The following is an 84,919-nucleotide window of genomic DNA, read 5'->3' on the forward strand; positions in this document are numbered from 1 at the left end:
CGAGACGCCAGCGTCGTTATGGAAATGCGGGACGACATGGTCGGACATCAGCTTCACCTTGGATTTCAATGATGAGCGCACGCAATCAACGCGACGCGGCAGCTTCGAAATGCCGCGCACCATAGTGGGGGGTGCCGATGATTCCTAGAGCCGATTCGGGATGTCCCCGCCGCACATTTGCTCATGCAAATTCGACACAATTCTGTCGTCGGAGAAAAGCCCTTCTTTCGTCGGGGCAGTTGTGTCTTAAAAGCGGCATACCATCTTGAGAAAGACGAAAACATTGGACTTTTTTGGATGAGGCGATTGCGGTTCGGTTCAGCTCTGGCAGGGGCGCTAGGATGCCTGGCGCTCAGCGCGGCGGTGTGCGCGGCGCTGTGGCCGCACGCCCGCGAGGCCGGCGCCATTCTGGCCGCGCAGGACGATCCCGCGACACTGTCCGACATCCAGATCAACTCCGCGTTGCGGGCCAACCAGGCGCTGGTCGCCAGCCATATCGAGGCAGCGCTCGCGGAGGGCGATTCCGATCTCGCCAACAGCTTCGTCGAACTCGCCCGCGACAAAGGCATTGCCGTCAGCGACGAACTATCGAAGCGCGTCAGCGATGCCGTTACCGACGCAGGTTCGGCGTCGCATCTTGCCAAGCGCTTTGCCACGGGTTTCGTGGTCGGCAATGCCGACGATGTCGCAAGCCTGTCGGGTACGGTTGCCGGCGATCTCTTCGTCTACGGCGATATCAGGGACGTTGTTCGCGAAGGCAAGCACCTCGCGACGGGCGAGGACGTGGACCGGCTGGTGCTGGGCCTGGCGACGGTCGGGCTCGCGGTGACCGCGGCGACCTATGTATCGGTCGGCGGGGTTGGTCCAATGCGCGCCGGCCTCAGCATGGTCAAGAGTGCCCGCAAGGTCGGACGGCTGGGCGAGGGGCTGACGCAATGGGCAGGCCGCTCGGCGCGCGAGGTCGTAGATGCGCCGGTCCTGCAGCAGGCGGTCGCGAAGGGCTCGGTGCTGCGGCCGGGCCAGACCATCAGCGCAATCAGGGCAGCGTTCCGCGCTGAGAAAGCCGGTGCGCTGGTGCGGCTGGCGAAGGATGTCGGACGCGTCGGCGAAAAGGCCGGCACGCGTGGCGCGCTCGACGCACTGCGCATCGCGCAAGGGCCGAAGGACATCGCCCGCGCCGCGCGGCTTGCCGAATCCAAGGGCGGCCAGACCCGCGCGATCTTGAAGGTGCTCGGCCGCGGCGCGCTGCTGCTGGCGACCGGCGCTTTCAATCTGACGATGTGGGTGTTCGGTGCGCTATTGGCGCTGTTCGGATTGCTGTCGTCGATCAAGGCGACCACCGAGCGGGCGACCGAAGCGTGGCTTCGCCGCAAGAAAGCGCGGCGCTTGAGAAAGGAGGCGGCGGCAGCATGCTTGCCGGCCGCCCCGGTGCTGGCGGGCGCTGCCGCACACGGCTAGACTTGCAGTCCTTGCAAGGCCGTCCATTTCCGATCCCCCGAAAAATGGAACTGATGATGCCGAGTTTTCACAACGGCGCTGTCGAAATTGCTTATCTGGACGAAGGCGAGGGCGATCCGATCGTCCTCGTGCATGGCTTTGCCTCCAGCAAGAATGTGAACTGGGTTTATCCGACCTGGGTTTCCGATTTGCGGAAAGATGGCCGCCGCGTGATCGCGCTCGACAATCGTGGCCATGGCGATTCCGAAAAACTCTACGATTCCGCTGCTTACGAAATCGCGATCATGGCAAGCGACGTCATTGCGCTGCTGGATCATCTGGGAATCGAACGCGCCGATATCATGGGCTATTCGTTGGGATCGCGAATGACGGCGATCCTGGCGCGCGAGCAGCCGCGGCGGGTGCGCTCGGCGATTCTCGGCGGCATCGGGATCGGACTGATCGAGGGCGGCGGTCCCGGCGAGAACGTGGCGATCGCGCTGGAAGCACCGTCGCTGGAGGACGTCACCGATCCGGTCGGCCGCACCTTTCGCGCCTTCGCCGATCAGACGCGATCCGACCACCGCGCGCTTGCCGCTTGCCTACGCGGTTCGCGGCGGCTGATGACATCGGATGAAGCCGCCGGGATCCGCGTGCCGGTCCTGATTGCGGTCGGCACCAGGGATGAAATCGCTGGCTCAGCCGCGGCGCTCGGAAGGATCATTCCGGGCGCCGAGGTGCTCGACATTCCGAACCGCGATCATATGCGCGCGGTCGGCGACAAGGTCTACAAAGTCGGCGTCATCGATTTCCTGTCGCGACGGCAATGAGCGGTCGCGCGCGTCTTCACCGGCGAATTGCCTGATCGCCGCGATCAGCACCACCGTGGTCGCAAGCCACGCCAGCCGCGCGCCGTAGCGATCGTGCGGACCGGATATCACGGCGCAGACGAAAGCATTGCCGAGCAGCGCGAACGAGACCGTGCCGGCGAGCAAGGTGAGATCGTCGAACCGTCGGCGCAGCACGCCGCGGCCGAACAGGATGGCGGCCAGCAGCATCGACGCCAGCGCAACGGGAATGTGAATCCGGTTGATCGCGGTGAAGTTGAAGTGCCAGCGCTGCTGTTGCGCCGCGCGCATCGGCTTCACCTGTGCGGGAAGAAAGCGATCGATGATGCCGTAGGTATGGCCGAGCCAGCCGTCGGTGCCTTCGCCGGTCCCGACGTAGACGAATTGCTGCGCAGTGGCGATGGCCGCCGTCTTGGCCTGCCAGGCCGGATACTCGGCCAGCGAATGCAACACGATAAAGCGCATCTCGTCGTTCAGTCCCTGAAACGGCCAAGCGTGTTGAACATGCTGTTGCCCCACAGAAACTGATCGGCGGTGGCCGGCAGCTTGTCTCGATACGGGCAGAGCTTGAAATTCTGCTTCGGGCAATGATCGCGCAAATACTGCGCGACGATGCCATCCTGCAGCATGCGAAATTGGTCGACAGCAACAGCGCAGCTCCGGCGACGATGGTCAGGCTGCCCTGCGTCAGTCCGGAAACGGAAATCCGCCCGCGCAGAAAGGGACGCACGATCCAGCCGACGCAGCACAGTCCGAGCAGCACCGCGAGCCATTCCACAGGGCAGGGGCCAGCAACATCAATGGGATGGCGACGGCGGCGATCCAGGCCGAGCGCAAATTCGCAGCGGTACGCGCCCGCAATATCTGCGTGCTGATGTGGCTTGCCCCCATCCGGGCAGCATCCGCCGAATGGCCGGTCCGCCGAAATTCACCAATAGTCGCAGGCCCGCCGGCTTGATTTCCTGATACCGCTGACCACCTTGAACTGACCCCCGCGGCATTCGGAGCCGGTTTACGTTGGCCTGCGCCTGCCCGGGACAGAAGTCCGCCCGCCGTGCTATAGTAGCAACGTAATCAGGGAATTTGCGAGAGCAATCATGGCAGTGCATCAGGTCAATCCGCAAGCGTCGAAGCTCGCCGCACTCGATCCGATATGGGACCGCATCCGGGGCGAGGCGGAGGATATCGTCCGCCGCGAGCCGGAGCTTGCGTCCTTCCTCTATTCGACCGTGCTGCATCACGAGCGCCTGGAGGAATCGGTGGTGCATCGACTCGCCGAGCGGCTCGATCATTCGGCGCTATCGGGCGATTTGATCCGGCAGACCTATGACGAGGCGCTGCGTGACGAGCCCGATCTCGGCAATGCGTTCCGCGCCGACCTGGTCGCGGTCTACGACCGCGATCCCGCAACCTCGCGCTTCATTGATCCGTTGCTCTACTTCAAGGGTTTTCACGCGCTGCAGACCCACCGCCTGGCGCACTGGCTCTATCAAAAGGGCCGCAAGGATTTTGCCTATTATCTGCAGAGCCGCTCGTCGGCGGTGTTTCAGACCGATATCAACCCCGCCGCTAAAATCGGCCGCGGCATTTTCCTCGATCACGCGACCGGCTTCGTCTGCGGCGAGACCGCCGTGATCGATGACGACGTTTCGATCCTGCACGGCGTCACGCTGGGAGGCACCGGCAAGGAGAACGAGGATCGTCATCCAAAGATCAGGCGCGGCGTGCTGATCGGGGCAGGCGCCAAAATTCTCGGCAATATCGAGATCGGCCATTGCGCGCGCATTGCCGCGGGCTCGGTGGTGGTCAAGCCGGTGCCGCACAATGTCACGGTGGCCGGCGTTCCCGCGAAGATCGTCGGCGAGGCGGGCTGCGCGGAGCCGTCGCGCACCATGGATCAGATGCTCGGCGCGATCGGTCTTTGATTTTCTACACATTCTGCGGCCGATCTTTGTGAAGTTACCCGCATGGCGTTTTCAAGCGAAGCGTGAAGAAAACGCGTCAAAACAAGGAATAGAGCCTCGGTTCTGATCCAATCAGAACCGAAAAGGCTCTGGCGGTTGGCGCCGTCTCGTCCTAAAACCTCCCCGGAAATTTAAAGAATCCGATTGGAGACCGCCGTGGACGTTCAGGAAGTCAGGAAGCTCGACGCCTATCTCAAGCGCGTATTCGGCAATCCCAAGATCCGCGTTGTGCCGCGGCCGAAAAAGGACGACTCCGCCGAAGTCTATATCGGTGAGGAATTCATCGGCGTGCTGTTCGTCGATGACGAGGACGACGATCGCTCGTTCCAGTTTCAGATGGCGATCCTCGAAGAAGATCTCGCCGACGTCGGCTGAGGCGCGCGTAGCGATGCCGTAGGGTGGGCAAAGCGAAGCGTGCTCACCATGTCTTTCCCGTATTGTGAGTTGTTATGGTGGGCACGGCGCAAAACGCGCCTTTGCCCACCCTACGGAACTACGAAATTGGCCTAATCCTTCGGCCCGCGCATTTGCGCCGTCAGGCGGTCCATCGCATTCGCAACGTCGCGCCATTGCGACAGCCAGCTCCGTGGAAAGCGGAACGTCAGGTCGGCGCCGTCGACGCGACGCTCGCTCAGGCACATGCCGGGAGTCAGGCCGTCGCGGGTGCAGCGCGTGTTGAGGCTCGGTGCGCCCGCGGAGAACAGGTCCTCGTTGGCGTAGGGCGAGCCGTCGCGGAAGGCGCGCATCGTCAATCCATCGTCGACTGGTGTTGCCTTCTGTTCGAGATAGCGCGGATAGATCGTACGCACCCGCGTGTCCGGTGGCAGCGCATCGTGATGGGCCGATATCGACAGGAATATCCGGTCGATCGGCTGCACCTTCTCATCGATCGTATCGGCGCTGACGTGCTTCGGTGCATCCGGCGGTTCAAGCGACGGGAAGACGAAACTGAGATCGACCCGCTCCTGCGGCCCGGAGTGGCGCTGGATCTTGCGGCGGATCGCTGCTGTAGGCACGTTGAAGAGCGTGGCGCCGACGCTGACCGGCAACCGGCCCGGAGCGCTGGCGGGCCGCGCCACCCAGGTTGGCCACAGCAAATAAGCGACGAGGGCAATGGCGCCAACGGTGATGGTTGCCGCGACCATGATGAGCATCATGTGCGAGCGCGGATCCCTGCGGGTGTCGCGGGCGAGGTGCTGGGCCGTCGAAAGCAGGGTCATGAACGAGGCATCGGTCGGGTCGAAGCTCGGGCACGATCCCGAGAGCTAAGGCGAATCATTCCGCGAATATGCCATGGGCAGTGTGATTTCCGCATGATTTCACGGGAGTTCTGGCCCTTGCAGCCATGCGCAAACGAGGTCTCGGCGGTTTGTTGTTAACCCTTCCTTAAGGATACTGTGGCGGCCGCCGGCCAATTTTGCGAAAGCAGGGCACGGTTCGTCGAGTACGGGAAGTTGTCATGTCGCCCGATGCGTTGAATTCCCTGTTCTCCCTGTGCATCGGCTTTGCGCTCGCAGGCGCGCTCGCCAGTGGCTATCAGGCGATGGCGGCGCGGCCGGCGGGATTCGGGCTGCTTGGGGAAGGCGTGGCGCCGAAGACATTTGCGGCCGTGCCGTTTCTGGTTTTCGCCGCACCGTTCATCATCATGCGCAACACGCTACGCGGTGCGAAGATCGAGCGCCGCCGCTTCGAATTCGTGATGGTGGCGACCGTGCTTTCAGGCTTCTGGAGCATGATGTCCGGCACGTTCTTCCTGATGACGCTGCGAGCCGCGGGCGTGCTGGCCTGAGGCTGGTGGCCTGTTCGCTTGATCCGCTGCCTGGGGCTGTGCCAAGGTCTCCGCCAACGGAGATCTTTTGTTATGGCGATCTACGAACTCGACGGACAGGGGCCTGAACTCCCCGCAAATGGAAACTATTTCATCGCAGACACTGCCGTCGTGATCGGCAAGGTGCGCCTTTTGAATTCGGCCAGCGTGTGGTTCGGCGCCGTGCTGCGCGGCGACAATGAGTGGATCGAGATCGGCGAGGGCTCCAACGTGCAGGACAATTCCACCTGCCATACCGACCGCGGCTTTCCGCTCACGATCGGCAAGAACTGCACCGTCGGTCACAATGTCATCCTGCATGGCTGCACGCTCGAAGACGACGCGCTGGTCGGCATGGGGTCGATCGTCATGAACGGCGCGAAGATACGCCGCGGCAGCATCGTCGGTGCTGGGTCGGTCATCACCGAAGGCAAGGAATATCCCGAATATTCCCTGATCATCGGCTCGCCCGCGCGCGTGGTCCGCACCTTGTCGCCCGAGCAGGTGACGGCGATGGGAAGTGCTGCGAAATTCTACGCGCTCAACGGGCCGCGGTTCAAAAACGGACTGAAGAAGATCGGCTGAAGGCGGCCTTCTTTGGTCCGTCTCGGGCGCTCTCGCGAGAACACGCCGAGCAATTCACGGTCTTCAAGCGACGCATCGACCAGTTCATCGAATTCCGCAGGGAACTCGTGCGGCGTGCGGTCGACATCAGCCCGGCGGCAGGCCGCGAATGGGGCGACAACGACGCCAACCGCAGCTTGCGAACCCAGCTCAACAACGACCGAGGCGCTGGCGCGGATCCACAATGAACGCACCGTCGAGGCTGCGGATCTCGGCGACCAGGGCCGCTATGCGGCCTGGTACCTATTCGCGCTCGGCCGCTGCACGAAATCACCGAGGCGGCCGACCGGACGCGCGCAATCTCCGGTACCTGTTCGTCAACAAGGCGGCCGAGGAAATGATCGGCATGTCGCGCGCGGAGATCATGGGGAAAACACCCCGCGAGCTGTTTCCGGAGTCGGCTGCAGAATTGATCGAACGGCGCGATAGGCAGTTGCTGGAGCGCAAGCAGCAGCTCGAAGCGATCGTCGATACCGTCGATAACCCGGTCAAGGGCCGGCGCACCATTGCGGTGCGGCGGCTTCAGATCGGCGGGCCCGAACGCAAGTCCCATTTGTTCGTGAGCATGGTCGAGGACCGGACCGACCAGACCGATGTTGCGGCCCCGACCGAAGCTGCGGAGTAACGATCGCAGGCGGCTCAGCCGCCTTCATTTTCGTTCGCCTCGCGAGGGGGGCCGGCGACCTTTTCATGGCCGGCGGCCCAGAGCGCATGCTCCTCGCTGCCATCCCGGTATGGATTGGCTTCCGCCGGAATGTGCTGGCGCGCGGCGCGCTGGCCTTGCTCGAAAGGGTCGGTGTCGGAATTCATGATGCCGCCTTTCGGGTTTTCGATCTGGTTCTTTTCGCCATCGCTTCGTTGGAAGCGGCTGCGCTTTTCCGCAGCGCGTCCTTGAGGTCGATGGGTATGCCGTGCTTCTTCAAGAGGTCCGCAAAGGCTTCGTCAGCCAGTTCCTGAAAGGTCGCCATCCGGTCACGTGCAAGCTGTTTGAGCTTGTCGAATGTGTCGTCGTCGAAGGCGATCAATTTGCGCAAAGCCTGGCCACTCCGGCCGTCGAGCGGATGTGAATGAATGATCTGGCAGTGGAATCGTTCCGGCAGGAACAAGGCCAGGGCGCGGTCGTTGCTTCTGAAAGAAAAAGGAGATTTCCGATGAAGCTGGCGTCTGCAGCCGCCGCTGTCGCGGCGATCACAATCCTGGTATCGCCGGTCACTTCATTTGCACAGAGCCCCGGCGGAACATCCGCCGGCGGCCCCGGCACCACAGGCTCACCGGGTGCCGGCTCGGCCGGTGTGGGTACGCCAGGCGTCACCGGCATGTCGCCAAGTCCCACGACTCCGGGAGGGTTGAACAATGCCGGCCAAGGTCCGAGCGGCGCGGCAAATCCGTCCGGAATTGCGCAGCCGCCTCCGCCTGGCACCAATACTGCCGGCACCGCGCAGTCGTCGGGCCGCGGCGTGACGACCGGCTCGGCCAGATCGGGTAGTTCAACCGATGACGCTGTGATCAACGAAGAAAACAAGACGGTCGATCGCAAGATAAAGGGCATTTGCCGCGGCTGCTGAATTCATGCCCGAGCGACGTCCGGTCGCAGGGCAGCGAGCAAAATAGCATCAGCCAGCCCCGAGAACTCGTTCTAGATTTGACCCGGGATCCGTGAGGATCCGACGCCGAAAGCGTCGAGCACTTCGAGGGCAAATCGCGGGGGCTATACGCTCGGGCGTTTTCCAGAACCGAAGCCGTATTTTGATCCATCCGCTGATATGCCGCTGGCATCGTATCAGGGATGTTGAACATGCTCACAGTCCCGGCATTGACGTTGTTGTTCATTTGTATCGTGGTTGGTTTGGCTGCGGCCTTCGTCTTGATGTTCTGGGAAATCGAACAGAGGATGTCGAAGTCGCATCGGATGTCCAAGCCCTATCGCAAGAGCGGTCGGGTCGGTTAGCCGACTTCGATAACATCGCGCGCAGTCGTTCGCTGCGCGCGATCCGTGCTTCCTGCCATCACATGGGCTGCACAGCCGGGCCGGATCCTGGCGCGTATCGGTGCAGGCGCCGGTGAGGTACTAGATTGTAGCGGCGGCCGTTGAAGGGGCACAAAAGAACAAGGCCGTCGACGCAGTATACCGTCAACGACCTTGCCAGCCCCGGATATTGAAATCGGCTCACGCCATCCGGTGAACTGCAGGATGCCCGGGATTCACCCGGAGATATGTGATCCAGTTCACAAAAGCGCGGAAAAAAGTTGCGGCGACGCATGCTGCAACGGTCGAAAATATCCCGTCACCCGGCCGCATGATGCAATTCCGATCCGGGATCAAGGATGAATATCGCTGGATTGCCCGAGCGGCGCCGCCGGTTGCGGCGGCGTCGGCCATACGTCCCCATGCCCGACTTCGTCGCCGAGCGCCGCCCAGACCAACTAGCCGCGGCCCTTGCCGCGGCTGCGATTCACGCTCCGGGCCGAGCGGGGCTTTGCCTTGGCCGATCGCTTGCGCGGCGCGGGAGCGGCGGTGGGTTCGGAGGCCTGCGCGCTGGCAAAGGATTGCCGCAAGCCGTCGATCGCTTCCGTCAACGTTCCGACTTGCTCGGAAAGCTTCCTGGTGTCGGCCTGCTGCGCGGCGAGCAGGCGGCGCACGGTGAGCAGTTGGTCCTGCACCACCTGCAACTGGTCGATGGATTCCTGCTGGGTGGCTTCCAAGCCCTTGGCCTTCTCGACCAGTTGCTCGGATGCTTGCGCGGCGCGCGCCTGCAATTGGCGGGTCGCGGCCGCGCGATCGGTCTCGGGGGCGCTGCCCGTATAGGCACGCCACAGGGCGATAGAGCTTACTCCAAGTACGACAATGACGAGAGCCGCAGCGGCGATCGCAATCGGCTGACCGCCGATACGCGCGACGGGGCTGGCACTCCGGGGGGCGAGTTCGAGCATGCGACTCCAAATCCGGACGTGATTTCAAAGTTCCAAATAGCACAGCCCGGACATCGCTAAAACCCGGGATTTGCGGGAAGAGCCTGGGATTGCGGGCAAAACCGCTCTCGACCGAGGGTTTAGGCTGCAGGAATGGCCCAGAAGGGCGTGCGGGGCTAACGCATATGCGAGCGGATGAACTGGCCGGCGAATGCGAGGGCGCGACGGCCGTCCGCGAGATTCGCATTCCAAACCGGCCACGCATGGATCATGTGCGGCCAGATTTGCAGCGTCACATCGACATCGGCCACCCCAGCCGCCAGGGCGAGCCGGGTCGCGTCTGCGAGCAACGTTTCGGCCGAGCCGACCTGAATCAGGGCCGGCGGAAAACCCCTGTGATCAGCGAACAAGGGTGAGATTAGCGGATCGCGGCGGTCGATGGATGGCGGCGCATAGGCGTCGGCGAGCTCATCAAGATACGCCTTATGGATCAGCGGATCGATGGCGTCCTTGGTCGCGAGCGTGCTGCCTGACATGGTCAGATCGGTCCACGGCGAGATCAGCCACGCACAGGCGGGCAGCGGCTCTCGCGCCTCGCGCAGCCGGTTGATCAGCCCAAGCGTCAGGTTACCGCCGGCGCTGTCGCCGCCGACCGCGATGCTCATTGCCGGAATGCCTTGCTTGCGCAGGAAACGCCATACCGTCAGAGCGTCTTCATGGGCGGCGGGATAGGGATGTTCAGGGGAAAGTCGGTAGTCGATCGCCAGCGTCCGCATGCCCGCGGCGCGCCCGGCTTCCGTCACCAGTCGGCGGTGACTGACAATCGAGCCGGAGCAGTATCCGCCGCCGTGGAAATACAGCAGCACCAGCGACTTCTCGCTGCCGGGCACGATCGACCACTCGCCGGCGACGCCGTTGCAGTCGACGGCCTCGCATTGAACGTCCGGCGCTACCGGCCAGGTCGATCCGACCTCGTCGAGCCGTTGCCGCCGCTCCGACCATCCGACCGGTCGCGGTTTCGAACCCAGCAATGCGCGAATGGCGTCGATCTCGCTGTGAGCCAAGATGCGTTCTCCCGGGGGGGGGGGGCGCCGGCCATCATCGCACGCCGGCCCGGCACCGCAAAAGGCGATAGCCGAACTTGCCGCGCGTGAAACCCCGAAATAGCGGCGGCATCCCTATTTCATGCATAACACACGCAAGCGCTGTGATACATTCAAAAACAACCTTCATCCAGCCGTTGTATCCGTATGCGATACCAGATGCACTGGAGGCGAATGACAGTAGCCAATCATGTAGCTGGATCGCAAGTCAGGCGAATTCCTTCAGCGCCAAGTTGCTTCAATGGGGGCGGGAATGTCGGAGATCCATCTTAAAGTCTTTTCGAATGCCGATGACGTGCACCTTGTCTGGACGCACGCCGATGACATTCCGGGATGCCTGGGGTTCGCGATCGAATGCCGGCGGGGCGACGCGGAGCCCAAATATCTGTCGAACCGTGTCGGCTTCGAAGACGACGTCGAAGTCGACGGCGACGGCAATCAGTTTATCTCACGCTCTTCTCAGATCTGGCCGTTTCAGCGCTATGATTGGACCGATCACGCGGCCGATCTGGGCGATGTGATCGCATATCGCGTGGTTGCCAGGGTGGTGGGCGCCGATGGCAAGCTGCATGACGGGCCGTCGAGTGAATGGTCGAGAACGCTGGCCCTCAGCGCGGACTGCGGCGACGGCGTGAGCGTGCACTTCAACCGTGGTTACGTGCTGTCGCAATTCATGGCGCGCTACATGAAGCGCAAGGGCATCACCCTCGCGGAGCTGAAAGAGACGGCCATCATTGTCAGCCAGGAGGTTGACCGCGAAGCCCGAGCTTTCCTTGGCGGAACGCTGCGCGAGACCATGCTGCAGATGATGGCCGAAGTGGCGGATGACGGCCGACTTGAACTCCATGCCGCGTTATACGAATTGAGCGACGAGGAACTGGTGGATGGTCTCGTCGCGATAGGCGGGCGCGCGCATGTCGTGCTGGCCAACGGCAGCGTTGAGGTGGAAGGAGAGGACGAGAATGAAGAGGCCCGAACGCGGCTGACCGACGCTGGCGTCGTGGTTCACGATCGTTTCCTCGCACCGAAGGCCCTCGCGCACAACAAATTCGTGGTTCTGGGCCGCCGGGCAGCGGGCGATTTCAAGCCGGAAAAGGTCTGGACCGGCAGCACCAATTGGACGCCGACCGGTCTCTGTACTCAGCTCAACAACGGAATCATGCTGATTCACGAAGAGCTGGCGGAGCGATTCGAGGCTCAGTTCCAGCTACTGGCAGAAGCGGGCGATGTCGTATCCGACGAACTGCTAGCCTCAAACAACCGGCCGAAACGAGGAATTCCGCTCGGCGATGCCACAGTCGATAGCTGGTTCACCAAATTGAGCGGAGAGATCGATATCGAGGAACTCGTCGATCTCGTGACGAACGCAAAACAAGGTGTGCTTTTCGTGATGTTTCAGCCGGGCAATGAGCCCGTACGTACGCTGCTTCGGATGCAGGAGGAAAAGAACTTGTACGTGCGCGGTGTGGCGACGCAATTTACCAGCACAGGTGCGGAGGAGTTCAAACTGCTGAAACAGAACCCCGAGGATTTCTTCCTCGATTCCGCGCAGGCAACAGGACTCAGAAAGACGGTCGGTGAATGGGCGGTGGAGGGCACGGCGGCAGAGTTCCGGGCAAATATCGGCCACGCCATTACACATTCAAAGACGATTGTGATCGACCCATTCGGCGACGATCCCATCGTCGTCACGGGCTCGCACAATTTCTCGAAGTCTGCGAGCGGCAAGAACGATGAGAATTTTCTGGTCATTCGCGGCCATCGCGAGATCGCGATGCACTATTCGATCAACGCGATGCAGACCTACAGTCACTATCGCTGGCGCGCCTATCTCGAAGAGGCTGCGAGAGAGCACAGAGACCCGTTTCAATTTCTCTCGCGCAACCCAAATTGGCAACGGCGTCGAAAGACCGGCGAAACCAAACGCATGCTCGCGTTCTGGATACCGGAGGGCTAGGCCGGTGCAACGGGCGCGGGCAAGTGAGAGTCAGTCGTTCCTGTGCGCCACCAGCCAATTCGGTTTAAGCCGGGCGGAGGACGTGGATCTCGCTGTGTGCCAAGGTGCGTTCTCCCCGCTGCCAGAGCCATCATCGCACGTCGGTCGCGCGGTGCAAAAGGCCGCTGAGGGCGGGACGGTCCGGCAGCTAGGCCGCCTAAAAATATTTGTCGGCGGCCTTGAAACCAAAAGGCCGTTTTCTAATTTTTTTGCTGCCGCCGCTGGGCGGCGGTCTGGGCGCCTGATGGGCCCGGCCTTGAGACGGGCACCGGTCGTGTCCGGTGCCGCTCGTATCCAACTTGCTCCATGGAGGATTTGGCTATGCGCACATACGATTTCTCACCCCTCTGGCGCTCGACCATCGGCTTCGACCGCCTTTTTGACCTCGTCGAGACCGCGCAACGCGCCGGCGAGGATAATTACCCTCCCTATAACATCGAGCGGCTGGGCGAAGACCGGTATCAGATTTCGCTGGCCATCGCCGGCTTCGCAGTCGACGAGATCTCCGTGACTGCCGAGCAGAACACGGTGACGATCGAAGGCCGCAAGGCCGAGAAGGAGCAGCGCGAATATCTCTACCAGGGCATCTCCGCGCGTCCCTTCAAGCGCCAGTTCAGCCTTGCCGATCATGTGCAGGTGAAGAGCGCGTCGTTCGAGCACGGCCTGCTGCGGATCGAACTGTTCCGGGAAGTCCCGGAGGCGATGAAGCCACGCCGCATCGCGATCAACGGCGCAGCGCCGAGCAACGTTCAGCAGATCGAGGCGAAGGCGGCCTAAAGCCCGCCACGCCTCCCAAAGGGACCAAAGGCTCCCGCCCGAACATGCCGGGCGGGAAGCGTTTCCCAATTTGGGGAGGACAAGCTGATGATCGACCAGACAGATAACGTGTTTGATCTGAATGCTGTGCTGCATCCGGGAGCCGTGTTCGATCACCCGCGCGACGTGGTCGCCGACAGGACGCTTTCGCTCGCCGAAAAGCGCGCGATCCTGGCGTCCTGGGCTTCAGATGCGGCGGCGGTCGCTTCAAATCCTGCGCTGCGCGAGCTGGCAGGCACAAGGCGCATCGTGACGATCGATGAGGTTCTCGAAGCGCTCTCGATGCTCGACCCCAAACCGTCGGGATCACCCGGCGGCAAGCCGATGCGGCAAAAATCCACTTCACGCGTGGCGCTGGCGGCGTAGGCCACAAGCGACCATCACCCCGAAAAAAGTTGCGGCCACCCTTTGGGGGAAGGGTGGCCGCGCGCGAACCGGTCTGGGACGGGGAGGGGTGGGGATGTGACCGGGTCGCGGGTTCGTAAAATCCTTTGTTCGTTATCGATCGCGTGACGAGGCGGTGGCAACCGCCGGGCGGCTGTCACCGAGCGAGACCCATACGTTCGGGTCGCTCTGCGACTGACGCTTGACGAAGCGGTAGCCGGTCTCGGTCCAGGCCAGGACGTTTTCGTTCTGGTTGTCGAGAACGAACTCGCCCTTGTCGCTCTTCACCGTCAGCACTGCGTGGCCTTCGCCCTTCTTGTCGCGCACCACCGTGATCAGCAGCGCCTCGCGCGGCCATCCGGCGTCGATCAGCATCTTGCGCTTCAGAAGCACATAGTCCTCGCAGTCACCGTAACCGTCCGTCGGCAACGACCATTTCTCGATCACGCCCCAATGATCCATGTCGGTGATCGGCTTGATGGCCTCATTGACCCACTTGTTGACCCGCAGCAGATCCCGCCACGCCGTCTGCGACATCACGATGTCGCGCGGCTGTGACGCGCCGCGGCATTCGCTCGCGTTCTCGGCGCAGAATTCGACCCAGCCGATTGGCGAACGCGCGGTATCGCCAAGGCTGGCATAGAGCGCGTCGCCGGCTTTCGCCGAGACGCTCATCGAAGCGTTCATCCCTATCAGGACGGCGATCACCGCCAGTCCCTTCCCCTGTCCCCTGAACAACATTGTGGCCCCCGTTTCTTGTTGGGACCACGTTTCGCACAAAGGATTTGCGCCGCCGCTAAGTCAGGCAAGTACATTTGACGTGAATACTAGTAAAGCTAGCGACGAATTCGATCTATACTTGAATCGAATTCGAATAAAATTTGAAACAACTGCAATTGATTCAAACTTTACGGATTAATGCCTGTGGCGCTGCAATAGCAGGGGATGTGCGGGCAAAAGCGCCCCGCGTTAACCGACTTTAGCGGGTGCCGGACGGTGAGAAGGCGGCATCCGGCAACCCGGATACCGCCTTGGGGGCTGAAAAATCAGGGATTTTTGGCGGCTGGCGCTTTACCGCGCGGTAACCGCGTCTTCGAGCGTCTCGGCGACTTGCTCGTGGATGAACTCGAGCGCGAACCCCTCTTCGAGGTTTCGCACCACGCGGGACTGCACCTTGCCGAGCATGACCAGCGACTTCAGCGGCGGGCGGTTCTCCGCGGCGATCGCAGCGCCCGACAGTGACAGGTCGATGATGCGGCAGGTCATCTTGCTGCCGTCCTCGAGGGTCAGTAGCGCGATCGGGTTGCGCGGCACGATGCGGTCGTGGCGGCGGTCTTCGGGCAGATTGAGGATATCGCGGTTGGCGAGCCAGGTGAGCTGGGCGGCGAGCTTGTCGCGCTTGCGCGCGGTGGCGCCGACCGTCATGGCAAAACCGTTGTCGATAATGCGGGTGATTTTGCCCTCGACCCGGCCGATATGGTCGAGATAGGCGATCACGCGGTCGCCGACATTGCCGATGCCGGGCGCCAGCAGCGCCAGCCCCCCCGGCGACATGTTAATAATCTGGCAAGGAAATTCGCGGCGATCCGGCAGCATGTAGCGGCCGAGCAAGTGAACCTTGACGCGCTGGAAGCGCCGCCGCTCCTCCGCGGACGGCACAGTGGTAGTTTTCTTTTGCGCAAACGACATCTTCGCCACCAGACAGCCGGTCCTTCGGCGTCAGCAAGACCCTAAGGCCGACAGGGTTAACGATGTGTTAGCGCTGGTTGCATGAGGGGCGGGCAATCACGCGGCCTGCGGTCGCGGCGCAACAATCCGGTTGTATCCCCATAACAATACTGGACAGGCAAGCAGGGCCACCGTCCCGAAGTCGAATGCCGCCGCTGCGCTGCCGCTCCATTTGGCGATGGCGCCGGCAACCGCTGGGCCGAGCATCATTGCGGCGTAAAAGACGGTGTAGAAAATACCCATCCCGATCGCACGCGTCTGAGGCTGCAACACGTGTGCGGGCAGGCTCATGATCGGCCCTGCGGGCAGGGCGCTGATCAAGCCTATCGTGATTACGAGGGGAAGCACTGCCGTGCTGCGAGGCAGCACGAGCATCAATAGCGCGAACACGACGCACCCGATGACAAGCACCGATTGCGGTCGCTTGGTCCAATCGGCCAGAAATCCGCCGACTGTTCCGCTGAACGCCGCGAGCCACAGCACGACGCTGATTGCCGAGCCAGCCGCCGTGATCGTCCAGCCGCGTTCGACCAGCAGGGTGGGGCCGAAACTGAAAATCGTCGCGAACCCGATGTTGAAGAGGCCCCAGGTCAGACCGGCGATGATCACGGCAAAGAGGGTGTTGCGGTCGAACCGTGAGGCGGCCGAAGGCGCGGCTGCTGCGGTTGACGGAGATCGATAGACCACAACAAGAAGCAGCATGCCGAGGGCGATCAGCGCGGCAATCGAAAGATAGGCCGCGCCGACGCCATAGGCGGTGCCGATTGCGGGCAAGGTCAAGAGCGATATGGCGATGCCGGCCGGCCACGAATTGACGAAGATGGCCATCGCGGTCGCGATTTCCTTGCCGGCGAACCAGTCGGTCACCATTTTCGTCAGCAAGACGTTGAGCAAGACGCCGCCACCGCCGGCGATCAGCCGTCCTGCGATCTGCCAGCCCCAGGACTCCGAGACCACCATGACCACCTGGCCGATCAACATCAGCACCAGCGCACCTGACACGGTGGCCTTGTCGCCAAGCCTTTTTCCGATCGCGCCGCCCGGCAACGAAAGCGCGACTCCCGGCGTGAAATAGAGGCCGATCAGGAGTCCGATATCGGCGAGGGTGGCATCGAATTTGGTGCCGAGCAGCGGCGCAACCGCAGCGACGCTCTGAAACTGGAACGCCATGGTGAGCCGCACGGTGAACAGAACGGCCAGAATGCCCCAGCGATTGCTCAACGCTCGCTCCTCGACCGGGTAGACCGACACTGCGTCGATGCTGGCGCAGTTATTGCGGGTCGCCTATTTCCGTACCAGTTGATTAAGGTCCTGCTTGATTGTGTTCAGCAGCGCTCCAACCGTTTTTGCCGGAATGCAAGTTGCTCCGGAGCAACTTCAACCGGACGCGCACGCATAGCGGTTCGAACCTGCGGACGCCTCGGAACTACAGAACGCACAGGTTCTTCAGCGTGCGGCTCGCTTGGACGAACTCGCCGTGCAACACGTCATTGCGCCGTCCCATCAGCCAGAGGATCGCCCAATAGGATAGTGCGAGAAAAATTACGCAGAAAATACCGATCTCAAACATAGCTCACATCCAATGGGCCAAGTATCTCTGGCAACAGGGATTTCGGTCAAGTCTGCGAGAGGCCATTGTGCTTCGCATCGCTGCTTCGGTACGATTGGGGTTACCTGTCGCGCCCGACCGGGCCGGCCCAAATGTCAGCAGGCGGAGGAATAGATGCCCGGAGTGAAGCGAGAGCGCGACGGCAAGGTCAGCGTGCTGGTACTTGATGAGCCCGACACCCTGAACGCGATGACGCCCGCTCTGCTGGGGGACCTCGCCACTGCCATTGGTGAAGTTAACGATGACCCGCAGGTGAGGGCGTTGGTGCTGACGGGCGCCGGGCGCGGCTTCTGCTCGGGCCAGAACCTCAAGGCGGCGCAAATCCTGGGCGACGACATCGCGGCCGGCGTGATGAAATATTACTGGCCGACGTTCAGGGCGCTACGCCAATGCCGCGTGCCGGTCGTGGTCGCGGTCAACGGCGTTGCGGCGGGCGGCGGATTCAGTCTTGCGATGGCGGGCGACATGATTGTTGCCGCACGTTCGGCTCGCTTCATTCAGGTGTTCAGCCGCATCGCGCTGGTGCCCGATCTCGGCTCGACCTGGCTGTTGCCGCGCCTCGTCGGCCGGCAACGCGCGCTCGAATTGATGATGACCAACGAGCCGCTGTCTGCCGATCTCGCGAAGGAGTGGGGACTGGTCCGCGAAGTGTTCGACGATGCGGCGCTTCGTGACGGGGCGCTTGAGCTGGCGCGCCGGCTCGCTGATGGCCCGACGCGGGCGCTGGTCGCGACGCGCCGCCTGATCGACGAGAGCGAACACGCCAGCTATGCCGACCAGTTCCGCCGCGAGATCGAAACGCAGGCGGAAATTCGCCTGAGTGCGGACGCGGTGGAAGGGCGCAAGGCCTTCCTCGAGAAACGTGCGGCGGTGTTTACTGGACGCTGAGGCGGAAACTCAACCGACCTGGCCGACGAACTGCTGCAGTTCCGGGGTTCGCGGCGCGGCGAAGACCTCTTTCGGCACGCCTTCCTCATGCACCTTGCCGTGATGCATGAAGACGAGCTTGGTGCCGACGTCGCGGGCGAAGCGCATCTCGTGTGTCACCAGAATGAGCGTCATACCCTCGCGCGCCAATTGCTCGACCACGCGCAGCACCTCGTTGACCAGTTCGGGGTCGAGAGCGGACGTGATCTCATCGCACAGCAACACCTTCGGCCGCATCGCCAGCGATCGCGCGATCGCGACGCGCTGCTGCTGGCCGCCGGAAAGCTCGCTCGGATAGGCGTCCATCTTTTCCGACAGACCCACCTTCGCCAGCACTTCGGCGGCGGTGGCGCGGGCCTCGGCCTTCGAGACCTTATTGACGACGGTGGGCGCCAGCATCACGTTCTCGGCGGCCGTCAGGTGCGGAAACAGGTTGAACTGCTGGAACACCATGCCGACATGGCGGCGCAGTTCGCGCAGATTGGTGTTGGCGCCGGCGACCTCGATGCCATCAGCGACGATGCTGCCGGATTGATAGGTCTCCAGACCGTTGATGCAGCGGAGCAGGGTGCTCTTGCCGGAGCCGGAGCGGCCGATGATCGCCACCACGTCGCCCTTGGCGATGTCGAGCGAGACGCCTTTCAGCACCTCATTCGGGCCAAAACTCTTCCTGACGTCACGGATGCTAACGAGCGACATTGAGGCGGCCTTCGATTTTCTTCGCCCACCAGGACAGCGGGAAACACAGACAGAAATAGATCAGCGCGACCAGCGAGTAGACCAGGAACGGGCGGAAGGTCGCATTGTTGAGCATGGTGCCGGCCTTGGTCAGCTCGACGAAGCCGATGATCGAGGCGAGCGCGGTGCCCTTGATTACCTGCACCGAAAACCCGACGGTCGGCGCCACCGCGATGCGCGAGGCCTGTGGCAGGATGACGTAGCGCATCTGTTCGATGTAGCTGAGTGCGAGGCTGGAGGAGGCCTCCCATTGGCCTTTCGGGATCGCTTCGACGCAGCCGCGCCAGATCTCGGTCAGGAACGCGCTGGTCCAGAACGTCAGCGCCAGCGTCGCGGCCATCCACGGCGAAACCTCGACGCCAAACAGCGCGATGCCGAAGAAGAACAGGAACAACTGCATCAGTAGCGGCGTGCCCTGGAAGAACTCGATGTAGATCTTGGTGAACCATTCCAGCGGCGCGATCCGCGAGGTGCGCATGAACAGCAGCACCAGCCCGACGATGCCGCCGCAGAAGAAGGCGATCAGCGACAGCACGATGGTCCACTGCGTGGCAATCAAGAGGTTGGAGAGGATGTCCCAGAAGCTGAACTGCAGCATGGTTCACCTCGCCTTGAAGATGACGCGACCGAGCGCCCGCAGGAGCGAACGCGTCAGCATCGCCAGCAGGAGGTAGGCCAGCGCGACCAACAGGTAGACCTCGAAGTTGCGGAAGTTTCGCGAGGCGATGTAATTCGCGGCATAGGTGAGGTCTTCCGCCGAAATCTGCGACACCACCGCCGAGCCCAGCATCACGATGATGATCTGCGACGATAGGGCTGGATAGATTTTTCGGAACGCCTGGTTCAGCACGATGTGGCGCAGCACCTCCCATTTGCTCATCGCAAGGCTCAGGCCGGCCTCGATATGGCCCTTCGGAACCGCCTCGATGCCGGCGCGGATGATCTCGGTCGAGTAGGCGCCGAGATTGATTACCATGGCGAGGAAGGCGGCGGTGGTCTCGCTGAGTTTCAGCCCGAGCGCCGGCAGGCCGAAGAAGATGAAGAACAACTGCACGATAAACGGCGTGTTGCGGATCAATTCCACGTACACAGCGACGATACGGCCCAGCCAGCCAGGCCCGAAGGTGCGCGCCGCGGCGCCCGCGGTGCCGACCGCGATGCCGACGACCGTCGACACGATCGTCAGCACGATCGTGAAGACCAGCCCATACAGCAGCACGTTCCAGTACGGCAGCAGTTCGGCGAATTGCAGTTTGTAAGACACTGCGCGCCTCGGCGTTACGTCAGAAGCCGGGCGGTAGCGGTGCTTTCAGCCACTTCTCCGACAGTTTGCCGATGTCGCCAGATGCCTTCGCCTTGGTGATGATCTCGTTGATCTTGGCGAGCAGCGCCGGCTCGTTCTTGTTGAGCCCGACGTAGCAGGGGCTATCCTTGATCACGAATTTCAAAGTCGGCGCGCGGGCCGGGACCTTCTCGGCGATCGCGGCCGCGACCGTGTTGCCGGTGGCGATCAGATCGACCTGGCCGGACACGAAGGCCGCGATGGTGGCGTTGTTGTCCTCGAAACGCTTGATGGTCGCATCCGGCGGGGCGGAGGCGGTCAGCGCCTGCTCCTCGATCGCGCCGCGGGTGGCGCCGATGGTCTTGCCCTTGAGGTCGGCCGCGCTTGTCACCGTGATCGCCTTGGTGCCGAACACGCCGGAGAAGAACGGTGCATAGGCGATCGAGAAGTCGATGACCTTTTCGCGCTCCTCGTTCTTGCCGAGGCTGGAAATCACCAGGTCGGCCTTGTTGGTCTGCAAATAGGGAATGCGGTTGGCGCTGGTCACCGGAATGATTTCGGTCTTCACCCCGAGTTCCTTGCCGATCAGATTGGCCATGTCGATGTCGTAGCCCTGCGGCTTGAGATCGAGCCCGGCGGAGCCGAATGGCGCAAAATCCTGCGGCACGGCGATCTTGATCACCTTGGACTTCATGATCGAATCAAGGGCGTCGGCATGGGCCTGCGTCGCCACCGCGGCAATGGCCAGTGCGGCGGCAAGCATCAGTCTCTTGAACAGCATACTTAGGATCTCCGAGGTTACGGCGAATACGCGCCTCCGAGATTTTCTCTCGGTGCGTCTCATTCAGCGGACGTGGCCCGGCTCCACGTCGCAGTTCGACCCTGCCTGACGCCTCGCATTTAGGCAATGCTTGGCCGTGCTTTTTGGAGGCTTTTTGTGGGTCGGTTTCGAGCATGATCACGTGACCATGCGTTGGGCTGCAGCGTTTGACATACCCGACGGTTCGTGACTACCGCAGGCCCTCATAGACCATGAAGCCGCGCGCGATCGCGAGCTTGCGCAAGGCGCGCGGGACGAATTTTTGCGGCCGATGCAGATAGCGCCACGACGTCACCTTGAAATCGCTGATCGTGCCGAGATCGCTTTCGAACGGCGCCAGCAATCCGGTCAGGCTGATCGGCGCATGCGCGCGGTTGTTGAAAGGCAGCAGCAGCAACTCGAGATGCGCCGTCGTACCATCTTGCGAAGTCGCGGTGATGCCGGCAATCGCCGCCAGCATTTCTTCGGCGACGTAGCTGATGATGTCCTCGATCTCGCGGCGGCTGTCCGGAGTGAACAGCGCCGAGAAACTCGTGTCCTTCAGGTCGCGGCCGAGCAGGGCGCAGACCCGCGTCCCGGCGACACGAAACGGATAGCCGGCCTCGTTGTCGTAGGACAGCACGAAGATGTCGCCGAGCAGCTCGCGCACCGCGCCGGGTTCGATCTCGCTACGGTCCGGTGCCCGCGCGTCGCCGCGTTTCGCGTCCCAATAGGCGAAGAACTCGCGGCTCGATGGGTGTTTCATGCTGACCTTTTCCCCGGCTTGCCTTGGCGGGACACATCTGTCCCGCTCTTGCGCAACACGCCTTCCCTTGTTCGTTGTGCAGGACAGGCTCTGCAGCGTCCATGCCGGGGACGCTATTTGGTCGCGTGGGGCGCGGCTTTGCGTTGTTAACGTTAAATTAACTATGAGGTTGGCGGTGGCGCTGTGGCGGGCTTAATGTGGAACGCATCAGGCAGCTCCGGCTTATCTGTCCGGCGCGGTTGGTACACAGGTGGCATCAAACAGTTTGGTCATCGCGAGGGAGGGGGCGGGGATGTGATCCCGGCTCCGGGCGCGAAAAGGCCAGCAAGACAAGGGAGGATGTTCTCAGCATCCTCCCTTTTTCGTTGGGCCTCGTGTCCCGGACGCGGGCGGCACGCAGTGACGCGACGCAGAGCCGGGATCCAGGCTGCCGCAGTGGGTCCCGGCTCTGCGGCGCACCGCCAAGGGGGCGCTGCGCCGCGTCCGGGACACGGGAATGCTGTGATTGTGCACTTGCACAGGGCAGGCAAAGCCGCCTATCTGGGCCCATACGACTCGAAGCCGCCAGCTAAGGTCCTGGACCCCTTGGAATCCCAGTCTTACTCATCCCCGGTCGAGCCGCCGGACGCCCCGCACGAGCCGATCTTGACGCTACCGGGCGCGCTCACGGCCTATATCGCACTGATCGCTGCGATTCATTTGCGGGTACTGCTGCCGGTTGATCTGGAAAACTGGACCATCGACGTCTTCGGCTTCATTCCGAAGCGATACGACTCTACCTTACTCAACATCACCTTTCCCGGCGGGGAGGGCGCCAAGGTATGGACCTTCGTCACCTATTCGCTGCTGCATGCCAATCTCAGCCATATCGGCTTCAACCTGTTGTGGCTGTTGCCGTTCGGCAGCGCGCTGGCGCGCCGGTTCGGTGCCGTCAGGTTCTTCGTCTTCATGGCGGTGACAGCCGCGGCGGGCGCCGTGGCGCATCTCGTCACCCATGAACACACGATCGCGCCAATGATCGGCGCCTCGGCCTCGGTATCCGGCGCCATGGCCGCCGCCATCCGGTTTGCCTTCGTGCGGGGAAGTTTTCTTTCGTTCCACCGGGGCGATGCGGATGTCGCCGCGAAGGTTCCGGCGCTGTCGCTTTCCCGGGCGTTGCGCAACGCGCGCGTACTCGGATTTCTGGCGGTGTGGTTCGGCGTCAACATCATCTTCGGCCTCGGATCAATCTCGATCGGCGCGGAAGGCGCCAGCGTTGCCTGGCAGGCGCACATCGGCGGATTTCTCGCCGGCCTGATGTTGTTTTCGCTGTTCGATCCGGTACCGCGTGCGACGCCGCATGCCGCGGATGCTTCATGGCCGGACGAGTCTGGCCGCGTCTGATCGCCGCTTGCGGCGAGGGGCGATTTCATTCATCATCCGCACCGGTTGTAACGCAAGCCAATGCCGCTGCCATGGATGACAGCCGCGCTTGTAGACCGCGCCTTGAGACGAAACCGGCGCGGAACTGTTGATTGAAGACTCACGAACAAGTCCGGCCCCTTGGGCACGAACGGATTCAGGGAGGCGACAATGACGGTACGTTCAATTCTCGACACCAAGGGCCATCAGATCACGAGCATCGAGCCGGACGCCAAGCTTTCGGCCGCGATCAAGATCCTTGGCGAACGCAAGATCGGCGCCGTGCTGGTGATGAACCAGGGACGCGTGGAGGGGATCCTTTCGGAGCGCGATATTGTCCGTGTGTTGGGCGAGCGCGGCGCCAGGGTGCTTGAGGAGCCGGTCAGCGAGGTCATGACGAGCAAGGTCGTAAGTTGCCGGCAGTCCGACACCGTCGCGGGGATCATGGAAATGATGACGCTCGGCAAGTTCAGGCATCTGCCCGTTATCGAGGACGGCAAGGTGGTTGGCCTGATATCGATCGGCGACATCGTCAAGCGCCGCGTCCAGGAATATGAGGCCGAGCAGGAAGCGCTGCGCGACTACATCAAGACGGCGTGAGCTTTTTTGACGCGTTTTCTTGGCGTGAGCCGGTGACCACCCTCGGATCACGTCCGAGGGCAAGCTTCGCTTGAGAACGCCACGCTATTCCTTGCCAGGCTTTTCGAGCGCCTTCTCGGCTTCGATCTGCGGCGGCGCCAGGATATGGATCGCCTCCTGGATCGAGTCGATCGCCCGCTCGGCCGCTTTCACGCCGTGGGCGATCAGATCGTCAGCGCGATGAAAATCGAACCAGCCGATCTTGCCGACGCGGGGCGAGATCAGGAGGTCTGGCGGATCGCCGGCAAGCCGAGCGCGGGTGATGCGGTCCTGCATGATGTTGAAGGCATCGACCATGACCGAGGAGATGCCCGGACGTCCGCCGCCACCGAAGAATTCACGCTTCATCGTGCGCTCGGCGGAGAAGAATTTTCCGATACCGCGTTTGCGCGGCTCGGGTTCGGGCAACGCTTCCGGCATCACCGATACCGAAACACCAGCCGTCTGGCCGTGGGAATAGATCGTCGTGGCGTGCGCGAAGACATCGCTGGAGAGATTGGCGGCGATCACGATTTCCGCGCCGAGCGCGCGCGCTGCCGACACCGGCACCGGATTGACCAGGGCGCCGTCAACCAGCCAGCGATCGCCAACCAGGATCGGCGAGAATATTCCCGGCAGCGCGTAGGAGGCACGCATCGCGTCTACCATTGGGCCATGGGTCAGCCAGATTTCGTGGCCGGTGCGCACTTCGGTCGCGACGGTGGCGAATTTCACCGGCAGATCCTCGATCAGGCTTTGGCCGAGCGCCGCCTCCAGTTGGGCCGCAAGCTTGGCGCCGCCGATCAGGCCCGAACCGTTCAGGCGGATATCGAGATAGGAGAGAACCGTTCGCGGCTGCAGGCTGCGTGCCCATTCTTCCAGCGTGTCGAGATGTCCGGCAGCATAGGCGCCGCCGACCACGGCTCCGATCGACGTTCCCACCACGACGTTGGGCATGATTCCGTGAGCCACCAGCGTCCGGACGATGCCGATATGGGCAAAGCCGCGTGCGGCGCCGCCACCCAGCGCAAGTCCGATCACTGGCCGGCGGATACTGCCGAGCCCTACCTTGTCTTGGGCATCGGAGCTCTTCTGGCCGCGGCCCATCCAGCTATCCAACACGCATGCTCTCCGGCTTCAACGATAACCGCCGCGGCGCCGCCGCGCCAGAATTGTCCATTCCAATCCGGATGCATGGTTTATGCCCGGCGAATGCCGGCCTAGGCAGGGAATGTGACTGGACCACGACCGCTGGATTAACATTGGGTCCCGGTGCGGGTTCCGCTAGCTCCGCTAGCAAGCGCCGCTCGCCAAACTTCGGCCACGAAGGCTTGAATTTGCCGCGTTTTAAGTGAAAAGCATGGCGATGATTTCGGGCGGCAACGGTATCGTAGGATACGGGCGGGGCAGACGGCCTTTTCCGGCGCTGGCGGTCGCCTTCACGCTGGTTGCTTTACTTCTTCCAGCCCCGGTCTCGGCCCAGTGGTTCTCGGACCGCCCGCCACCGGTGCCGCCCGCCGTGGTTCCGGACACCCAGACCGGGCCTGCCATGAATCTGGCGCCGCCACCGGGGACGGGGGCGATTCCAGCGCTTCCCGCGCCGCTGAACCAGCCGACCATCGTTCAGCCACAAGTCACCGCCGTGCCGCCGGTGGTACCGCCGCCGGGTGCGGCCACTGCAGGTCAGGGGGTGCTATCGCTGACGGCGCGCTACGGCAAGGATCTGCCTGTCATCAACGGCGGACTGGTGTGGCGGGTATTTGCCGACAAGCCCGACGATACCGGCACGTTCAAGCTGATTCGCGAGGAGCGCGGCGCGACACCGAACATCGTGCTGCCGCCCGGCAATTACGTCGTTCATGTCGCTCTCGGCCTGGTCAGCGCGGTGCGGGCGGTGAGCCTGAAAGCCGAGACGGACCGCGTGGCTTTCGTGCTTCCGGCCGGCGGACTGCGCATCGAAGGCCGCGTGGGCACCAGCAAGATTCCCCCGAACCAGATCTCGTTCGCGATCTACAAGGGCAGCCAATTCGAAGGCTCCGAACGCACCCCGCTGCTTCCGAACGTCGCCGCGGGCGACGTCGCGCTGCTGCCGGAGGGCACCTACTACATCATCTCCAACTATGGCGATGCCAATTCGGTGGTGCGCTCGGACATCCGCGTCCAGGCCGGCAAGCTGACGGACGTGACCGTCTCCCACCGCGCGGCGGTGATTACGCTGAAGCTGGTCAGCGACAGGGGCGGCGAGGCGCTCGCCAACACCGCATGGTCGGTGATCACGCCGGGCGGCGACGTCATCAAGGAATCGATCGGCGCGTTTCCGCGCGTGGTGCTGTCCGAAGGCGAGTACCGGGCGATTGCCAAGAACGAAGGCAAGGTGTTCGAGCGCTCCTTCAACGTCGTCAACGGCGTCGACGGCGAGGTCGAGGTCGTGGCGCGCTGATCGTTTGCGCGTTCGACTGTCATAGTCTCTAATGCCGACTAACCATCGTGCAACTTAAAACTGTCATAATCGCCACATCGGCGTACCGCTGCCGCAATTTTTACACGGCCTTAAACCCGGCTGCATTGGATGCCCCGGGATTGCGTGCGCGTAGCGGGGCAGGTCATGGTTGCGGCCAACAGATCATCGAAAAAAACGTCAGAGAAATTCAACACCGCGATGTTTGCCGACGTCCCGGTCCTGAAGCGCAAATGGCAGGCCGCATTGCGTCCGGGCGACAGGCTGCCACGCTATGAAGATGTCATGCTCGGCAGCCTCGGCCGGCTGGCAGATCACGTCGTGCTGCTTCGCAACGACAACGAGACGCTCTCCGTCTCGCACACCGGCCGCTACGTCCAGCAATGGCTGAATGACGATCGCTGGGACATTTCCTTAAGTGCATTGCCGCCGGATTGCGCGACCGCGCTCGGCGAGGCGGCATCCAACGCGCTGCAGAACGACCGTCCGTACCTCGCCACGGCGCATTGCGTGCGCGACGGGCTGGTTCGGACCTATGACGTGCTGGCGCTGCCGACGTCGTCGCGCTGGGGCGGCACCCTGATCGGTGCCTATGTCAACGAGCGACGCGCAATTCAACCTGCTGGACACGATCTTCTCCGCGACCGACGAGGGCATGCTGTCGCTGGCTGCGATTCGCGATGCGAATGGCCGCCCGTCCGATTTTCAGATCGTTCACCTCAATCAGGGAGCCGCGCGGCTATTGCGGCAGCCGTCGACGGAATTGTTGTGGCGCAGGCTCAGTGCGGGCGGAAACCTGTTATGCGCGCCGGAGGTGACCGAGCGTCTGCGCGGCATCATCGCCAGCGGCAATGGTGGTCAGATCGAAATCAACAGCGAGGACCGCTGCCTGCGGTTGGGCGTGACGGCATTCGGCGACATGCTGTCGCTAACGGTTTCCGACGTCACGGCGCTGAAGCGGAGCGAGGTTTCATTCCGCCTGCTGTTCGACAACAATCCGATGCCGATGTGGGTGTTTGATGCCGAAACGACTCAGTTCCTGAACGTCAACGACGCGGCCGTACGGCATTATGGCTATCCCCGCGAAACCTTCCTGCAGATGCAACTTCGCCAAATCTGGCCGGAGGACGAATGGGCAAGCCACAGCCAGGCGCTGCAGCAAGTCGGCGATGTCTATAATTCGAGCCGCGACTGGCGGCATCTCAAGGCGGACGGCAGCGAAATCCATGTGCTGACGTTTGGACGGCGCGTCGCCTTCGAGGGGCGTGACGGCTATCTGGTGGCCGTGGTCGATATCACCGAGCGCCGCGAGGCGGAGGCGCGAATTGCCCACATGGCCCATCATGACTGCCTGACCAACCTGCCGAACCGCGACTTCTATCAGGAGCGCCTTTGCCAGGCCCTGGAGCGGGCGTCCGGCAACAAGCGCGTGGCGGTGCTATGCGTCGATCTCGACCTGTTCAAGAACGTCAACGATTCATTCGGTCACCCGATGGGTGACCGCCTGCTGAAGCAGGTGGCCGAGCGGCTGAAATCCGAAGTGCGCGGCGACAACCTTGCCGCGCGGCTTGGCGGTGATGAATTCGCCATTGTGCTGGTCTCCGAGGTGTCGCCGAACGACGTGAGCGATTTCGCCGACCGGCTGATCGGCATGTTGAGCGCGCGCTATGACCTTGACGGCATCGAGGTGGTTGTCGGCGCCAGCATCGGCATTGCGCTATCGCCCGGCGATGGCACGAGCTGCGAGGAATTGATGCGCAACGCCGACATGGCGCTCTACCGGGCGAAGTCCGATGGCGGCGGCGTCCACCGCTTCTTCGAGCGCGAGATGGACCGGCAGGCGCAGAGGCGCCGCGACATGGAGCGCGACCTGCGCCGCGCCTTCGCGAGCGGCGAATTCGAACTGCACTATCAGCCGCTGGTGGATATCTCGGCCAATCGGATCAGCGGGTTCGAATCGCTGTTGCGCTGGCGTCATCCGGGAAAGGGTATGATTTCTCCGGCCGATTTCATTCCGGTCGCCGAGGATATCGGATTGATCGTGGCGCTCGGCGAGTGGGTGCTTCGCGAAGCCTGTTCCGAAGCGGTGAACTGGCCGGAGGACATCAAGGTCGCCGTCAATCTGTCGCCGGTCCAGTTTCGCAGCCGCAATCTGGTTCAGGCGGTGATTTCGGCGCTGGCGCATTCCGGCTTGTCGCCGCGCCGGCTCGAGCTGGAAATCACTGAGTCGGTCTTCCTGGCCGAAACCGAAGCCAATCTGGCGATCCTGCATCAGCTCCGCGAGCTCGGCGTCAGCATATCGATGGACGACTTCGGCACCGGCTATTCGAGCCTGAGCTATCTCCGCAGCTTTCCGTTCGACAAGATCAAGATCGACCGCTCGTTCGTGAAAGATCTCGCCGAGCGGACCGACTGTGTTGCGATCGTGCGTGCCATCTCCGGCCTCGGCCGCAGCCTGAACATCACCACGACGGCCGAAGGCGTCGAAACCATGGACCAACTCGACTGGCTGCGCGCCGAAGGCTGTAACGAGGTGCAGGGCTTTCTGTTCGGCGCGGCGAAGCCGGCATCCGAACTGAAGGCGTTGCTGTCCGGTTTTAGCGCCCGCGCTTCGAAGGCGGCGTAAGGCTAGAACCGCGTCACGATATCGGACAGTGCCGGGCGAGGGCGATCCTCTGCCGGCTTCGACGGCGTGCCGATATGAATGAAGCCGACGAGTTTTTCATCCGCCTTCAGCCCGAGCCCGTCGAGCACGTCCCGGTCGAAGGCGAACCAGCCGGTCAGCCAGCAGGCGCCATAACCGAGCGCGGTGGCGGCGGTGACGATGTTCATCGCGCTGGCGCCCGCGGACAGTTCCTGCTCCCACGCCGGCACCTTGGGATGCGGCTTTGTAAAGCTAACCACGGCGATCACCAGCGGCGCGTCCATCAGCCGGCGTTTCTCGACCTCGATGTCGGCTGTAGGAGCAGACGGATTCTTCTTCGCGAAGACCTTGGCAATGACGTCGCCGGCCCGCGCACGGGCGTCGCCCTCAAACACGATAAAACGCCACGGCGTCAGCTTGCCATGATCGGGCACCCGCGCGCCGATGGTCAGGATAGTCTCGAGTTCGCCCGCCGTCGGGCCGGGGCCGCTCATCTCGCGCGGTTTGACCGAGCGGCGGATCTTCAGGAGTTCAAGGGCGTCGGGCACAACGGTCTCTTTTGTCGGAAATGGCTGTGCCAGAGATAGTGGCACAGCCGCGTCAGCGGAAGCCGATTTAGATCGATTATGATCAAGCCACCGCCCGCATCCGCTTCACGTCCGGCGGTGTCGCTTCGTCGACGAGGGCGGCCAGCGCCTCGTCCGTCGGCATCACCTTCTGCCCGTCGCTGCCGAGCCGGCGGATCGAGACCGAATGGGTCTCGGCTTCCTTCTTGCCGACGACGAGCAGGGCAGGGATCTTCGCCAGCGAGTGCTCGCGGACCTTGTAGTTGATCTTCTCGTTGCGCAGGTCGATCTCGACGCGTAGGCCGGCCCGCCGCGCCGCGGCGGCGACTACCTTGGCGTATTCGTCGCCTTCGGAGGTGATGGTCGTGACCACGACCTGGATCGGTGCCAGCCAGAGCGGGAAGTTGCCGGCGAAATGCTCGATCAGGATGCCGATGAAGCGCTCCATCGAGCCGCAGATCGCGCGATGCACCATCACCGGCGCCTTCTTCGAGCCGTCGGCATCGATATAGAACGCACCAAAACGTTCCGGCAGGTTGAAGTCTACCTGCGTGGTGCCGCATTGCCAGTCGCGGCCGATGGCGTCGCGCAGCACATATTCGAACTTCGGCCCGTAGAACGCGCCTTCGCCCGGATTGATCTCGGTCTTGATGCGATTACTGCCGCTGGCCTGAATTTCCGCCAGCACGGTGGCCATCACGCGCTCGGCATGATCCCACATCTCGTCGGTGCCGACGCGCTTCTCCGGCCGGGTCGAGAGCTTGACCGTGAGCTCGCCTTCGAAGCCGAAATCGGCGTAGGTCGACAGGATCAGGTCGTTGATCTTGAGGCACTCCTCGGCGAGTTGGGCTTCGGTGCAGAAGACATGTGCGTCGTCTTGCGTAAAACCGCGCACGCGCATCAGGCCGTGCATCGCGCCCGAGGGCTCATAGCGATGCACCACACCAAACTCCGCAAGGCGTAGCGGCAGGTCGCGATAGCTCTTCAGGCCGTGCTTGAAGATCTGCACGTGGCCGGGGCAGTTCATCGGCTTCAGCGCAAACCAGCGCTTGTCCTCCGCCTCGTCGCCGGCCGACTGCGCCGCGAACATGTTCTCGCGGTACCAATCCCAGTGGCCCGAGGTCTCCCACAGCGCCTTGTCGAGGATCTGCGGCGCGTTGACCTCGTCGTAGTCGCCGGTCAGGCGGCGGCGCATGTAGGCAATCAGCGCCTGGAAGATGGTCCAGCCCTTCGGGTGCCAGAACACCACGCCGGGGCCTTCTTCCTGGAAGTGGAAGAGGTCGAGCTCGCGGCCGAGCTTGCGGTGGTCGCGCTTCTCGGCCTCCTCGATCTGCTTGAGGTAGGCGTCGAGCTCTTCCTGCCTGGCGAATGCCGTGCCATAGATACGCGTCAGCATCGGGTTGTTGGCGTCGCCCCGCCAATAGGCGCCTGCCACCTTCATCAGCTTGAACGCGTTGCCGATCTTGCCGGTCGAACTCATGTGCGGACCGCGGCACAGATCGAACCAGTCGCCCTGGAAATAGATCTTGATCGGCTCGTCGCCGGGAATGGCGTCGACCAGCTCGACCTTGAAGGCCTCGCCCTTGTCGCGGAACACCTGCTTGGTCTTTTCGCGGTCCCAAACCTCCTTCGTGAAGGGCTTGTCGCGCGCGATGATCTCGCGCATCCGCTTCTCGATCGCCGCGAAATCTTCCGGCGTGAACGGCTCGTTGCGGAAGAAGTCGTAATAGAAACCGTTCTCGATCACCGGGCCGATCGTGACCTGCGTGCCCGGCCACAGCGACTGCACCGCTTCGGCCAGCACATGCGCGCAGTCGTGCCGGATCAGTTCGAGCGCGCGGCGGTCTTCGCGGCTGATGAGTTCGATCTTCGCATCGTGCGAAATCGGATCGTTGAGATCGGCGAGCACGCCGTCCAGCGCCATCGCGACCGTGCGCTTGGCGAGCGAGGGCGATATGCCCTTGGCGACGTCGAGCCCAGTGATGTCCTTGGCGAAGTCGCGCTTCGCGCCGTCGGGGAAGGTGAGGGTGATTTTTTGCACGGGTTCGGCCGGTTTCAAGTTAGCAAGGCCAAATTGGAACCCCGATGCGGGTGCATTGCTGTCAGGCATTGGCATCTCCTAAAGCTCACTCCTGCGAACGAGCGCAGGTAAGCGGGAAGCAGCGGTATAGCAGGGGATTCGGCCCCTGCAATCGGGCAATTTCGCGAAATAGGCGGTGATGGCAGGGCTGCAGGGCAAACATTTGGCCCCATCGTCCGGGAAAGAATGCTTCTCCGTCACGGCGACGTGCGCAGAGCCGCTCGGCATCAGCGCCGTCAAATCAATGAAACTCATAACAAGCGATGAAAAATAATCCGGTATCGCGTCCTTTTCTTGGCACGGCTCACAGGCTACATGCATTTGCATGAAACATGTGCCCGGGCCCGTCCGCGTTGAGCGCCGCTTTGCACCGACTGCGCTGATGCTCGGCAACGTCGTCACCGGCTGCTCGGTGCTGGCGCCGGCAGGCATGCTGGTCGAACTATCTGCCGGTCTTGACGTCTCGATCCGCACCGCGGGGCTGTTGATCACCTTCGGCGCGATCATGCTGTGCGTCGGTTCGCCGGTCACGGCGTGGCTGACTTCCAGGATTGAGCGCCGCACCCTGCTGACGGCCACCCTTGCCGTGCTGGCGCTTACCAACATTGCCTCCGCCTTTGCGCCTGACTACGCGAGCCTGCTCGCCATTCGCCTGGTCATGCTGGCTATCGGCGCGCTGTACACGCCGCAAGCGGCGGGAACGGCCGCACTGATCGTGCCTGAAGCAAGACGCGGCAGTACCATCGCCTATATCTTTCTCGGCTGGTCGCTGGCGGCGGCCGTCGGCCTGCCGGCGATCACCTTCATCGCCAGTCGCTATGGCTGGCAGGCGGTCTATGGCGCCATCGGTGCAATGAGCTGCCTGAGTTTCCTCCTGCTGGCGTGGCGCCTTCCCCGTGGGCTGATGGGCGCGCCGGTCGTCCTGAAGACCTGGGCAGCGATCGGCCGCAACCGGACAATCCTGCTGTTGCTGTTGATTACGACCGCGCAGATGTCCGGCCAGTTCGTGGTGTTCACCTATATGGGCCCGTTGCTGGCGCGGCTGACGGGAGCGGGCCCGGACCCGATCGCCGTAGTATTCGCCGTCTACGGCGTTTGCGGCGTCATCGGCACTGCGATCGGGACCCGCATCGTCGATTCCTGGGGCGCGTGGAAGACCTCGATGCTGTTCACGTCGATTTTGTTGGCAGGCGTGAGCGGATGGGCGCTCAGTGCCGGCATCTATTCCCTGATGGCTGTCTCCGTCGCGGTCTGGGGTATTGGATTTGCTTCCACCAATTCGATGCAGCAGGTGAGGTTGGTCGGCGCCGCGCCTGCGCTGGCGTCCGCATCGGTGTCGCTCAATACATCCGTGCTCTACGTCGGACAGGCCATTGGCTCGGCCATCGGCGGTTTCCTGTACGCGCGCGATCTCCTTTTCGCCAATGGCTATGTCGGGGCGGCCTTTGTCGCGCTCGCACTGACGACGGTGATTCTAACCAAACCCAGCAAGATCTAATCGCGGCGGCGAAGCCGTTACCGGTTTGCGTAGGGGACACTCGCAACCCGGGTCAAAGCCGGCGTTACGGCCATCTTGACCAGCACGTCCTTGACCGGATGCTCGGTCCAGGCCTGCGTTACGTAATCGCGGTGGGTGACGCCATCGGGCGTCTGCACGAACACGACGCTGCCGGGACGCAGCGGCCCGTCCATGCTCTCGGTGACGGTGATGCCCCTGTCGCGGAGCATCTGCATCAGCTCCAGGTCGTGCCGCTTGGTGTAGCGGGTATACGAAGAGACAAAGAAACCGGTCCGGTTTTTCTCGATCCACGACGCGAACTTGTCGAGCTCGCCATAGACGGCGTCGAGCAGGAACACACCACGGACCCGGTTCGGAAGGCCGCCGACTTCGAGGCTCCACGCCGTCGGCAGGAAGCCGCCGCTATAGCCGACGATCACGATCGGCATGTTGGCGAACGCCTGCGCCGACTTCGGATCGCCGTAGAGGCGGGCGAGGTGGCTTGCTGACTCCTCGATGAAGCGCTTGAAGCCGCCCGGCTGCCAGAACTTGCCGGCCGAGGAGTCGGCGGCGTTGACAGCCATTTGCGGGGCGAGCAGCACGGCGTTGACGCCTGAATCGGAGATCTGCTGCGGCACCAATTGGCGGTCGCGGACGTCGCGCTCTAGCGTCGCGCCGTTGCCGTGGAAGAACACCACGATCACGCCCGGCTTCCTGACATCGAACGTCTCGGGGACATGTACCAGGACGCGGCTGTCGTTGTAGGTCTCGTCCTGCCAGTAGACCTTGCCGCTAAAGCTGCGATGGCCCTTGCGGTCGCCTTTGACGATGTTGAGGAACGGTTCTTCCGAGCGCGGATTGGTGCCGAAATAAGGGAAAGCGGAGGATTTCATGCTGACCAGCGTGGTCAGTTCTTCACGCTCATTGCGGGGTAGCGTCAGCGTTGGCGTCAACGAGGCGACCCGCACTGGCTCGGTACGCACCTCGCGCGGCTGCGGCGCCAGTGCGACCTGGCTCTGGACCTGCGGCAGGCTTTCACCCGCTGTCGGGAAACGGTCGACGAATTGCGGCTGGGGGAAACGGTCGTCGAACGTATCGGCGGAAGCCTGCGGCTTGGCGGCTCGGGATTTGGTGCCATCCGTGTTCGCCGCCAGCATTTCCGGGGTCGGCGCCTTGCCGCATTGAACCAGGACGAAGGATAGCGGCACGATCAGCGCGGCCATCGCCGCCCAGTGCCATCGAAGGGGCAGCACACGGCGCGGCATGGCCGGAGACGTCGCCCGCCTGGCGCGATCAACTGTCGGGAAATTCGGATTAGCTCCGACCATCCATCCCAATGCCCCAAGATCCACCAACCGGCGTAAGCTCGCACGCGTTCAGGCGACGTTAAGCGTCCGGAAAAACTCCCCGCATCCGGAAGCCCAAGAAGACCATGCAATCGTGTCGCGATTGTGGGACCGCCACGATGTCTTCGCAATCCAGTAGTGCCACGGTGCGCCTGGAGGTATCATGCAACCTATCTTGTGCCTCAATTTAAGCCCTTGGTAACATTGCTTGAATTGAGCGGCGTCAGCCTGCACGATGAGCTCCTGGCTGGGCGCTGAAGGTACGGTCCGAGATGGCGGCATCAGAAACGGGAAGCCCGGCCTGGCCTAGCTCGCGGTCCGGCAGCGGCTCCAGCGTTTCGGCCTTGGTGGCGGTTGCCATCGTGGTTGCCGATATGGTTGGTGTCGGCGTCTTCACCAGCCTCGGCTTTCAGGTCAAGGACATCCCCTCGGGCTTTTCCATCCTGCTGCTGTGGACGGTCGGCGGCATCGTCGCGTTGTGCGGGGTGTTTTCCTACGGCGAGCTCGGCGCGATGTTTCCGCGCTCGAGCGGTGAGTACAACTTTCTCGGTCGGGCCTATCACCCTGCCTTCGGTTTTGTGGCGGGCTGGGTGTCGGCGACGGTCGGCTTTGCAGCGCCAGTGGCGCTCGCCGCCATGGCGTTTGGCGAGTACGGCAAGTCGGTGCTGCCCAACGCGCCGCCGCTAGCACTTGCGATCGGCATGGTCTGGTTGGTGTCGCTGGTGCAACTCGCCGGCATCAGGCACTCCTCGACCTTTCAACTGGTCGCGACCATCCTGAAGGTGGTGCTGATCGTAGCCTTCCTGGTCTGCGGCTTCGTGATCGGCACTGCGCAGCCGGTTTCGTTCGCGCCATCGGTGTCCGACTTCACCCATATCGTCAGTGCACCGTTCGCGATCAGCCTTGTGTTCGTGATGTATTCGTTCTCAGGGTGGAACGCGGCAACTTACATTATCGGCGAGGTGAGGCTGCCGGAGCGCAACGTGCCGCGGGCGATGCTGGTCGGAACACTGATCGTGCTCGTGTTGTATGTCGCGCTCAACGCCGTGTTCCTGCACACCGCGCCGATCGACAAGCTTGCGGGCCAGCTCGATGTCGCCCGGATCTCTGGCACCTACATCTTCGGCGAACTCGGCGGCCGCATCGTCGGCGCGATGATCTGCTTCGGGCTGATCTCCTCGATCAGCGCGATGATGTGGATCGGGCCGCGCGTCATGATGACGATGGGCGAGGACATTCCGGTGCTGCGACCGTTCGCCAGCCGCTCGGCCAGCGGTGCGCCGTCCTACGCCATTCTGTTTCAGCTCACGGTCGCGAGCCTGATGCTGCTTACGCGCAGCTTCGAGGCGGTGCTCGACTTCATCCAGTTCGCGCTGCTGTTCTGCTCGTTCTTTACCGTGCTCGGGGTGATCAAGCTGCGCATCACGCAGCCGGACCTGCCGCGGCCGTACCGTGCCTGGGGATACCCGGTAACCCCTGTGGTTTTCCTGGTCGTGACCGGGTTCATGATGTACTACCTTCTGACCGAACGGCCGTTGCAGTCGATGCTGGGTCTTTTGATCATGTTCTCAGGTCTCTTGATTTACGCCGTCTTCCGCAAGCGGGCAGATCAGGTCGCCGTGGCCGCAACGGGTCGCGAATGAGCATGCTACACTACCTGAGAACGGCGACGCTTGCTGCTGTCATGCTGCTGGCGGCCGTGGCTGCCGTCCGTGCCCAATCCGCAACGGTGGACGACACCGCGAAATTTCTCGCAGGCCTGATGCCCTCGGCGGACTCGCCGCTGGCGCCGCTCACTAAAGATCCTGCCTGGCAACGGCACGCCAAATTCTTCGACACCGCGTTCGGCCAACTCGAGCAGCGCCAAATATCGCGGATCCGCGCCTGGGCAGATACCAATCTGGCGGCGCCGAAGCCGACCATGTTCTACATGTTCTCAGGCCCGGATTTTCTCTATGCAAACGCTTTCTATCCCAAGGCCTCGACCTACGTGCTGAGTGCACTCGAGCCGGTCGGCTCGGTACCCGACCTGACGAGTTTGCCGCGCGGCGGCATCGCGTCCGCGCTCTACAACGTCGAACGTTCGCTCAGTTCAATCCTGAGCTTCAGCTTCTTCATCACCAAGCAGATGAAGACCGATCTGCAGGCGGGCCAGATCAGCGGCACTTTGCCGATCCTCTATGTGTTTCTGGCGCGCTCGGGCATGGCCGTGAAGGACGTCAGTCCGATCTCGCTGGACGACAAGGGCGCGGCGCATCTCGCAGGCGAAAATCCCGGGCCGAACGCCGTGCGTGGCGTGCGCATCATCTTCACCGGCAGCGACGGTCAGGAAAAGACGCTGTATTACTTCTCGACCGATCTCTCCAACTCCGGCGTGAAGGCGAGCGGATTCCTGAAATTCTGCGCAACGCTCGCGCCCGGCAACAGCCTGATCAAGAGCGCGTCCTACCTCCCGCATTCCGGCAACTTCACCACCGTGCGCGATTTCCTGCTCAACAACAGCGCCACCATCATCCAGGACGATTCCGGAATTCCGCTCGCTTACTACAGCACGAGGAAATGGCGTTTGTTCCCGTTCGGCCGCTATCTCGGACCGATCGACGAATTCCCGGGACGGTACCAGGAGTCCTATGCGGCACTCTTTCGCCGCGCACAGCCGGTCGATTTCGGCATCGGCTATCGCTGGCGCACGCCGGAAACGAATGTGCTGCTGTCGGTGAGATTGCCGGACGATGGATCGCCCGCTATCGACGCCACCGCATCGGCGGAGGCGCTGCCGCCACCGCCACCGCGCCCGCGCAGGCCGCGGCCGCCTGCGAATATCGGACCCCAGCAATGGGGCGGACCACAGCCATGGGGCGGTGGGTTCTTCGTCTGGCGCTAAGCCGCAATCGCTGCATGCGTCGTACTCAGGAAGCGTTGACGCCGCGCCACCGTCCGTAGCGCCACGGCAGATACCATCGCGCACCCGCGGGCGCCGTAAGCGGCACGTTGTCGATGCCGGACGTGCCCCAGGGATGGCAGCGCAACAGCCGTGCCAGCGTCATCCAGCCGCCGCCCCACAAACCGAAACGTTCGATCGCTTCGTCGCCATACACCGAGCATGTCGGCAGATGCCGGCAGTTGTAGCCGACCAGCAGCGACAGCGAATGCCGATAGATCCATATCAGCGCGCGTCCGGTATTGCGCGGCAGACGACGGACGATGCTGGCACAATCCGTGCATTGTTTTTGCTGTGATGATGAAGGACCTGCCGATGCCATGCAGCACTATGTACGTAGTCTTACGGGAGTTCCCAAGCAAGGAACTCAATTCCTGCAGATATTTAGCCACACTTAGGAATTATCGCACTGCAATGCGACATAACAAGCCAAGGTATTATGGACGACACACGTCAGCACAGTTACCGTTTTCATACGGATCGATGACAGAATCATCTCGCGCTAAAACGGGGCCATCGCCACCAGTCGTAGACGGGGCTGCTTGGGGGAAGGAACCAAATTGAGGTTTGAGACGTCGCTGAAACTTCGCGGCTGGGCCCTTCTCGGTGCCACCGCCTTTTGTCTCGCATTGCCGGGCGCGATCACGATGCTGGGTAATTCGGCGTATGCCGGTGGTACCCTCGAAGAACGCAAACAGCCAATGCATTTCAAGTGGAATGCATGCCAGCCGGATTGCAAGGGCTGGGTCTCGGCCGTCGGCATCGTTACAGCGGATAGCCCGCGGGCGTTCGACGAATTCGCCAAGGGCCGCCAGCTCGCCGGCGCGACCATCGTGCTGGATTCCAGCGGCGGCTCGGTCAACGACTCCATCGCGCTGGGCCGGCGGTTCCGCAGCCTCGGCGCGCTGACGACCGTAGGCACCACGGTGCGCACGAAGACTCCGCGTGGCGAACGCGTCAGCGTGGCGCCGGAAGCCTATTGCGAGTCGATGTGCGTATTCCTGCTGCTCTCGGGCAAGACGCGTTACGTGCCGCCCGCCGCGCACGTCCGCGTGCACCAGATCTGGATGGGCGATCGCGCCGATGACGCCAAAGGCTCGAGCTACAGCGCGCAGGACCTGATGATCGTGCAACGCGATATCGGTCGCCTCACGAAATATACCTTCGATATGGGTGGCACCGGTGATTTGCTGTCGCTCGCGCTCAGCGTGCCGCCGTGGGAAGATTTGCACCAATTGTCGCGCGATGAATTGCGCCTGAGCAATCTCATCACGACCGATGCAGTCGCCGACGTGTTCCCGCAGGACAATGCATCGGTGCCGATGGCCGAGGCGAAGCCTTCCAAGCCGCAGGATCGCTTCGTCAGTTCCGTAACGGAGGGCGACGCGACGCAGCCGGGCAAATCGACCAAGACTGCCGAAGCCGCGGTTCCGACCGGCGGGTCAGCGGCCGCGCCGGCGCAGCCAGCTCAGCCGCAACAGAATCAGCCGCAACAGAAATAGGCTGCATCCCCACGGTGGTCATCATCCGCGAAAGCGGATGATCCATTACGCCGTGACGGTGGCGGTAGATCGAGAATTCCCGGCGTACTGAATACCCGCATTTTGCCATCTTGCGGGGTACGACGGCGATGGACCGGGCTCACGCCTGCGCCGGCTGATTTGCCTTGGCTTCGATCTGGCCGATGGCGTCGACCACGGCGTCGAAGGTCAGCATGGTCGAGGCGTGGCGGGCCTTGTAGTCGCGCACCGGCTCGAGCAGGGCGATGTCGGCCCATTTGCCCTGCGGGGGACCGCCGTTTTCCTTCAGCATCTTGCGCACGGTTTCTCGCAATTCACGTAACTCGCTAGCCGTCGAACCCACCACATGGCTCGCCATGATCGAGGAGGAGGCTTGCCCGAGCGCGCAGGCCTTCACGTCATGGGCGAAGTCGCTGACCACGGGCCCGTCCATCTTGAGATCGACCTTGACGGTCGAACCGCACAGTTTGGAGTGGGCGGTGGCGCTGGCGTGGGGGTCGGGAAGGCGACCGAGGCGGGGGATATTGCCCGCCAATTCAATGATCCGCTTGTTGTAGATGTCGTTCAGCATGAGAATCGGTGTCCCGGGCGGCGATCCGAGCGCCCTTGGCGGCTGGGTTTCATCGTCCTATATATGAACAGGAACGGCGGAAAAACAGCCCGGCCGTTTGCCGTAGGCGGACGGATATGGACCAGACATGGAAACCAGTTCGGCCGTCCACGTGTTGTGGATGGGACTCAGGCGCCCGGCGGCAAAACCGCCCCGTCTGCCCGGTGACACTCCGGTCTCTGCAGGCCGGTCGAACGGAGAAGACATGGACGCATTGATCAAATCCCTCCGCCCTGGCAAGCCTTCCGATTTGAAGTCTTCCGATTTGAAGCCTTCCGAAGTGAAATCACCCGACGTGGCCCCGGAAGCCCGCCCCGCCGAACTCGATCCGGCAGAGTTCCTAGCTGCTGCCGTCCGCGCCGACCTGCCGCGCCCGTCGCGTGCCGAGGCCGAACACGCCGTGCACACGCTGCTCAGCTATATCGGCGAAAACCCCGATCGCGAGGGTTTGCTGGATACGCCGCGCCGCGTGGTCGAAGCCTTCGACGAGCTCTATCAGGGCTATCACCAGTGCCCGGCCGAGGTGCTGGACCGCACCTTTGGCGAGACCGCCGGCTATGACGACTTTGTCCTGGTCCGCGATATCGAATTCACCTCGCAATGCGAGCATCACATGATGCCGTTCTACGGTAAGGCGCACATCGCCTATACGCCGGTGGAGCGGGTGGTCGGATTGTCGAAGCTGGCGCGGCTCACCGATATCTTCGCCCGCCGCCTGCAGACCCAGGAGCACCTGACGGCCCAGATCGCGGCCGCGATCGACGAGGTATTGAAACCCCGCGGCGTTGCCGTGCTGATCGAGGCGGAGCATACCTGCATGTCGGTGCGCGGCGTCGCCAAGCATGGCGCGATGACGTTCACCAGCCGCTTCACCGGCATGTTCCGCGACAATCCGGCGGAGCAGCAGCGTTTCCTGTCCCTGGTGCGAGGGTCCAACCGGTAGCCTCGCCGAAATTTCTCCGCGAGGCCTTGTCGTGTCCACATCCGCAACGACCAATGAACGTGAAGAGGGGCTGAGCTTCCAGCCCAAATTCGACGCGTCCGGTCTCGTGACCTGCGTGGCGACCGATGCCGCGACCGGCGACGTACTGATGGTCGCGCACATGAACGAGCAAGCGCTGCGCAAGACGATCGAAAGCGGCGACGCCTGGTACTTCAGCCGGTCCCGCAATGCGTTGTGGCGAAAGGGTGAGACGTCAGGTCAGACCCAGCGCGTGGTCGAGATGCGCGTTGATTGCGATCAGGATGCCATCTGGATTCGCGTCGAGCAGCAGGGCGCGGCGTGTCACACCGGGCGGCATTCCTGCTTTTACCGCAAGATCGACGCCGCCGGAGGCGGTGCGCTGCTGACGTTCGTCGATGCCGACCGGCAGTTCGATCCGAACGATGTTTACCGGAAATAGCTGGCGTCGGTTCCGGGCTGGTCATGCCAACAGCTCACCGATCATGGCGGCTGCGCGTCTCGCACCATCGGCTTCGACCGCTTTCGGTCTATCCGGCCTCGACATGGCCAACATCATGGCGTCGGCAATCATATCGGGGGTTGACGCAGCGAAGTCCATTTGGATGCCTGCACCATAGCGGCGGAGCCGGTGGGCGACGTGAAATTTCTGCTCGAAATGGTTTCGCAGCGGAAAATAGACAAACGGCGTCCCGGCGGCACAGAGTTCCATGCACGTCGTGAGTCCGCCCTGGACCAGCGCCAGGTCACACGCTGCGAGATGCCGGTCGAGATTGGCGACGAACGACCGTATCTCGACGCCCTCCGGCGCACGCAGCGACGCCGGATCAATGCGGGGACCGGCGACCACCACCATGCGCAACGCCGGCAGCTTGGCCTTCACGATGGGATAGGCCTGCACGACGCGCTTGATCAGGTGAGCCCCGATCCCCGATCCGCCGACGGTGACAATGCAAATCTGTTCGCCGTTCTGGTAGCCGAGCGCTTCGCGAAGAAATTGGCGGCTACCGAAGGTTTGGGGGTGCTCGCCGATGACGTAGCCGGCGAAATCGAAGTGCCTCGGAACCCAATCGCGCATCAGGGGCAGATCCGCACCGAACGATAGCGGCACCACGTCTTCAGGGTGGCCCACGAAAATCGCTCGGTCGCGCACGCCAGGATGGTGCTCGATATGCTCGATCATCTCGGCATTGTAGTCGGTCGTCAGCAGCGCCTCATGTTTGCCGCCGGACGGCATCGGCACGTAACCGACGAAGTCGGTCAACCAGACGAGTTTTGCCTTTTTCAGCTCAGGGTGCTCGTGCCAGTAGTGATCGATATCCCAGGCCTCGTCCGCAATCACGATGTCGTAAGCGCCCTGCTCGACGGCGTCCTGGAAGATCATGAAGTTCTTGATCAGCACCTCGTCCATGCGACGGAGCGCCTGAAAGCAGTGCAATTCGTGTTCGCCGCTTTCGAGCTCGATATGCCGCGTTTCGCTCGCCAACCTTGCACTTAGCGGATGGACATGCTCGTTGCCGGCCTCCAGCAGACGCGTGACCGGATCTTGCGCCAGCCAGTCCACCGTGAGGTCAGGATGAAGCTTGCGCAGCTCGCGGGCGATGGCGATGTCCCGGCGGCCATGGCCGAGGCCGATCGGCGAGGAAAGGTAGAGGGCGCGCTTCTGGCGTGCGCTGTGAGGCCAGGCCTCACGTGCAGGCGGGCGGATGGCGAGCCGGCGATCGATGAAGTCGTTGATCAGCGCGTTTGATTTGGCCGGATACCGGCCGAGAGGGTTATGACCGCCGCCTCTGATCGTTGCGAACTCCGAGCCGCTCACCTCGGCATGGGCCGCCCGGGCGCGCTCGCAGGGCTGAATTTGGTCGTTGTCGCCGTGGATGAACAGAACCGGGCAGCGGATGCTGCGATACATTTCCGCGCTGACGTCGAATTGGGGAGGAATGTTTCGCGCTTCGACCGTTTTGATCAGGGTTGGTCCATCCGTCTCGGCAGCCCAGCCGACCCCGTCCTCGATCTGTTTGGTCGAATGCGGCTCGCTGCAGATGTTGCGAACGAAGAACTCCGCGAAATCAGGGTAACTCGTCAGCCAATAGTCACGGTTGAACTTGTTCCAGCCGTCGTAAGTATCTCTCTCGGCGAGAAAATGCGAGGCCGCAAATCTTGCCTGGTGCGCAGGTCCGATGGTCGAGACCGTGCCGGCGAGGATGGCTGCCCGTACACGCGCCGGGTGATAGGCGGCGAGAATGGAGGCGAGCAACCCGCCGAACGAAAGTCCGACCAGGATAGCTTGCTCCACCTCGAGGCCGTCCATCACGGCAAGCGCGTCGGCGACGTAGTTGTCGAGCGTGTAGGCCGTGACGTCTTCCGGTCGATCGGATTTGCCGTTGCCGCGGCCATCATAGGCGATGCAGCGGAAACGTTCGCTGAAGTAGGGAAGCTGCGCCTTGTAGATTCGGGAGTGGACGATGCTCCATGGCGGGATAAACAGAATGGTTTCCGCGCCGGCGCCGTAGCTTTCGTAAGCGAGTTTCACGCCGTCGCGGGTGATGAAACCCTCGCTGTCCGCCAGCTTTGCTCGCATGCTGTCACTCTTTTCCTGGTGAAGATCCTTCCGCAATCCGAATGAGGTCGCCGACGCGCCGCAGCGACGCCCGTATCGGCGAGCCTTTTTTCTCCAGTCCCAGCAGGAACAGGCTTTCGCCGCCGATGAAACTGCAGGCGGCGATCGCGCCGACTTCTTCGGCCGAGAACGGGCCGAGCGGCCCGATCATCCGTTCGGTCCTCCGTGCCACGCCTACGATCAGGTCGATCCAGCCCATGAGGCCGGCTCGGATCACCTTTGCTACTTCCGCGTCATGCCAGCTCACCGCGATCAGCTCCTGCAGCACCCGCACGTAGCCCGAAGCGATATCCTCATCGAGGTAGTCACAGGCGCGGGACCACTGCTCGGACAGTTTTAGCGATGGATCTTCGAACAGCCTGTTCTGCCGGTCGAGCAGTTGAGCATTGAGATACTCGAACAGCTCCAGAACCATGTTCTGCTTGGAGCCAAAATGGTAATGGATCTGGCTTAAGGGCACGGCCGCTTCTGCAGCGACTTCGCGGGTGGAAAGTCCGGCATAGCCGGCGCGGCGCAACACCTTCTTGGCAGCTTCGAGCAAGCTCGTGCTGGTTTCGATCTTCTTCACTGCCGCGCGCGCCATGGTGCCTCATGATGTGATGGAAAGCGTCAAAGACGCTACAAGCATTCCGGCTGAGAAGGCCAGCCTTGCCGTTTCAACCCTCTACCGGCCGGAAAAACCGTGCCCGGAGCCATGCCGGGCATCGTGAAACAAATGTCACCCGACCTTCGCCTTGTTTCGCGGCAGCGGGATCAGCATCGAGACCTGCTGCCGGTAGCGGCGGTACTGGTCGCCGAACAGCGCTATCAGGTCGCGCTCCTCGAGCCAGATGCCGATCAGGATGTAGCCGGTGGTGGCGATGGCGAATAGCAGATGACCGAACGTCATTACCGGCGTCGCCCAGAACGCAAGCAGGAAGCCGAGATAGATCGGATGCCGGACCACCTTGTAGAACATCGGCGTTTTGAACTCGGCCGGGGGCAACTCGCGCCCGAGAAGCCGCGCCAGCACTTGGCGCAGGCCGAACAGCTCGAAATGGTTGATCATGAAGGTGCTGGCGAGCACCACCGTCCAGCCGATCCAGGAAATCGTCTGAAGGGCAATTGCCGCAACAGGATCGGTCACCGACCAGATGATGCCTGTCATCGGCCGCCATTGCCAGTAGAGCAGGAGCAATGCGAGGCTGGCCAACAGCACGTAGGTCGTGCGCTCGACCGATTGCGGCACGATTCTTGTCCACCAGCGCTTGAAGGCGGGACGCGCCATCACGCTGTGCTGGATTGCAAACACGCCAAGCAGGACGACGTTGATGAGCAGCGAAGGAACGAGCGGCCCGGCGGTGCCGCTATCGATGGTCTTCGGTACCGGCAAGTTGCCTACAAAGGCAATCGCATAAAGAAATGTGCCGAGAAACAGCAGGTACGTGAGCGTGCCGTACAGCATAGCCGTCAAGCCGCCGGTTATGGTCTTTGCGGGAGGGGAGTGGAGTGCATGGTCTGTCATGATCTTGATCCTCTCTGGGAAGACTGCGGAAGGCCTTGCTTTCAGTGCGGACGGTCGTGATTGCCCGGAACTTCTCCTCGTTTGCGACCCGGTCAGATCCAACGTCAAATATTCAGTCGGTCGAACGACCGAAAAGTTCATTCCCCGCTTTATGTTGGAAATGCGGCATTTTAACCCGGCATTAACCATAAATGTCGCAGGCTGGGTCGGTGAAGCGCCGGATCGGCGGCGATCACGAGCCGCGAGGTTTTCGCGAGGAGCGGGGCACCACAGATATGGCGGTCGACACAACAAGCGCCACGGCTGCGGCAGGTGTCGATCCCGCGCACGCGAGGATCGCGAGCTCGATCAGGCAGGCCGCCTCGACCACCGGCGCCAGCTTCGAATATCTGCTCGCTACCGCGAAGATGGAATCCAATTTCAACCCGAAGGCCGCCGCAACCACCTCGTCGGCGCGCGGGCTGTTTCAATTCATCGACCAGACCTGGCTCGGCACGGTGAAGGAGGCGGGTGCCCATCTCGGCTACGGCAAATATGCCGACGCCATCACCAAAAATCCATCCGGCAGCTATTCGGTCGACGATCCCGCGGCACGCGCCGCGATCATGCGGCTGCGCGACGATCCGGATGCCGCCTCGTCGATGGCGGCGGTGCTGACGCAATCCAACAGTTTCAAGCTGACCGGCAAGATCGGGCGCCGCCCGACCGATGCTGAACTCTACATGGCGCATTTCATGGGCGTCGGCGGCGCCGGCAAGCTGATCCAGAACGCCGAGGACAATCCGAACGCGTCCGCCGTGCAGATGTTTCCGAACGCTGCGGCGGCCAATCAATCGATCTTCTACAGCCGTTCGGGGCAGCCGCGCAGCGTCTCACAGGTCTATTCGGTGCTGAGCACGCACTATGCGGCTGCCGCCAGTTCACCGGTGACGCGCACGGCGATGGCGGCTGCCGGCGGCGATCTGCCCCGGCGCATCACCGTCGCGAGCGCTGCGCCGGCAGCGCTGGCGATCGACAACGCGGCCTATCTCTCGAGCTTTCCGGATCAGCGCGCGGTAACGCCGGTGGCGGCAACGGCGCAGACCGCCTCGGCGTCGCCGGAGCCAATCTTCCGCTCGCTGTTCCAGCCCGGCGAACGCACACAGCCGATTTCGCCGACGGTGCAGGAATTGTGGGGCAGCAATCCGTCGCCAGTTGCGTCCGCGAGCACCGTATTGTCGGGACATAAGCCCGAAGTCCGCGCACCCGGAAGACTCGACCTCTTCAGCGACCGCAACGGCACGTTCAGTAGCTGACCCGGATCCGTGTCCCGGACGTGATGCAGCGCGTAGCGATGCGTCGCAGAACCGGGATCCATCGCGGTGAGCGAGTTCGGATGGGCCCCGCATCATCAGCGCAACACTGCGCGTTGCGCAGCATCCGGGGCACGAGACATCGCAACCGTCGTCGCACCCTTAACAAAACGTCAATAAAACCAGCCGTTTATGGTGAACCCTTTGTTAAGCGTCATGGTTTATTTTTTCTAATAGTGGCACCACGTCACGGTGTCGTTTCAGGTTGCGTAAAGCCAGGACCATGATCGTTCGGCAGTTCATCAGTTGGATTCGCACCGCTCCGGCAGGCGAGCGGGCAGAGGCGACGCGGGCATTGGCGCGGGCCTGGTTGATTTCAGATCTTTCCGAGGACGATCGCATCGCCGCCGAAGGCGCGCTGTTGATGCTGCTCGATGATCCGTCGCCGCTGGTGCGCCAGGCGATGTCGGAAGTCTTCGCGCGCAGCTCGGACGCGCCGGCCGCGATCGTGCAGGCGCTCTCGCTCGACCAGCCTTCGATCGCGCTTCCCGTGCTCGAACATTCGCCGCTTCTGATCGACGCCGACCTGGTCGACATCGTCGCCACCGGCAACAGCGACACGCAATGCGCCATCGCGCGCCGCATCAACCTGCCGCCCTCGGTTTCCGCCGCGATTGCCGAGGTTGGCTCGGCGGCCGCGGCGCTCGAACTGATCGAGAATGCCTACGCGGAATTGGCGCCGTTTTCCTGGGACCGTATCGTCGAACGTCACGGCCATCTCGCCGCGATCAGGGAAGCGATGCTGGTGCTGGAAGGCCTGCCGGCCGCCACCCGCGCGGCGCTGGTCGCGAAACTCTCCGAGACGCTGGCGCAATTCGTCGTCGCGCGGAATTGGCTGAGCGCCGACCGGGCAGGGCGGCTGGCGAGTGAAGCGCGCGAGCGCTCGGCCGTGAACATTGCGGCGCGTTCGCGCGGCGATGACATGCTGGGCCTAGTGCGGCACCTGCGCGCCACCGGGCAACTGACCGCCGGCCTGATCCTGCGCGCGCTATTGTCGGGCAATCTCGAACTGTTCGATGCGGCGCTCGCCGAACTGGCCGACCTGCCACTGGACCGCGTCACCGCGCTGCTGCACGACCGCGGCGGCGCCAGCCTGCAGGCTCTCCTGATCCGCGCGGGCCTTCCCGAATCCACGTTCGGAGCCTTCCGTATCGCGCTTGAGGTCAGCCGTGAGACCGGCTTTGTCGACACGATCGGCGGCGCTGCAAGGCTGCGCCGCCGCATGGTCGAGCGTGTGCTTACCCATTGCGAGACCGACCGCAAGTCCGCCGAGCCGCTCTTGATCCTGCTGCGGCGGTTCGCAACCGAGTCCGCGCGCGAGGAAGCCCGCCTGTTCTGCGAGGAGCTGGTCGCCGACGAAGCGTTCGTGCCAGCCGTACGCGATCTGATCGCGGCGTAGGCGATCCTGCGACACGACCGGTGTCGTCCCTGCGAACGCAGGGACCCATAAACCACAGTCGTTTGTGGTTGGCTGAAGGTCATCGACCAGCGCGCTCTTAATCGATAAGCCGCGGCGTACGGGTCCCTGCGTTCGCACGGACGACGCGTTGAGAGCGCGGCGCTACTCCGCCGGCACGATGCTCGGCGCCAGGATCGCTTCGAGATGCTCGGGGCGGTCGCGGTTGACCTTGAGCAGGAATTCATCCGCGACGCCGCGGAGCTGCTTGCTGAGCGCGCTCGCCATCGTGGCGGTGTCGAGCTTGGTGCGTTCGCGCACGATCGCCTGGATGGCATTGATGTGATGGGTGATCAGCTCGGATGGCACCTGATCGAGGTCGGGGGCATGTTCGATGATGCGGCACAGGCTTTCGGCGGCGGCGCCGGCGGAAGGGAAGCCGAACGTGGCGGCATCGCCTTTGATGTCGTGGGCGGCGCGAAACAGCTCTTCGCGATTGTCGATGGTGAAGCCGTCGCGGAGAATGGCCTCGTGCGCGGCCGAGAGCCGGTCCGCCTCGATCGTCATCCAGTTCTTGAATTCACCGGATAGTCCTGCAAGCGCCTTCTCCGCGCGCCCGACAGGATCATCGAGATCGGATTCGGGAACGCGCAGCAATACTTTGCGCAACGGATTGGGCTGCGTGATCACGTGATGATCGGCAAACGATTTGACCTGTATCGTCCCCGGCTTTTCTTTCGCCATGATGGTCTCTCCAGGCTCGCGCTAAACGTTCGACCGCGCCTTGTCGAGCAACGACGGCTGCTGCATCACTTCCATCTCGCCACCAACCCGCCGCTCGGGGCCGATATAGGCGTTGTTGGTGTTGCGCCGCCGGTCGGGGCCGAAATAGGTCTTGGTCTTGATGAAGGGGCGCGGATTGGCGACGACGTTGAGGATGCGCTGATAGAGTCCCTTGGCCGAGATCGGCTTGGCCAGGAACTCGGTGACGCCGGCGTCGCGCGCGACCGTGACGCGCCGCTTCTCCGAATGTCCGGTCAGCATGATGATCGGCGCGTAAGGGTTACCCTTCGATTCCGGCTGCCGGATCATCTGCGCCAGTTCGAGGCCGTCGAAGATCGGCATCGCCCAGTCGGTGATGACGATGTCGGGTACGTAGTGGCTGTACATTTCGAGCGCGGTGGCGCCGTCCTCGGCTTCATAGGCTTCGCGCGCGCCAAACGAATGCAGGAGCGTCCGCAGGATGCGGCGCATATGCGGATTGTCGTCGCAAATCAGAAATCGCAGCTTGTTGAAGTCAATGCGATACATGGTCCGGCCCGGCCCAGCAAAACGGTATACTGGCGTTAACCATATCGCGGTGCCGGTTAAGGAATCGTTGCAAAACCGGCCCCTGAACTCGTCGTCCCTGCGAAAGCAGGCACCCATACGCCGCGGCTTCTCGGCTTTGGGTGGTGCGAAGCGACACCGCTCGCGACAATCAACGCCCGTGGTTATGGGGGCCCGGCTCAAGGCCGGGACGACAGTGCTAATACCCGAACTGCTCGCGCAGGATGCGTTCCTCGAGACTGTGGCCGGGATCGAACAGCATCCGCATCGAAATCGTCTTGTCGGATAACACCTCGACGCGGCGGACGTCGCGCACGTCGTCATGGTCGGCGGCGGCCGCGACCGGACGCTTCTCACCCTCGAGCACCTCGATCACCACAAAAGCGGAGTTCGGGAGGAGGGCGCCGCGCCAGCGTCGGGGTCGGAACGCGCTGATCGGGGTCAGCGCCAGAAGCGCGGCGTTGATCGGCAAAATCGGTCCCTGCGCCGACAGATTATAGGCGGTGGAGCCGGCCGGCGTCGCCACCAGGATGCCGTCGGCGATCAATTCCGGCATCCGCTCGTGCTCGTCGATCAGGATGCGCAGGTGCGCGGCCTGGTTGGTCTGGCGAAACAGTGCGACTTCGTTGATGGCGTGATGCAGATGCACTACGCCGTGCACGTCGGTTGCGCGCATCAAGAGCGGATTGATCAGTGATTCCCGCGCCGCCGCCAGCCGCGTATGCAGATCATGCGTGGTGAATTCGTTCATCAGGAAGCCGACAGTGCCGCGATGCATGCCGTAGATCGGCTTGCCCGAGCGCATGTGGGCGTGCAGCGTCTGCAGCATCAATCCGTCGCCGCCGAGCGCCACCACGACGTCGGCGTCGTCGGCGTCATGATTGCCGTAGAGCTTGACGAGCTGCGCCAGCGCGGTCTGCGCCTCGGCGCCTGCGCTCGCGACGAAGGCGATCCGGTCGTATCGCTTGGGGGTGGCCATCGGACGACGAACTCATACCTGGCGCCGGATTGCGCCGCGCTCGTCTATACACCTTGGACAGGCTTGTCGAGATGGCCGTCAGGTACTTTCGCGCCGGTAACCCAAACCGGCGGTCATCGGGCCGTCATTTTTCCTGCAATGTCCGGATCGGGTCCCAGTCCTCGCCCGGCGGGTTTTGGGTCAATTCCCGGGCCCGCGCGGCAAACAGCGATGCCGGCCGGTCGATGTCGGCCGAACGGCCGAAACACTCTGCGGCGCGCGCAAACTCGCGGGCCCGCCAGTGCGCCAGCCCGTCGGCGTAGTTGGCGATCACCGTCTGCTGCTGCGGCGCCAGCCCCGCCGACAGCGCCAGCAATTGGTAGATTTTGAGCGCCTGGGTTCGCCCCTTCACCCTGATGGCGTCGAGTTCGCGCCAGGCGAAGGCTTGGCCGGCAAGCGCAACCGTCGTCTCGGAAGCGATCACGGTAGTGCCGTAGAATTTGTTGGCGCCCTCCAGCCGCGAGGCCAGGTTCACCGCGTCGCTCATCACGGAGTAGTTGAAGCGCCGCCGCGATCCGAAATTGCCGACCAGCGCCTCGCCGGAATTGATGCCGATCCGCTGCGCCAGCTTGCAGTCGCGAAATACGGCAGAGGAGGCGTTGAGTTCCGCCAGTTGCGTGCAGCAGTCCAGCGCGGCGCGCGCTGCGTTCGCGGCATGGTCGGGGTCGTCGGCCGGGGCGCCGAATACGGCCACGATGGAGTCGCCGATATATTTGTCGACATATCCGCCATGGCTCTCGATGACGTCGGTCATCGCCGAAAGATATTCGTTCATCAGCTCCATCAGGCCGTCGGGCGACATCTTTTCCGCGATCAGCGAAAATCCTTCGATGTCGGAAAAGAACACCGTGACGTTGCGGGTTTCGCCGCCGAGCTCCGGCAATTTGCTTGACGACAGCATGCGGTTGATGACGTGCGGGGCGAGATAGAGCGCAAAGCTCTTCTGCAGCAGGCGGCGGTCCTTGTCGGCGATGACGAAGCGGTAGCCAATGGTTGCGGCCAGCGCGGTCAGGCTGGCCAGGAACGGCTCGACGATTGGGAGCGCCAGCGCGTAGTTGAAGGCTACCGTCGCGCCGGCCACGCCGAGCACGATCATGCCCGTCCAGGCAGCGAACGCGATGACGGGCCGGAACAGCCAGGCGGCGGCCGCGGCGAGCGCAGCAATCAGTGCCGCGATCAGCAACCGGGGAAGCGGCCCAGGTTCGACAACGGCATTGCGCGCGATCAGGTTATTGACCGCGGTGGCATGGATATAGACGCCGGCAATCGTGCTGGTCCTGGATCTCGCGGTGACCGGCATGCTCTCGGCCGTGCAGCGTGGCGAACGTGCCCCTTCGATGCCGGTCGCAAAGCGCTTGGATGTCATTCGCCGATCTTCGATATCGAGAACGGTACCGAAGATCACGACCTTTCCGTCGAACCAGCGCCGGAAATACTCCTTGTCGTTCTTGACCGCACAGGCACGCAGGTCGGCAAACGAGAACGTGGGGATGTCGTCCGCGCCACCTTCGAAATTCAGCGTCATCGTGTTCGGCACTCGGCCAGGAACCCGGTAGCCGGCGAGCGTCAGCCTGCCGCGCTCGTCGAATTCGGGCGCGGCGCCGAGCGCCCGCGAGGCCAGCTCGACCGCCATGGTAGGCACTTTCGCGCCGCTGATGGTAAAGCTTAGCGGCAGTCGGCGCACAATGTCGTCGCTGTCGGCATGGTCGTTGAGCGGACGGATGTTTTGGCGTACCGCGATGCGCTGTCCTGGCGATGGCAGGATCGGGCGGTCGCCCAGAACTTCGCCCAGCACGACCTTGCCTTTGGCGGCCCCCCCGGCCAGCGCACGCAGGAAGTCGCGGTCGAAACCGCGAACTTTTTCGCCCAGCATGCCATCCCCAAGCGGTATCTCGGACTGTTCGAGCGAGTTCGGGATCACCACGTCGAAGCCGGCGACCTTCGCGCCGCCTTCGAGCGTCGCTGAAAGCACCCGGCCGATCTCGCCGGTCCATGTCAGCATCGGCGCGCCCTTGAACGGGGGGGTGCGCAGGCTCTCCTCGTCCATCGCAACGACGACTGCGGGCGAAGCGGCCGGATCCTGCTTACGGCCGAACACCTCCCAGCGCAGCGCGGTGAGAATATCGAGCGAGAGCCCGCGGATCGGCCGGGCCGCAGGCGAAACCGAGGCGGCCGCGCAAACCAGCGCGATGGCGGCGATCACAAGCCTGTCGCGCGTGCTGCGTCTTATTCTCAAGCTGGATGGTCCGGCACGCCTATTGCAGCCGCAGCAGCCGACCGACGATCGGTGTTGGGCCGGGCTTGGCCTGCTCATCCACCCGGAACACGATCTGCGATGACTTGAACGAAGCGGCGTAGAGGCCGCCGGGAGCCAGCGCGACGTTCTCGCTGGCAAAATCGACGAAGCGTCCCTTGAGCTGGGTGCCGCCGAGGTCGATCTGCTGCCGCTCGCCCGCCGCGTCGAGACGCCGGATGATCAGCTTGCCGCGCCCCTTGGCTTCCACCAGCGGCGAGGCGCCGTAAAGCGTGAGCTGCGGCTGCGGCAGGGAAGCCGCCTTGTTGCTGTCGACGCTGCGCAGCACGGTGGCGGAGACACCGCTGGTTTCGCGCGTGGTCACGTTGGCCTGGTTGGCATCGCAATTCGTTTTCTCGGCTTTGACCTCGGCGAGGTGAACGGCGCTCTCGTCGGTGCCGACGACAATGGTGCCGGTGCCGCTGATCGTCTCGCGCCGGCATGACTTCAGGTAGCTCAGAATGACAGAGCCGCCGTCGCCGATCTTGATGACCGCCTTGGGGGTCACATAGTCCATGAATTCCGCACCGGTGACCTTACCCTGAACGTCTTCGACCACCGCGGCCGGCGAATCTGCGGCCGCCGGAGAAGCCAGCGCCAGCAGGCCGAGACAAACAGCAATCGAACGTTTCATTCTAAGACCCCATAAAAAAGCGCAGGTTCGTTAGTCGCGCCAGCGCCCGAATGGTTTCATGGATAGATCAAAATATCTGGCCGGTAGGCCAGAGGAACCGACCGATATCACCTAACGGCCGCCGAGGACAGTCACCGGACGCAGTGCAGGGCATTCCCACCCTCTCACGCGATGCTGTCGGGATTGTGATTTCCGCGGGGTTCCTGCCCTTGTGTACCAACGGCGCTGTCGCAGTCTCCGGGCAGATTGGCAGGCCCTGATTGATCGCGAGCGCAGGAGTAAACGGCATGACTTTTCCTTTTATGCCAGCGCGTCCCATGCGTCTGATCGCCGCGATTCTGGTCCTGTGTTGCGCGACCGGCGTACGCGCCGAGGAGGCGAGTTCGCCGACTTCGAAGCAACCCGCCGCGGCGACGCCATCGCCGTCTCCGTCGGGCCAGAAGGGCGGAACAGGGCGGGACCCCGCCGCGACTCCATCGCCGGCAGCCGAACAACATCGCCTGCCGCCGGATTCCACCACCCAGCAGACGTTGGCACTCTCCGGTCGTACGCTCAACTTCGCCGCCACCGCAGGCTCGATCCGCGTGTTCGACGACAAGCGCGAGCCGCAGGCCGATATCGCCTACACCTCCTACCAGCTTGACGGCGCCGATCGCGCAAGCCGGCCGGTGACGTTTCTGTTCAACGGCGGCCCCGGCGCGTCCTCGGCCTGGCTGCAATTGGGCGCCGCCGGGCCGTGGCGACTCCAGATCGGCGGCGATGGCGCGGTGTCGTCAGCCACCCCCGATTTGTTGCCCAATGCCGAGACCTGGCTCGACTTCACCGATCTCGTCTTCATCGATCCGGTCGGCACTGGCTACAGCCGCTTCGTCGCGTCCGGCGAGGACGTGCGCAAGCGATTCCTTTCCGTCGATGGCGATGTCAATTCGATTGCGCTCGTGATCCGGCGCTGGCTGGAGAAATACGATCGTCTAGCGTCGCCGAAATTCATCGCCGGCGAGAGCTATGGCGGCATTCGCGGGCCGAAGATCGTCCGCAATCTGCAGACGCAGCAGGGCGTCGGCGTGCGCGGGCTGATTCTGGTTTCACCGTTGCTTGATTTCCGTGATTTTTCCGGCTCCAGCCTGCTGCAATACAGTTACACGCTGCCGACCATGGCGGCCGTGGCGCGTGAGGTGAGGGAAGCCGGCAAGACGCCGCTGACGCGCGCCGATCTCGCCGACGTCGAACGCTACGCGCAGGGCGAGTTTCTCACCGACCTCATCAAGGGGCAGGCGGACACTCAAGCCGCCACGCGGCTCGCCGACAAGGTGGCGGCGCTGACCGGCATCGATCAGGCCGTGAGCCGCAGGCTCGCCGGTCGTTTCGAAGTCGGAGAATTCCGCAGGGAATTTGACCGCCGCAACGGTAGGGTGACTGGGCGCTACGACGCCTCGGTCATGGGCTTCGATCCCTATCCGGATTCGAATTCCGCGCATTTCGGCGATCCATCAGGCGATTCGCTAATGGCGCCGTTGACCAGTGCCGCGGTTGAACTCACCACCCGCAAACTCAATTGGCGGCCGGATGGTTCATACCATCTGCTCAGCGAGAGCGTGAACCGATCGTGGGATTTTGGCCGCGGGCCGGCCGAGTCGATTTCACAACTGCGCCAGATTCTCGCGCTCGACCCGAAGATGAAACTGCTGGTCGGTCACGGGCTGTTCGATCTCGCCACGCCTTATTTCGCGTCCAAGGTCCTTCTCGACCAATTGCCGGCGTATGCCAGCCCGGATCGCGTCAAACTCGTCGTCTATCCCGGCGGCCACATGTTCTATTCGCGCGACGGTGCGCGGAAGGCGTTCCGCGCGGAGGTTGAGGCGGTGATGAAGTGATGGAGTCAAAATTAAACCGGCGCAGTTTTAAGACTGCGCCGGTGATTTCTTCGTCATTGCGAGGAGCGAAGCGACCAAGCAATCCATGCCGCGGCATAACGGATAGTTGGATGCTTCGCTTCGCTCACAATGACGTGGAGAGACTTCCGCCTCAGTAGACCAACCCCGTCCCCGGCGGCTTTTCGAGCGCGGCGGCGAGCGAGCGATATTCCTCGATTGAGGTGCCGGTGAGCTGCGCGATCCGGTTCAGGTGATATTGCGCCTGATCGCGGTTGCCCTGTTCGACCTGCCACAGGCCGTAGTACTGCCAGGTCTTGACGTGATTCGGATCGGCCTTCAGCGCGCGCTCATACCAGATCTGCGAGACCTTGTAGTCGCCGAGCTTGCGATAGGAATAGCCGATCAGATTGGCGACGGCGGCCGAGTCGTCACGGCCGAGCGCCTTCAACTGCTCGATCGCCGACGCATAGTCGTGGCGCTCGTAGATCGCGGCGTAAGCAGCGCGATAGCCGTCGACGAATGCGGTTTGTTCGCTGCCCGGACGAGCTTCGCTGGATTTCTTTTTCTTCGGCGGCGGAGGCGGCTCGTTGTCGGGATTTGCGTAGACGACCGTAACGACAGGGGCTGCCGCAAGCGTGAGCGACAATATTGCGAGAGTCAAAAGCCTGATCGCCAACTTATTCATGCATATCTCCTGATGGCCGGTTCCGCAATCCTACACCGAAGGCCGTTGATGTGAACACCCGGCAGTTGAGAACATTCCCGCCATCCGCCTTCGATTCTTGCGATTTTGGATTCTGCTGATTTGGCGACCGCAGTTCGCGTTCGAAAGATGGCGAACCTGCCATGGAGATGAACGAAGTCCGCACGTTCGATTCAGGACGGGTTCACTGCGCCGTGCCTAGCGTCGCACGCATGATCGGCAAGCCCGGCCATTCGGACTGGAGAGCCCGCAGGTCCCCATGGAAGAGGAGACAGTCATGCTCAAGACCTTTTCTGCAGCGCTCGTTGCCGTGTCCGTTCTCGCCGCGCCCGTGTTTGCCGGCACTGCGGGCAAGACCGCGCAAGCTCCGGTGAACAAGACTACGCAGGCCCCGGTCGCCAAGGCCGAGCAGGGAAAATCGAAGGCGCTGAACGCCAAGCACTATCGACATCATACCCACAAGAAGCAGGTCGGCCTCTCGAAGAAGCGTGCCGCAGTCAAACCCGCCGTGCCTGCCGCCAAGCGCAGTTGAACCAGCGCGATCGAATCTGATCCGCCGGGGCGTTTCGCTTCCCCATTGCCCCCGCATCGGCGGATATCGGACCAGCCCACGTGCCATTTGCTTCCCCGATGGCCGTGGGCTGGCGCTGCTTCGATCTGTTCAGTAACCGAGATGCGAATTCCATTTCGCCGCCGGGCGGTCTAAGAGACGGCCAACAGGGCGGGGGAAGCATTTCGCTTGCGAAGTTCAGTCAAAATTGCGGCGGTGGTATTGTTGCCGCTCGCGCTGTCGGCCTGCGCCGCCAGCGACGAGAGCAAGCCGATCACGTTTACCGACGATCGCGGCGTCTCCAGCCAGCCTTTTCCGAAAAATTACCGCACGGAAGTGCTGGCGTTCCTGAAGACTTATCTCAATGATCCCGTCGGCGTACGCGGCGCCGTGATGGCCGAGCCGATCGAGCGCGTCGTCGGCGGGCGGCTGCGCTATGTCGTCTGTCTCCGGTTCAGCCCGCGCGAATCCGACGGCGGCTACCGCGAGCCGCGCGAACGCGCCATCCTTTTTGTCGACGGCCGGCTTGACCGCATCATCGAAAACGCCGCGGAGCCCTGTGCGGGGTTGGCCTACACGCCATTTGCGGAACTGGAGAAACTGACGCGGTAGATTTGCGCGTGCCGTGAGCTTCACACGAGAGTGTGATGCTTTCGCGCCTATACATACCGCGTCTGGTCATTTATATCGCATGCGACTTAATCGCGTGAGATATATAGCGGAGAAAGACATGTCCCATCCCATCACGCCTGACCGCCGCCGCTTCCTCGGCACCGCGGCAGCTATCCTTGCGGCCGCACCGTTTGCCATGAGCGGGGCACTGTTCGCGCAGTCCGGCGAGGCCGGGGCAGGCGCGGGCAGGCCGGGCGCCCACACATCGTTTGCCACGCTGAAACAGATCCAAGCCGGCGTTCTCAATATCGGTTACGCCGAAGTCGGCCCCGCCAATGGTCCCGTCGCCATCCTTCTGCACGGCTGGCCCTACGACATCTACGCCTTCGTCGACGTGGCACCCGTGCTGGCATCGGCAGGCTTCCGGGTCATCGTGCCGTATCTGCGCGGCTACGGCACGACGCGCTTCCTCTCAGGCGATACGCCGCGAAACGGCCAGCAGGGCGCACTTGCCACTGACGTCATCGCGCTGATGGATGCGCTGAAGATCGAAAAAGCGGTGGTGGCTGGCTTCGACTGGGGCGCCCGAACCGCCGGCATCATCGCCGCGATCTGGCCGGAACGCGTCAAGGCGCTGGTTTCGGTCAGCGGCTACCTGATCGGCAGCCAGGAAGCCAACGCAAAACCGCTGCCGCCATCAGCCGAGCTGCAGTGGTGGTATCAGTATTATTTTGCGACCGACCGCGGCCGGTTGGGCTACGAAAAATACCGGCGCGAGTTTTCCAAGCTGATCTGGCAGCTTGCCTCGCCGAAATGGAATTTCGACGACGCGACCTTCGAACGCAGCGCGGCGTCCTTCGACAACCCAGATCATGTCGCCATCGTGATCCACAATTATCGCTGGCGGCTTGGTCTCGCCCCGGGCGAGACCAAATACGACGCGCTGGAAAAACGGCTGACCGAATTTCCAGTCATTACCGTACCCACCATCACGCTCGAAGGCGACGCCAACGGTGCGCCGCACCCAGACCCGAAGGCGTACGCCAAGAAGTTCTCCGGCAGATACGCCCACCGTCTCATCACCGGCGGGATCGGGCACAATCTGCCGCAGGAGGCGCCGCAAGCCTTTGCCGACGCCGTCGTCGAAGCGGCTCGCACTTGAAGACGGACGGTCTTGCAGCCGGCAGTCGCGACGACTGCCGGCACGGCCGTCATCTGATGTTCCCGGAAGGAACCGTGAACGAAATCGGATCACTTTTCGGCGATGGTTGAACCTTGCCTTAGTCATCCCGGACACCCAGCTAAGCACGGAAATCACCTCTTAACCCGGGAAAAAGCCTGACGTGCGAGGGAACTAAACTGCGTTGTTGCTGTGCCATCACAGTGGCGCGCCATCCGGTCGCGGGCGTTTGCCGCAAAGCAACCTAAATGAAGTCACGTTGTTTGGATTGGTATTCGCGACGTTCGTAACGGGGAAATAAGATGAAGAAGATACTGCTCGGGGCTGCCGCGCTGGCCGTGATGGCGGCTCCAGCCTTTGCGGCCGACATGCCGCCCCGGCCGTACACAAAGGCGCCTGCCTATACGGCGCCTCAAGTCGTCTATAACTGGACCGGATTCTATATCGGCGGCCATGCCGGTGGCGCCTTCGCGGGTGACAACTCCCTGCAGGGTAGCGACGTCCGCTTCCTCGGCGGCGTGCAGGGTGGCTTCGACTACCAGTTCGCGCCGAACTGGGTGCTGGGCGCCGAAGCTCAGTATAGCTGGCTGCCCAGCAACAATAATAACGGCGTGCTGTTTCCGGGCGGGACGCTCGTGACCTCCAACACCGATCAGATCGGCTCGGTGACCGGCCGGCTCGGCTACACCTGGGGTCCGGCGCTGCTCTACGCCAAGGGCGGTTACGCCTGGCGTGACGGCAATAATCTCGGCATATCGGTGGCCGGGGTGCCCACTGGCTTCACCACCAACGGCAACCACCAGGACGGTTACACCGTGGGCGGCGGCCTCGAATACATGTTCGCCCCGAACTGGTCGGCCAAGGCCGAGTACCAGTATTACAATTTCGGCGACACGACCTTCACGTCAGGTCCTGCCGATATCACCGGCCGCACCTTCCGCAACGACGAGCATACGGCCAAGGTGGGCGTGAACTACCGGTTCGGCTGGGGTGGTCCCGCTGCTCCCAAATATTGATACCGACTTTGGTATCGAGGCACGCAAGGGCCGGCTTCACGCCGGCCTTTTTGCTTGGCGGATGTCGAGGCGAGCGCGCGCCGGTAATTTTTTGGCAGGCGCGAAAAAAATTTCGCGCTGCATGCAACTTTTCGTCACGATCCGATATTATGGTTCCGGCCGGCTGGTGGGACGACGAACATGCGTGCTTTTGCGTTAGGGCTGATCTTTTCCGCAGCGGCGTTTCCGTGCCTTGCTCAAACTGTCCTGAAATCCGAACCGCTTATCCTTGCTCCCTATGAAGTCGCTTTCGTGCAGGATCCCTCGTGCGGAGCCGGCAAGGTGCGCAAGGTAACCGGTGCGATCAGGGGACTGCAGCGGCGCAAGGCCTGTGTCACCCTTGTTTCGGAACAGGCATCGCTGGTCTCGGCGACGCCGTAGGATTCGACTTTCCGTCTTGGATATCGTCCCGGCGAATGAGACCCATTCGCCGAGACCTGTCGTGTGTCGGCCGCTAGCGGCCGACCTTACGACGCTAGCTGCAATTCCGTCTGCGCGTCGCGCTCGGCGTCGGCCTTGTTGCGGGCGGGGTCTTCGTGCGGCTCAAGCTGGCAGGGCTTGATCTCGTAGTCATGGTCCAGCACCGGACGGGGACCCTTGTTGTCTCGCCCGGAGATGACGTCGACGACCAGACCGCTCTTCTGGGCGATCTTCCAGACGTCGGCTGCGGTTGGATAGGCCTTGCTCAGCTTGGCATCCTTTGAGAACAGCGCGTAGGGCATTGTTAGCTCCGGTAAAACGGTCAACGCGGAAGCGGGGGCCGGGTTTCCGGCTTGGCTGCCATGCGGCCATTCCACAGGCTGTTTCGGGAGCAAATTGGCTCGTTTCGGCCCATTTTCGTGGAGTCTCTGAGTCTTTAACGAGCCGTAAATTCCCGAAAAAAGAATCCCCGAGACTCAATCGCCAGAATCGCCGGATGTTTTCGGCCATGAGAACGAGCCTCCAGACCTCCTGCGAGCGTGTCCAACTCACGCTGACCGTGTGCCTGCTGGCTGCCTGCGCCGCCAACATGGCGCTGGTCTATGCCTGGCTCTGAGATCGAGACGATCGACCGATTCCCACACAGGATGACAACATGGAGGTTCGTGTCCCGGACGCGATGCGTCACGAAGTGACGCTTCGCGGGACCCATCGCAGACTGGATCCGGATCAGCAGCGCACCACAGAGCCTGTGCTCGGGCCGCGCGGAGCGCGGACCCGAGTGCAAGTGCGGCGCGCTGCGCAGTATCCGGGGACCGGGTCAGGCGCGGGCTACTTCGCCGGCGGCTCGCCTTCGCGGAGCGCAGCGTGCACCTTTGCCATGGTCGCGGTGCAATAGGCCTCGCGCTCGCGGTTGAACCGCTCCTGATGGGCACGGAAATTCGCGACCCGCGCCTTGATCTCGGACTGGATCTCGTCCCGCAGATCAGGACGCGCGAGAGGGGCCAGCCTCGCTATTTCCCTCGACGCTTCCTTTGGCGCCTGGGCAATAGGCATCTTCTCCGCCAGCAGGGCTTGGATGTCAGAAGCCTGGATGTCAGAAAGCGGCGCTGCCGCACGGATGGGCTCGGATGCCTGGACGGAGAGGACGGTGACCGACGTCGTGACCTTCTTCTCGGCCTCCGGCGGCTTGCCGGTCACCGATTGAACAAACGCCATCGTCTGCGCGATCAGGAGATCGCGTTCCCTCATCCATTTCATGAGACACCTCGGGCCAAGTCATTCCACCAAACGGCTTTTGTGGAATCAAGCGGGCGGGGAGCTCGCTGGGGATAACTGCCGCTCTTTTGCGCGCGAGGTGACAAAACGGTGACAGTTCGTGACTGCCAACGCGCACATGGCGCGGGGCGCATCGGGTATGGTATTCGCAACCGTGGTCGCGCGAAGCGGAGCGCCTAGCGTTCGCGGGGATTGGTGTTCGGGACAAAGGGCGCGCCGATCATGCGCACCGGCGGCTGGTCGCCGACATGGATGATCCGCTGGTCGGCTGCTGGCGAACGCTCGACGCCAGCGGTTGTCCGGTGCGCGAACCGGACCGGCTTGTCGTCGAACCCAAGCAGCGTAGCGCCACCTGCAATCGCCACGCTGAAACACGCGACGATCGCGAGCAGCACCATGTTGCAGTTTTCTTCGCGAATTCTCATGCCGGGAGAACGCGAGAGGTGGGGGTTGGTTTCCCGATCAGTCTGAGAGTGAGTGTCCGATCCCACAACCGCAGGTAGCGCATCGGCCAGGACGTTGAACTACTATCTCGTCCAGGCCAGAAGCCGCGCTGATAACGGGCCAAGTGGTGCATTCAGCACCGTAGAACTAAGGGAATCGCCTAAAAAAACAGCACGTTGCTCCATAGTGGTCCAACAAGCACTTTCCACTAGTTTCGCCCGGTGCAATACATTTTCCGAGATGCCTCTCAGGCGATGGCCCTACAGCCCGGCTATTGAAGCTGGGAGCCGTTCGGTGGGCTAACCGTATCTGCGGCATGGGACGTTTGGAGGGCTTGCAGGATGTCGACCTCACGATTTAAGTTACGGTCTATAACTAATTTAATCAGTTGAGGTGCACAGGTTTGCTTCCGGCATGAAAATTCATTTTGGTCCGGCGGGTTGGGTTCAATGGCCAGACAGCGAAGAGTTCTCAATCGAGTTCGTGAGGCTGCTCGGCCTGGCTCAGGAGGGGGGCTCGCTGATCTCGGAATGCTTCCTTGTCGCAAGTCGGATTGACCCAAAGGATGGCGGCGATTCCTGGTACCGGGAATGGCTGAGGATGGCTGATATCAGCAACGAACGCGCCAACGCTGCCTTCCAGCGTGGTCACGTGCTGACCGCGCAAAGCAACTGGCTCCGTGCCATCAATTACTATCAGGCATCAGCGTTCGATTTCGACGCTGCCGACAAGAAACAGCAAGGCGTGCTCAGAACCATGCGGGCCTGCGCCCGCCGCTACATTGCGCATCTCACTCCCGCCGGCGAGGTCGTCGAGATTCCCTGGCAGGAAGATTATCCGCTGGAAGGCTACTTTTTACCAGCCCCAGGCGCTTCGCATCGAACGCCTGTCGTGGTGTGCATGGGCGATCCCGGACATCGGAAGGAAGAATATCTCTTCAAGGTGGCGCGCTACGCCCGCGACAGGGGATTGTCGCTGCTGGCCGTGGATCTCCTTGGATCCGGCACCGGCGCCAAATTCGATGAGGTGGTGGGCCGTCCCGATCTCGAAATGTCGGTAAGCCACGTGATGGATTACCTCACGACGAGGGACGACATCGACGAACACAGGGTGGCAGTTCTCGGCGACGGTTCGGGATCGTCCTTTGTGGCGCGCGGCGTCGCTCTCGACAATCGTTTCGCCGCCGCGGTTTGTGACGGCGGAATCTGGGATATGCACGAGCGCGCCTTCTTGATGGACCGCCTCTCGCTGGGTTGCGCATGTAACGGAAGCGAAGGCGGCTGGCCGCAGCGAAAATTTCGCTGCCCGGTCCTGATCACCATGGGTGAGCAGGGCTGGCTCGAAAGTAACCAGGTGACCGGTCTGTTCGAACGACTCAAGACCAGCCAGCCCGACATTTCGCTAAAAATTTTCGACAGCTCCGAAACTGCTGCCGCGCATGGGCATCGCGATAATCCCACGCTCGCCAACGAGTTCATTTTTGATTGGATGGCCGATCGCCTTGAGTCGGTACCGGCCTAGCTCGTTACCGTCGGAGAGGTCAGATACCCATCGCTATCTTCAGGCTCGCCTTCTCAAGACGGCCCTTCAGGGTCGCGAGTTTGCCGGTGAGATCCCTGAGCTCACGGTCGCTGAATTCCGCGAAGACGAAATTGTTGAGCGCCTGCTGCTCAGAGGCCAGGTTTGCAATCTGCTTATAAGTCTTGTCCGTCAAGGACATCTGCACGACTCTTGCATCGTCTGCCGATGTCCTCCGGCGCATGAAACCCTTTTTCTCCAGCATTTTCGACTGAGTCGTGACGAACGACGGGTCCACGTGAAGCATCTTTGAGACGACCTTCACTGGGACGCCCTCACCTTGATCCAGATCGGCCAGAGCCATCAGGATCATCCACTGCGGGCCGCTGATGCCGAGGGCTTTTGCCCAGAAGTAACGGATCTCCTGGAGGTGCACGTTGATGGCGGCGATCTCCCAGGCGAGTTGCCGGGCGATGTCCTGATTCGTGCCGCCGAACTCACTTGATCCACCGCGGCTCGACGAGTCCGATCCCTTGCGGAGTTCCTGCGCCATGGTTTCTCTCGTCTGATGCAGCGTTCACTAACTTAACCGATTTACCTAACAAAATCATCCGAATGGACGCCTTTCTGGCGGTTCCCCGAACACGATTTTGCGAGCACTCGGTGTTGCTACGGCGACACAGTCGAACAGGATAGAGATAGCTGAGTTCATAAACTATTTTGATTACGTAAGTTGCGCATGCATAGTTCTGAAGACGGCCGAGGGGGGTCCTGGGTCGTTCCGTTGCAGGTGGTTCGCTTAAGTCCCTCGCGTTCATGCGGGTGTGTCCGAAGACGCGAAACGACTGAGCGGTTTTTCAAAGGCGAGGGCGGATCTTTCCTGGGGGAACAGCCACAGGTCCGTCCTCGTCCTGGCAGAGCAACTTGGAGGTTTAACATGACTATGATCAAGAGCCTTGTTCTCGGCTCAGCGGCGGGTCTCATCGCCGTTAGCGGAGCACAGGCCGCCGATCTTCCCGTCAAGGCCAAAGCGGTCGAATACGTGAAGATCTGCTCCCTGTACGGCGCTGGCTTCTACTACATCCCCGGCACCGACACCTGCATGAAGATTGGTGGTTATCTGCGCGTTGACACCACGTTCAACGGCGGCATCTACGGCTCGCCGGCATGGAACGGCGATATCGGTCAGGGCAACCGCTACGCCAATTACTTCGCGGCCCGCTCGCGTTTGGCGCTGACGGTTGATACCCGTACCGCCACTGAATATGGCGTTGTCCGCACCTTCGGTCAGGCCAACGTCCAGTTCAGCACGCTCGGCAACACCACCTTCAATCCGAACTCGCTGGCGACTAACCTGGGCAACAACACGAACCTGCTTGACTCCGCGGGCGCCGGCTATGTCGCGGTCGACCAGATCTTCCTGCAGTTCGCGGGCTTCACCTTCGGTAAGTCGGTTTCGGCCTTTGCGTCGCCCTGGAACGGCTATCCGGGCAACAACAACTCGAACCTGATCGGCGGTCCGGACTATGTGACCGGCGTCAACAACATCCAGTACACCGCTCAGTTCGGTAACGGCGTGTCGGGCACCATCGGTCTGGACGAACCGACCGTGTACAGCCGCACGGGCATCGGATATCTTGCAACCTTCCCGGCCGTCGCTGCCACTCCGACGGCACTCGCAGTCAATCCGGCCAGTTCGGTCTCGACGCTCGGCATTGCGCCGAACGCCTATGGCGGCGTGCATGCGCCCGACATTGTCGGCAATATCCGGGTCGACCAGGCTTGGGGTCTGTTCCAGATTGGCGGTTTGGCGCATCTCGTGAACGCTTCGTACAACGTGCTGACATCGGCGGGCTTGCCGACTTCGGCATCTGAACTGAGCGGTCACCCCGAAAGCAAGTGGGGCGGTGCGGTGATGGCTGCGTTGCAGATCAAGAACCTGCCGACCGGCGCTGGCGACGACTTCAAGATCGACGCTACCTACGCTAAGGGCGCCACCAAGTCAGTGATCTCCACGAGTGGCGCTTCGCCGAGCTTTGCGATGTTCGGTGATACCAGCCGTGCGGGAGCCTATCAGAGCTACGGCTTTGGCTACACCAGTGACGGCGTATACGTCCCGGGTGGCGATATCCAGCTTACGGATGCCTGGGGCGTCCGTGGTGCGTTCAACCACAACTGGGATCCATACTGGTCGACCAGCCTCTGGGGTAGCTACGCCCAGGTTCGCTACAATGGTACAGCGACTGCGAATTACTGTGCGGCCTTTGCAGCCCCTGTGACGGGCCGCAGCTTCAGTGGCGACTTCACCTGCAACCCGGACTTCGATGTTGCGATGGTGGGTGCGGTCACCCGCTGGACTCCCGTCAGGAACCTGACGTTCTCGGCTGAAGTCGGTGCGTTCTTCCTCGACCAGAAGATGACGGGTGCGATCACGGCACAAGCTCCGGGCGCGACCAGCCCGAAGCCGAACACGACCTACGAGTTCCGGGACCAGAGCACTGTGTTCCTGAACATTCGCGCTCAGCGCAACTTCTGATCCCGAACTGAACTATCGCAATAACCCCCGGCAGTTTCACTGCCGGGGGGTCTCTTTTTGTAGAGCTCAGCCAGGACGCTGTTCTCAAACTTCAGCCAAATACTCGAAACATTCTTGAGAAGAAACCTGCTGGCGCAGAAGTGGCGCGCAAGCTTACTGAAGCGCTCAAAGACTCGGAAGTGCGTCCCGTCATCAGAATGTTCGCGGGATCTCCGTCGCCGTTTGAACCCTGCATCGAGCGTCGAGCCTTCAGCGAAGACTTGTCGCCCCGCACACCATCGAAGCCTGAGCAAAGCGTCTCCGCCGGAGCGCGCGTCAATGTGTGTAACTAAAATATATGTTGTAATAACCTGAGTAACTCATGTATCATTCTAAGGCGTAGTCGCCAAATAGGTTGGCGGCTCTCATGGAGAAGCGCACCAGCATCTTCAGAAATACCTCCGAAACCTCTGACCATGCCCGGTCAGAGGTTTTTCGGCCTCTAGCAGGCTATTTCTGATTCGCCGGTGAGTGCAGACTCGGATGGCACCCCGATGGCCAAGACGGCGCGTCGCTCTCAATACGCCAGCACGGCTCAGCTTGAAAAATTCTTGAATCAGGCGTTTCAAACCACCGACAGCCGTCAGGTTTGCCTGGCTCTCGGTGAAGCAGTCCGGACCCAAAATGTCACGACAATCGCTATCGAATCAGGAATAGAGCGGGCACACCTCTACGGGGCTTTTGCATCGGAGAGGGGGCCGCGGCTTTCCACAGTGACGAAGGTGATTACGGCACTACGCCTAAGGCTGGTTACAGTGCAACCGTCCGCATCCACGCTCGAAAGATATAGTTCTCAACAGCAAGTGCATGGCCGTTTCCGTTACAGCACTCCGGCGGGAGTTGCCGAGCTCTTGAATCCTGCCCTTGCAACCTCCAATCTTCGTGCCATTTGTTCTACCTTTGGTGACATCATCCGAGCCCAGGAGAACGTTACGGAGTTCGCACGGCGAATACAGATTGGCCGAACACGCCTCTACCGCTCATTCATGGGCGATCGCTCTCCCGAGTTTACGACTGTCCTGACGATTCTCGCGGCGTTCGGATTGCAGTTGCGTGTAGAGCGGGTAAGCAAACGGAAAGCGTCGCTCGATCCTTATTCAACGCGGAGCCTTGGGACATCGGCGGAGCTTGGGACATCGGCCGAGCTTGGGACATCGGCCGAGCTCGGGACATCGGCCGAGCTCGGGAAATCGGCAGAGGTGGTGTTCCCCCAACAACTTCCCGCGGAATTCCCAGCAATGGCGGAGGCCTGAACGGGTCTTGGTGCGGTCGAACGGTTTTCGTCCGCCTGACGCTCTTAAGTGGTGCCGGTTGAGAGGATTGAACTCCCGACCTTCGGTTTACAAAACCGCTGCTCTACCGCTGAGCTAAACCGGCGAATTGAAGCGATCGGTGGACAACGAAAATGCCCGCCGCATGGGGCCGCTCTTCGGCGGCTCGAATAGCAGACTTGGTCGCAAAGGACCAGAACCTCAAGAATCGCTCCAGCGCACCCGAGGCATGAAAAAGGCGGCCTCCAGCCGCCTTTTCTGGACTCGATTTGCACTAATCTGCTGGCGAACATGCCTGTGGCCGTCATCGCCGCGGAACCAGGTGCCCGGGGGGCAGACAAAGCCGTTGCGCGGGGCATATTCGTTGCCGCCGATCGGGGCCCTGGCGGCGGCAACCGGGGCGGTCGCGATGGTTGCGGCAGTGCCGATCGTTCCGGTGTTCGCATAAAATTGGCGTGATGCCGAGTAGCGGGAAAGCTCCGGGCTCTTCGATTTCGATTGCGCGATCCTCAAGCCGGTGTGAAGTTCCGGCTCCCTATCATTTGAAGGATCGGGAAATTTGATTCAGCCGCGCGATGTACCGCTGCGACGAGGTCCATCTGCGCGCGGCAATCTTGCAATCGGCGAGAATGCCGCCGGAAGGCCACTGGGCGTGCTCCGCTGCCGACGACCCGATCATGCGCGCCGCCCTCTACAACGAGCAGGCCGAACGCCGCTCCTGGGCATCGATGCGGAGCCTGTTCGATGAAGCCTTGACCTGACAAAGGCTTCGAAGTGGTATTTTATCAAACAGGCAAGCGAGCAGGGGGCGTATGTTCGGAATTCTGGGGCTGGGATTTTTGCTGGGCATGCAGCATGCTCTTGAAGCCGATCATATCGCCGCCGTCTCCAGCATCGCCGCGCGCCGCAGCCATGTGGCCGATATCGTCAAGCACGGGCTGACCTGGGGGCTCGGCCATACGCTTACCTTGTTCGTGTTTGCCGGCGTCGCCATTCTGCTCGGCCGCGCGATCCCGGACAGCATTGCCCAGCCGCTCGAAACCGCCGTCGGCCTGATGCTGGTCGGCCTCGGGGCGCATGTGCTGTGGCGGCTGTGGCGCGACCGGGTGCATTTTCATCAACACGGTCATGGCGACGGCACGGTGCATTTCCACGCCCATAGCCATGCCCGCGAAACCGCGCCGCACCCCCGCGCTGCTCACATCCACGAACATGGTTTCCGCTGGCGGACCCTGCTGGTCGGCCTGATGCACGGCATGGCGGGCTCGGCCGCACTTCTGGTGCTCGCGGTCACGCAGGCCTCCAGCCCTGCCGTCGGGCTCGGCTATATCGCATTGTTCGGCGTCGGCTCGATGATCGGCATGGGCGCGCTGTCGACGGCGATCGCGGTGCCGCTCGCGGTCTCCGCCCGCTGGCTCACCTGGGCCAATCGCGGCTTGCAAGGGGCGGTGGGGCTGGTCACCATCGCGATCGGGCTGATAACGATCTACGAAACCGCTTTTGCCTAAGGAGGAATAAGAATGGATCGCCGCAATTTTCTGGCCGGAAGCGCCGCATGCTCGCTGGCGGCGATGATGGATGGTCAGGCGTTTGCGCAATCGGGCCCGCTGACCAAAATTATCTTCCCCTTTGCGGCCGGCGGCAGCGGCGACCTGCTGTGCCGCCAACTGGCGCAGTATCTGCCCACGCTGCTCGACCGCAATTTCATCGTGGAGAACCGCACCGGCGGTGACGGACTGATCGGCATTCGGGCGGTGAAGGGCGCGAGCCCCGACGGCGCCACGATCCTGATGACGACGGGCCCGACCATGTATCTGCTGCCCATGGTGGAGAACGAGCCGAGCTTCGACTCTGCCAAGGATTTTGTGCCGGTCTCGCAGCTTACCCGCTTCGAATTCGCCGTCGTCGCGAGCCCTGCTGCCGGAGTCAAAGACTTCAAGGAATTGGCAGCCTGGCTGAAGGCGAATCCTTCCAAGGCGACGTATGGCACGCCCGGCAGCGGCAACATCCCGCATTTCACCGGATGGCAGCTCGAACAGGCGCTGGGCCTGTCGATGACCAAGGTCCCGTATCGCGGATCGGCGCTGATGGTGAACGATCTGATTGCGGGTCACATCCCGTTTGGCATCACGACGGTTTCCGACACGATCACACAACACCGTGCTGGCGGTTTGCGGATTGTCGCCGTCGCCAGCGAGACCCGCTCTTCGTTCTTGCCAGACATCCCGACTCTGAAAGAGAGCGGCGTCAATCTGGTGGCGGATGGCTGGTACGGTATGTGGCTGCCGGCCGGCAGCTCGCCGGAGTTCGCGAAGAAGCTGAGCACCGCCGTTGCCGAGGTGCTGGCGAAATCCGAGGTGAAGGAAAAGCTGCTCGCGGTCATGTTGATTCCGGTCGGCTCCACGCCGGAGCAGTTGACGCAAAGACTCGCGGCTGACCGCGCGTTCTGGCAGCCGATCGTGAAGGCCACGGGCTATAAGATCACGAACTAGCGCGGGCACCCCCTCGCACCGACAAAAATGGCTCCTTGAGGGGCCATTTTTCACTTGTCGATGTCTTAGTAGTCGTCCCAGCAGCCGGTGCGAAGGCCAAAAGTCTGCTTAGATCTGGAAGCTCATGGAGCATTGACCAAAATCAAGCTGGCACACAAAGGAGGGTTCCTTGGCCAATGAAGGTAGAGTGACGCGCAAGCCGCATGAAAAACCTGCTGCATAGTTTGTCATGCGACCGATCTTCCATCCGAGCCTGGTCAACGGTCGCTACGGCGATCCGACGGTCTATGTGGAGACGCTGTTCAAAACGCACAGCGTGCTGTTCGATCTCGGTGAAATCGCTTTACTGTCACCGCGGAAGATACGACGCGTCGATCAGATCTTTGTCTCGCATGCGCATATCGATCATTTCGTTGGCTTCGATCATCTGCTCCGTTTGCACGTAGGATTGGAGAAAACTGTACACCTTTACGGCCCGGCCGGTTTTGCCGAGCGCGTCTTCCACAAGCTTCAGGCCTATCGATGGAATCTGGTCGAGAACTACGGTGCCGATCTGATCTTCGTTGTCAGCGAATTTGAGACGCCGAACTCCATCGCGACCAGGCAGTTCCGGCTGAAGAACGCCTTTGCCGCGGAACCGCCGGTGTCGAAGACAATTCTTGACGGCGTCCTATCTGACGAGCGGACCCGCCGGGTTTCAGCCGCCATCCTTGAGCACGGCACGCCCTGCCTCGGCTTTGCCCTGCAGGAAGCTGCCCATGTCAACATTTGGAAGAATCGACTATCCGAGCGCGGGCTTCCGGTCGGTCCGTGGTTGCAGTGGCTCAAGCAGGCGGTTGTGGAAGGCCGGCCGGACGATCATTTGATACGGATCGATGGGGCGGCGGCTTCACACGATCGCCTCGAGCCGCTCGGCAGCCTGCGTGACCTCCTGACGGTCACTGCCGGCCAGAAAATTGCCTATGTTACCGATGTTGTCGATACGCCGGCCAATCGCGCCGCCATCGTGGCGCTCGTTCAGAATGCGGACATCCTCTTCATCGAGGCGGCATTCGCGAGGATGGATGCCGCATTGGCGAGGGAGCGGGGCCATCTTACAACGACGGCTGCCGGAGAAATTGCGCGGGAAGCCAATGTGCGCCGTGTCGAGCCGTTTCACTTCTCTCCGCGCTATGCGGGAGAGGAGGAGCGGATGCTGGCCGAGGTGATGACGGCGTTCAGGGGGGCCACATCTGACGCAAAAACCTGAGCGGTATTTTCATGCTCGAGGAAAGACGTTTGCCGGCTGGGCATCGGAAATTGGTACGGCTCTTTCTGTGCGGAGATGTCATGTGCGGCCGCGGCATCGACCAGGTGTTGGCGCACCCCTGCAGCCCCGAGATTTACGAACATTACGTGCGATCGGCGGAGGAGTACGTGCTGCTCGCCGAGCAGGTGAACGGACCCATTCCGCGGCGCAACGGGCCGTCCTACGTTTGGGGCGCTGCGCTGGACCAGTTGGCGCGCATGCAGCCGGACGCGCGGATCATCAATCTCGAAACGGCAGTGACCCGCAACAACGACCGCATGAACAAGGGCATCAACTACCGCATGAGCCCGGAGAATGCAGAATGCCTCGCGGCGGCCGAGATCAACTGCTGCGTATTGGCCAACAATCATGTGCTCGATTGGGGCCGCGCCGGCTTGCTGGAGACGCTGACTACTCTACAAAAACTCAACGTCAAGACAACGGGCGCGGGGCGCAACGATCATGAAGCGCGCGCACCCGCGGTGCTGAACCTTGGCAAAGCGCGGGTCTTGATCTTTTCGTTTGGATCGACATCGAGCGGCATCCCGCTCGAATGGGCTGCGACGGCAGACACTCCGGGCGTCAACTTGCTGCCTCACCTCTCCGAGGCGAGTGTGTCAGAGGTCGCCGACCAGGTCATGGCGCACAGGAGGCCGGCCGATCTCGTCGTCGTTTCGATCCATTGGGGATCCAATTGGGGATATCACATTCCCCAAGAGCAGAGAATTCTGGCCCGGGCCCTCATCGACAAGGCAGGTGTGTCGATCGTTCACGGACATTCCTCGCATCATCCGCGAGCGATCGAAATTTATCGAGACCGCCTCATTCTCTATGGCTGCGGTGATTTCCTGAACGACTATGAAGGCATCAGTGGTTACGAGCGCTACCGTGACGACCTTGCCTTGATGTATTTCGCCGACCTGGATCCGACCAGCGGAAGCCTCCATGCGCTCAAGCTGGTTCCCCTGCAGATCAAGAACTTTCGTCTCTCCATTCCAGCGCGGCAGGACATCGAATGGATCCAGCAGACACTGGACAGGAGATGTCAGCAGTTCGGAACAAGGGTCATTCCTGATTCCGAACGGCAGCTTGTCGTTGTCGGGCCTCGGGCAGGGACCTAACCCTGGTCACGCCTGCTTTCGGCGCGACGCGGACCATCTGCGAACACCCGATGCCTCGTGCGTTGATGACGGACAGCGCGCTCTACCGCTGCGAGGAAAGAGGCGATCCAATGATCGAGGATCCAGCCGGCCTGGCCAAGTCCTCGATTGCCTTGTTTTGCTTGTAACGTCTGCGTCATGTTAGGCACCTTTGCCACCGGAGAGCAGGTGCTCCCGGTGGCGTAAGAGACGACAGCGCGGTCAGTCTTATCGCCGCGCTTCGAGCACGATGTTGAACGGTGTCTCGGCCGCGATCCGGACACGGCTAAAACCGGCTTCGCGCAGAACCGCTTCCAACCGCTTTGGTCCTGCCTGCCCACCGAGGGCGAGCCCTACCTCCTGCGCCAGGGAAACCGGCGTGCAGATCATGGTGGAGCCGGCATAATAGAGGCGGCCGACCGGATTGATGTTGTCCTCCAGCCGGTCTCCTGCAAGCGGCTCCACGGCCATGAACGTGCCGTCAGGGGCGAGAGCCTGCAGAATGCGGCTCGCCGCGCCGACGGGATCACCAAGGTCGTGCAGCGCGTCGAAGCAACAGATCAGGTCGAAATTGCCGCCGACAAAATTCTTGGCCGTGGCGACGTCAAATTCCGTCCTGGCTGCTACGCCGTCGCGTTTCGCGTTGTCGCGGGCGCAGGCGATTGAACCTTCGTGGTTGTCGATCCCGAAAAATCTGGACCGTTCGAATGCTTTCGCCATCAGGATGGTCGAGATGCCATGGCCGCAGCCGATATCGGCGACCCGCGCGCCGCGGCCGAGCTTTTCGACCACGCCGTCCAATGCGGGAAGCCATTCCTGCACCAGATGGGCCTTGTAGCTCACGCCGAAAAAGCGTGACATTCCGCTGAACAGGCAATTGCATCGCTCGTGATAGCCGGAGCCGCCGCCGTTGCGGAAAGCCTTGCTCACCTTGGGCTGGTCAACCATCACCGCCTGGCAAACCTCGAACGAGCCCAGCATGTAGACCGGGCTGTCAGGATTGCCGAACACCATGGCCTGCTCGGGATTCATGGAGAAGCGCTTGGTCGTAGCGTCATAATCCAGATAGCCGGCGGCGGCGTGGGCGCTGAGCCATTCGCGCACAAGGCGCTCGACTGTTCCGGTCCGGCGCGCCAGTTCTTCCGGCGTCACCGGTCCCGACGTGGCGAGCGCGCTGTACAGTCCGAGTTCGTCACCAATGCGCACCAGCGGTGCAATCATGGCGGCGCCGAGATCGCCCAATATCCGCGTAACAAATACGTCCAACTTCTGCTCGTTTAATTCTCTGACCAAAATGTTCATGGCTGCCTCCTTTGGCGCGATGGGACATAGGTCCTCGCGGGGCTGCGGCAAATGACCAGACTGCCGGATGGCTTGACTAGGCGTCTGAATTCTTTCTATTTTTTGCAGTTCGTCCGAGAAGCGTGACCGAGCGTCCGATTGGAGCTGCGACTATGGGGGCGGATGCCCTGTCCGATGTGTTGCGCGCGGTACGACTCAGTAGCGCGATGTTCTTCCATCTTGACGTCCGCGCACCATGGGTGGCCGAGGCGCCGGCATCGGCTGCCTGCGCTTCAGCCGTCTTGCCTGGGGCGCAGCACGTCATCGAGTACCACGTGGTGGTCGATGGTCGCTGCTGGGGCGGGTTGATCGATGCGCCATCCGTGCGGCTCGAGACCGGCGATATCATCGCTTTTCCGCAGGGCTCAGCACATGTGCTTTCCAGCGCTCCGGGCATGCGGTCGATGCCTGATTTGAACATCTATGGTCAGGCAAGGGCTGGTCCGCTTCCGCTCATGATGCGCCTTGGTGACAACGGACCCGCCGATGCGCGCATCCTGTGCGGATTTCTCGGCTGCGACACGCGTCCCTTCAATCCGCTGGTGGAGGCGCTGCCTCCGGTCCTGCATCTGCAGGGAAGTTCATATCGGGAGAATTCGGGACTTGGTTACCTGATCAATGCCGCACGGGTTGAATCGGAGGGGCGCCGCACCGGCGGGGAGGGCGTGCTGGCCCGGCTGGGTGAACTGCTCTTTGTCGAGGCGATCAGGTGCCATATCGAAGCGCTTGGCCCCGAACAGACCGGCTGGTTCGCCGGCTTGGCCGATCGACACGTCGGTCAAGCGCTGAATCTCCTGCATGGCGAGCCAGCGGCGGATTGGACATTGGATGATCTCGCGAAGGCCGTGGGGTTGTCGCGATCGACGTTCGCGCAGCGGTTCACTCATCTGATCGGGCAACCGCCGATGCAGTATCTGACGCGCTGGCGCATGCAACTCGCTGCCGGTCTGCTGGCATCTGGAAGCGATCCGATCGCCCGCGTAGCCGAGGCGGTTGGCTACGATTCCGAAGCGGCCTTCAACCGTGCGTTTCGCAGAACGGTGGGGACGCCGCCGGCCGCCTGGCGGCAGACGCAGGTGTCGCCGGAGTAGGCGCGATGGCGCTTAGCGTCGTGGGGTAAAGGGTTCACGAAACGATTGTGACAGGTTGGCCGAACGGCAACACTTGCCGGAAAATTATCGCTACGCGCGCGGCGGTTCCCGAGACCCTATACGATGCTAATCGTCTGAATTACTGCATGATTTGTCAACATTGGCAGCGGGCTCGAGGGAGTGTCAAACGTGCCGCGTCCGCGTTTTGACTTGATGATGATTTACTAGTTTAACTAGCATTCTGTCTCTGACGGTAGTTGGGGCATCGAAGCGGGTGCGACCGGGTTTTTGATTGACCCGTCGGGCCGCGTCTGCCGAAAGCAGGGGGATAAGCACCGCATGAGTTCGTATTTTCGGCGGCAGCTTGCAGATTACGTCGAGTATCATCGCGACCCCTGGAATTGCGCAATGCATGTGTTCGGCATCGTGTTCCTGTTCCTGGCCGCTATCCTTCCGCTCAGCCTGTGGTCCATCACCGTGTTCGGGTTCCAAACCAGCGCCGCAACCATCGCTGTCGTACCGGTGCTCGTCTATTGGTTTCTGCTCGATTTCGTGCTTGGCGCCGGAATCCTCGGAGCCGCGGTTGTGTTGCTCTCAGTTGCTGCCGTGATCGTTAGTCATGCGACGGCTGCCGGCATGTGGTCACTTACGGCCATCTTGATTGTCGTCGGCGTCGCATCGCAGATTATTGGGCACCGCGTGTTCGAGCGGCGGCAGCCGGCGCTGGTCGACAATCCGACTCACCTGTTGCTGGGCCCAATGTTTGTCATGGCAAAACTGTTTATCGCGCTGGGCTTTCGGCGCGATCTCGCCATCATCATCCAAGTGCATCCGCAAAGCGCTGCATCTTGATCTCAAATAGCTCAGCTTGAGTTCATCGGCAGCATGACGCACATACTGGTCACGGGCGGCAGCGGATTCATCGGAAAGCACCTCGTCTCGGCGCTGATAGCGCGAGGTCGGCAGGTGAGAGTGCTCGATCTTCAGCCACCCCCTCGCGCGTTGCCGCAGGTTCAGTATGTCAGCGGATCGGTGCTTGATCGGGACCTAGTTGACCGCGCGATGGACGGGGTCGACGAGGTCTACCACCTGGCCGGCTTGCCAGGGATGTGGCTGCCGCGGAAGGCCGATTTTCACACTGTCAACTTCGGCGGCACCGAGATCGTCATTGAGACGGCGCGCAAGCGCGGCATAAAGCGCTTCCTGCACTGCTCGACGGAATCCATTCTGTTCCGTGCCTCGCCATCGGCGGTTCCTGTCGCCGACGATGCGCTTCTGCCGGACGACATGCCGGGTCCATATACGCGCTCGAAAATGCTCGCCGACCGGTTCGCCATGCAGGCGGCCGCATCCGGATACCCGGTAGTTATCGGCTGTCCCACCATGCCCGTCGGGCCTTATGACCATAACGTTACCCCGCCGACGGCGATGCTCCGGTATTTTCTCAACCGACGTCTCCAATTGCATCTAGATTTCGTCGTGAACCTGGTCGATGTGCGCGACGCCGCCGAAGGGCTGATCTTTGCCATGGAGCGCGGACAGGCTGGACATCGCTACGTGCTCGGTGGCGAAAGCATGCCGCTAAGACGGGTTCTCGAACTCATGTCTGATATCAGCGGCCGTCGCATCAGGTGCATTCAAGTGAACGGCAAGGTCGCCGAAATGGTGACAGCAACGCTGGAGTTCATCGCCGATCACGTGACGCGCCGGCCTCCGTCCGGTACGGCCGAAGGCGTTCGTATCGCATTGCGGGCGGGGGCGTTGTCGATCGAAAAAGCGCAGCGGGAGCTGGGCTATGCGCCGGGTCCCGTCGAACCCGTTTTGCGTGAAACCATTGCGCATCTGCTTGATGCCCGCCACAACCAACCTGAATGGGACTCAATGCCGAGCACTCGTTTCACGTCGAGCGCCTGTTCGGCGGTCGATCCAATCGCTTAAGGTGGTCCGCGCTATGCTGAACGATCCTGGTCAATGGTTGGCTTTCGCTTTGAGTGGCTGGACCACTACCTGGCCCACACAGTTGCTCGCCATCATCTGGATTTTGTGGGTCATGAGCTGGGTTTTGGCGTCGTTCTGGTCCGGTCAAACGAAGAAACACGTGATGACCTGGGACTCGCTCAAATACCGTTTCCCGATTCTCGTAGGGGCCATTCTTTTCTTGCCATTGACCGGCAAGGTCCTGGGCGAAAAACCGCTCTGGCAGTTTGGTAGCCTTGGCATCTACGTGCTGGCGTGCCTTGTCCTTGCGGGGATCTCATTCACATGGTGGGGGAGAATTCATCTCGGACGCTTCTGGTCGAACGCGATCACGCACAAGGAAGGCCATCAGGTCATCGATACCGGCCCCTATGGGTTGGTGCGCCACCCGATCTATACCGGGCTTATCGCCGGGATGCTGGTGACGGGTACAGCGGTCGGGACAGTTTCCGCGATGCTGGGGGCGGCGCTGATCTCGCTCGGGATGGGGTTGAAGGCCCGCATGGAGGAGGGCTTCCTCACGGCGGAACTAGGTGCGGATGCCTATGGATCGTATTGCCGTCGCGTTCCGATGCTGATTCCGTTCCTGCCGCGCACCTGACGTCGCTCTGCACCTACCGTTTCCGTCGCGACGCCGCTGGTGTCGCGACAGGTGGAGCAAGACGGCGCGGAACCAGGACGCGTTGGCCAACTGACAGCGGTGCACTGTCGGAATGCTGATTGGCCTGGGTAAGTGACCACAGCGGTACATGGTTCAGTGCCGCTAGCTTCTGCAAGGTATCGCCCGAACGGGCGAGTTGTTGCGTGCCGCTGTCCCACAGCTCCAGCGGGGCATCAGGAGGAACGACGTAGCGCAGCGGTACCGCCTCTCCCTTGGCTGGCGTCGTCGCAAGTTGCGCAATTGCTGTCACCACTTGCTCGTGGATGGAATCCATCTTGTCGATGTTGATGTGGGTGACTTCCCCGTGCTGCTTCAAATCGAAGCTCGCGTAGTGACCCTGGTAACCTTGCTCCGCCACCACATCACCGCCGCCCAGTATGCTGTCGGACAGGAAAATGTTGATGAAACGCTCGACGTTCAGCGGCACTTTCGGGCTTGCCTGCGCCGGATCAATGGTGACCACCAGGCTTACCTGTATGTTTTCGGACTTCAGTATCCCGGCGAACGTCAAGGCGCACAGTCCGCCCATCGAATGACCGATCAGCACAATCGGCGCAGGATCGTTCCGGAAATCGCGGATCGCCTGATCCGCAATCAGCCGGCAGATCGTGAATTCGTAGACGTCAGCCCGGATACCGGCTTCCTGGAGACGATTGGTCAGGCGGTCCATCCCGCGCGAAAAGATCGGGCCGAGCGCGCCGCGGAACAGGTAGACGCGCGCCTGCGGCGGGGCCGCGGCTGGTGGCGTGTCGGGAGCGACGGTTGCGACAGCATTGGTCGTGCGCGCGACCGGATCGGCGACCGCCAGATTGCAAACGGCCGACAAGATGCTGACGGAAAGGGCTGCACGGATTACCACGGCTGCAACCAGCGTCGGACTTTTCATGTACATTCCGCTCGCGATTTAGGCGTAGAAGTGCCGAACCTTGAATGCCGGCGGGCCATACCACCCGGCGCTCTGCGGGTGATCTATCGTCGAGGAATTGGCAGAATTTGCGGCGCCCGTCGCTGCGGCGGCGGCGTTCGAACTACTAACGTACCGCCGCGGCGCTTGCCGTGCCGGACCTCGCCGCGCTTGCTTCTCCAGGTTGCCGCGGCCTCTGGGCCCCCGAAGCTGGTACGGATCGGCCGAAGACGACAGCGTCGATCTCGCTTATCACCTTCTGCTGCATGATCAGGTTCTTTTCGATGGACATGTGCCCGACGCCAGGCACGTTCTGCACGTTCACATTCTCGAGCTTGCCCTGGAATTGTCCGGTTTTCTGAACCGGCGTGCCGGCGCCGTTGGCGATGTAGAAGTTTATATAGCGTCCCACGCGTCCCGAGAGGCTGGTGCGAAACACCGAATCCAGGCCGATGGCGAGCTTAACGGGAGCGCCAAGCTGATCCAGCTTGGCGACCATGTCGGGAAGCGCGGTCGCGCCCGAGGAATGCCCGACCAGAATGATCGTCTTGATCCTGCCACTCTTGTATCCGGCGGCGGCTTCGTCGGCGAGTGACGACCAGGAGGCAAAGTTCGCGACAGTGACCGGGATGCCCTGCGCCCGCAGCTTTACCGCAATGTCATCGAGCCCCAGGGAAAAGATATTGAGCACGCCGCGGAGCAGATAGACATGAGCAGTCGAGGCTGCCGGCGCGGAACTCCTTGCCTGTGCCGGGCTTGCGCCGATCGCCAGGAGCAACAAGACCGCGATAGCTATCGCATGCAGTCGACGCAACGATGCCAGACTGAGAAAGGATAACCAGCCGACAGTTCCGATATCGCCGCGATATGGCTTCATTGCGCTCCTCGAAGGGCTGCGGAGTGTTTCGCCGGCGCGACCGTAGCGCCCGCGCGCTCGGAACTGCAATAAATGTGGCGTGAGCACTGCAATTTACCGACCCGACGTGTCTCCGCCGCAACACTGATTTCCGACCCCTCAATGGTTTGCGCTAGCCGCCCGGTACCAAAGCGCAACAGATGACTACAATCAGATGTCAAAAGCAGAAATTGAAATGAGGGAACCCACCAGACTCAGTTAGATTCCGTGCAGCTTGAATTTGGCAGGGGGCACTGATGCCATACTTCAACTTTGATCTCGTCATCGGCGCGGAGTTCAAAAACCAGGGCGGCATGTATCTCGAAAACACAGAAAACGCGATCGATAAGGCCGAAAGCCTCGCGAGCGAGCTTTGCATCGTTCGCCCCGAGCTGCGTTCCACCGGATGTGCTGTGCGTGTCACCGATGGAGACTGTAACGAGCTCTACCGTACTCCGGTCGACCTTATCGGCCGTGGATGAAATCGTCCGTCGCGCACGATGCGTCGTAAGCGCACGAGGTCGAATTGGTCTGAACTGTAGACTACTGCAAGGGCAGTAGTTGAGTTGGTAGCGATTTCTTACCGAGGGGGCAGTTCGTTCGGTCCTTGGCGGACGGGTTCTGCGCTGTAGATTCGTTGGAATGGTTCGGATCAGATGCCGATGGCTCGGTCGTGCTCGTAAACTCGGCCAGGTCGGCATTCGATGGCGATTCCACGTAACTAACAACGGCGAACGTAAGGGCGAACAGGGTGAAAAGCCCGACCACCACTATGGTGCCCATTCCCTGCCAATCGATTTGGCTGTTGAATAATGGCATGGCTCGTCTCCCGAAGCCGGGTTTGCGACGGCCTTAGATCAACTCGCGGTTCTCGACTGTGAACTGTCTCACGCCTCACGCTCACTTGATGCCGAGCCAGATCAGCACCCCGTCGTGTATCTGCAGTTGCTGGTTGGCATAGGTGGCTATCTTTGCGTTTGGCATCGCGTGACGTGCATCTTGGGCTGCAGGGCCCAGTCGAACAGCTCCGACTGCAGCCGCGCCACGATATCGGCGCAGGCAGAATCGGCACCGCGGTCGATCGCTTCCCTGCTATTTCGTCGCTACGCGTCGGGCTGGCATCACAGTGGTGGTGGGCGCCATCGGCGAGATCGAAAACGTCAGCCACGTATTCCAGCCGGCCGGACGATTCTCCGCGGCAAACTCACCGTATCCTTTCAGGCTCAGAAAGCCCTGCAGCTCGCCGACGGGAAACAGAAAGCCGATCTGAGGACCGACGCTGAATACTCGGGACCGGAAGCCTCCCAGGATGGGATGCGCGCCGAAATCGTCCGTGACCTGCTGATAAGCATAACCCACTAGGCCAACGAAAAGCTGCTTGGATAGAAACTGGGAGGCTCCCCAATCGAGATGGAAGTCGATACCGTTCTGGTACTGCGTATCATTGTTCTTGAAATTGTAGGTGAACCCGGCGACCGCAGAAAATTCATGACCCGCCTGCGGATTGAAGTAGGTGTAGCCGCCGCCGGCGTCGATGGCAGCGTGACCGATGCCGAGATTAGCTAGGCGCCTCGGATCGTAAGCTCCTGTTGGAATATCTCCCGTCACATAGGTCATGAAATTGTGCACGCCGGCGTTCCACTTGAGCGTGGCCTGCGGGTAGAGGTCGCCGACCGAGGTGATCGAATCGCCGAAACTGCCCGTGCGCGTTATCGCCAGGGGGCCGATCGCCGCCGTCAGAGTTCCGTCAAGATTCGCACTCGAACGCCCGAACAGCCCGGTTACGCCGATGGCAAGTTGTCCGCCGAGCACCGGCGTTGCGAATGTGTAAGTGGGATTGAGCAGCACGAGATCCGCCTGCGCATTCAAACGCAGGTTCAGGTCGACGTTCACCGTGGCGGGGATTCTGCCGACGTGGATTTCCCTGGCGGCCGCTGCGCTGCCGAACGCACTTACCCTGGTGTGATAATAGACCTCTGCCATCGACCAGCCGGGCACCTGAGGGGTCGCAGCAAGGCTGCCGAAGCGGCCGGGAAGCCAATATGAAACTCCGCCTTCGTCGGCGAAGAGGGTCGCAGACGAGAGTGACGTCATCACCATCGCTGTGGCGGCGACCGAGATTCTGAACGGCGAACGAATTCCAGGTCTTATTGTATCTCGCCGATTGGGTTGTCCCTCTCTCCGGACATGGGCAAGCCGCATGACATCCCCCCGCTGTTTATGTGCATCTCGTGACCGGATGGGCAACGCAGCCCCAAGATTCATGCCGGCCCGGCGCGAGGGCCGGCATGAGACTTAAATTCTCAGGCGCCGACTTTCCTCGCGGCAGGAACGGTCCATGTGCCGTTGATGATCGACGGGTCCGTTTCCTGCGGCCAATACATGCGTAGCATGAGGATGAAATCTCCTGCAGGCGCGGGAAGCCAGTTTGCCTCCTTGTCCTTCCCCGGGGAGTCCTTCTGAATGTAGAGATCGACCGAGCCGTCCGGGTTTTCCTTCAAATCTTCACGCGCGCTGACCGAGTAGCGGTTGATCGGATTGTTCACAAAAAAGTAGCCGCTGTCGTACATCGTGAGCGACCAAAATCCCTCCACGGGAGGCAGGTGGCCCTTGGGAAAGCGCATGACGTACTTGTTTGCGCCATTGTACTTGTGGCCATCCGCGTCCTTTTGCGAGGTCGGATAAACCGCATCCTGCGGCCGGTTGGCGCCGAGGCCGATGGCGGTTACGAGGGCCCGCATCAGATAGTCGGTGCCATAGATGCCGGTCTTCGTCGTGAAGGCGAAGCCATTCTCGTCCTTGATCGCTTTGTTGATCTTGAACTGGAGCATGATCCTGTCGAACGATAGTTCCGGCACGCGCTTCAGGAAGTCCGCCTTAAGCTTGCTTTCGTCAAAATCCTGGCCGGGAACGATGCCGATGCGGGCGAATCTGGCAAGCTGGGACGCGTCGGCAGCGTATGGCGGATTAGTCTTCATGAGCTCACACAGCAGCTTGAAATACGACGCCGCGTCCATGCGGTTCACCTGCTCGCGAACAGCCGTCTTCATGTCGATCGATGGATCAACTTTGCCTGCGGGCGGCATGTACGGCTTGCCGTAGGAACTGAGTGGAACGAGCTTGCACTCGTCCTGCAGCTTGTGCACGGCTGCATAATCCTCCGGCGTGCCGGTGCAGTAAATGCGACCGAGCAGCCAGACGATGTTGGTGGCCGATTTGTACTCCTTTACGCCATCCGGCAGTTTGCCTTTCCAACCGGGTCCGGTGATTGCGTAGGTCTGTGCGCCGGTGCCAGTTGTGCGCTTGCCTGGGACCTGGAACACCGTCGTCCAGCCATCCAGCATTGGCATCAAGAAATAACGCCCCTTCATGTCCGGGATGCTGAGGACCCACGGCTCTTTCCCGACATCGAAAAAGGACGTCGTGTAGAGAGTGTCCGCGTTCGGCGCCGTGACATCCCTGAACGAGGCGTCCGGATATTGGCGCAGCTTGATGATGTGGCCCATCGGCCCTCGCGTGCCAACGGGTTCGGCGACGTTGGTGATGATCCGGCGGGTCATCTCCATCGTCACCAACGGATAACCAAATATGTAGGCGTCGCTAGCGAGCCAGAAATCCTCCAGGCCCTGACCCACTCCAAAAAAAGAATCCTGGGCAAAGGCTGATCGTGCTGCGGCCGCACCTGCCAGCAGTCCCATTCCACCAAATGCGAGGGATCGACGGGTGATGTTCATCGTATTTCCTTTCCTGAAACAAACTCAATGAAGGGTAGCGATTTCAGATTTGAGTCCCCTTTGATAAGGCGTCGGCGATTTCCTCATGACGGGGGGTCCGGGAAGAACTGCGCTGTGCTGCAACGGCTGCGATGCCGCGAGCATTTACGGCTCAATAGCAAGGCGGATAAGGATAGTATCCGCACCGTGGCGCGTAGTATGGATATGCCGCAGCTCCCGCCACGGCAGCCGCTCCAGCAACGGCAGCACCACGATAGAAAGCACCGCGCCAGGCCGTTCGACGGGCGACACCGGCAAACGATAGCGGGGTGAACGGACGGCCAATGATGTCGATAAAGACTGATGCCGGTCCATCAGATCCCGCAAGGTCGCCTTCGAGCACATCGACATCGAAAGTCAGCTTGTCGCCTTCAAGCTTGGGCGATTTGAGCACTACAACTGCGTCGGCCACCGATGATCCGTCTTTCTTGAACCCGGAAACTGTTGCGTTTGGAGGATCCTTCGCAAAATTGTCGCTGCCGTTGCCCCAATCCTCGACAATTCGCGCTGTGAGATCGTGACCGGCCGCCCGAACAGGCCGGTCGGCAAACACGATCGCATTCGGCGAAATTCCCGTCAGCACAAGCTTTCCGTCTTTCAAGCTCGCGCCGCGCGAATTGAGGACGAAGAGGGAGGGGACGACTTCCGGCTTTGCCTGACCTATGGATTTCTCAAGCGGCATGTGCGGCTTATGCTCGGATGCCGATTGAGCAAAAAGGTCTTGGGGGAAGGCTACCAATCCGGAGGCGCAAACTGCGATCAGAGCAGCACGAAGTATCATGGAGATTCTCCCAAAGCGGATGGTTTCTTATTCGGCGGACCCGCTGGCTTTCCCAAATGGGCCCGCGCACGTTGCGCGCTTCGTCGACAAACAGTGGCTCCTTGGAAGCCTCGGCAATTAGTTTCAGCAAGCGGCTTCGCTAAACATTTTGCGCCATTCAGATCGCGCGTCTTGCCATTTCGCGCCAATCCTTCGGAAATAGTTCAACGGTGTGATGGCGTCTGCCGATGCTTGCGAGAAAGTTGCTGCCGTCTGTAAACAACGGGTTGAACTTTCATCAAACGCACGAAAGTGCGGCTGAAGCTGCTGGCATTGGTATAACCGAGGAATTTAGCGATATCCGACAGACGCTGGCTTGAATTCACGAGCAAACGGCAAGCCATGTCCAGGCGAACCTCTGCGAGCATTTCGCTGTGACTTGTGCCCATTCGACCGAGATGGCGCTGCAAGGTACGCACGCTGATCTTGAGTTCGCGAGCCGTACTATCGAGGGTTGCGTCACCATGTCGCAGCGACGCGACAATCGCCGCTCGGACCGCTTGAAGTGAAGGCAAACGGACAGCTCTCATCGGTTGGTGAGGCGTGAAGCCTGTGCTCCCTCCAGGAAAACAGCCGATTCTGTAAAGCTAGAGCCGCTTCGCGGACTAATCTGGCCATCCGCTGCCAAAATTTTCGTCAAAAGGAATCAGTCGGCAGCCTCACCCAAACGTGCACGACAAAGACGAAGCAGGAAATTGGCGGCCTGCTATTCTTGCGATTGCGACCAAGTTCTGGGGGTAAAATAAATAATGACCGTCATTCCTTTGACTCGTTGCCAATTCCTCATGCCTTTCGCAGAGATTCACTCCGAGATAGGCGGACCAACTTCCGCGCTTCTGGCCAAGTTTCAGCTTCCTACGTGCTTGGAAGAGAAAGCGGATCACTACGTGCCGCTGATGCCGGCCGTTCGCTTCGCGACGGCTGCTCAGGGAAAGCAAGGAATATCAGAGCTTGCTTTTCGAGCGTCTCAGCGGCTGTCTTTCGACCATCTGAGCGATGCTCTGCGCGCCAGAATCCGCCATTCGCCAACTCTACTGGTTGCCCTTCAGCAGGCGTGCAAGTGGGCACCGATCGAAGATACAAATCTCCATCTATGGCTAGAGCCATGCGGCGAGAGCTTGAAAATCTGTAGCAAGCTACTTGGAACGGAGGGCATTTCACATCTTGAGATGTCCCAATGGCTTCAGAACATATTCGTCATACACATCGTCCGTCAGTTCGCTGGAGCGAACTGGACTCCTGCAGTAATCGCGTTTGAAGCAATCTATATACCCAGCATTGAAGTTCAGTCGTATTGGCCCAACACCCGCTTCTTGTCAGGTCAAACGGCCTCATGGATCGAAGTGCCGCTGCAGCTCTTGAGCTTTCCAAATCTCGCCGATGCCACCCCGTCGAATGCACTTGAGAACGAGCCCCAGCCGTTCGGGAAGGACGTCGTCAGCGTCCTCAAGTTGAGCCTGCCTTCCTACCTTGATGAAGGTGGTCCTACGATTATTCAGGCGGCTGAGATGATTGGACTGAGTGTCAGGAGTCTGCAGAGGAAACTTTCGCTTGCGGGACTTACATATTCGGGCCTGCTCGAACAGGTCCGCTTCAACAATGCGATAAAACTCCTAAGCGATACTGAGAATAAGATCATCGACGTAGCGTTCTCATCGGGCTACGCTGACCCTGCCCACTTTACTCGTGCTTTCCGTCGGATCGCCGGATGCACCCCGCGAGAGTTTCGCGATAGATGGCGGCACGCTGACGTGTCCGCGCCCTAGACTAGTTTCTGTCGCGAAACGCCCGGATTTGGGGGCGCCGATCCAAGTTATGCCGATGGATTGGGCACAAAATGAAGGAGAGCAACGGGACCGGCAAGCTCGGGACAGATGATTTTTGAGTTGGTTTCAGGTATTGCGCGCCGGCTGTCAGCTTGAGATGCGCTGAGCCGTGGCCACTTTGAGTGACCGGGGCAGGCCTACGGGTCTATCAAGCAGCTTTTCGCCTGCGCGACGATCCTGCCATCAGCATTGCCGCAATCCTCATGAGATTGTTGGCGAGCACCGCGGCGCCGACCCACAGTTCGAAGCGGTCACGTCCCTCGGCGAGACAGCGCTTCATGCCGCGGCCTCGGAACAGCACGGAGATGCGTCCCTCGATGCCGGCGCGAAAGCGTTGACCATTCTTGAAGACCACGCTCTTTTCGTACGCCTCACGTCGTCCCGTCCTCTTGCCACCACGCTGAGGAATGCACACCACCTTCACGCCGGCGTGCTTGCACGAGGCAAGGTTCTGCTCGCTGAAGAAGCCACGATCCGAGCCATACAGCTGCGGGGCACGGCCAAAGGCCTGCCTGTGGCGCTGGAGGGAAGATGCCACATGAACTTCGTCGGGCGGATTGCCTTTCAGCACCTCGTATTGCGTGATCAGGCCCTCCGCGCTTTCGGCGAGGAAGACTTTGTGGCCGAACTCGATCGGCGTGCGCACCTTGCCGCGTTTGATCAGGTCGGTATGGGGCTCGAAGATGGAATAAATCTTCTCGTCGG

At 61.8% G+C, this 84,919-nt stretch carries 88 protein-coding genes, 1 tRNA gene and 3 pseudogenes (1 of these 92 running past the window's edge); 45 read left to right on the plus strand and 47 right to left on the minus strand.

The genetic code is table 11. From position 1 onward, the window contains the following. A protein-coding gene (locus KJQ96_RS26985; RefSeq protein ID WP_057843934.1) for a zinc-finger domain-containing protein crosses the window boundary here: on the minus strand, nt 1–48 show its start. Its footprint begins 198 nt before the window's first position; only the first 48 of its 246 coding nucleotides appear in the window; its start codon is at nt 46–48; the stop codon falls past the left edge of the window. 249 nt (nt 49–297) lie between these two features. Here KJQ96_RS26985 and KJQ96_RS26990 point away from each other — a divergent pair, with 249 nt between their 5' ends. Both KJQ96_RS26990 and KJQ96_RS26995 read left to right on the plus strand, forming a co-directional pair. Further along, the gene (locus KJQ96_RS26990) at nt 298–1,458 is read left to right on the plus strand and encodes a hypothetical protein (RefSeq protein ID WP_213289426.1); all 1,161 of its coding nucleotides are present in this window, start codon (nt 298–300) and stop codon (nt 1,456–1,458) included. Nucleotides 1,459–1,514: 56 nt separating this feature from the next. Continuing rightward, a complete protein-coding gene (locus tag KJQ96_RS26995) occupies nt 1,515–2,267 on the plus strand; it encodes an alpha/beta fold hydrolase (protein WP_213289427.1) in 753 nt (250 codons plus the stop codon). 12 nt (nt 2,268–2,279) lie between these two features. Here the strand turns inward: KJQ96_RS26995 and KJQ96_RS40460 are convergent. Then, nucleotides 2,280–3,054, minus strand: a pseudogene (locus KJQ96_RS40460) (hypothetical protein); the annotation flags it as partial. A gap of 328 nt (nt 3,055–3,382) precedes the next feature. Here KJQ96_RS40460 and cysE point away from each other — a divergent pair. Further along, complete coding sequence (cysE, locus tag KJQ96_RS27005; protein ID WP_213289429.1) at nt 3,383–4,210, plus strand: serine O-acetyltransferase; 828 nt, start codon at nt 3,383–3,385, stop codon at nt 4,208–4,210. 195 nt (nt 4,211–4,405) lie between these two features. Beyond that, nucleotides 4,406–4,624, plus strand: a complete 219-nt coding sequence (locus KJQ96_RS27010) for a DUF3126 family protein (protein WP_025590201.1) — start codon at nt 4,406–4,408, stop codon at nt 4,622–4,624. 131 nt (nt 4,625–4,755) lie between these two features. Here the strand turns inward: KJQ96_RS27010 and KJQ96_RS27015 are convergent, their stop codons facing one another. Beyond that, nucleotides 4,756–5,469, minus strand: a complete 714-nt coding sequence (locus KJQ96_RS27015) for a hypothetical protein (protein WP_249734572.1) — start codon at nt 5,467–5,469, stop codon at nt 4,756–4,758. Nucleotides 5,470–5,708: 239 nt separating this feature from the next. On the opposite strand from KJQ96_RS27015, the gene KJQ96_RS27020 reads away from it, so the two are divergent. Both KJQ96_RS27020 and KJQ96_RS27025 read left to right on the plus strand, forming a co-directional pair. Beyond that, the gene (locus KJQ96_RS27020; protein ID WP_213289430.1) at nt 5,709–6,038 is read left to right on the plus strand and encodes a DUF6949 family protein; all 330 of its coding nucleotides are present in this window, start codon (nt 5,709–5,711) and stop codon (nt 6,036–6,038) included. A 72-nt stretch (nt 6,039–6,110) separates the two neighbouring features. Beyond that, the gene (locus KJQ96_RS27025; protein WP_213289431.1) at nt 6,111–6,641 is read left to right on the plus strand and encodes a gamma carbonic anhydrase family protein; all 531 of its coding nucleotides are present in this window, start codon (nt 6,111–6,113) and stop codon (nt 6,639–6,641) included. Here KJQ96_RS27025 and KJQ96_RS42130 read toward each other — a convergent pair. Next, entirely contained in the window at nt 6,590–6,865 is a 276-nt protein-coding gene (locus KJQ96_RS42130; protein ID WP_213289506.1) for a hypothetical protein, read from the minus strand. The two genes, KJQ96_RS27025 and KJQ96_RS42130, sit on opposite strands and share 52 nt — an antisense overlap. Here KJQ96_RS42130 and KJQ96_RS42135 point away from each other — a divergent pair. Then, the gene (locus KJQ96_RS42135; RefSeq protein ID WP_375293205.1) at nt 6,865–7,305 is read left to right on the plus strand and encodes a PAS domain-containing protein; all 441 of its coding nucleotides are present in this window, start codon (nt 6,865–6,867) and stop codon (nt 7,303–7,305) included. The genes KJQ96_RS42130 and KJQ96_RS42135 overlap by 1 nt on opposite strands. A gap of 14 nt (nt 7,306–7,319) precedes the next feature. Here the strand turns inward: KJQ96_RS42135 and KJQ96_RS27040 are convergent, their stop codons facing one another. After that, nucleotides 7,320–7,490, minus strand: coding sequence for a hypothetical protein (locus KJQ96_RS27040; RefSeq protein WP_213289433.1), 171 nt, complete (start codon nt 7,488–7,490; stop codon nt 7,320–7,322). Beyond that, complete coding sequence (locus KJQ96_RS27045) at nt 7,487–7,714, minus strand: hypothetical protein (RefSeq protein ID WP_213289434.1); 228 nt, start codon at nt 7,712–7,714, stop codon at nt 7,487–7,489. The genes KJQ96_RS27040 and KJQ96_RS27045 overlap by 4 nt, the downstream gene beginning before the upstream one ends. A gap of 117 nt (nt 7,715–7,831) precedes the next feature. Between KJQ96_RS27045 and KJQ96_RS27050 the strand changes: the two genes are divergently transcribed. Then, nucleotides 7,832–8,245 (plus strand): hypothetical protein, encoded by a 414-nt coding sequence (locus tag KJQ96_RS27050; RefSeq protein WP_213289435.1) that lies wholly within the window; start codon nt 7,832–7,834, stop codon nt 8,243–8,245. Nucleotides 8,246–8,475: 230 nt separating this feature from the next. Continuing rightward, nucleotides 8,476–8,628 (plus strand): hypothetical protein, encoded by a 153-nt coding sequence (locus KJQ96_RS27055; RefSeq protein WP_213289507.1) that lies wholly within the window; start codon nt 8,476–8,478, stop codon nt 8,626–8,628. A gap of 476 nt (nt 8,629–9,104) precedes the next feature. On the opposite strand, the gene KJQ96_RS27060 is transcribed toward KJQ96_RS27055, so the two are convergent. Beyond that, nucleotides 9,105–9,611 (minus strand): hypothetical protein, encoded by a 507-nt coding sequence (locus KJQ96_RS27060; protein ID WP_213289436.1) that lies wholly within the window; start codon nt 9,609–9,611, stop codon nt 9,105–9,107. 155 nt (nt 9,612–9,766) lie between these two features. Further along, complete coding sequence (locus KJQ96_RS27065; RefSeq protein ID WP_213289437.1) at nt 9,767–10,654, minus strand: alpha/beta hydrolase; 888 nt, start codon at nt 10,652–10,654, stop codon at nt 9,767–9,769. Nucleotides 10,655–11,378: 724 nt separating this feature from the next. On the opposite strand from KJQ96_RS27065, the gene KJQ96_RS27070 reads away from it, so the two are divergent. From KJQ96_RS27070 to KJQ96_RS27080, 3 genes are all read left to right on the plus strand, one after another. Then, nucleotides 11,379–12,650: a phospholipase D-like domain-containing protein gene (locus tag KJQ96_RS27070; RefSeq protein ID WP_213289438.1), complete on the plus strand. Its 1,272-nt coding sequence runs from the start codon at nt 11,379–11,381 to the stop codon at nt 12,648–12,650. A gap of 360 nt (nt 12,651–13,010) precedes the next feature. Beyond that, entirely contained in the window at nt 13,011–13,466 is a 456-nt protein-coding gene (locus KJQ96_RS27075) for an Hsp20 family protein (protein ID WP_213289439.1), read from the plus strand. 87 nt (nt 13,467–13,553) lie between these two features. Beyond that, complete coding sequence (locus KJQ96_RS27080) at nt 13,554–13,871, plus strand: hypothetical protein (RefSeq protein ID WP_213289440.1); 318 nt, start codon at nt 13,554–13,556, stop codon at nt 13,869–13,871. Between the two features lie 132 nt (nt 13,872–14,003). Here KJQ96_RS27080 and KJQ96_RS27085 read toward each other — a convergent pair whose 3' ends face one another. The 4 genes from KJQ96_RS27085 to KJQ96_RS27100 all read right to left on the minus strand — a co-directional run bounded on the left by KJQ96_RS27085 (nt 14,004) and on the right by KJQ96_RS27100 (nt 17,187). Then, nucleotides 14,004–14,630, minus strand: a complete 627-nt coding sequence (locus tag KJQ96_RS27085; protein WP_213289441.1) for a transglutaminase-like cysteine peptidase — start codon at nt 14,628–14,630, stop codon at nt 14,004–14,006. Nucleotides 14,631–14,960: 330 nt separating this feature from the next. Beyond that, on the minus strand, nt 14,961–15,578 hold the full coding sequence (locus tag KJQ96_RS27090) for a PilZ domain-containing protein (protein ID WP_028349156.1): 618 nt from the start codon (nt 15,576–15,578) through the stop codon (nt 14,961–14,963). A gap of 96 nt (nt 15,579–15,674) precedes the next feature. Beyond that, entirely contained in the window at nt 15,675–16,838 is a 1,164-nt protein-coding gene (locus KJQ96_RS27095; RefSeq protein WP_213289442.1) for a CynX/NimT family MFS transporter, read from the minus strand. Nucleotides 16,839–17,043: 205 nt separating this feature from the next. Continuing rightward, nucleotides 17,044–17,187, minus strand: coding sequence for a hypothetical protein (locus KJQ96_RS27100; protein WP_213289443.1), 144 nt, complete (start codon nt 17,185–17,187; stop codon nt 17,044–17,046). A 153-nt stretch (nt 17,188–17,340) separates the two neighbouring features. Between KJQ96_RS27100 and KJQ96_RS27105 the strand changes: the two genes are divergently transcribed. Next, nucleotides 17,341–18,114 carry an enoyl-CoA hydratase-related protein gene (locus tag KJQ96_RS27105; RefSeq protein WP_213289444.1) on the plus strand — a complete coding sequence of 258 codons (774 nt, stop codon included), beginning with the start codon at nt 17,341–17,343 and terminating at the stop codon, nt 18,112–18,114. 9 nt (nt 18,115–18,123) lie between these two features. Here the strand turns inward: KJQ96_RS27105 and KJQ96_RS27110 are convergent, their stop codons facing one another. The 5 genes from KJQ96_RS27110 to KJQ96_RS27130 all read right to left on the minus strand — a co-directional run bounded on the left by KJQ96_RS27110 (nt 18,124) and on the right by KJQ96_RS27130 (nt 21,738). Further along, entirely contained in the window at nt 18,124–18,852 is a 729-nt protein-coding gene (locus KJQ96_RS27110; RefSeq protein ID WP_065748040.1) for an amino acid ABC transporter ATP-binding protein, read from the minus strand. After that, nucleotides 18,839–19,489 (minus strand): amino acid ABC transporter permease, encoded by a 651-nt coding sequence (locus KJQ96_RS27115; RefSeq protein WP_028349152.1) that lies wholly within the window; start codon nt 19,487–19,489, stop codon nt 18,839–18,841. The genes KJQ96_RS27110 and KJQ96_RS27115 overlap by 14 nt, the downstream gene beginning before the upstream one ends. A gap of 3 nt (nt 19,490–19,492) precedes the next feature. Further along, nucleotides 19,493–20,155 (minus strand): amino acid ABC transporter permease, encoded by a 663-nt coding sequence (locus tag KJQ96_RS27120; protein ID WP_028349151.1) that lies wholly within the window; start codon nt 20,153–20,155, stop codon nt 19,493–19,495. Nucleotides 20,156–20,174: 19 nt separating this feature from the next. Next, entirely contained in the window at nt 20,175–20,954 is a 780-nt protein-coding gene (locus KJQ96_RS27125; RefSeq protein ID WP_213289445.1) for a transporter substrate-binding domain-containing protein, read from the minus strand. A 229-nt stretch (nt 20,955–21,183) separates the two neighbouring features. Next, entirely contained in the window at nt 21,184–21,738 is a 555-nt protein-coding gene (locus KJQ96_RS27130) for a PAS domain-containing protein (protein WP_213289446.1), read from the minus strand. Between the two features lie 585 nt (nt 21,739–22,323). Between KJQ96_RS27130 and KJQ96_RS27135 the strand changes: the two genes are divergently transcribed. Both KJQ96_RS27135 and KJQ96_RS27140 read left to right on the plus strand, forming a co-directional pair. Then, entirely contained in the window at nt 22,324–23,121 is a 798-nt protein-coding gene (locus tag KJQ96_RS27135) for a rhomboid family intramembrane serine protease (protein ID WP_249734573.1), read from the plus strand. Nucleotides 23,122–23,310: 189 nt separating this feature from the next. Beyond that, nucleotides 23,311–23,739: a CBS domain-containing protein gene (locus tag KJQ96_RS27140; RefSeq protein ID WP_213289447.1), complete on the plus strand. Its 429-nt coding sequence runs from the start codon at nt 23,311–23,313 to the stop codon at nt 23,737–23,739. An 84-nt stretch (nt 23,740–23,823) separates the two neighbouring features. Here the strand turns inward: KJQ96_RS27140 and KJQ96_RS27145 are convergent, their stop codons facing one another. Next, nucleotides 23,824–24,879, minus strand: coding sequence for a patatin-like phospholipase family protein (locus KJQ96_RS27145; RefSeq protein WP_375293206.1), 1,056 nt, complete (start codon nt 24,877–24,879; stop codon nt 23,824–23,826). Nucleotides 24,880–25,123: 244 nt separating this feature from the next. Here KJQ96_RS27145 and KJQ96_RS27150 point away from each other — a divergent pair, with 244 nt between their 5' ends. Both KJQ96_RS27150 and KJQ96_RS27155 read left to right on the plus strand, forming a co-directional pair. Next, a complete protein-coding gene (locus tag KJQ96_RS27150) occupies nt 25,124–26,197 on the plus strand; it encodes a hypothetical protein (RefSeq protein ID WP_213289499.1) in 1,074 nt (357 codons plus the stop codon). A 165-nt stretch (nt 26,198–26,362) separates the two neighbouring features. After that, nucleotides 26,363–28,841: pseudogene (locus KJQ96_RS27155) on the plus strand (putative bifunctional diguanylate cyclase/phosphodiesterase). A 2-nt stretch (nt 28,842–28,843) separates the two neighbouring features. Here the strand turns inward: KJQ96_RS27155 and KJQ96_RS27160 are convergent. Beyond that, nucleotides 28,844–29,407 (minus strand): nitroreductase, encoded by a 564-nt coding sequence (locus tag KJQ96_RS27160; protein WP_213289448.1) that lies wholly within the window; start codon nt 29,405–29,407, stop codon nt 28,844–28,846. An 82-nt stretch (nt 29,408–29,489) separates the two neighbouring features. Then, a complete protein-coding gene (gene thrS / locus KJQ96_RS27165; RefSeq protein ID WP_213289449.1) occupies nt 29,490–31,535 on the minus strand; it encodes a threonine--tRNA ligase in 2,046 nt (681 codons plus the stop codon). Nucleotides 31,536–31,830: 295 nt separating this feature from the next. Between thrS and KJQ96_RS27170 the strand changes: the two genes are divergently transcribed. Further along, nucleotides 31,831–33,003 (plus strand): MFS transporter, encoded by a 1,173-nt coding sequence (locus KJQ96_RS27170; RefSeq protein ID WP_213289450.1) that lies wholly within the window; start codon nt 31,831–31,833, stop codon nt 33,001–33,003. 17 nt (nt 33,004–33,020) lie between these two features. On the opposite strand, the gene KJQ96_RS27175 is transcribed toward KJQ96_RS27170, so the two are convergent. Beyond that, nucleotides 33,021–34,331, minus strand: a complete 1,311-nt coding sequence (locus KJQ96_RS27175; protein ID WP_213289451.1) for an alpha/beta hydrolase — start codon at nt 34,329–34,331, stop codon at nt 33,021–33,023. A 290-nt stretch (nt 34,332–34,621) separates the two neighbouring features. Here KJQ96_RS27175 and KJQ96_RS27180 point away from each other — a divergent pair, with 290 nt between their 5' ends. Further along, nucleotides 34,622–35,992 carry an APC family permease gene (locus tag KJQ96_RS27180; RefSeq protein ID WP_213289452.1) on the plus strand — a complete coding sequence of 457 codons (1,371 nt, stop codon included), beginning with the start codon at nt 34,622–34,624 and terminating at the stop codon, nt 35,990–35,992. A 2-nt stretch (nt 35,993–35,994) separates the two neighbouring features. Then, entirely contained in the window at nt 35,995–37,233 is a 1,239-nt protein-coding gene (locus tag KJQ96_RS27185; protein WP_213289500.1) for a hypothetical protein, read from the plus strand. Nucleotides 37,234–37,258: 25 nt separating this feature from the next. Here KJQ96_RS27185 and yidD read toward each other — a convergent pair whose 3' ends face one another. Further along, complete coding sequence (yidD, locus tag KJQ96_RS27190) at nt 37,259–37,612, minus strand: membrane protein insertion efficiency factor YidD (protein ID WP_249734577.1); 354 nt, start codon at nt 37,610–37,612, stop codon at nt 37,259–37,261. Nucleotides 37,613–37,850: 238 nt separating this feature from the next. On the opposite strand from yidD, the gene KJQ96_RS27195 reads away from it, so the two are divergent. Next, entirely contained in the window at nt 37,851–38,792 is a 942-nt protein-coding gene (locus KJQ96_RS27195) for a hypothetical protein (RefSeq protein WP_213289453.1), read from the plus strand. 139 nt (nt 38,793–38,931) lie between these two features. Here the strand turns inward: KJQ96_RS27195 and KJQ96_RS27200 are convergent, their stop codons facing one another. Further along, complete coding sequence (locus KJQ96_RS27200) at nt 38,932–39,381, minus strand: iron-sulfur cluster assembly scaffold protein (protein WP_213289454.1); 450 nt, start codon at nt 39,379–39,381, stop codon at nt 38,932–38,934. Nucleotides 39,382–39,625: 244 nt separating this feature from the next. Between KJQ96_RS27200 and folE the strand changes: the two genes are divergently transcribed. Next, the gene (gene folE, locus KJQ96_RS27205; RefSeq protein ID WP_213289455.1) at nt 39,626–40,363 is read left to right on the plus strand and encodes a GTP cyclohydrolase I FolE; all 738 of its coding nucleotides are present in this window, start codon (nt 39,626–39,628) and stop codon (nt 40,361–40,363) included. A 31-nt stretch (nt 40,364–40,394) separates the two neighbouring features. Beyond that, nucleotides 40,395–40,823, plus strand: a complete 429-nt coding sequence (hisI, locus tag KJQ96_RS27210) for a phosphoribosyl-AMP cyclohydrolase (RefSeq protein WP_213289456.1) — start codon at nt 40,395–40,397, stop codon at nt 40,821–40,823. 21 nt (nt 40,824–40,844) lie between these two features. On the opposite strand, the gene KJQ96_RS27215 is transcribed toward hisI, so the two are convergent. The 3 genes from KJQ96_RS27215 to mddA form a co-directional block, all read right to left on the minus strand. Next, complete coding sequence (locus tag KJQ96_RS27215; RefSeq protein ID WP_213289457.1) at nt 40,845–42,962, minus strand: alpha/beta hydrolase; 2,118 nt, start codon at nt 42,960–42,962, stop codon at nt 40,845–40,847. A 4-nt stretch (nt 42,963–42,966) separates the two neighbouring features. Further along, a complete protein-coding gene (locus KJQ96_RS27220) occupies nt 42,967–43,584 on the minus strand; it encodes a TetR/AcrR family transcriptional regulator (protein ID WP_213289458.1) in 618 nt (205 codons plus the stop codon). A gap of 135 nt (nt 43,585–43,719) precedes the next feature. Next, nucleotides 43,720–44,505 carry a methanethiol S-methyltransferase gene (mddA, locus tag KJQ96_RS27225; RefSeq protein ID WP_249734578.1) on the minus strand — a complete coding sequence of 262 codons (786 nt, stop codon included), beginning with the start codon at nt 44,503–44,505 and terminating at the stop codon, nt 43,720–43,722. 275 nt (nt 44,506–44,780) lie between these two features. Here mddA and KJQ96_RS27230 point away from each other — a divergent pair, with 275 nt between their 5' ends. Beyond that, the gene (locus KJQ96_RS27230; protein ID WP_213289503.1) at nt 44,781–45,800 is read left to right on the plus strand and encodes a transglycosylase SLT domain-containing protein; all 1,020 of its coding nucleotides are present in this window, start codon (nt 44,781–44,783) and stop codon (nt 45,798–45,800) included. A 280-nt stretch (nt 45,801–46,080) separates the two neighbouring features. Beyond that, entirely contained in the window at nt 46,081–47,256 is a 1,176-nt protein-coding gene (locus KJQ96_RS27235; protein ID WP_213289459.1) for a DUF2336 domain-containing protein, read from the plus strand. Nucleotides 47,257–47,418: 162 nt separating this feature from the next. Here KJQ96_RS27235 and KJQ96_RS27240 read toward each other — a convergent pair whose 3' ends face one another. The 5 genes from KJQ96_RS27240 to KJQ96_RS27260 form a co-directional block, all read right to left on the minus strand. Next, a complete protein-coding gene (locus tag KJQ96_RS27240) occupies nt 47,419–47,997 on the minus strand; it encodes an Hpt domain-containing protein (protein WP_213289460.1) in 579 nt (192 codons plus the stop codon). 21 nt (nt 47,998–48,018) lie between these two features. Next, nucleotides 48,019–48,564 (minus strand): response regulator, encoded by a 546-nt coding sequence (locus tag KJQ96_RS27245; RefSeq protein ID WP_028349127.1) that lies wholly within the window; start codon nt 48,562–48,564, stop codon nt 48,019–48,021. 217 nt (nt 48,565–48,781) lie between these two features. Beyond that, nucleotides 48,782–49,561 carry an NAD kinase gene (locus tag KJQ96_RS27250; RefSeq protein WP_213289461.1) on the minus strand — a complete coding sequence of 260 codons (780 nt, stop codon included), beginning with the start codon at nt 49,559–49,561 and terminating at the stop codon, nt 48,782–48,784. Between the two features lie 124 nt (nt 49,562–49,685). Continuing rightward, entirely contained in the window at nt 49,686–51,830 is a 2,145-nt protein-coding gene (locus tag KJQ96_RS27255; RefSeq protein WP_375293208.1) for an adenylate/guanylate cyclase domain-containing protein, read from the minus strand. Nucleotides 51,831–51,855: 25 nt separating this feature from the next. Then, nucleotides 51,856–52,527, minus strand: a complete 672-nt coding sequence (locus KJQ96_RS27260; RefSeq protein WP_213289463.1) for a hypothetical protein — start codon at nt 52,525–52,527, stop codon at nt 51,856–51,858. A 287-nt stretch (nt 52,528–52,814) separates the two neighbouring features. Between KJQ96_RS27260 and KJQ96_RS27265 the strand changes: the two genes are divergently transcribed. Further along, on the plus strand, nt 52,815–54,401 hold the full coding sequence (locus KJQ96_RS27265; protein WP_249734582.1) for a S10 family peptidase: 1,587 nt from the start codon (nt 52,815–52,817) through the stop codon (nt 54,399–54,401). A gap of 151 nt (nt 54,402–54,552) precedes the next feature. Here the strand turns inward: KJQ96_RS27265 and KJQ96_RS27270 are convergent, their stop codons facing one another. After that, on the minus strand, nt 54,553–55,086 hold the full coding sequence (locus tag KJQ96_RS27270; protein ID WP_213289464.1) for a lipopolysaccharide assembly protein LapB: 534 nt from the start codon (nt 55,084–55,086) through the stop codon (nt 54,553–54,555). Nucleotides 55,087–55,381: 295 nt separating this feature from the next. Here KJQ96_RS27270 and KJQ96_RS27275 point away from each other — a divergent pair, with 295 nt between their 5' ends. From KJQ96_RS27275 to KJQ96_RS27295, 5 genes are all read left to right on the plus strand, one after another. Next, nucleotides 55,382–55,636, plus strand: a complete 255-nt coding sequence (locus KJQ96_RS27275; protein WP_213289465.1) for a His-rich protein BRANT — start codon at nt 55,382–55,384, stop codon at nt 55,634–55,636. A gap of 207 nt (nt 55,637–55,843) precedes the next feature. Next, nucleotides 55,844–56,266, plus strand: coding sequence for a hypothetical protein (locus tag KJQ96_RS27280; RefSeq protein ID WP_213289466.1), 423 nt, complete (start codon nt 55,844–55,846; stop codon nt 56,264–56,266). Between the two features lie 118 nt (nt 56,267–56,384). Beyond that, entirely contained in the window at nt 56,385–57,428 is a 1,044-nt protein-coding gene (locus KJQ96_RS27285; RefSeq protein ID WP_213289467.1) for an alpha/beta fold hydrolase, read from the plus strand. 320 nt (nt 57,429–57,748) lie between these two features. After that, on the plus strand, nt 57,749–58,462 hold the full coding sequence (locus KJQ96_RS27290) for an outer membrane protein (RefSeq protein ID WP_213289468.1): 714 nt from the start codon (nt 57,749–57,751) through the stop codon (nt 58,460–58,462). 180 nt (nt 58,463–58,642) lie between these two features. Next, nucleotides 58,643–58,882 (plus strand): DUF6719 family protein, encoded by a 240-nt coding sequence (locus KJQ96_RS27295; protein WP_213289469.1) that lies wholly within the window; start codon nt 58,643–58,645, stop codon nt 58,880–58,882. A gap of 86 nt (nt 58,883–58,968) precedes the next feature. On the opposite strand, the gene KJQ96_RS27300 is transcribed toward KJQ96_RS27295, so the two are convergent. From KJQ96_RS27300 to KJQ96_RS27315, 3 genes are all read right to left on the minus strand, one after another. Next, nucleotides 58,969–59,223 carry a hypothetical protein gene (locus KJQ96_RS27300; RefSeq protein WP_028349117.1) on the minus strand — a complete coding sequence of 85 codons (255 nt, stop codon included), beginning with the start codon at nt 59,221–59,223 and terminating at the stop codon, nt 58,969–58,971. A 529-nt stretch (nt 59,224–59,752) separates the two neighbouring features. Next, a complete protein-coding gene (locus KJQ96_RS27310) occupies nt 59,753–60,181 on the minus strand; it encodes a hypothetical protein (protein WP_213289470.1) in 429 nt (142 codons plus the stop codon). Between the two features lie 194 nt (nt 60,182–60,375). Then, complete coding sequence (locus KJQ96_RS27315; protein WP_249734583.1) at nt 60,376–60,597, minus strand: hypothetical protein; 222 nt, start codon at nt 60,595–60,597, stop codon at nt 60,376–60,378. Nucleotides 60,598–61,057: 460 nt separating this feature from the next. On the opposite strand from KJQ96_RS27315, the gene KJQ96_RS27320 reads away from it, so the two are divergent. Next, nucleotides 61,058–62,164 (plus strand): S9 family peptidase, encoded by a 1,107-nt coding sequence (locus tag KJQ96_RS27320; RefSeq protein WP_213289472.1) that lies wholly within the window; start codon nt 61,058–61,060, stop codon nt 62,162–62,164. Nucleotides 62,165–62,183: 19 nt separating this feature from the next. On the opposite strand, the gene KJQ96_RS27325 is transcribed toward KJQ96_RS27320, so the two are convergent. Further along, nucleotides 62,184–62,714, minus strand: coding sequence for a MarR family winged helix-turn-helix transcriptional regulator (locus KJQ96_RS27325; protein ID WP_213289473.1), 531 nt, complete (start codon nt 62,712–62,714; stop codon nt 62,184–62,186). A gap of 384 nt (nt 62,715–63,098) precedes the next feature. On the opposite strand from KJQ96_RS27325, the gene KJQ96_RS27330 reads away from it, so the two are divergent. Beyond that, nucleotides 63,099–64,697: a porin gene (locus tag KJQ96_RS27330; RefSeq protein ID WP_213289474.1), complete on the plus strand. Its 1,599-nt coding sequence runs from the start codon at nt 63,099–63,101 to the stop codon at nt 64,695–64,697. A gap of 533 nt (nt 64,698–65,230) precedes the next feature. Beyond that, nucleotides 65,231–65,989, plus strand: coding sequence for an addiction module antidote protein (locus tag KJQ96_RS27335; RefSeq protein WP_213289475.1), 759 nt, complete (start codon nt 65,231–65,233; stop codon nt 65,987–65,989). A gap of 49 nt (nt 65,990–66,038) precedes the next feature. On the opposite strand, the gene KJQ96_RS27340 is transcribed toward KJQ96_RS27335, so the two are convergent. Next, a tRNA-Thr gene (locus KJQ96_RS27340) sits at nt 66,039–66,113 on the minus strand. Between the two features lie 95 nt (nt 66,114–66,208). Further along, entirely contained in the window at nt 66,209–66,520 is a 312-nt protein-coding gene (locus KJQ96_RS27345) for a hypothetical protein (RefSeq protein WP_213289476.1), read from the minus strand. 62 nt (nt 66,521–66,582) lie between these two features. Between KJQ96_RS27345 and KJQ96_RS27350 the strand changes: the two genes are divergently transcribed. From KJQ96_RS27350 to KJQ96_RS27370, 5 genes are all read left to right on the plus strand, one after another. Further along, nucleotides 66,583–66,768, plus strand: a complete 186-nt coding sequence (locus tag KJQ96_RS27350) for a hypothetical protein (protein WP_213289477.1) — start codon at nt 66,583–66,585, stop codon at nt 66,766–66,768. Nucleotides 66,769–66,819: 51 nt separating this feature from the next. Further along, on the plus strand, nt 66,820–67,515 hold the full coding sequence (locus tag KJQ96_RS27355) for an urease accessory protein (protein ID WP_213289478.1): 696 nt from the start codon (nt 66,820–66,822) through the stop codon (nt 67,513–67,515). A gap of 12 nt (nt 67,516–67,527) precedes the next feature. Further along, nucleotides 67,528–68,499 (plus strand): Bug family tripartite tricarboxylate transporter substrate binding protein, encoded by a 972-nt coding sequence (locus KJQ96_RS27360; RefSeq protein ID WP_213289479.1) that lies wholly within the window; start codon nt 67,528–67,530, stop codon nt 68,497–68,499. Nucleotides 68,500–68,728: 229 nt separating this feature from the next. After that, on the plus strand, nt 68,729–69,748 hold the full coding sequence (locus KJQ96_RS27365; RefSeq protein ID WP_213289480.1) for an MBL fold metallo-hydrolase: 1,020 nt from the start codon (nt 68,729–68,731) through the stop codon (nt 69,746–69,748). 11 nt (nt 69,749–69,759) lie between these two features. Next, nucleotides 69,760–70,908, plus strand: coding sequence for a CapA family protein (locus tag KJQ96_RS27370; RefSeq protein WP_213289481.1), 1,149 nt, complete (start codon nt 69,760–69,762; stop codon nt 70,906–70,908). Nucleotides 70,909–71,154: 246 nt separating this feature from the next. On the opposite strand, the gene KJQ96_RS27375 is transcribed toward KJQ96_RS27370, so the two are convergent. Next, nucleotides 71,155–72,228, minus strand: coding sequence for a class I SAM-dependent methyltransferase (locus tag KJQ96_RS27375; RefSeq protein ID WP_213289482.1), 1,074 nt, complete (start codon nt 72,226–72,228; stop codon nt 71,155–71,157). Nucleotides 72,229–72,380: 152 nt separating this feature from the next. On the opposite strand from KJQ96_RS27375, the gene KJQ96_RS27380 reads away from it, so the two are divergent. The 4 genes from KJQ96_RS27380 (at nt 72,381) to KJQ96_RS27395 (ending at nt 75,936) form a co-directional block, all read left to right on the plus strand. Beyond that, nucleotides 72,381–73,358: an AraC family transcriptional regulator gene (locus KJQ96_RS27380; protein ID WP_213289483.1), complete on the plus strand. Its 978-nt coding sequence runs from the start codon at nt 72,381–72,383 to the stop codon at nt 73,356–73,358. 339 nt (nt 73,359–73,697) lie between these two features. Beyond that, nucleotides 73,698–74,210, plus strand: a complete 513-nt coding sequence (locus tag KJQ96_RS27385; RefSeq protein WP_213289484.1) for a DUF962 domain-containing protein — start codon at nt 73,698–73,700, stop codon at nt 74,208–74,210. Between the two features lie 33 nt (nt 74,211–74,243). After that, complete coding sequence (locus KJQ96_RS27390) at nt 74,244–75,296, plus strand: NAD-dependent epimerase/dehydratase family protein (RefSeq protein WP_213289485.1); 1,053 nt, start codon at nt 74,244–74,246, stop codon at nt 75,294–75,296. Nucleotides 75,297–75,309: 13 nt separating this feature from the next. Further along, nucleotides 75,310–75,936: an isoprenylcysteine carboxylmethyltransferase family protein gene (locus tag KJQ96_RS27395; protein WP_213289486.1), complete on the plus strand. Its 627-nt coding sequence runs from the start codon at nt 75,310–75,312 to the stop codon at nt 75,934–75,936. A 13-nt stretch (nt 75,937–75,949) separates the two neighbouring features. Here the strand turns inward: KJQ96_RS27395 and KJQ96_RS27400 are convergent, their stop codons facing one another. Together KJQ96_RS27400 and KJQ96_RS27405 are read right to left on the minus strand one after the other, a co-directional pair. After that, nucleotides 75,950–76,882 carry a LysM peptidoglycan-binding domain-containing protein gene (locus KJQ96_RS27400; RefSeq protein ID WP_213289487.1) on the minus strand — a complete coding sequence of 311 codons (933 nt, stop codon included), beginning with the start codon at nt 76,880–76,882 and terminating at the stop codon, nt 75,950–75,952. Between the two features lie 145 nt (nt 76,883–77,027). Continuing rightward, nucleotides 77,028–77,777, minus strand: a complete 750-nt coding sequence (locus tag KJQ96_RS27405; RefSeq protein ID WP_213289488.1) for a hypothetical protein — start codon at nt 77,775–77,777, stop codon at nt 77,028–77,030. Between the two features lie 275 nt (nt 77,778–78,052). Here KJQ96_RS27405 and KJQ96_RS27410 point away from each other — a divergent pair, with 275 nt between their 5' ends. Then, nucleotides 78,053–78,277, plus strand: a complete 225-nt coding sequence (locus KJQ96_RS27410; RefSeq protein ID WP_028349101.1) for a hypothetical protein — start codon at nt 78,053–78,055, stop codon at nt 78,275–78,277. A gap of 61 nt (nt 78,278–78,338) precedes the next feature. On the opposite strand, the gene KJQ96_RS27415 is transcribed toward KJQ96_RS27410, so the two are convergent. The 5 genes from KJQ96_RS27415 to KJQ96_RS27435 all read right to left on the minus strand — a co-directional run bounded on the left by KJQ96_RS27415 (nt 78,339) and on the right by KJQ96_RS27435 (nt 82,903). After that, nucleotides 78,339–78,614, minus strand: coding sequence for a hypothetical protein (locus tag KJQ96_RS27415; protein ID WP_213289489.1), 276 nt, complete (start codon nt 78,612–78,614; stop codon nt 78,339–78,341). Between the two features lie 273 nt (nt 78,615–78,887). After that, a complete protein-coding gene (locus KJQ96_RS27420; protein WP_213289505.1) occupies nt 78,888–79,895 on the minus strand; it encodes a transporter in 1,008 nt (335 codons plus the stop codon). 203 nt (nt 79,896–80,098) lie between these two features. Then, nucleotides 80,099–81,529, minus strand: coding sequence for a DUF1254 domain-containing protein (locus KJQ96_RS27425; protein ID WP_213289490.1), 1,431 nt, complete (start codon nt 81,527–81,529; stop codon nt 80,099–80,101). Between the two features lie 151 nt (nt 81,530–81,680). Then, nucleotides 81,681–82,349 carry a hypothetical protein gene (locus KJQ96_RS27430; protein ID WP_375293207.1) on the minus strand — a complete coding sequence of 223 codons (669 nt, stop codon included), beginning with the start codon at nt 82,347–82,349 and terminating at the stop codon, nt 81,681–81,683. A 203-nt stretch (nt 82,350–82,552) separates the two neighbouring features. Beyond that, complete coding sequence (locus KJQ96_RS27435; protein WP_249734588.1) at nt 82,553–82,903, minus strand: helix-turn-helix domain-containing protein; 351 nt, start codon at nt 82,901–82,903, stop codon at nt 82,553–82,555. A 234-nt stretch (nt 82,904–83,137) separates the two neighbouring features. On the opposite strand from KJQ96_RS27435, the gene KJQ96_RS27440 reads away from it, so the two are divergent. After that, nucleotides 83,138–84,154, plus strand: a complete 1,017-nt coding sequence (locus KJQ96_RS27440; RefSeq protein WP_213289493.1) for a helix-turn-helix transcriptional regulator — start codon at nt 83,138–83,140, stop codon at nt 84,152–84,154. Between the two features lie 208 nt (nt 84,155–84,362). On the opposite strand, the pseudogene KJQ96_RS27445 reads toward KJQ96_RS27440, so the two are convergent. Then, a pseudogene (locus KJQ96_RS27445) lies at nt 84,363–84,919 on the minus strand (ISNCY family transposase); the annotation flags it as partial.

The organism is Bradyrhizobium sp. sGM-13, from assembly GCF_018398875.1.
GTDB lineage: Bacteria > Pseudomonadota > Alphaproteobacteria > Rhizobiales > Xanthobacteraceae > Bradyrhizobium.

What these genes read in the sequence shown, in the direction of transcription:
- KJQ96_RS26990 (WP_213289426.1), top strand. Translation starts at nt 298, where the DNA reads ATGAGGCGATTGCGGTTCGGTTCAGCTCTGGCAGGGGCGCTAGGATGC.
- KJQ96_RS26995 (WP_213289427.1), top strand. Translation starts at nt 1,515, where the DNA reads ATGCCGAGTTTTCACAACGGCGCTGTCGAAATTGCTTATCTGGACGAA.
- cysE (WP_213289429.1), top strand. Translation starts at nt 3,383, where the DNA reads ATGGCAGTGCATCAGGTCAATCCGCAAGCGTCGAAGCTCGCCGCACTC.
- KJQ96_RS27015 (WP_249734572.1), bottom strand. Translation starts at nt 5,469, where the DNA reads ATGACCCTGCTTTCGACGGCCCAGCACCTCGCCCGCGACACCCGCAGG.
- KJQ96_RS27020 (WP_213289430.1), top strand. Translation starts at nt 5,709, where the DNA reads ATGTCGCCCGATGCGTTGAATTCCCTGTTCTCCCTGTGCATCGGCTTT.
- KJQ96_RS27025 (WP_213289431.1), top strand. Translation starts at nt 6,111, where the DNA reads ATGGCGATCTACGAACTCGACGGACAGGGGCCTGAACTCCCCGCAAAT.
- KJQ96_RS42135 (WP_375293205.1), top strand. Translation starts at nt 6,865, where the DNA reads ATGAACGCACCGTCGAGGCTGCGGATCTCGGCGACCAGGGCCGCTATG.
- KJQ96_RS27040 (WP_213289433.1), bottom strand. Translation starts at nt 7,490, where the DNA reads ATGAATTCCGACACCGACCCTTTCGAGCAAGGCCAGCGCGCCGCGCGC.
- KJQ96_RS27050 (WP_213289435.1), top strand. Translation starts at nt 7,832, where the DNA reads ATGAAGCTGGCGTCTGCAGCCGCCGCTGTCGCGGCGATCACAATCCTG.
- KJQ96_RS27055 (WP_213289507.1), top strand. Translation starts at nt 8,476, where the DNA reads ATGCTCACAGTCCCGGCATTGACGTTGTTGTTCATTTGTATCGTGGTT.
- KJQ96_RS27060 (WP_213289436.1), bottom strand. Translation starts at nt 9,611, where the DNA reads ATGCTCGAACTCGCCCCCCGGAGTGCCAGCCCCGTCGCGCGTATCGGC.
- KJQ96_RS27070 (WP_213289438.1), top strand. Translation starts at nt 11,379, where the DNA reads ATGAAGCGCAAGGGCATCACCCTCGCGGAGCTGAAAGAGACGGCCATC.
- KJQ96_RS27075 (WP_213289439.1), top strand. Translation starts at nt 13,011, where the DNA reads ATGCGCACATACGATTTCTCACCCCTCTGGCGCTCGACCATCGGCTTC.
- KJQ96_RS27080 (WP_213289440.1), top strand. Translation starts at nt 13,554, where the DNA reads ATGATCGACCAGACAGATAACGTGTTTGATCTGAATGCTGTGCTGCAT.
- KJQ96_RS27085 (WP_213289441.1), bottom strand. Translation starts at nt 14,630, where the DNA reads ATGTTGTTCAGGGGACAGGGGAAGGGACTGGCGGTGATCGCCGTCCTG.
- KJQ96_RS27090 (WP_028349156.1), bottom strand. Translation starts at nt 15,578, where the DNA reads ATGTCGTTTGCGCAAAAGAAAACTACCACTGTGCCGTCCGCGGAGGAG.
- KJQ96_RS27100 (WP_213289443.1), bottom strand. Translation starts at nt 17,187, where the DNA reads ATGTTTGAGATCGGTATTTTCTGCGTAATTTTTCTCGCACTATCCTAT.
- KJQ96_RS27105 (WP_213289444.1), top strand. Translation starts at nt 17,341, where the DNA reads ATGCCCGGAGTGAAGCGAGAGCGCGACGGCAAGGTCAGCGTGCTGGTA.
- KJQ96_RS27110 (WP_065748040.1), bottom strand. Translation starts at nt 18,852, where the DNA reads ATGTCGCTCGTTAGCATCCGTGACGTCAGGAAGAGTTTTGGCCCGAAT.
- KJQ96_RS27115 (WP_028349152.1), bottom strand. Translation starts at nt 19,489, where the DNA reads ATGCTGCAGTTCAGCTTCTGGGACATCCTCTCCAACCTCTTGATTGCC.
- KJQ96_RS27125 (WP_213289445.1), bottom strand. Translation starts at nt 20,954, where the DNA reads ATGCTGTTCAAGAGACTGATGCTTGCCGCCGCACTGGCCATTGCCGCG.
- KJQ96_RS27130 (WP_213289446.1), bottom strand. Translation starts at nt 21,738, where the DNA reads ATGAAACACCCATCGAGCCGCGAGTTCTTCGCCTATTGGGACGCGAAA.
- KJQ96_RS27140 (WP_213289447.1), top strand. Translation starts at nt 23,311, where the DNA reads ATGACGGTACGTTCAATTCTCGACACCAAGGGCCATCAGATCACGAGC.
- KJQ96_RS27150 (WP_213289499.1), top strand. Translation starts at nt 25,124, where the DNA reads ATGATTTCGGGCGGCAACGGTATCGTAGGATACGGGCGGGGCAGACGG.
- thrS (WP_213289449.1), bottom strand. Translation starts at nt 31,535, where the DNA reads ATGCCTGACAGCAATGCACCCGCATCGGGGTTCCAATTTGGCCTTGCT.
- KJQ96_RS27170 (WP_213289450.1), top strand. Translation starts at nt 31,831, where the DNA reads ATGAAACATGTGCCCGGGCCCGTCCGCGTTGAGCGCCGCTTTGCACCG.
- KJQ96_RS27175 (WP_213289451.1), bottom strand. Translation starts at nt 34,331, where the DNA reads ATGGTCGGAGCTAATCCGAATTTCCCGACAGTTGATCGCGCCAGGCGG.
- KJQ96_RS27180 (WP_213289452.1), top strand. Translation starts at nt 34,622, where the DNA reads ATGGCGGCATCAGAAACGGGAAGCCCGGCCTGGCCTAGCTCGCGGTCC.
- KJQ96_RS27185 (WP_213289500.1), top strand. Translation starts at nt 35,995, where the DNA reads ATGCTACACTACCTGAGAACGGCGACGCTTGCTGCTGTCATGCTGCTG.
- yidD (WP_249734577.1), bottom strand. Translation starts at nt 37,612, where the DNA reads ATGGCATCGGCAGGTCCTTCATCATCACAGCAAAAACAATGCACGGAT.
- KJQ96_RS27200 (WP_213289454.1), bottom strand. Translation starts at nt 39,381, where the DNA reads ATGCTGAACGACATCTACAACAAGCGGATCATTGAATTGGCGGGCAAT.
- folE (WP_213289455.1), top strand. Translation starts at nt 39,626, where the DNA reads ATGGACGCATTGATCAAATCCCTCCGCCCTGGCAAGCCTTCCGATTTG.
- KJQ96_RS27215 (WP_213289457.1), bottom strand. Translation starts at nt 42,962, where the DNA reads ATGCGAGCAAAGCTGGCGGACAGCGAGGGTTTCATCACCCGCGACGGC.
- KJQ96_RS27220 (WP_213289458.1), bottom strand. Translation starts at nt 43,584, where the DNA reads ATGGCGCGCGCGGCAGTGAAGAAGATCGAAACCAGCACGAGCTTGCTC.
- mddA (WP_249734578.1), bottom strand. Translation starts at nt 44,505, where the DNA reads ATGACAGACCATGCACTCCACTCCCCTCCCGCAAAGACCATAACCGGC.
- KJQ96_RS27230 (WP_213289503.1), top strand. Translation starts at nt 44,781, where the DNA reads ATGGCGGTCGACACAACAAGCGCCACGGCTGCGGCAGGTGTCGATCCC.
- KJQ96_RS27235 (WP_213289459.1), top strand. Translation starts at nt 46,081, where the DNA reads ATGATCGTTCGGCAGTTCATCAGTTGGATTCGCACCGCTCCGGCAGGC.
- KJQ96_RS27240 (WP_213289460.1), bottom strand. Translation starts at nt 47,997, where the DNA reads ATGGCGAAAGAAAAGCCGGGGACGATACAGGTCAAATCGTTTGCCGAT.
- KJQ96_RS27245 (WP_028349127.1), bottom strand. Translation starts at nt 48,564, where the DNA reads ATGTATCGCATTGACTTCAACAAGCTGCGATTTCTGATTTGCGACGAC.
- KJQ96_RS27250 (WP_213289461.1), bottom strand. Translation starts at nt 49,561, where the DNA reads ATGGCCACCCCCAAGCGATACGACCGGATCGCCTTCGTCGCGAGCGCA.
- KJQ96_RS27260 (WP_213289463.1), bottom strand. Translation starts at nt 52,527, where the DNA reads ATGAAACGTTCGATTGCTGTTTGTCTCGGCCTGCTGGCGCTGGCTTCT.
- KJQ96_RS27265 (WP_249734582.1), top strand. Translation starts at nt 52,815, where the DNA reads ATGACTTTTCCTTTTATGCCAGCGCGTCCCATGCGTCTGATCGCCGCG.
- KJQ96_RS27270 (WP_213289464.1), bottom strand. Translation starts at nt 55,086, where the DNA reads ATGAATAAGTTGGCGATCAGGCTTTTGACTCTCGCAATATTGTCGCTC.
- KJQ96_RS27275 (WP_213289465.1), top strand. Translation starts at nt 55,382, where the DNA reads ATGCTCAAGACCTTTTCTGCAGCGCTCGTTGCCGTGTCCGTTCTCGCC.
- KJQ96_RS27285 (WP_213289467.1), top strand. Translation starts at nt 56,385, where the DNA reads ATGTCCCATCCCATCACGCCTGACCGCCGCCGCTTCCTCGGCACCGCG.
- KJQ96_RS27290 (WP_213289468.1), top strand. Translation starts at nt 57,749, where the DNA reads ATGAAGAAGATACTGCTCGGGGCTGCCGCGCTGGCCGTGATGGCGGCT.
- KJQ96_RS27295 (WP_213289469.1), top strand. Translation starts at nt 58,643, where the DNA reads ATGCGTGCTTTTGCGTTAGGGCTGATCTTTTCCGCAGCGGCGTTTCCG.
- KJQ96_RS27300 (WP_028349117.1), bottom strand. Translation starts at nt 59,223, where the DNA reads ATGCCCTACGCGCTGTTCTCAAAGGATGCCAAGCTGAGCAAGGCCTAT.
- KJQ96_RS27310 (WP_213289470.1), bottom strand. Translation starts at nt 60,181, where the DNA reads ATGAAATGGATGAGGGAACGCGATCTCCTGATCGCGCAGACGATGGCG.
- KJQ96_RS27315 (WP_249734583.1), bottom strand. Translation starts at nt 60,597, where the DNA reads ATGGTGCTGCTCGCGATCGTCGCGTGTTTCAGCGTGGCGATTGCAGGT.
- KJQ96_RS27320 (WP_213289472.1), top strand. Translation starts at nt 61,058, where the DNA reads ATGAAAATTCATTTTGGTCCGGCGGGTTGGGTTCAATGGCCAGACAGC.
- KJQ96_RS27325 (WP_213289473.1), bottom strand. Translation starts at nt 62,714, where the DNA reads ATGGCGCAGGAACTCCGCAAGGGATCGGACTCGTCGAGCCGCGGTGGA.
- KJQ96_RS27330 (WP_213289474.1), top strand. Translation starts at nt 63,099, where the DNA reads ATGACTATGATCAAGAGCCTTGTTCTCGGCTCAGCGGCGGGTCTCATC.
- KJQ96_RS27335 (WP_213289475.1), top strand. Translation starts at nt 65,231, where the DNA reads ATGGCCAAGACGGCGCGTCGCTCTCAATACGCCAGCACGGCTCAGCTT.
- KJQ96_RS27350 (WP_213289477.1), top strand. Translation starts at nt 66,583, where the DNA reads ATGTACCGCTGCGACGAGGTCCATCTGCGCGCGGCAATCTTGCAATCG.
- KJQ96_RS27355 (WP_213289478.1), top strand. Translation starts at nt 66,820, where the DNA reads ATGTTCGGAATTCTGGGGCTGGGATTTTTGCTGGGCATGCAGCATGCT.
- KJQ96_RS27360 (WP_213289479.1), top strand. Translation starts at nt 67,528, where the DNA reads ATGGATCGCCGCAATTTTCTGGCCGGAAGCGCCGCATGCTCGCTGGCG.
- KJQ96_RS27365 (WP_213289480.1), top strand. Translation starts at nt 68,729, where the DNA reads ATGCGACCGATCTTCCATCCGAGCCTGGTCAACGGTCGCTACGGCGAT.
- KJQ96_RS27370 (WP_213289481.1), top strand. Translation starts at nt 69,760, where the DNA reads ATGCTCGAGGAAAGACGTTTGCCGGCTGGGCATCGGAAATTGGTACGG.
- KJQ96_RS27375 (WP_213289482.1), bottom strand. Translation starts at nt 72,228, where the DNA reads ATGAACATTTTGGTCAGAGAATTAAACGAGCAGAAGTTGGACGTATTT.
- KJQ96_RS27380 (WP_213289483.1), top strand. Translation starts at nt 72,381, where the DNA reads ATGGGGGCGGATGCCCTGTCCGATGTGTTGCGCGCGGTACGACTCAGT.
- KJQ96_RS27385 (WP_213289484.1), top strand. Translation starts at nt 73,698, where the DNA reads ATGAGTTCGTATTTTCGGCGGCAGCTTGCAGATTACGTCGAGTATCAT.
- KJQ96_RS27390 (WP_213289485.1), top strand. Translation starts at nt 74,244, where the DNA reads ATGACGCACATACTGGTCACGGGCGGCAGCGGATTCATCGGAAAGCAC.
- KJQ96_RS27395 (WP_213289486.1), top strand. Translation starts at nt 75,310, where the DNA reads ATGCTGAACGATCCTGGTCAATGGTTGGCTTTCGCTTTGAGTGGCTGG.
- KJQ96_RS27400 (WP_213289487.1), bottom strand. Translation starts at nt 76,882, where the DNA reads ATGAAAAGTCCGACGCTGGTTGCAGCCGTGGTAATCCGTGCAGCCCTT.
- KJQ96_RS27405 (WP_213289488.1), bottom strand. Translation starts at nt 77,777, where the DNA reads ATGAAGCCATATCGCGGCGATATCGGAACTGTCGGCTGGTTATCCTTT.
- KJQ96_RS27410 (WP_028349101.1), top strand. Translation starts at nt 78,053, where the DNA reads ATGCCATACTTCAACTTTGATCTCGTCATCGGCGCGGAGTTCAAAAAC.
- KJQ96_RS27415 (WP_213289489.1), bottom strand. Translation starts at nt 78,614, where the DNA reads ATGCCATTATTCAACAGCCAAATCGATTGGCAGGGAATGGGCACCATA.
- KJQ96_RS27420 (WP_213289505.1), bottom strand. Translation starts at nt 79,895, where the DNA reads ATGGTGATGACGTCACTCTCGTCTGCGACCCTCTTCGCCGACGAAGGC.
- KJQ96_RS27425 (WP_213289490.1), bottom strand. Translation starts at nt 81,529, where the DNA reads ATGAACATCACCCGTCGATCCCTCGCATTTGGTGGAATGGGACTGCTG.
- KJQ96_RS27430 (WP_375293207.1), bottom strand. Translation starts at nt 82,349, where the DNA reads ATGATACTTCGTGCTGCTCTGATCGCAGTTTGCGCCTCCGGATTGGTA.
- KJQ96_RS27440 (WP_213289493.1), top strand. Translation starts at nt 83,138, where the DNA reads ATGACCGTCATTCCTTTGACTCGTTGCCAATTCCTCATGCCTTTCGCA.